Annotated in this window: 105 protein-coding genes and 2 pseudogenes (2 of these 107 cut by a window edge); 62 read left to right on the top strand and 45 right to left on the bottom strand. The window is 70.8% G+C overall.

The window, feature by feature from the left end; translation table 11 throughout:
* Positions 1-420, top strand: the 3' portion of a protein-coding gene (locus ACFYVR_RS09900; RefSeq protein ID WP_387472231.1) for a glycine betaine ABC transporter substrate-binding protein. Its footprint begins 192 nt before the window's first position; the window shows 420 of its 612 coding nt (coding positions 193-612); its start codon lies off the left edge, out of view; it ends in the stop codon at positions 418-420.
* On the opposite strand, the gene ACFYVR_RS09905 is transcribed toward ACFYVR_RS09900, so the two are convergent.
* Genes ACFYVR_RS09905 through ACFYVR_RS09915 form a run of 3 tightly spaced genes read right to left on the bottom strand, consistent with a single transcriptional unit; the run spans position 417 to position 3,714 of the window.
* Positions 417-1,301 carry an alpha/beta hydrolase gene (locus ACFYVR_RS09905; protein ID WP_387472234.1) on the bottom strand — a complete coding sequence of 295 codons (885 nt, stop codon included), beginning with the start codon at positions 1,299-1,301 and terminating at the stop codon, positions 417-419. The two genes, ACFYVR_RS09900 and ACFYVR_RS09905, sit on opposite strands and share 4 nt — an antisense overlap.
* 5 nt (positions 1,302-1,306) lie before the next feature.
* The gene (locus ACFYVR_RS09910) at positions 1,307-2,137 is read right to left on the bottom strand and encodes an SDR family NAD(P)-dependent oxidoreductase (protein ID WP_387472236.1); all 831 of its coding nucleotides are present in this window, start codon (positions 2,135-2,137) and stop codon (positions 1,307-1,309) included.
* Positions 2,134-3,714, bottom strand: a complete 1,581-nt coding sequence (locus ACFYVR_RS09915; protein ID WP_387472238.1) for a flavin-containing monooxygenase — start codon at positions 3,712-3,714, stop codon at positions 2,134-2,136. The genes ACFYVR_RS09910 and ACFYVR_RS09915 overlap by 4 nt, the downstream gene beginning before the upstream one ends.
* 71 nt (positions 3,715-3,785) lie before the next feature.
* On the opposite strand from ACFYVR_RS09915, the gene ACFYVR_RS09920 reads away from it, so the two are divergent.
* On the top strand, positions 3,786-4,394 hold the full coding sequence (locus ACFYVR_RS09920; protein ID WP_387472240.1) for a TetR/AcrR family transcriptional regulator: 609 nt from the start codon (positions 3,786-3,788) through the stop codon (positions 4,392-4,394).
* A 14-nt stretch (positions 4,395-4,408) separates the two neighbouring features.
* Here ACFYVR_RS09920 and ACFYVR_RS09925 read toward each other — a convergent pair whose 3' ends face one another.
* The 6 genes from ACFYVR_RS09925 to ACFYVR_RS09950 all read right to left on the bottom strand — a co-directional run bounded on the left by ACFYVR_RS09925 (position 4,409) and on the right by ACFYVR_RS09950 (position 16,444).
* Positions 4,409-5,815 carry a selenium-binding protein SBP56-related protein gene (locus tag ACFYVR_RS09925; RefSeq protein ID WP_387472242.1) on the bottom strand — a complete coding sequence of 469 codons (1,407 nt, stop codon included), beginning with the start codon at positions 5,813-5,815 and terminating at the stop codon, positions 4,409-4,411.
* Between the two features lie 148 nt (positions 5,816-5,963).
* Positions 5,964-9,824 carry a multifunctional oxoglutarate decarboxylase/oxoglutarate dehydrogenase thiamine pyrophosphate-binding subunit/dihydrolipoyllysine-residue succinyltransferase subunit gene (locus tag ACFYVR_RS09930; protein ID WP_387472244.1) on the bottom strand — a complete coding sequence of 1,287 codons (3,861 nt, stop codon included), beginning with the start codon at positions 9,822-9,824 and terminating at the stop codon, positions 5,964-5,966.
* Positions 9,825-9,958: 134 nt separating this feature from the next.
* Entirely contained in the window at positions 9,959-13,759 is a 3,801-nt protein-coding gene (locus ACFYVR_RS09935) for an ABC transporter ATP-binding protein (RefSeq protein ID WP_387472246.1), read from the bottom strand.
* A 43-nt stretch (positions 13,760-13,802) separates the two neighbouring features.
* Positions 13,803-14,564: a hypothetical protein gene (locus tag ACFYVR_RS09940; protein ID WP_387472248.1), complete on the bottom strand. Its 762-nt coding sequence runs from the start codon at positions 14,562-14,564 to the stop codon at positions 13,803-13,805.
* A complete protein-coding gene (locus tag ACFYVR_RS09945; protein ID WP_387472250.1) occupies positions 14,561-15,556 on the bottom strand; it encodes an ABC transporter ATP-binding protein in 996 nt (331 codons plus the stop codon). The genes ACFYVR_RS09940 and ACFYVR_RS09945 overlap by 4 nt, the downstream gene beginning before the upstream one ends.
* Positions 15,557-15,592: 36 nt before the next feature.
* Positions 15,593-16,444 carry an LLM class F420-dependent oxidoreductase gene (locus ACFYVR_RS09950; RefSeq protein WP_387472695.1) on the bottom strand — a complete coding sequence of 284 codons (852 nt, stop codon included), beginning with the start codon at positions 16,442-16,444 and terminating at the stop codon, positions 15,593-15,595.
* Positions 16,445-16,583: 139 nt separating this feature from the next.
* On the opposite strand from ACFYVR_RS09950, the gene ACFYVR_RS09955 reads away from it, so the two are divergent.
* The 3 genes from ACFYVR_RS09955 (at position 16,584) to ACFYVR_RS09965 (ending at position 20,894) form a co-directional block, all read left to right on the top strand.
* Positions 16,584-17,570 carry a diiron oxygenase gene (locus ACFYVR_RS09955; protein WP_387472253.1) on the top strand — a complete coding sequence of 329 codons (987 nt, stop codon included), beginning with the start codon at positions 16,584-16,586 and terminating at the stop codon, positions 17,568-17,570.
* Between the two features lie 46 nt (positions 17,571-17,616).
* Positions 17,617-19,389, top strand: coding sequence for an FAD-dependent oxidoreductase (locus tag ACFYVR_RS09960; RefSeq protein ID WP_387472255.1), 1,773 nt, complete (start codon positions 17,617-17,619; stop codon positions 19,387-19,389).
* A 179-nt stretch (positions 19,390-19,568) separates the two neighbouring features.
* On the top strand, positions 19,569-20,894 hold the full coding sequence (locus ACFYVR_RS09965; RefSeq protein WP_387472257.1) for a diacylglycerol/lipid kinase family protein: 1,326 nt from the start codon (positions 19,569-19,571) through the stop codon (positions 20,892-20,894).
* Here ACFYVR_RS09965 and ACFYVR_RS09970 read toward each other — a convergent pair whose 3' ends face one another.
* From ACFYVR_RS09970 to ACFYVR_RS10000, 7 genes are all read right to left on the bottom strand, one after another.
* On the bottom strand, positions 20,895-21,524 hold the full coding sequence (locus ACFYVR_RS09970; protein WP_387472259.1) for a DUF305 domain-containing protein: 630 nt from the start codon (positions 21,522-21,524) through the stop codon (positions 20,895-20,897).
* Between the two features lie 67 nt (positions 21,525-21,591).
* On the bottom strand, positions 21,592-21,990 hold the full coding sequence (locus ACFYVR_RS09975) for a DUF6153 family protein (protein ID WP_387472261.1): 399 nt from the start codon (positions 21,988-21,990) through the stop codon (positions 21,592-21,594).
* Between the two features lie 8 nt (positions 21,991-21,998).
* A complete protein-coding gene (locus ACFYVR_RS09980) occupies positions 21,999-22,688 on the bottom strand; it encodes a hypothetical protein (RefSeq protein ID WP_387472263.1) in 690 nt (229 codons plus the stop codon).
* Positions 22,689-22,767: 79 nt separating this feature from the next.
* On the bottom strand, positions 22,768-23,385 hold the full coding sequence (locus tag ACFYVR_RS09985; RefSeq protein ID WP_387472265.1) for a TetR/AcrR family transcriptional regulator: 618 nt from the start codon (positions 23,383-23,385) through the stop codon (positions 22,768-22,770).
* On the bottom strand, positions 23,382-24,140 hold the full coding sequence (locus tag ACFYVR_RS09990) for a tyrosine-protein phosphatase (protein WP_387472267.1): 759 nt from the start codon (positions 24,138-24,140) through the stop codon (positions 23,382-23,384). The genes ACFYVR_RS09985 and ACFYVR_RS09990 overlap by 4 nt, the downstream gene beginning before the upstream one ends.
* A 133-nt stretch (positions 24,141-24,273) precedes the next feature.
* Positions 24,274-25,302: a glutathione S-transferase family protein gene (locus ACFYVR_RS09995; RefSeq protein WP_387472270.1), complete on the bottom strand. Its 1,029-nt coding sequence runs from the start codon at positions 25,300-25,302 to the stop codon at positions 24,274-24,276.
* 10 nt (positions 25,303-25,312) lie between these two features.
* The gene (locus ACFYVR_RS10000) at positions 25,313-26,005 is read right to left on the bottom strand and encodes a GNAT family N-acetyltransferase (protein WP_387472272.1); all 693 of its coding nucleotides are present in this window, start codon (positions 26,003-26,005) and stop codon (positions 25,313-25,315) included.
* A gap of 102 nt (positions 26,006-26,107) precedes the next feature.
* Here ACFYVR_RS10000 and ACFYVR_RS10005 point away from each other — a divergent pair, with 102 nt between their 5' ends.
* From ACFYVR_RS10005 to ACFYVR_RS10025, 5 genes are read left to right on the top strand one after another with little or no spacing between them, the layout of a single operon-like run.
* Positions 26,108-26,707, top strand: a complete 600-nt coding sequence (locus ACFYVR_RS10005; protein WP_387472275.1) for a PadR family transcriptional regulator — start codon at positions 26,108-26,110, stop codon at positions 26,705-26,707.
* Entirely contained in the window at positions 26,704-28,206 is a 1,503-nt protein-coding gene (locus ACFYVR_RS10010) for a DHA2 family efflux MFS transporter permease subunit (protein ID WP_387472697.1), read from the top strand. The genes ACFYVR_RS10005 and ACFYVR_RS10010 overlap by 4 nt, the downstream gene beginning before the upstream one ends.
* A 4-nt stretch (positions 28,207-28,210) precedes the next feature.
* Positions 28,211-29,008: an enoyl-CoA hydratase/isomerase family protein gene (locus tag ACFYVR_RS10015; RefSeq protein WP_387472277.1), complete on the top strand. Its 798-nt coding sequence runs from the start codon at positions 28,211-28,213 to the stop codon at positions 29,006-29,008.
* Positions 29,009-29,013: 5 nt separating this feature from the next.
* The gene (locus tag ACFYVR_RS10020; RefSeq protein WP_387472279.1) at positions 29,014-30,390 is read left to right on the top strand and encodes a DUF1254 domain-containing protein; all 1,377 of its coding nucleotides are present in this window, start codon (positions 29,014-29,016) and stop codon (positions 30,388-30,390) included.
* Complete coding sequence (locus tag ACFYVR_RS10025; protein WP_387472282.1) at positions 30,387-31,349, top strand: adenosine deaminase; 963 nt, start codon at positions 30,387-30,389, stop codon at positions 31,347-31,349. The genes ACFYVR_RS10020 and ACFYVR_RS10025 overlap by 4 nt, the downstream gene beginning before the upstream one ends.
* Before the next feature lie 195 nt (positions 31,350-31,544).
* On the opposite strand, the gene ACFYVR_RS10030 is transcribed toward ACFYVR_RS10025, so the two are convergent.
* Positions 31,545-32,858, bottom strand: coding sequence for a D-arabinono-1,4-lactone oxidase (locus ACFYVR_RS10030; RefSeq protein ID WP_387472285.1), 1,314 nt, complete (start codon positions 32,856-32,858; stop codon positions 31,545-31,547).
* Positions 32,859-32,935: 77 nt separating this feature from the next.
* On the opposite strand from ACFYVR_RS10030, the gene ACFYVR_RS10035 reads away from it, so the two are divergent.
* Both ACFYVR_RS10035 and ACFYVR_RS10040 read left to right on the top strand, forming a co-directional pair.
* Positions 32,936-33,577, top strand: a complete 642-nt coding sequence (locus ACFYVR_RS10035; protein WP_387472287.1) for a TetR/AcrR family transcriptional regulator — start codon at positions 32,936-32,938, stop codon at positions 33,575-33,577.
* 74 nt (positions 33,578-33,651) lie between these two features.
* Complete coding sequence (locus ACFYVR_RS10040) at positions 33,652-34,839, top strand: amino acid deaminase/aldolase (protein ID WP_387472699.1); 1,188 nt, start codon at positions 33,652-33,654, stop codon at positions 34,837-34,839.
* A 19-nt stretch (positions 34,840-34,858) separates the two neighbouring features.
* Here ACFYVR_RS10040 and ACFYVR_RS10045 read toward each other — a convergent pair whose 3' ends face one another.
* On the bottom strand, positions 34,859-38,314 hold the full coding sequence (locus ACFYVR_RS10045) for a TM0106 family RecB-like putative nuclease (RefSeq protein ID WP_387472701.1): 3,456 nt from the start codon (positions 38,312-38,314) through the stop codon (positions 34,859-34,861).
* A 62-nt stretch (positions 38,315-38,376) separates the two neighbouring features.
* Between ACFYVR_RS10045 and ACFYVR_RS10050 the strand changes: the two genes are divergently transcribed.
* Positions 38,377-38,994, top strand: a complete 618-nt coding sequence (locus ACFYVR_RS10050; RefSeq protein WP_387472289.1) for an alpha/beta hydrolase — start codon at positions 38,377-38,379, stop codon at positions 38,992-38,994.
* Positions 38,991-39,734, top strand: a complete 744-nt coding sequence (locus ACFYVR_RS10055) for a maleylpyruvate isomerase N-terminal domain-containing protein (RefSeq protein ID WP_387472291.1) — start codon at positions 38,991-38,993, stop codon at positions 39,732-39,734. Before ACFYVR_RS10050 ends, ACFYVR_RS10055 begins: the two co-directional genes overlap by 4 nt.
* A gap of 50 nt (positions 39,735-39,784) precedes the next feature.
* Here ACFYVR_RS10055 and ACFYVR_RS10060 read toward each other — a convergent pair whose 3' ends face one another.
* Positions 39,785-40,267 carry a hypothetical protein gene (locus ACFYVR_RS10060; protein WP_387472293.1) on the bottom strand — a complete coding sequence of 161 codons (483 nt, stop codon included), beginning with the start codon at positions 40,265-40,267 and terminating at the stop codon, positions 39,785-39,787.
* On the opposite strand from ACFYVR_RS10060, the gene ACFYVR_RS10065 reads away from it, so the two are divergent.
* Positions 40,266-41,027, top strand: a complete 762-nt coding sequence (locus tag ACFYVR_RS10065) for an NAD-dependent deacetylase (RefSeq protein ID WP_387472295.1) — start codon at positions 40,266-40,268, stop codon at positions 41,025-41,027. The two genes, ACFYVR_RS10060 and ACFYVR_RS10065, sit on opposite strands and share 2 nt — an antisense overlap.
* 42 nt (positions 41,028-41,069) lie before the next feature.
* On the opposite strand, the gene ACFYVR_RS10070 is transcribed toward ACFYVR_RS10065, so the two are convergent.
* The 5 genes from ACFYVR_RS10070 to ACFYVR_RS10090 form a co-directional block, all read right to left on the bottom strand.
* Positions 41,070-42,857: an AMP-dependent synthetase/ligase gene (locus ACFYVR_RS10070; RefSeq protein WP_387472297.1), complete on the bottom strand. Its 1,788-nt coding sequence runs from the start codon at positions 42,855-42,857 to the stop codon at positions 41,070-41,072.
* A gap of 182 nt (positions 42,858-43,039) precedes the next feature.
* A complete protein-coding gene (locus tag ACFYVR_RS10075) occupies positions 43,040-43,666 on the bottom strand; it encodes a phosphoribosyltransferase (protein ID WP_387472299.1) in 627 nt (208 codons plus the stop codon).
* Positions 43,667-43,709: 43 nt separating this feature from the next.
* Positions 43,710-44,663 (bottom strand): hypothetical protein, encoded by a 954-nt coding sequence (locus ACFYVR_RS10080; protein WP_387472302.1) that lies wholly within the window; start codon positions 44,661-44,663, stop codon positions 43,710-43,712.
* A 154-nt stretch (positions 44,664-44,817) separates the two neighbouring features.
* Positions 44,818-45,624 (bottom strand): carbon-nitrogen hydrolase family protein, encoded by an 807-nt coding sequence (locus ACFYVR_RS10085; RefSeq protein WP_387472304.1) that lies wholly within the window; start codon positions 45,622-45,624, stop codon positions 44,818-44,820.
* 41 nt (positions 45,625-45,665) lie between these two features.
* The gene (locus ACFYVR_RS10090; RefSeq protein ID WP_387472306.1) at positions 45,666-46,961 is read right to left on the bottom strand and encodes a TrpB-like pyridoxal phosphate-dependent enzyme; all 1,296 of its coding nucleotides are present in this window, start codon (positions 46,959-46,961) and stop codon (positions 45,666-45,668) included.
* 136 nt (positions 46,962-47,097) lie between these two features.
* On the opposite strand from ACFYVR_RS10090, the gene ACFYVR_RS10095 reads away from it, so the two are divergent.
* Together ACFYVR_RS10095 and ACFYVR_RS10100 are read left to right on the top strand one after the other, a co-directional pair.
* Positions 47,098-48,096, top strand: a complete 999-nt coding sequence (locus tag ACFYVR_RS10095) for an FUSC family protein (protein ID WP_387472308.1) — start codon at positions 47,098-47,100, stop codon at positions 48,094-48,096.
* Entirely contained in the window at positions 48,093-49,877 is a 1,785-nt protein-coding gene (locus ACFYVR_RS10100) for a DEAD/DEAH box helicase (RefSeq protein ID WP_387472310.1), read from the top strand. The genes ACFYVR_RS10095 and ACFYVR_RS10100 overlap by 4 nt, the downstream gene beginning before the upstream one ends.
* On the opposite strand, the gene ACFYVR_RS10105 is transcribed toward ACFYVR_RS10100, so the two are convergent.
* Positions 49,871-52,750 carry a BTAD domain-containing putative transcriptional regulator gene (locus ACFYVR_RS10105; RefSeq protein ID WP_387472313.1) on the bottom strand — a complete coding sequence of 960 codons (2,880 nt, stop codon included), beginning with the start codon at positions 52,748-52,750 and terminating at the stop codon, positions 49,871-49,873. The two genes, ACFYVR_RS10100 and ACFYVR_RS10105, sit on opposite strands and share 7 nt — an antisense overlap.
* Positions 52,751-52,893: 143 nt before the next feature.
* On the opposite strand from ACFYVR_RS10105, the gene ACFYVR_RS10110 reads away from it, so the two are divergent.
* The 4 genes from ACFYVR_RS10110 (at position 52,894) to ACFYVR_RS10125 (ending at position 57,337) form a co-directional block, all read left to right on the top strand.
* On the top strand, positions 52,894-53,049 hold the full coding sequence (locus tag ACFYVR_RS10110; RefSeq protein WP_387472315.1) for a putative ATP-grasp target RiPP: 156 nt from the start codon (positions 52,894-52,896) through the stop codon (positions 53,047-53,049).
* Positions 53,050-53,130: 81 nt separating this feature from the next.
* Positions 53,131-54,150 carry an MvdC/MvdD family ATP grasp protein gene (locus ACFYVR_RS10115; RefSeq protein WP_387472317.1) on the top strand — a complete coding sequence of 340 codons (1,020 nt, stop codon included), beginning with the start codon at positions 53,131-53,133 and terminating at the stop codon, positions 54,148-54,150.
* On the top strand, positions 54,147-55,196 hold the full coding sequence (locus ACFYVR_RS10120; RefSeq protein WP_387472319.1) for a TIGR04500 family putative peptide maturation system protein: 1,050 nt from the start codon (positions 54,147-54,149) through the stop codon (positions 55,194-55,196). Before ACFYVR_RS10115 ends, ACFYVR_RS10120 begins: the two co-directional genes overlap by 4 nt.
* On the top strand, positions 55,193-57,337 hold the full coding sequence (locus tag ACFYVR_RS10125; protein WP_387472321.1) for a peptidase domain-containing ABC transporter: 2,145 nt from the start codon (positions 55,193-55,195) through the stop codon (positions 57,335-57,337). The genes ACFYVR_RS10120 and ACFYVR_RS10125 overlap by 4 nt, the downstream gene beginning before the upstream one ends.
* A gap of 7 nt (positions 57,338-57,344) precedes the next feature.
* Here ACFYVR_RS10125 and ACFYVR_RS10130 read toward each other — a convergent pair whose 3' ends face one another.
* Together ACFYVR_RS10130 and ACFYVR_RS10135 are read right to left on the bottom strand one after the other, a co-directional pair.
* Complete coding sequence (locus ACFYVR_RS10130) at positions 57,345-57,857, bottom strand: hypothetical protein (protein WP_387472323.1); 513 nt, start codon at positions 57,855-57,857, stop codon at positions 57,345-57,347.
* 47 nt (positions 57,858-57,904) lie between these two features.
* The gene (locus ACFYVR_RS10135) at positions 57,905-58,675 is read right to left on the bottom strand and encodes a deoxyribonuclease IV (protein WP_387472325.1); all 771 of its coding nucleotides are present in this window, start codon (positions 58,673-58,675) and stop codon (positions 57,905-57,907) included.
* A gap of 170 nt (positions 58,676-58,845) precedes the next feature.
* Here ACFYVR_RS10135 and ACFYVR_RS10140 point away from each other — a divergent pair, with 170 nt between their 5' ends.
* Together ACFYVR_RS10140 and ACFYVR_RS10145 are read left to right on the top strand one after the other, a co-directional pair.
* The gene (locus ACFYVR_RS10140; RefSeq protein ID WP_387472327.1) at positions 58,846-59,622 is read left to right on the top strand and encodes an ABC transporter ATP-binding protein; all 777 of its coding nucleotides are present in this window, start codon (positions 58,846-58,848) and stop codon (positions 59,620-59,622) included.
* Between the two features lie 27 nt (positions 59,623-59,649).
* Positions 59,650-62,160 (top strand): ABC transporter permease, encoded by a 2,511-nt coding sequence (locus tag ACFYVR_RS10145; protein ID WP_387472703.1) that lies wholly within the window; start codon positions 59,650-59,652, stop codon positions 62,158-62,160.
* A gap of 236 nt (positions 62,161-62,396) precedes the next feature.
* Here the strand turns inward: ACFYVR_RS10145 and ACFYVR_RS10150 are convergent, their stop codons facing one another.
* Positions 62,397-62,975 carry a histidine phosphatase family protein gene (locus ACFYVR_RS10150; protein ID WP_387472329.1) on the bottom strand — a complete coding sequence of 193 codons (579 nt, stop codon included), beginning with the start codon at positions 62,973-62,975 and terminating at the stop codon, positions 62,397-62,399.
* Between the two features lie 101 nt (positions 62,976-63,076).
* Between ACFYVR_RS10150 and ACFYVR_RS10155 the strand changes: the two genes are divergently transcribed.
* On the top strand, positions 63,077-63,340 hold the full coding sequence (locus ACFYVR_RS10155) for a helix-turn-helix transcriptional regulator (protein ID WP_387472331.1): 264 nt from the start codon (positions 63,077-63,079) through the stop codon (positions 63,338-63,340).
* Positions 63,341-63,357: 17 nt separating this feature from the next.
* Here ACFYVR_RS10155 and ACFYVR_RS10160 read toward each other — a convergent pair whose 3' ends face one another.
* Positions 63,358-63,726, bottom strand: coding sequence for an excalibur calcium-binding domain-containing protein (locus ACFYVR_RS10160; protein ID WP_387472333.1), 369 nt, complete (start codon positions 63,724-63,726; stop codon positions 63,358-63,360).
* A 197-nt stretch (positions 63,727-63,923) separates the two neighbouring features.
* Between ACFYVR_RS10160 and ACFYVR_RS10165 the strand changes: the two genes are divergently transcribed.
* Positions 63,924-65,090, top strand: coding sequence for a hypothetical protein (locus ACFYVR_RS10165; protein WP_387472335.1), 1,167 nt, complete (start codon positions 63,924-63,926; stop codon positions 65,088-65,090).
* A gap of 3 nt (positions 65,091-65,093) precedes the next feature.
* Here ACFYVR_RS10165 and ACFYVR_RS10170 read toward each other — a convergent pair whose 3' ends face one another.
* Complete coding sequence (locus ACFYVR_RS10170) at positions 65,094-65,717, bottom strand: TetR/AcrR family transcriptional regulator (protein ID WP_387472337.1); 624 nt, start codon at positions 65,715-65,717, stop codon at positions 65,094-65,096.
* A 169-nt stretch (positions 65,718-65,886) separates the two neighbouring features.
* On the opposite strand from ACFYVR_RS10170, the gene ACFYVR_RS10175 reads away from it, so the two are divergent.
* From ACFYVR_RS10175 to ACFYVR_RS10230, 12 genes and pseudogenes are all read left to right on the top strand, one after another.
* Positions 65,887-67,056 carry an acyl-CoA dehydrogenase family protein gene (locus ACFYVR_RS10175; RefSeq protein ID WP_387472339.1) on the top strand — a complete coding sequence of 390 codons (1,170 nt, stop codon included), beginning with the start codon at positions 65,887-65,889 and terminating at the stop codon, positions 67,054-67,056.
* Positions 67,057-67,065: 9 nt separating this feature from the next.
* On the top strand, positions 67,066-68,199 hold the full coding sequence (locus tag ACFYVR_RS10180; RefSeq protein ID WP_387472341.1) for an acyl-CoA dehydrogenase family protein: 1,134 nt from the start codon (positions 67,066-67,068) through the stop codon (positions 68,197-68,199).
* Positions 68,180-68,527, top strand: a pseudogene (locus tag ACFYVR_RS10185) (GMC oxidoreductase); the annotation flags it as partial. The gene ACFYVR_RS10180 and the pseudogene ACFYVR_RS10185, both read left to right, overlap by 20 nt.
* 81 nt (positions 68,528-68,608) lie before the next feature.
* Entirely contained in the window at positions 68,609-70,180 is a 1,572-nt protein-coding gene (locus ACFYVR_RS10190) for an LVIVD repeat-containing protein (RefSeq protein WP_387472344.1), read from the top strand.
* Positions 70,177-70,800, top strand: a complete 624-nt coding sequence (locus ACFYVR_RS10195; RefSeq protein WP_387472346.1) for a DUF305 domain-containing protein — start codon at positions 70,177-70,179, stop codon at positions 70,798-70,800. Before ACFYVR_RS10190 ends, ACFYVR_RS10195 begins: the two co-directional genes overlap by 4 nt.
* A 184-nt stretch (positions 70,801-70,984) precedes the next feature.
* Positions 70,985-71,185, top strand: coding sequence for a hypothetical protein (locus ACFYVR_RS10200; RefSeq protein WP_387472348.1), 201 nt, complete (start codon positions 70,985-70,987; stop codon positions 71,183-71,185).
* Between the two features lie 178 nt (positions 71,186-71,363).
* Positions 71,364-71,807 (top strand): 50S ribosomal protein L13, encoded by a 444-nt coding sequence (gene rplM / locus ACFYVR_RS10205; RefSeq protein WP_387472350.1) that lies wholly within the window; start codon positions 71,364-71,366, stop codon positions 71,805-71,807.
* Positions 71,804-72,307 carry a 30S ribosomal protein S9 gene (rpsI, locus tag ACFYVR_RS10210; protein ID WP_387472352.1) on the top strand — a complete coding sequence of 168 codons (504 nt, stop codon included), beginning with the start codon at positions 71,804-71,806 and terminating at the stop codon, positions 72,305-72,307. The genes rplM and rpsI overlap by 4 nt, the downstream gene beginning before the upstream one ends.
* A gap of 157 nt (positions 72,308-72,464) precedes the next feature.
* A complete protein-coding gene (gene glmM / locus ACFYVR_RS10215; protein ID WP_387472354.1) occupies positions 72,465-73,805 on the top strand; it encodes a phosphoglucosamine mutase in 1,341 nt (446 codons plus the stop codon).
* A gap of 79 nt (positions 73,806-73,884) precedes the next feature.
* Positions 73,885-74,148, top strand: a complete 264-nt coding sequence (locus ACFYVR_RS10220; RefSeq protein WP_387472356.1) for a hypothetical protein — start codon at positions 73,885-73,887, stop codon at positions 74,146-74,148.
* The gene (locus ACFYVR_RS10225) at positions 74,145-75,029 is read left to right on the top strand and encodes a hypothetical protein (protein WP_387472359.1); all 885 of its coding nucleotides are present in this window, start codon (positions 74,145-74,147) and stop codon (positions 75,027-75,029) included. The genes ACFYVR_RS10220 and ACFYVR_RS10225 overlap by 4 nt, the downstream gene beginning before the upstream one ends.
* Entirely contained in the window at positions 75,026-75,211 is a 186-nt protein-coding gene (locus ACFYVR_RS10230; RefSeq protein WP_387472361.1) for a hypothetical protein, read from the top strand. Before ACFYVR_RS10225 ends, ACFYVR_RS10230 begins: the two co-directional genes overlap by 4 nt.
* Here the strand turns inward: ACFYVR_RS10230 and ACFYVR_RS10235 are convergent.
* Positions 75,184-76,014, bottom strand: a complete 831-nt coding sequence (locus ACFYVR_RS10235) for a hypothetical protein (RefSeq protein ID WP_387472363.1) — start codon at positions 76,012-76,014, stop codon at positions 75,184-75,186. The two genes, ACFYVR_RS10230 and ACFYVR_RS10235, sit on opposite strands and share 28 nt — an antisense overlap.
* A 163-nt stretch (positions 76,015-76,177) precedes the next feature.
* Between ACFYVR_RS10235 and glmS the strand changes: the two genes are divergently transcribed.
* A complete protein-coding gene (gene glmS, locus ACFYVR_RS10240) occupies positions 76,178-78,040 on the top strand; it encodes a glutamine--fructose-6-phosphate transaminase (isomerizing) (RefSeq protein ID WP_387472365.1) in 1,863 nt (620 codons plus the stop codon).
* Between the two features lie 51 nt (positions 78,041-78,091).
* On the opposite strand, the gene ACFYVR_RS10245 is transcribed toward glmS, so the two are convergent.
* Together ACFYVR_RS10245 and ACFYVR_RS10250 are read right to left on the bottom strand one after the other, a co-directional pair.
* The gene (locus ACFYVR_RS10245) at positions 78,092-78,451 is read right to left on the bottom strand and encodes a plastocyanin/azurin family copper-binding protein (protein ID WP_387472367.1); all 360 of its coding nucleotides are present in this window, start codon (positions 78,449-78,451) and stop codon (positions 78,092-78,094) included.
* A gap of 9 nt (positions 78,452-78,460) precedes the next feature.
* A complete protein-coding gene (locus ACFYVR_RS10250; protein ID WP_387472369.1) occupies positions 78,461-78,829 on the bottom strand; it encodes a plastocyanin/azurin family copper-binding protein in 369 nt (122 codons plus the stop codon).
* A 65-nt stretch (positions 78,830-78,894) separates the two neighbouring features.
* On the opposite strand from ACFYVR_RS10250, the gene ACFYVR_RS10255 reads away from it, so the two are divergent.
* From ACFYVR_RS10255 to ACFYVR_RS10290, 8 genes are all read left to right on the top strand, one after another.
* Entirely contained in the window at positions 78,895-80,334 is a 1,440-nt protein-coding gene (locus ACFYVR_RS10255) for an NAD(P)H-hydrate dehydratase (protein ID WP_387472371.1), read from the top strand.
* A gap of 144 nt (positions 80,335-80,478) precedes the next feature.
* Positions 80,479-81,633, top strand: a complete 1,155-nt coding sequence (alr, locus tag ACFYVR_RS10260) for an alanine racemase (protein WP_387472373.1) — start codon at positions 80,479-80,481, stop codon at positions 81,631-81,633.
* The gene (locus tag ACFYVR_RS10265) at positions 81,630-82,706 is read left to right on the top strand and encodes an alpha/beta fold hydrolase (protein ID WP_387472375.1); all 1,077 of its coding nucleotides are present in this window, start codon (positions 81,630-81,632) and stop codon (positions 82,704-82,706) included. The genes alr and ACFYVR_RS10265 overlap by 4 nt, the downstream gene beginning before the upstream one ends.
* Before the next feature lie 13 nt (positions 82,707-82,719).
* Complete coding sequence (tsaE, locus tag ACFYVR_RS10270) at positions 82,720-83,214, top strand: tRNA (adenosine(37)-N6)-threonylcarbamoyltransferase complex ATPase subunit type 1 TsaE (RefSeq protein ID WP_387472705.1); 495 nt, start codon at positions 82,720-82,722, stop codon at positions 83,212-83,214.
* 52 nt (positions 83,215-83,266) lie between these two features.
* Complete coding sequence (gene tsaB / locus ACFYVR_RS10275) at positions 83,267-83,926, top strand: tRNA (adenosine(37)-N6)-threonylcarbamoyltransferase complex dimerization subunit type 1 TsaB (RefSeq protein ID WP_387472378.1); 660 nt, start codon at positions 83,267-83,269, stop codon at positions 83,924-83,926.
* Positions 83,923-84,411, top strand: a complete 489-nt coding sequence (rimI, locus tag ACFYVR_RS10280; RefSeq protein ID WP_387472380.1) for a ribosomal protein S18-alanine N-acetyltransferase — start codon at positions 83,923-83,925, stop codon at positions 84,409-84,411. Before tsaB ends, rimI begins: the two co-directional genes overlap by 4 nt.
* A complete protein-coding gene (gene tsaD, locus ACFYVR_RS10285; RefSeq protein ID WP_387472382.1) occupies positions 84,408-85,460 on the top strand; it encodes a tRNA (adenosine(37)-N6)-threonylcarbamoyltransferase complex transferase subunit TsaD in 1,053 nt (350 codons plus the stop codon). The genes rimI and tsaD overlap by 4 nt, the downstream gene beginning before the upstream one ends.
* Positions 85,450-86,025: a potassium channel family protein gene (locus ACFYVR_RS10290; protein ID WP_387472384.1), complete on the top strand. Its 576-nt coding sequence runs from the start codon at positions 85,450-85,452 to the stop codon at positions 86,023-86,025. Before tsaD ends, ACFYVR_RS10290 begins: the two co-directional genes overlap by 11 nt.
* Before the next feature lies 1 nt (position 86,026).
* Here ACFYVR_RS10290 and ACFYVR_RS10295 read toward each other — a convergent pair whose 3' ends face one another.
* Together ACFYVR_RS10295 and ACFYVR_RS10300 are read right to left on the bottom strand one after the other, a co-directional pair.
* Positions 86,027-86,470 carry an RrF2 family transcriptional regulator gene (locus ACFYVR_RS10295; RefSeq protein WP_387472386.1) on the bottom strand — a complete coding sequence of 148 codons (444 nt, stop codon included), beginning with the start codon at positions 86,468-86,470 and terminating at the stop codon, positions 86,027-86,029.
* A gap of 58 nt (positions 86,471-86,528) precedes the next feature.
* Entirely contained in the window at positions 86,529-88,247 is a 1,719-nt protein-coding gene (locus ACFYVR_RS10300; RefSeq protein WP_387472389.1) for a TIGR03767 family metallophosphoesterase, read from the bottom strand.
* A 242-nt stretch (positions 88,248-88,489) separates the two neighbouring features.
* Between ACFYVR_RS10300 and groES the strand changes: the two genes are divergently transcribed.
* Together groES and groL are read left to right on the top strand one after the other, a co-directional pair.
* Entirely contained in the window at positions 88,490-88,792 is a 303-nt protein-coding gene (gene groES / locus ACFYVR_RS10305; protein WP_007535256.1) for a co-chaperone GroES, read from the top strand.
* A gap of 81 nt (positions 88,793-88,873) precedes the next feature.
* Positions 88,874-90,490 carry a chaperonin GroEL gene (gene groL, locus ACFYVR_RS10310; protein WP_387472391.1) on the top strand — a complete coding sequence of 539 codons (1,617 nt, stop codon included), beginning with the start codon at positions 88,874-88,876 and terminating at the stop codon, positions 90,488-90,490.
* A 70-nt stretch (positions 90,491-90,560) separates the two neighbouring features.
* On the opposite strand, the gene ACFYVR_RS10315 is transcribed toward groL, so the two are convergent.
* Entirely contained in the window at positions 90,561-90,857 is a 297-nt protein-coding gene (locus tag ACFYVR_RS10315) for a WhiB family transcriptional regulator (protein ID WP_387472394.1), read from the bottom strand.
* A 537-nt stretch (positions 90,858-91,394) separates the two neighbouring features.
* On the opposite strand from ACFYVR_RS10315, the gene ACFYVR_RS10320 reads away from it, so the two are divergent.
* From ACFYVR_RS10320 to ACFYVR_RS10330, 3 genes are all read left to right on the top strand, one after another.
* Positions 91,395-92,216: a hypothetical protein gene (locus tag ACFYVR_RS10320; protein ID WP_387472397.1), complete on the top strand. Its 822-nt coding sequence runs from the start codon at positions 91,395-91,397 to the stop codon at positions 92,214-92,216.
* Between the two features lie 90 nt (positions 92,217-92,306).
* Positions 92,307-92,885, top strand: coding sequence for a sigma-70 family RNA polymerase sigma factor (locus tag ACFYVR_RS10325; RefSeq protein ID WP_387472399.1), 579 nt, complete (start codon positions 92,307-92,309; stop codon positions 92,883-92,885).
* A gap of 85 nt (positions 92,886-92,970) precedes the next feature.
* Entirely contained in the window at positions 92,971-93,948 is a 978-nt protein-coding gene (locus ACFYVR_RS10330; RefSeq protein WP_387472401.1) for an anti-sigma-D factor RsdA, read from the top strand.
* Between the two features lie 96 nt (positions 93,949-94,044).
* Here ACFYVR_RS10330 and ACFYVR_RS10335 read toward each other — a convergent pair whose 3' ends face one another.
* Positions 94,045-94,449, bottom strand: a complete 405-nt coding sequence (locus tag ACFYVR_RS10335; RefSeq protein WP_027501780.1) for a DUF5319 domain-containing protein — start codon at positions 94,447-94,449, stop codon at positions 94,045-94,047.
* Positions 94,450-94,702: 253 nt separating this feature from the next.
* Here ACFYVR_RS10335 and guaB point away from each other — a divergent pair, with 253 nt between their 5' ends.
* From guaB to ACFYVR_RS10365, 6 genes are all read left to right on the top strand, one after another.
* Positions 94,703-96,226 carry an IMP dehydrogenase gene (guaB, locus tag ACFYVR_RS10340; protein WP_387472405.1) on the top strand — a complete coding sequence of 508 codons (1,524 nt, stop codon included), beginning with the start codon at positions 94,703-94,705 and terminating at the stop codon, positions 96,224-96,226.
* Between the two features lie 36 nt (positions 96,227-96,262).
* Positions 96,263-97,399, top strand: a complete 1,137-nt coding sequence (locus ACFYVR_RS10345) for a GuaB3 family IMP dehydrogenase-related protein (RefSeq protein WP_387472407.1) — start codon at positions 96,263-96,265, stop codon at positions 97,397-97,399.
* Positions 97,400-97,578: 179 nt separating this feature from the next.
* A complete protein-coding gene (locus ACFYVR_RS10350) occupies positions 97,579-99,321 on the top strand; it encodes an FAD-dependent oxidoreductase (RefSeq protein WP_387472409.1) in 1,743 nt (580 codons plus the stop codon).
* Positions 99,322-99,330: 9 nt separating this feature from the next.
* Positions 99,331-100,920: a glutamine-hydrolyzing GMP synthase gene (gene guaA / locus ACFYVR_RS10355; protein ID WP_387472411.1), complete on the top strand. Its 1,590-nt coding sequence runs from the start codon at positions 99,331-99,333 to the stop codon at positions 100,918-100,920.
* Positions 100,921-101,172: 252 nt separating this feature from the next.
* Positions 101,173-101,670 carry a sigma factor-like helix-turn-helix DNA-binding protein gene (locus tag ACFYVR_RS10360; protein ID WP_387472413.1) on the top strand — a complete coding sequence of 166 codons (498 nt, stop codon included), beginning with the start codon at positions 101,173-101,175 and terminating at the stop codon, positions 101,668-101,670.
* Between the two features lie 101 nt (positions 101,671-101,771).
* The gene (locus tag ACFYVR_RS10365) at positions 101,772-102,173 is read left to right on the top strand and encodes a hypothetical protein (RefSeq protein WP_387472415.1); all 402 of its coding nucleotides are present in this window, start codon (positions 101,772-101,774) and stop codon (positions 102,171-102,173) included.
* A 6-nt stretch (positions 102,174-102,179) separates the two neighbouring features.
* Here ACFYVR_RS10365 and ACFYVR_RS10370 read toward each other — a convergent pair whose 3' ends face one another.
* Both ACFYVR_RS10370 and ACFYVR_RS10375 read right to left on the bottom strand, forming a co-directional pair.
* Positions 102,180-102,395, bottom strand: a complete 216-nt coding sequence (locus tag ACFYVR_RS10370; protein WP_387472418.1) for a hypothetical protein — start codon at positions 102,393-102,395, stop codon at positions 102,180-102,182.
* A complete protein-coding gene (locus ACFYVR_RS10375) occupies positions 102,388-103,731 on the bottom strand; it encodes a PspC domain-containing protein (RefSeq protein ID WP_387472420.1) in 1,344 nt (447 codons plus the stop codon). Before ACFYVR_RS10375 ends, ACFYVR_RS10370 begins: the two co-directional genes overlap by 8 nt.
* A gap of 130 nt (positions 103,732-103,861) precedes the next feature.
* Here ACFYVR_RS10375 and ACFYVR_RS10380 point away from each other — a divergent pair, with 130 nt between their 5' ends.
* Positions 103,862-105,181, top strand: a complete 1,320-nt coding sequence (locus tag ACFYVR_RS10380) for a PspC domain-containing protein (RefSeq protein ID WP_387472423.1) — start codon at positions 103,862-103,864, stop codon at positions 105,179-105,181.
* Positions 105,178-105,858 (top strand): response regulator, encoded by a 681-nt coding sequence (locus ACFYVR_RS10385; RefSeq protein ID WP_387472425.1) that lies wholly within the window; start codon positions 105,178-105,180, stop codon positions 105,856-105,858. The genes ACFYVR_RS10380 and ACFYVR_RS10385 overlap by 4 nt, the downstream gene beginning before the upstream one ends.
* 16 nt (positions 105,859-105,874) lie before the next feature.
* On the opposite strand, the gene ACFYVR_RS10390 is transcribed toward ACFYVR_RS10385, so the two are convergent.
* Positions 105,875-107,044: a serine/threonine-protein kinase gene (locus ACFYVR_RS10390; protein ID WP_387472427.1), complete on the bottom strand. Its 1,170-nt coding sequence runs from the start codon at positions 107,042-107,044 to the stop codon at positions 105,875-105,877.
* A gap of 153 nt (positions 107,045-107,197) precedes the next feature.
* On the opposite strand from ACFYVR_RS10390, the gene ACFYVR_RS10395 reads away from it, so the two are divergent.
* The 3 genes from ACFYVR_RS10395 (at position 107,198) to ACFYVR_RS10405 (ending at position 110,402) form a co-directional block, all read left to right on the top strand.
* A complete protein-coding gene (locus tag ACFYVR_RS10395; protein ID WP_387472429.1) occupies positions 107,198-108,013 on the top strand; it encodes a hypothetical protein in 816 nt (271 codons plus the stop codon).
* Entirely contained in the window at positions 108,010-109,590 is a 1,581-nt protein-coding gene (locus ACFYVR_RS10400) for a DNA polymerase Y family protein (protein ID WP_387472431.1), read from the top strand. The genes ACFYVR_RS10395 and ACFYVR_RS10400 overlap by 4 nt, the downstream gene beginning before the upstream one ends.
* A 65-nt stretch (positions 109,591-109,655) precedes the next feature.
* The gene (locus ACFYVR_RS10405; protein WP_387472433.1) at positions 109,656-110,402 is read left to right on the top strand and encodes an alpha/beta fold hydrolase; all 747 of its coding nucleotides are present in this window, start codon (positions 109,656-109,658) and stop codon (positions 110,400-110,402) included.
* Here the strand turns inward: ACFYVR_RS10405 and ACFYVR_RS10410 are convergent, their stop codons facing one another.
* From ACFYVR_RS10410 to paaD, 5 genes and pseudogenes are all read right to left on the bottom strand, one after another.
* On the bottom strand, positions 110,403-110,771 hold the full coding sequence (locus tag ACFYVR_RS10410) for a helix-turn-helix domain-containing protein (RefSeq protein ID WP_387472436.1): 369 nt from the start codon (positions 110,769-110,771) through the stop codon (positions 110,403-110,405).
* Positions 110,734-111,231 (bottom strand): annotated as a pseudogene (locus tag ACFYVR_RS10415) (AraC family transcriptional regulator); the annotation flags it as partial. The gene ACFYVR_RS10410 and the pseudogene ACFYVR_RS10415, both read right to left, overlap by 38 nt.
* Positions 111,232-111,239: 8 nt before the next feature.
* Entirely contained in the window at positions 111,240-112,544 is a 1,305-nt protein-coding gene (gene paaK / locus ACFYVR_RS10420) for a phenylacetate--CoA ligase PaaK (protein WP_387472438.1), read from the bottom strand.
* Between the two features lie 166 nt (positions 112,545-112,710).
* Positions 112,711-113,808: a 1,2-phenylacetyl-CoA epoxidase subunit PaaE gene (gene paaE / locus ACFYVR_RS10425; protein ID WP_387472441.1), complete on the bottom strand. Its 1,098-nt coding sequence runs from the start codon at positions 113,806-113,808 to the stop codon at positions 112,711-112,713.
* Position 113,809: 1 nt separating this feature from the next.
* Positions 113,810-114,012, bottom strand: partial view of a 1,2-phenylacetyl-CoA epoxidase subunit PaaD gene (gene paaD / locus ACFYVR_RS10430; RefSeq protein WP_387472707.1) — the 3' end only. It continues 316 nt past the right edge of the window; only the last 203 of its 519 coding nucleotides appear in the window; its start codon lies beyond the right edge, outside the window; the stop codon is at positions 113,810-113,812.

Raw genomic sequence — 114,012 nt, forward strand, 5'->3', positions numbered from 1 at the left:
GTCGACACCGCGCCCGGTCTCGCGCAGGGACAGGATTTCGCCGCCCTCGACGACGGCACCGTGACCCTGGTACCGGGCTACACCGGCCCGCTGCTGCAGCGTCTGCAGCCCGGCGCCACCGTCGTCGACCCGGACGACGTCTTCGAGGAACTGAACCGCTCACTGCCGCAAGGGCTTTCGGTATCCGATTACGGAATGGCCGAGCAGCCCGGTGCGGGCGAATCCGACGAGGCCACCGAGCCCGCCGCGAACGTGGTGCCGCTGATGCGCAGCGGGGTCCTGACCACCGCTCAGGTGAAGGCGCTGAACGTGGTGGCGGGCGAACTGACGTCCGCCGAACTCGCCGAGATGAGTGAGGCGGTGCGCCGCGGGGGGCTCAGCCCCGGCCAGGCGGCCGGGGAGTGGCTCGCGCAGCGCTAGGCCGTGCGCAGGAATGCGCCGATCTCCCGCACCGCGTCGTCCGCCTCCCGCAGCAGGGACGCCTGCAGGTGCGCCACGTGCCACAGGTGCGGGTACTCCGTGCAGTCGACCGCGACACCGGCCGCCCGCAGCCCGTCCACCAGCTCGACGACCTGCGGGTACAGGATCTCGCCGGTGCCCACGTGCACGATCGTGCACGGCAGACCGGACAGATCACCCAGCAGCGGCGCGAAGCCGGGGTCGGTGGGGTCGCCGCCGCCGAGATAGGCGTCCGCCGTCCGGTGCGACCACGCCGTGTTGAGCACGAGGTCCCTCTCGAACGGGGCGTCGCGGCGGCCGGGGTCGACCCACGGTGCGATCAGCGCCAGGGCGGCCGGCGTCACCCCGTGACGGTCGATCAGCCGGCGCGCGGTTGCGAGGGCGAGTCCGCCGCCCGCCGAGTCTCCGGCGATCGCCACCCGATCCGCGGTGAACCCGAACTCGGTGAGCAGTTGCAGGTACCCCGCGACCGCGTCGTCCAGCGCCGCCGGATACGGGTTCTCCGGTGCGAGCCGGTAGTCCAGGACGTACACCACCGCACCCGTCTCGCGAGCCAGGTGGGCGGCGACGGACCGGTGCGTCGCCGGGGACCCGAGCGTGTACCCGCCGCCGTGCAGGTACAGGACCGCCGTGCGACGTACGGTCGCGCCCACGGTGATCCGCTCGGCGGGGCGCCCCGCGAGGGTCAGCGGGCGCACCACGGTGTCACGGGGCAGCGTCTGCAGGGCCGAGGCCGTGTCGATGATCCGCCGGGCCACCGGCACGGGCAGCGAGCCGTGCAGGGCGACGCGGTAGAACGGGCCGACGGCGGCCGCGACCAGCGACAGCGGAAGGTGCGGCACGGGACCTACTTCCCGGCGGGCAGCACGCGGCCGGCGATCTCGGCGACGATCCGCTGGTAGCCCGACCCCGTCACGCGGACCCAGGCGTCGAGCAGCTTGGCGTCGGCGCCGATCAGTACCCGCGCCTTGCCCTTTCGGACACCGTTCACGATCGTCGACGCGGCGTCCTCGGGGGAGGTCCGGGCGAGCCTGCGGTCGAAGAACTCGGCGAACGTCGCGACGTCCTGGCCCGGCCCCGCGGTCGCGTTGCGGGCGATGGCGGTCTTGATGCCGCCGGGGTGCACGCAGGTCACCTTGACCGGGTGGTTCGCGATGAGCATCTCCTGGCGCAGCGACTCGGTGAACCCGCGGACCGCGAACTTCGCGGAGTTGTACGCGCTCTGACCGGGCATCGACAGCAGACCGAACAGGCTCGACACGTTGATCACGTGCCCGTCGCCGGACGTGATCAGGTGAGGCAGAAACGCCTTGGTGCCGTTGACGACTCCCCAGAAGTCGACGTCCATGATGCGTTCGATGTCCTTGAACTCGGAGCGCTCGAATTCGCCGTGGTACGCGATGCCGGCGTTGTTGTAGACCTGGTTGACCTTGCCGAAGTGTGCGACGACGGCGTCCGCGTACTCGAGCACCGCTTCGCGCTGGGTCACGTCGACGTGATCGGACTTGACGTCGGCTCCCAACCTCTCTGCCTCCCTCGCCGTTTCGGCAAGAACGATCGAATTCTGATCGGACAGAGCAAGTTTGGCTCCGCGGGCGGCAAGGTCGAGGGCGAGGGCGCGGCCGATGCCCGACCCGGCGCCGGTGATGACGACAACCTTGCCTGCGAATTCGCTCACTGCACACTCACCTTCTCGTCGTCGTTGTCGGGGGTGGTGACCGAGGCGCCCACGGCGGGTGCCGGGAGATCGGCGACGCCCACACTGTCGTAGGCGTCGAGGTCGAACTTGCGTGTGATGCTGCGGAACTCGAACGTGAACCCGGGCCACAGCGTGGTGTTGTTGCCGTGCTTGTCGAGGTACCAGCTGGCGCAACCGCCGTTGTTCCAGACGCTGTGGGACAGCTTCTGCTGGATGTCGCGGTTGTAGCGGTCCTGCGCGTCCTGGCGCACCTCGATGGTTCCGATGTCGTTGCGTTCGACGGTGTCGATCGCGTCGACGACGTAGCGCAGCTGGGACTCGATCATGAACACCATCGAGGTGTGGCCCAGGCCGGTGTTCGGTCCGACCAGGAAGAACATGTTGGGGAAGTTCGCGATCGCCGACCCCTTGTAGCCCTGCTGGCCGCTGGCGTCGAAGACCTCGGCCAACGAGCGGCCGTCGCGGCCGAAGATGCCCGCGAACGTGGGGGAGTCGGTGACGTGGAAGCCGGTGGCGACGACGATGGCGTCGACCTCGCGGGCGCGACCGGTGTTGTCGACGATGCCGGTCGCGGTGACCTCGGCGATGCCGTCGGTGACGAGGTCGACGTTCGGCTGCGTCAGGGCCGGGTAGTAGTTGTTCGAGATCAGCATGCGCTTGCAGCCGATCCGGAAGTTCGGAGTGACCTTGCGGCGCAACTCCCGGTCCTTGATCTGGCGGCGCAGGTGCCGCTCGGCCGTGAACTGCAGCGGCTTCATGAACACCGGGGCCTTGGCGAGCCCGACGACCTGACTCTCCCGCATCAGGTAGATGCCGAGGCGGGACAGCTTCTGGAAGCCCGGCACGTACTTGAAGGCCAGCCGCTCGGCCGCGGTGTACTCGCGGTCGGCGCGCGGCAGGATCCACGGCGCGGTGCGCTGGTACACGTCGAGCTGCCCGACCTCCGCGGCCAGCTGCGGGACGATCTGGATCGCGGAGGCGCCGGTGCCGATCACCGCGACGCGCTTGCCGGTCAGGGAGTAGTCGTGGTTCCACTGCGCGGAGTGGAAGATCTCGCCGGTGAAGCCCTCGATGCCGGGGATGTCCGGCAGCGACGGTTCGCAGAGGGCGCCGACGGCGCTGACGACGATCTTCGCGACGAAGCTACCCCGGGTCGTCTCGACCACCCAGCGGGAGGTCTCGGCGCTCCAGCGCGCGGACTGCACGTCGCAGTCGAAGACGTGCTTGTCGAGCACGTTGTACCGGCGCGAGGCCGACTCGATGTAGCGCTGGATCTCGGGTTGCCGCGAGAACGAGCGGGTCCAGTCGGGGTTGAGCGCGAAGGAGTACGAGTACAGGTGGGACGGGACGTCACAGGCGGCACCGGGGTAGGTGTTGTCGCGCCAGGTGCCGCCGACGTCGGACCCGCGCTCGAGGACGAGGAAGTTCGTCTTGCCCGCCTGGGTGAGCTTGATCGCGGCGCCGAGGCCGGCGAAGCCACTGCCGATGATCAGGGTGTCGATCTCGCGTGCGGAGGTCTCGCGTGCCGCGGCGGTACCTGTTACTGGTCGACTCATGTATCGAAGAATATGGGCTTACTGAGTCGTAGTCAACAGTTTGTTGACCGGTGTTCAGTAGAGTGTCGGGCATGGAGGTGGTCAAGCGCACCCGGATGAGCCCGGCGGAGCGGCGCGCGCAACTGCTCGACCTCGGCGCCCGGATGCTGGCCGAACGGCCACTCGAGCAGATCTCCGTCGAGGAGATCGCCGACCAGGCCGGCGTCTCCCGCGGCCTGCTGTTCCACTACTTCGCGTCCAAGCACGACTTCCATCTGGCGATTGTCCGCCACGCGGGCGCGGACATGCTGGCGAACACCGAACCCGATCCCACCCTCCGGCCGATGGAGATGCTCCACGCCTCCGTCTCCGCGTACGTCGACTACGTCAGCGCCAACCGCAACACCTATCTCTCCCTGCTGCGCGGCAGCGCGAGCGGCGACGAGGAGATGCGCGACGAGTTCGAGCGCACCCGCGCGGTGCAGGCCGACCGCATCGTCAGCCATCTGCCGCGCCTGGGCATCGCACCCGACGCCCGCATCATCCTCGCCGTCCGCGGCTGGATCGCGTTCGTCGAGGAGGCCACCATCACCTGGCTACGCGACCCGCAGATCAGCCGCGACGAACTCGTCGACCTGCACGTGCAGGCGTTGCCCGCGGTCACGCTGACCCCGGGCGTCGCGGCCGCACTGCTGCGGTAGCCGCGCGGTCACGGCTACCGATAGCAGTAGGAGTCGGACGATGCATCACCGCCCTGGAGTCGGACCTGGTGCGCCCGCAGGCCCCGGAAGTCCCCGTCGTGCGGGAAGAAGCGTTCGTCGACGGTCATCCCACCGCGAGGATCCGTGTGCATCAACGCCATCCAGGCGCCGACGCCGTCCGGATAGAACTGGTCGTCCCAGGCGCCGTAGAGGGAGTTGGTGACATAGACCCGCTCGCCGTCCCGGCTGATCTCGACCATCTGCGGACCGCCGGACAGCGACTCGGTCGGCGCCGCCGGATGCGCTGCGCGGCCGACGATCCCGCCGAGGTGGACGGACGCGGTCTCCGTCGGGTGGGCGGGGTCGCGGACGTCGAACTGCTTGAGTTCGCCGGTGCCCCAGCATGATACGTAGAGGAAGTTGTCGTCGACCGACAGGTCGATGTCGGTGACCAGCGGGGGCACCGCGCCGAACGGTTTCAGCGCGGGTGGCAGCCGGTCCGGATCGGCAGGTACGGCCGGGATGGTGATCACCTTGTCCACCGCCCAGTCGCCGTCCTCGCGGTGCCACCGCCAGACCGAGGCCGACAGGTCCGCGGTCGAAATGACGACACCGACGAATCCCCACGTGGCCTCCGGGTCGTGCGACGGGCGCAGTTCGAGCGGCATCTGGTGCTGCGCGCCGAGGTCCACCCGCTGCTGGTGCTCGCCCGTGGCGAGGTCCCAGAAGTGGAGTGCGTGCCCGTACTCGTTCGCCAGCAGCAGCTCGGGCACGAGGCCGTCCTCGAGCATCGACGGTGTGCCCCATTCGCTGCTGATCAGCGTGTTCCGGCCCAGATGCCACCACGCGTCGTACGCGAAGTACTGCGGGCCCCGGTCGGTTTCCCACTGCCGGAGCACGTCGAACGTGCCGTGATCGAGCAGCGCGATCCCGCCGGGGCCGTCCGATCCGTCGGCGCCGCCGAGGCACGTCAGGAACACCCCGTCCGGCCCACAGTGCAACGTGTGCGGTCGGGAGTAGCCGGCCTTCGCGGCGAGATCGGCGGCGTCCACGACCCTGGCCACGGTGGGGTGACGCGGGTCGGGCCCGGTGTCGAGCACGTTCAGGGAGGACGAGCGCAGGCCGGGCACGATCAGGTAGCGGCGGGCCAGCCCCGCCATGTCGTGACCCTCGTGCTTCAGCGCGCTGCTGCATGCGTTCCAGCCGAAATGGTGCAGCTCGTTGCCCAGCCCGGGAACCTCGGTCCAGCCCACCACCCGGCCGTAGGTGTCCGAGCCGGCATCGACGTCGACCACGCACATCGCGTCGGGTTTGTCGGCCGCGCGATCGAACGCGGCCACGTAGGCCAACTTCTCCGGTGGTGCTGCGGCCGCGTCCGCCGCGGTCCGATAGAAGGTGGGGTCGATGGCTGGCTGATTCATCTTCAGCCTCCTTCGTCGAGACGATGAGACCCACTCGTCAGCCTATGAGAACCCGCCGAGGTACTCCAGACACCACGAAGCCGGGTCGAATCCATCCCGTGGGGTGAACTCGACCCGGCTCAGTGGTAGCGGGCGATCACTCAGGCGATCAGCGGAATGCCTCGTCGATGATCTCCTGCTGCTCGACGGCGTGCACCTTGCTCGAACCCGACGACGGGGCGGACATGGCGCGGCGGGAGATGCGCTTGATGCCGGTCAGCAGATCGGGCAGCAGCTCCGGCAGGGCCAGACCGAACAGCGGCCACGCACCCTGGTTCGCCGGCTCCTCCTGGACCCAGCGGAACTCGGTGGCGTTCGGGTACTGCCGCAGGGTCTCGCGCAGGCGGCGGCTCGGCAGCGGGTACAGCTGCTCGATGCGGACGATCGCGACGTCGTCGCGGCCCTCCTTCTGCTTGCGCGCGAGCAGCTCCCAGTACAGCTTGCCGCTGACCAGCAGGACGCGGGTGACCTTGGTGCGGTCGCCACCGCCGGTCTCGTACACCGGCTCCTCGAACACCGAGCGGAACTTGCCGGTGGTGAAGTCCTCGAGCTCCGAGACCGCGGCCTTGTTGCGCAGCATCGACTTCGGCGTGAACACCACGAGCGGACGACGGATGCCGTCGAGGTGGTGGCGGCGCAGCAGGTGGAAGTACGACGCCGGGGTGGACGGCACCGCCACGGTCATCGAGCCCTCGGCGCACAGCTGCAGGAAGCGCTCGATGCGGCCGGAGGTGTGGTCCGGACCCTGCCCCTCGTGGCCGTGCGGCAGCAGCAGCACGACGTCGGACAGCTGGCCCCACTTGGCCTCACCGGAGGAGATGAACTCGTCGATGATGGTCTGCGCGCCGTTGACGAAGTCGCCGAACTGCGCCTCCCAGAGCACCAGCGCGTCGGGGTTGCCGACCGAGTAGCCGTACTCGAAGCCCAGGCCCGCGTACTCGGTCAGTGCCGAGTCGTAGACCATGTACTTTCCGCCGTTGTCCGCGTTCGACGCGATCTGCGAGATCGGGTTGTACTCGTCGCCCGTCTTGCGGTCGATCAGCACCGAATGCCGCTGCGTGAACGTGCCCCGGCGCGAGTCCTGCCCGGCCAGGCGCACCAGGGCGCCCTGCTCGACCAGCGAACCGAACGCGAGCAGTTCCGCGAACGCCCAGTCGATCTTGCCTTCGCGGGACATCTCGTGCCGCTTCTCGATGACCGGCTTGACGCGCGGGTGCACCGTGAAGCCCTCGGGGACGTTCAGGAACGCATCGCCGATCCGGGCGAGCGTCGCCGCGTCGACCGAGGTGGTCAGGCGGGCGGGCGGGGTCTGGTCGAGCTCGACCGACTCCGACGGCTCCGGCTTGAACTTCTCCAGCTCGCGAACCTCGTTGAACACGCGCTCGAGCTGACCCTGGTAGTCCCGCAGGGCGTCTTCGGCTTCCTTGAGCGAGATGTCGCCGCGGCCGATCAGGGCCTCGGTGTAGCTCTTGCGAACGGAACGCTTGGTGTCGATCAGGTCGTACATCGCGGGCTGCGTCATCGACGGGTCGTCGCCCTCGTTGTGACCGCGCCGGCGGTAGCAGATCATGTCGATGACGACGTCCTTGTTGAACTTCTGGCGGAAGTCCACGGCCAGCTTGGCCACCCAGACGCAGGCCTCGGGATCGTCACCGTTGACGTGGAACACCGGCGCGCCGATCATCTTCGCGATGTCCGTGCAGTACTCGGACGAACGCGAGTGCTCCGGCGCGGTGGTGAAGCCGACCTGGTTGTTGACGACGATGTGCACGGTGCCGCCGGTGCGGTAGCCGCGCAGCAGCGCCAGGTTCAGGGTCTCGGCCACGACACCCTGACCGGCGAACGCGGCGTCGCCGTGCAGCATCAGCGGGAGCACGGTGAAGCCGGTCTCGCCCTTGTCGAGGATGTCCTGCTTGGCACGGACCAGCCCCTCGAGAACCGGGTCGACCGCCTCGAGGTGTGACGGGTTCGCGGTGAGGGACACCTTGATGTCGTTGTCGCCGAACATCTGGATGTAGTTGCCCTCGGCGCCGAGGTGGTACTTCACGTCGCCGGAGCCGTGCGCGGCCGCCGGGTTCATGTTGCCCTCGAACTCGGTGAAGATCTTCGAGTACGGCTTGCCGACGATGTTCGCGAGCACGTTGAGTCGGCCGCGGTGCGGCATGCCGATGACGACCTCGTCGAGGCTGTGCTCGGCCGACTGGTCGATCACGGCGTCCATCATCGGGATGACGGACTCGGCGCCCTCGAGCGAGAACCGCTTCTGGCCGACGTACTTGGTCTGCAGGAAGGTCTCGAACGCCTCGGCGGCGTTGAGCTTGCTCAGCACGTACTTCTGCTGGGCGACGGTCGGCTTGACGTGCTTCGCCTCGACCCGCTCCTGCAGCCACGCCGTCTGCTCGGGGTCGAGCATGTGGGTGTACTCGACGCCGATGTGGCGGCAGTACGCGTCCCGCAGGATCGACAGGACGTCGCGCAGCTTCATGCGGTCGCGGCCGTTGAAGCCGCCCACGCTGAACTCGCGGTCGAGGTCCCACAGGGTCAGATCGTGGGTCGTGACGTCGAGGTCGGGGTGGCTGCGGAACTTGTCCTTGACGAACTGCAGCGGATCGGTGTCGGCCATCAGGTGACCGCGGTGGCGGTACGCCGCGATGAGCTCGAGCACACGGGTGCTCTTGTCGATCGCGCCCTCGGGCACGTCCTGGCGCCAGCGGACCGGCTCGTAGGGGATGTGCAGCGAGTGGAAGATCTCGTCGTAGAACTCGTCGCTGATCAGCAGGTTGTGGATCGTGCGCAGGAAGTCGCCGGACTCGGCGCCCTGGATGATCCGGTGATCGTAGGTCGAGGTCAGCGTCATCAGCTTGCCGACGCCCATCTCGGCGATCTTCTCGGCGCTCGAGCCCTGGAACTCGGCCGGGTACTCCATCGCACCGGCGCCGATGATCGCGCCCTGCCCCTTCATCAGGCGCGGCACCGAGTGGACGGTGCCGATGCCACCGGGGTTGGTCAGCGAGATCGTCACACCGGAGAAGTCCTCCGCGGTGAGCTTGCCGTCGCGAGCGCGGCGGACGATGTCCTCGTACGCACTGTAGAACTGCACGAAGTTCATCGCGTCGGTGCCCTTGATGGCGGCGACGACGAGGGAACGGCTGCCGTCCTTGCCGGGCAGGTCGATCGCCAGGCCGAGGTTCGTGGCGGCCGGCGTGACGACGTTCGGCTTACCGTCGACCTCGGCGAAGTGGCGGTTCATGTTCGGGAACGCCTTGACGGCCTGCACGATGGCGTAGCCGAGCAGGTGCGTGAACGACACCTTGCCACCGCGGGTGCGGGCCAGGTGGTTGTTGATCACGATCCGGTTGTCGAACATCAGCTTCGCGGGGATGGCGCGAACACTGGTGGCGGTCGGAATCTCGAGCGAGGCGGACATGTTGCGAGCGACCGCGGCCGCGGCACCGCGCAGCACGGCGGACTCGGCCTGGCCCGTCGGGGCGGCCGGAGCAGCGGGCTTGACGGCCGGAGCGGCGGGCTTCGCGGCCGGAGCGGCGGCGGGCTTGACGGCCGGAGCGGCCGCGGCCTTGACGGTCGGGGCGGGAGCAGCAGCGGCGGGGGCACTCGGCGGCGTCGGGGCGGTCGCGGCGGGACCGGGCGAAGCGGAGGTGGGCGCGGGAGCTGCGGCGGGTGTCGCGGTGCCGTTGGTCGCGGTGCCGTTGGTGGCGGTGCCGTTGGTGGCGGTGCCGTTGGTGGCGGTGGGAGCGGCGGTGCCGTTGGTGGCGGCGCCGTTGGTGGTGGAGGTGGCTGCGGCGGCGGTCGCGGGGATCTGCCCGTTCGCACCCGACGCATCCGGCTTGTAGTCGGTGAGGAATTCGTGCCAGCTCGCGTCCACGGATGAGGGATCATCCTGGAAACGCTGGTACATCTCGTCGACAAGCCACTGGTTCTGTCCGAATTGTGACGTAGAACTGCTGCTCACGGCAGGTGTTCGCCTCGTTTCTTTCTTGTGTCCCCGATCAGCGCTTGTACACCCGAGGCTAGTCCCCTCCGGGTACGAGCGTGCACGGGGCGCGCGTCGAGTGAGCTGGGTCACTCGTGCGTGATCCGCTCCCACTAGTCGAGGACAGTCTCGGCGGCTCGATTATTCCCCACCTGGTTGGCCGTCGCGTCCCAGAGGTCCTCGTACGGACCGCCCGCATGCCGAAGCACGGCGTGCGGGCCCGCTTCGACGATCCGGCCGCCGTCGATCACGACGACCACATCCGCGCGGGCCGCGGTCGCCAGCCGGTGCGCGACGACCACGGACGTCCGCTTCCGGGTGAGCAGCCGGCCCGCCTCGAGCACCGTCCGCTCGGTCGCCGGATCGAGGGTCGCGGTCGCTTCGTCGAGCAGCAGCAGGTCCGGGTCGACCAGCTCGGCGCGGGCCAGGGCGACGAGCTGGCGCTGGCCCGCGGACAGCCCCTGCCCCCGTTCGCCGATCGGGGTGAACATGCCGCCGGGCAGGGCGGCGATGGTGTCGAGGGCGCCGACCGCGCGGGCGGCGGCGGTGATCTCGGAACGGGTGGCGTCGGGTCGGCCGTACGCGATGTTCGAGGCGATGTCCCCGGAGAACAGGTGAGCTTCCTGCGGGACCACACCGAGTCGGCCTCGGTACTCGTGCAGCGGGTATCCGCGCAGGTCCACGCCGTCGACGCGGACCTCGCCCGTGGTCGGGTCGTAGAACCGGGCGAGAAGTTTGACCACGGTCGACTTGCCGGCTCCGGTGCGTCCGACCAGGGCGACCGTGGTGCCGGGTGAGATCTGCAGGCTCACAGCCTGCAGTGCGTCGGTGTCAGCACCTTGATACCGGAACGTCACAGTGTCGAAATCGACCGAGCCCTGAAGGTGCCCGAGGATCGGGGTGGTGTCGGCCTGCGTCGCCGTCTCGATCGAGCTCGGAGTGCGCAGCAGGTCGCCGATCCGACGCAGACCGACCTGCGCCTGCTGGTAGCCGTCGAACACCTGCGACAGTTGCTGGATCGGACCGAACAGCAACCCGAGGTAGAGGACGAAGGCGACCAGCACACCGGACGTCGTCGCACCGTCCGCGACGCGCATCGCCCCGACGTACACGACCGCGGCGAGGGCCAGGTCGGACAGCAGGGTGATGAACGGGAAGTACAGGGAGATCGCGGTCTGCGAACGCATCCGAGCGCGGCGGTAGCTGTCCGCGCGCTCCGCGAACCGTCGGGCGGCGAAGTCCTCGCGGCGGTAGGCCTGTGCGGCGCGCAGACCGGTGACGTTCTCCTGGAAGTCGGCATTGACGATCGAGATGCGCTCGCGGGAGACCGAGTACGCCGTCGACGAGATCTTCCGGAAGATCAGCGTCGCCACCAGAAGGGGCGGCACCGCGGCCAGCGCGACCAGGGCGAGGACCGCGTCGGTGAGCAGCAATGCCACCGAGATCCCGACCACGGTCAGCACACTGACCACCGCCGTGGACAGCCCGGTCTGCAGGAACGACGACAGCGCGTCGACGTCCGTGGTCATCCGGGTCATGATCCGGCCGGACAGTTCCCGTTCGTAGTAGTCCAGACCCAGCCGCTGCAGGTGCGCGTAGCTGCGGACCCGCAGCCCGTACAGGACCTTCTCGCCGGCCCGCGCGGTGATCACCGTCATCACCGCGACGACCAGCCAGTCGCCCGCGACGAGCGCGACACCCGCCGCCGTCGCCCACCACAGGGCGGCCGGCTCGTCCGGCGTGACCCCGTGGTCGATCGCGAACCGCACGATCGACGGGAACAGGATCGAGGCCAGCGAATCGAGTGCCAGGCACACGACGACCGCGGCCAGGAGCCAGCGGACCGGGCGCAGCAGCGTCGCCAGACGGAAACCCGGATCGGGCTCACGCAGTTCGGCGTCGCGCAGGCCGGGCTGTTCGGTGGCGGGAGGCAGCGCGGCGACCGCCTCGCGCAGCTCGGGTGTGGCCGCGATGTCACCCATCGCCCCCGACATCGGTCCGCCTCCACCGCGGCCACCGGGACCACCGCCACCGCCCGCCGACGCGCTGCGGGCCGGGACGGCGTCGGTGACCACCGCGTCGAACGCCGCGCCGGGGACGACGTCGGGCCACAACCGGTCGTCGGTCGGGTCGGGTCGGTCGGGCCGCGCGTGCGGCTCCTCCGGGGTCGCGGAGTCGTCCGGGTCGGCGAGCAGCGCCCGGAACAGCGGGCAGCGGACCTCGAGTTCCGCCACGGTTCCGGTGTCGATGACGCGTCCGGCGTCGAGAACCGCGACGCGGTCCGCCAGCGACAGCGTCGAGCGGCGGTGCGCGAGGATCAGCGTGGTGCGGTCGCGCTGCGTCCGGAGGGTGTCGAAGATCGCGGCCTCCGTCGCCGCATCCACCGCGGACGTGGCGTCGTCGAGGATCAGCAGGCGCGGATCGACGAGGAGGGCCCGGGCCAGGGCGACGCGCTGCCGCTGACCGCCCGACAGTGTCAGTCCGCGTTCGCCGACGACGGTGTCGTAGCCGTCCGTGAGCGATTCGACGAACTCGTCGGCCTGGGCCATCGCCGCGGCCGCCCGGATCTCCTCGGCGCTCGCGTCGGGCCGGCCGAGGGCGATGTTCGCGGAAATGGTGTCGGAGAACAGGAAGGGTTCGTCGAACACCAACCCCACCGCCTCCCGCAACTGGTCGGCGCGCAGGGTGGCGATGTCGTAGCCACGTCCGTCCACCGTCAGCGCGATGGTTCCGGCGCTCGGCGCGTAGAACCGCGGCAGCAGCAGGGACAGTGCGGTCTTCCCGGATCCGGCGTGACCGACGACGGCCACCGTCTCACCCGGGGCGAGATCGAGGTCGACTCCGTCGAGGATCGGCCGGGCGTCGTCGAATCCGAAACGGACACCCCGCAGGCGCACACCCACCGGCCCCGCCGGCAGGGACACCGGGTGGGGTGGGTCGGCGACCTCCGGTTCGGAGTCGATCACCTCGTAGACACGCTCGACCGCGGCGCGCGACAGTTGCGCCATGATCACCACCGACGACAGCAGCCGGGACACGTTCGACATCGTCGCGACGTAGGTGGCGAACGCGAGGAACGTGCCGACGGTGATCGTGCCGTTCAGTGCCAGGACACCGCCGAACGCGATCACGCCGACGAGGCCGAGCTGCGGCAGCGCGGCCATCGTCGGCGCGAACCGGGCGTTGATGCGGGCCGCCCGCAGCCGTTCCGAGTACAGGGCGCGGCCGAGGTCCTCGAGGCGTCCGACCGCCCGGGACTCCTGACCGAAACCCTTGACCACCCGGACCCCGGTCACCGTCTCCTCGACGTGCTGGGCGAGGTCGGCGGCGCGTTGCTGCGCCGACCACGTCGCCGCGAACAGCGTGGGCCGCAGCGTCCACACCAGCACCGCCATCGCGGGCACCACCAGCAGTGCGACGACGGTCAGAAGCGGTGACAGGAACGCCATCACGACGATCGCGAGCACGAACTGGATCAGGGCACCCGCCGACAGCGGCACCATCGCCAGCAGACCCTGCACCAGCTGCAGGTCGGTGATCGACCGGGACACCACCTGCCCGGTGCGGATCTGGTCCTGCCCGACACCGTCGAGTCGCTGCAACGACCCGAGCAGGCCGAGCCGCAGGTCGTGCTGGACGTCGAGCGACAGCCTGCCCGCGAGCATCCGGCGTCCGAACTGGCAGCCGAAGCGAACCACCCCGAGGGCGGCGATCGCGGCGGCGACGGCGGCGATCGTGCCGGTGACGCCGGTGGTGGCGTCGTCCACCGCGATCCGGGTCAGCAGCGGGAACGCGATGTCGATGAGTGCGGCGATCAGGGTGACCGCGAGCGCACCGACGGTCAGGCTTCGGTGCCGCCAGCATTCGGCGGTGAGACGACGAATCCAGCCCGGACGAGTAGCGGTGGTAACCATTACAACCCACGTTAACGGCACGCGGCGACAGGCCCTCCCGCAGTCAGGTCACGTCGCGTCGCCGGGTCGCCCACCAGCCGAGCCCGGCCGCGACGGCGGTCCAGGCGATCAGCGCGATCACGGCCGCGGGCCAGGGCGCGAACCCGTCGAGCGGCCCGGCGGGGGAGACCACCGTCGACCACGTCACCGCGCCGGGCAGCCACGCGCCGAGCGACCCGGCGCCGAGCCCGGCGAGGATCGCGATGGTGATCAGCTCACCCACCGGGTACCACGCGACGAGCGCGATGGCCGCCGCGGTGGGGGACGCGAACAACAGACCCAGGCCGGCGCCGATCAGGGACCACAGAGCGGTGGCGAGCACTCCCGCGGCGAGCATGCCGAGGATCGCGGGCGACAGCGAGAACCGGTCGCCGCCGAAGACGACCATGCAGGCGACCGCGACGAGTTCGACTGCGACGGCGTAGCCCACCCCGAACAGCGCGGTCACTCCGAGCTTGACGGCGAGCACCGGATCCCGGCCGCGGGTGGTGAGGAAGGTCGGTGTCAGGGTGTGGTGCCGGAACTCGGTGCCCGCATTGACCGCGCCGAAGATGCCGGCGAACAGGATCGCCCAGGCGATCGCGACGACCAGTCCGATCGACACCGCGCCGGTCGACAGTTCGGAATCGACCGAGTCGAGGCTGTCGGCGACGGCCGCGTAGATCGACCCGGCGAAGAGCGCGACGACGAGCGGGGCGAGGGCGAGTGCCCACCAGAACCGCAGGGTGAGGACCTTGCGCAGTTCGGCGGTCACCAGCGCGGTCATCGGGTACCTCCGGGAAACTGGCCGGGTGGGTACGGCGCCGGCGGGCCGTACTGCTGCTGCGCCGGGAACTGCGGCGCCGCGTACTGTCCAGCCGTCATCGCCAGGAACACCTGCTCGAGGTCCACGTGTTCGGTGGTGATCCCGAAGACGTGGACCCCGGCCGTTACGGCGATGCCGGTCACCGTCACCTCCGGGACTCCGCGGACGGCGAGCCGGCCGTCGGGCATGAGCTGGGCGTCGGTGAACCCGTTGGCGCCGAGCGCGAGTGCCAGGGTCGCCGGGTCGGACGCGGCGACGAAGACCCGCGCGCTGTGCTGCGCCCGCAGGTCCTCGATCGCGCCCTGGTGGACGAGGGAACCGCGATTGACGATCACCAGTCGGTCGACGGTCTGCTCGAGTTCGCGCAGGAGGTGGCTGGACACCAGCACGGTGCGGCCGGTGCGGGCGAAGGCGCGCAGGAACTCTCGCAGCCAGGCGATGCCCTCGGGGTCGAGACCGTTGGCGGGCTCGTCGAGAACCAGGATCTGCGGGTCGCCGAGGAGCGCGGTGGCCAGTGTGAGCCGCTGGCGCATGCCGAGGGAGAAGGTTCCCGCACGTTGCCGTGCCACCGATTCCAGGCCGACCAGGTGCAGCACCTCGCGGGCGCGGGCGTCGGGTACGCCGATGGCGGCGGCGTAGACGTCGAGGTGCGCAAGCGCCGTCCGTTTCGGATGCAGGCTGAGCGAGTCGAGGGCCGCGCCGACGGTGCGGGCCGGGTCGTGGAGCGCGCCGAACGGCATCCCGGCGATCGTGCTGTGTCCCGACGTCGGGGTGACGAGTCCGAGCAGCATCCGCAGGGTCGTCGTCTTCCCGGATCCGTTCGGTCCGACGAAGCCGGTGATCGACCCGGCGGGCACGGTGAAGCTCAGGCCGGAGACGGCGTGCACCGCACCGAACTGCTTGGTCAGCCCGACGGCCTCGACCGCCGGGGTGACCGGGACACCTGCACTCATGTGGTGCAGACTAAGGCACCCTGCCCGCCGGGACCGTCAGCCGCGCAACCCCAGCGCCGTGGCGAGTTCGGCCAGTGGCGGCAGGGCGTCGCCGGTCGGGGGCAGGGACTGCACGCAGACGTGGTCGGCGCCCGCGTCGAGGTGCTCGGTGACCTTGGCGGCGACGGTGTCGGCGTCGCCGTGCGCGACGAGGGCGTCGATGACGGCGTCGCTGCCGTCGTTCGCGATGTCGTCGTCGGTGAAGCCGAGACGTGTGAGGTTCGAGGTGTAGTTGCGCAGCTTCAGGTACGGGTTGGCGACCGGGGGGCGTCCGATCTCGCGGGCGGCGGCCGGGTCGGTGCCGATGACGAACTTCTGTTCCGGGGCGAGCAGGGTCCCGGTGCCGAGGAGTTCGCGTGCCTCGCGGGTGTGCTGCGGGGTGGTCAGGTACGGGTGGGCGCCGGCGGCCCGGTCGGCGGCCAGCCGCAGCATCTTCGGGCCGAGCGCGGCGAGGACGCGCCGTGACGCGGGCACTCCGGCGTCGTCGAGGACGTCGAGGTACTCGACGACCGCCTGGTACGGCTTGCGGTACACGTCCTTCGACGCCTCCGGGTGGCCGACACCGACTCCGAGGAGGAACCGGCCGGGGTGCTTGGCCTCGAGACGGTGGAAGGACTCGGCGACCTCGGCGGCGGGGGCGTTCCAGATGTTGGTGATGCCGGTGGCGACGACGAGGGTGGTGGACGCGTCGAGCACCTGCTCGGCGATCTTCAGGTCCGCCGGTGGCGATCCGCCGAGCCAGAACGTGCCGTAGCCGTAGCTCTCGAGCTCACGGACGAAGTCGGGGGTCAGGCCGTAGGCGTGGCGCCAGACGCCGAATCGTCCGAGGTCGGGTGTCTGTGTGGTGATGGTCACCCTGGGGTCAACAGCCGGCGCCGTGCGCCCATTCCGGACGGGCCCTGGATTTGAATGGAACTACCAGTTACAGTTAACCCGAGTTGCGGGCCGCCGGCCCATCCACCGCTCGTCACCACACCAGGGAGAAGCGATGACACTGTCGACGACACGAAACGGCCTCGACCGGGACGGATACGAGGACGTCCTCCGGCGGCTGTCCGAGGCGTCGGTGGACAAGCACTTCGACCCCTACGTCGACATCGCCTGGGACTCGCCGGAATTCGCGGTCACGCCGAACGACCGGCGGTGGATCCTCAACCCGGAGGACGACCCGCTCGGTGCGCACCCCTGGTACCAGGCGCTTCCCGACGAGCGCAAGATCGAGATCGGCATGTGGCGCCAGGCCAACGTCGCCAAGGTCGGCCTGCAGTTCGAGAACATCCTGATCCGCGGCATGACCCAGTACGTCTTCTCGCTGCCGAACGGCTCCGCCGAGTACCGGTACTGCACCCACGAGTGCATCGAGGAGGGCAACCACACCCTGATGTTCCAGGAGATGGTCAACCGGATCGGGGTCGACGCTCCCGGCATGGGCCCGGTGATGCGGGCGCTCTCCCCGTTCGTCCCGCTCGCGGCCGGACCGCTGCCCGAACTGTTCTTCGTCGGCGTCCTCGCCGGTGAGGAGCCGATCGACCACATCCAGAAGTCCTTCCTGCGCGGCGACGCCGACCTCCACCCGATCATGAAGGGCGTCATGGCGATTCACGTCGCCGAGGAGGCCCGCCACATCTCGTTCGCGCACCAGTACCTGCGTCGCCGGGTGCCGCGGATGTCGCGGCTCGGCCGGTTCGGCCTGTCGATCGCGATGCCGATCACCATGCGCATCCTGTGCGACGTCATCGTGGTGCCCCCGAAGTCGTTCTGGCGCCGGTTCGACATCCCGAAGTCCGTCCGCAAGGACCTGTTCTGGGGCTCGACGAGGTCGCGGCAGACGCTGCGGAACTACTTCGGTGACGTCCGCATGCTCGCCCAGGACGCCGGGCTGATGAACCGTGCCTCCGCGCTCGTGTGGAAGGCCTGCAGGATCGACGGTGACGCGTCGCGCTACCGCAGCGAACCGGTGCGCCGCGCCGCCTGAGCGCAGTCGCCCCGCCCCGCCGCCGACCCCCCGATCGGAATCCCTCATGCCCCACGTGGTCACCCAGTCCTGCTGCAGCGACGCTTCGTGCGTCTACGCCTGCCCGGTCAACTGCATCCACCCGACGCCGGACGAGCCCGACTTCCTCACCGCCGAGATGCTGCACATCGACCCCGCGGCGTGCGTCGACTGCGGCGCCTGCGTCTCCGCGTGCCCGGTCGACGCGATCGTCCCGCAGAAGAAGCTGACCGAACCCCAGTTGCAGTACCTGTCGATCAACGCCGACTACTTCACCGAACCCCACGAGGACCGGTCCCGGATCGGCGGCACCGAGACCCGGCCGGCACTGGCCAAGGTGACGGAGGCGGCGCGGGTCGAGCGCGACCGGGGTCCGCTGCGTGTCGCGATCGTCGGCGCCGGGCCGGCCGCGATGTACGCGGCCGACGAACTGCTCACCCAGCGCGGCGTGACGGTCAACGTCTTCGACCGGCTCCCGGTGCCGCACGGCCTCGTCCGTGCCGGGGTCGCACCCGACCACCAGAAGACGAAGCAGGTCGGGCGGCTGTACGACACCATCGCGGCGCAGCCGGGATTCGAGTACTTCCTGGGAGTCGAGATCGGCAGGCACCTCACCCACGCCGAACTGCTCGCGCACCACCACGCCGTGATCTACGCGTCCGGTGCGTCGGCCGACCGCGCCCTCGGCGTACCCGGCGAGGGACTCGCGGGCAGCGCGTCGGCGACCGACTTCGTCGCCTGGTACAACGGACATCCCGACCACGCCGGTGACCGGTTCGACCTCTCGCACCGCCGTGCGGTTGTCGTCGGCAACGGAAACGTCGCGCTCGACGTGGCCCGGATCCTCACCACCGACCCGGACCTGCTGGCCGGCACCGATATCGCCCCCTACGCGCTGGAGGCGTTGCGGCACAGCCGGATCGACGAGGTCGTGGTGGTCGCCCGCCGCGGTTTCGCGCAGTCCGCCTTCACGGTGCCCGAGTTCGCCGGTCTGCTCGACACGCCCGGGGTGGACGTGGTCGTGGACCCGGCCGAGGCCTACCTCGACCCGGCCAGCCGGGCGCTCGCCGACAGCGGCGACCTCGATCACGCGGTCGCGCAGAAGGTACGCCTGCTGGCGCGCCTCCCGGAGCCCACACCGGGGCGCCGCCGCATCACCTTCCGGTACCTGCTCTCGCCGACCGAGATCCACGGCGTCGACACGGTCGCCGGAATCACCTTCGCCCGCAACGAGTTCGTCGTCGGGGAGGACGGCGGCCTCGGGGTCCGGGTGACGGGGGAGACGGACACCGTCGACGCCGGGCTGGTGCTCACCTCGATCGGGTATCGAGGGGTCCCGATCGACGGTGTTCCGTTCGACGACGCCCGCGGGGTCATCCCCAACGCCGACGGTCGCGTCCTCGACGCCCCCGGCGGTGCGGCGGTGCCCGGTGTGTACGCGACCGGGTGGATCAAGCGGGGGCCCAGCGGCTTCATCGGCACCAACAAGTCCTGCGCGCAGGGCACCGTCGGACGGCTCGTCGACGACTTCAACCGCGGGCTGTTGCGTGCGCCCACGGCCGGCATCGCCGACCTGGCCCGGCTGGTGTGCGATCGCCGCCCCGAGACGATCGACCGGGCGGGATGGCGGGCGATCGACGCCGAGGAACTGCGTCGTGGCGCCGAGCGCGGCCGGGTCCGCGAGAAGATCAGCGACGAGGCGGAACTGGTCGCGATCGCGCGGTCCGCCGCTCGGCCGGCCGCCCCGCGGACCGGGGTTCGGGAGGTCCTGCGACGACGCAAGGAGTTCGTCACCTCCTGAACGCCGCGACACTTCCGCCGAAGCGCGCCGCGACACCGTCGCCGAAGCGCGCCGCGACACCGTCGCCAAAGCGCGCCGCGACACCGTCGCCAAAGCGCGCCGCGACACCGTCGCCAAAGCGCGCCGCGACACCGTCGCCAAAGCGCGCCGAAGCGGCCGGTGCGGTGCACAATCACCGCATGACTCTCGTAGAGGCCCAGCCCCGTGCTCAGCGGTGGTGGGCGCGAGCCGCGTTTGCCGCGCTGGTCGTCGCCATCCTGCTCCCTGTCGTGGTGGCCGGCGTGTTCGGCACCCTGACGCTGCTGGTGTCGGTCATCGGGACACTCGTGGTGATGGCCGCGACCGGTTTCTGGTTCCTCGCGGGTCGCGGTGCGGCGCGGTGGATCTCGCTCGCGATCGCGATCCTGACGCCGATCGCGGTGCTCGTCCTGTTCGTCAGCCAGGGGCTGCTGTGGGTGGTGATCGTCGTCGTCGTCCTCGTGGCGGTCGCGTTCGCCTGCGCGCGGGTCGCGCTCGCAGAACCCGCGCCCGCTCCGGCGCCCGAGACGCCGGCCCCGCCACCGAGCAGGCCCTTCCTGGTGATGAATCCGCACTCCGGTGGCGGCACGGTCGTCAAACACGACCTCGTGCGGCGGGCCGAGGAACTCGGCGCCGAGGTCGCGTTGCTCGAGGGCCCCGGTTACGTCGACGTCGAGGCGCTCGCCCGGGACGCAGTGGCGCGCGGTGCGGACCTGCTCGGTGTCGCCGGCGGCGACGGGACACAGGCGCTGGTCGCCGGCGTCGCCGCGGAGCACGACCTGCCGTTCCTGGTGATCAGCGCGGGCACCCGCAACCACTTCGCGCTCGATCTCGGGCTGGACCGGGACGACCCGGCGGCGTGCGTCGACGCGCTGCGCGACGGGCTGGAGTTGCGGGTGGACCTCGGTATGCTCGGTGACCGCGCATTCGTCAACAACGCGTCGTTCGGGGTGTACGCAGAGATCGTGCGGAGCCCGGCCTACCGCGACGACAAGCGCGGAACCGTCCTGAAGATGCTGCCCGACCTGCTCGGGGAGGGCGGTGGGCCGCGCCTGTCCGTGACGGCGGGCAACGTCTCCGTCGACGGGCCGCAGGCCGTGCTGATCAGCAACGGGCCGTACCGCACCAACGACCTGGCGGGGCTCGGTCGCCGCACCACGCTCAACAGTGGTGTGCTGGGCGTGGTCACGGTGTCGGTGGCAAACGCCCGCCAGGCGGTCGGCCTGATCGGGCGGGTCCACGAACGCGGAATGACGCAGCAGGAGGTCATCGAGGCGGTCCTCGACTCGGACACCGGCGAGGTGGCCGTCGGACTGGACGGCGAATCGCTGAGCGTGCAGACGCCGGTCACCTGCAGGGTGCTGCCCGGTGCGTTGCGGGTTCGGGTGCCGCTGAACCGGCCGGGGGTGCGACCGCCGAAGGCGACCCTGGACTGGGTTCGCCTGCGCTCGTTGGCCTGGGGTCGCACCCCCACACCGGTCGCCTGACTACTGGAGCATCGCCCGCATCTGCTCGATCTCGGCCTGCTGCGCGGCGATGATCTGCCCCGCCAGTGCGCGGACCTGTTCGTCGACGCCCTCCGCCTGGATCTGCCGTGACGAGTCGACGGCGCCCTGGTGATGGGCGATCATCATCTCCAGCCAGGCGTGGTCGAACTCGGTCCCGGACGAATTCTCCAGTGCCGTCATCTGTTCGGACGACATCATGCCGTCGTGCACGGTCATGCCGCCCGGCATCGAGTGGTCGGTGCCGCCGGGCATCGCCGGCACACCCCACGCGGCGAGCCAGCCGGTCATCTGCTCGATCTCGGGGTTCTGGGCCGCCTCGATCCGCGCCGCCAACGACAGCAGTTGCGGGTTGTCGGTGCGGCCCTCGGCGAGCGCGGCCATCTCCACTGCCTGCCGGTGGTGCGGAATCATCATCTGCGTCCACATCACGTCGGCGGCGTTGTGGTCGGACGACGTCTCACCCGACGGTGCCGGGGTTGCCATCGGCATCGAGGTCATGGGGCCCATGGGGCCCGTCGAGTGGCCGTCGTTGTCGTCGTTCGAACATCCCACGAGAACGGCGCCGGCGATGGCGACGGCCGCGACAACGGTCATGCTGCGTGTGTTCATTTCTCTGCCTTGCTCTTTCGTGTGCTGGTGACATGGGCCGGACTGCGCGCAGCGCGCAGTGGCCCTGTCACACCCTGAGGAGGCAGAGTGCGGCGAGTCGGGTGGAGGTGGGTCGGGCGAACGGGGGACCGCGGCCGAACCCGGCCGGCACGACCCGTCGCCGGTCCGGCCGGGTGCCGGGGTCGGTGATCACGCCGAACAGCATCAGCACGACCAGCAGTGCCACACCGGAGGACAGGACCGCGAGGCAGGTGGCGAGCATGTGCTGGCCGTCGGAATGACCCCCGGTGCCGTCGTGGTCGGGCATGCCCGCGCCGGGGTGGTCGGTGGTGACGTGCGCGGCGGCGGGCGTCGCCGCGGCCGTTGTCGTGGTCGCGACGTGATGCATCGCCAGCACGCCGAGGATCACGGCGAGCAGCAGGACCGCGCGGTGCGCTCCGGTGCGGGTCGTGATCGGCCGGCTCATGCCGAGGATTATACCCCCTCCGGGTATGGCTCCACGGTGATCGCCCACTGGGCGGGTGCCGGGCCGAACGCGTCACGGGCATTGGCGACGACACCCTTGCCGATCGCGCGGTTGCCCGCGCTGCCGATGACCGCACCGATCCCGGCGGGCACCAGCTTGCCGAGGACGAGGGCGCTGCGCCTGGCGGCGAACTTGGTGACGAACGTGTGCAGCAGCGTCTGGTTCATCCCGTGCATCGTCTGGGTGGGGAGCTTTCCGGACAGCAGCGACCCCCAGTTCTTCGCTGTCACGCCGACGGCCTTCTCGACGATCTCCATGCCTGCGGTGCCCAGCGCGACCGACAGCACCAGCGCCTTGCGTCGCTCGTGGTTCTCGACGGGGATGCCGTGGACCGACGCGACGGCGAGGGTGAACAGCGCGCTCGCCTCCAGGAAGAACAACGTCTCCGCACCGACCGCCGCGAGCGACCCCGCCGTGCCGACGGCGGGGACCGCCGCGGTGGCACCGACCGCGCCGCCGCTGCCGGTGACCGCCGTCAGGAAGACACGTTCGAGGCGGTCGACGATCTGCTGGGGGCTCTCGTCGGGGTGCGCGCGGCGCAGACGGGACACGTGGGCCTCGACCGCCGGCCCCTGGAGTCGGGCGCCGTTGTCGAGCAGCGACGCGATTGCCCGCTCGATCCGTGCGGTGACGTTCATCGGTGCATTCTATCCGCGCCGGCGTCGCCGCCCGTGCGTGCTCCTGGTGGCTGGAGTCACCAGGAGCACGCACGGTATGTCAGTCGGCGCACATGCCGCGCCATGCCACGTCCAGGGCCGCGGCGCATCGTGCGTAGGCGTCGGCTTCGGCGAGCGTGGCCCCGCGGACGACGGTCTGGTAGTAGAAGACTCCCGCGAGGAGGTCGAAGCAGGCCTCGACGTCGAGATCGTCGCGGAGCACGCCCCGCTCGATCCCGGCGCGGAGTGCGTCCTCGATCGGCACGCGGCGCCGTGACACGTGCGAGTCCCAGTACGCCTTCTGCAGTTCGCGGTCCGCCATCGCCATGCTGATCCGGCGCCGGAACCGCTCCTCGGGGTACGCGGCCGGTTCCGCGCCGGCCTCCGCCTCGAGGAAGGAGCCGAGGACGGCCTCGCGGAGGTCGCCGTCGGTCGGGATCGGTGCGGGCATCCCGCGCCCGGTGTCGACGGCGGTGGCGACGAGCGCGGTGATCGACGGCCAGCGGCGGTACAGCGCAGCCCGGCTGACGCCGCTGCGTTCGACGATGCGGGTTACCGTGGGTGTCTCGTTCTCGTCGACGAGTTCCAGTGTCGCGGCGAGGATCTGCGCGTCGATGTCGTCGTTGCGGGGGCGTCCGGGGCCGCGGGTCCCGGACGCGTCAGGCCCGGTGACGGTCATGCACCGAGGGCGCGCCGCCGCAGCCGCGCCACCGTGTCGTCGCCGAGGCCGGCGGCCCGCAGCGGTGCCAGGGCGTCGCCGTGCCGTTCGCGGAGCAGGGCGAGCGTGTTCCGCATCGGAACGTCCCAGTCGGTGTCGTCGCGCTGGAAGGCTTCCTCGTCGAGATCGAAGCCCATCCGCGCCATCACGGTGCCCATGACCGGGTTCATGCGGGCGTGAACAGCGTCGATGTTGGTGCCGGTGATGCGGTAGTCGGCGACCACGGCGTCATCGTCGGCGCCGAGGACGAGCAGCAGCGAGGCGGCGAGGACCCCCGTTCGGTCCGCACCCGCGGCGCAGTGGAATGCGGTGGTGCCCGGCGCGAACGCGATGATGTTCAGAGCCGTGACGATCTGCGGCGCAGCACTTTCCAGCATGAAGGCGTACATCTGGTCGAACTCGGAGCGCGAGGCGGGCACCGGGAAGTCGGTGCCGATCCGGCTGATGTCCATCATCAGCGGCAGATGGTGGTACGCGACGGGATGCCCGGCGAGCGGTCCACGCCCGGTGTGCGCGACCTCGGCGCCCGACCGGAGGTCGATCACGCTCGCCAGTCCGCGGGCCACGAGGTCGCGGGCGCCCTCCTCGGTGATCGTGGACAGGTCGTCCGCCCGGATCGCCAGGCCCTCGCGCAGCACTCCTCCTTCGATTGGGATGCCGCCCAGGTCACGGAGATTTGCCGGAGCGGTGCGGGTGATGTCGAGGGTGGTGGTCAAGGTGGTCCTCCTTCGGACGAGGGCGCTGCCGTCGAACTGCCCGAGGCGCCGCGCGGAATTACGAGACTACCGTACTTGAAATAGGGCGACGGGTGAACACCCGGTGGCGCGGGTGTGATCCGGGACGCAGGCTTCAGCCGGCCGAGTGCTCCGGGGGCACGACCTCGTCGGGCTTCGGCGCAGGCGGCGGGGTGCCGTCGCCGAACGGTCTGCCGCCCAGCGCTTCCCGGCCGTGCGGCGTCAGCCAGCCGGACAGGTCCGGGCCCTTGGGCACGATCTGTGTGGGGTTGATGTCGGTGTGCACGACGTAGTAGTGCTGCTTGATCGCGGTGAAGTCGACAGTGTCGCCGAAGCCGGGTGTCTGGAACAGGTCCCGTGCGTACGCCCACAGCACGTCCATCTCGGCGAGCTTCGAGCGGTTGCACTTGAAGTGGCCGTGGTAGACGGCGTCGAACCGGACCAGGGTCGTGAACAGCCGCACGTCGGCCTCGGTGATCGTGTCGCCGACGAGGAACCGGCGATCCGACAGCCGGTCGGTCAGCCAGTCCAGGCGTGCGAACAGCCGATCGTAGGCACGTTCGTACGCCTGCTGGGATCCGGCGAATCCGCACCGGTAGACGCCGTTGTTGACGTCGCGGAACACCAGTTCCGCGACTTCGTCGATCTCGTCGCGCAGCGCGTCGGGGTACAGCTCCGGGGCGCCGTCGCGGTGCAACGCCGTCCACTCGGTGGACAGGTCGAGCGTGATCCGGGGGTAGTCGTTGGTGACCACCTTCCCGGTCGGCACGTCGACGATCGCCGGAACGGTGATGCCGCGCGCGTAGTCCGGGTCCCGGGCGAGGTACGCGTCGCGGATGCGGGGGATCCGCAGGACGGGGTCGAGGCCGTCCGGGTCGAGGTCGAAGGTCCAGCTGCGCTCGTCGTGGGTGGGTCCGCACACGCCCATCGACAGGACGTCCTCGAGGCCGAGGAGCCTCCGGACGATGACGGCCCGGTTGGCCCACGGGCAGGCCCGCGCGACGACGAGGCGGTACCGGCCGGGTTCGACGGGCCAACCCTCGCGGCCGTCGGCCGTGATCCGCGTGTCGATGTACCGGGTGTCCCGGACGAAGTCCCGGCCCGCCTCGACGTACCTGCCGCCTGCGCTGCTCTCCTCGGTCATCGCTCCCAGCCTACGGCGCGGCGAGGGTGATCTCGGTGACCGAGCCGAGTTCCTCGAAGCCGAGGCGGGCGGCGAGCCGCCGGGACGGGGTGTTCCCCGGGTCGCTGCTCCACTGCGGGATCATCCCCTCGTCGATCGCGTCGTTCGTGCACAGGCGCCCGACGACCGATCCGTGCCCGCACCGACGCGTGCCGGGTGCCGTCAGCACCGCGACGCGGGCGACGATGCCCTGCCACTCCGCGTACCCCGCTCCGGCGAGCGGGTTCTCGTCCTCGTCGAGCAGGGTGAACCAGTTGCGACGGCTCGTCAGATCCGCCTCCGCGACGTCGTCGGGTGGGCACAGCGACTGCAGCGCCTGCACGTGCGGCAGGACGTGGGAGATGAGCGGGTTGTCGACGTCGATGTCGGCGTGCACCTCCGAGGCGTACGCCAGCAGTCGCGGCCCGGTACAGCGGCCGCCGTGGTCCCGGGTGAGCTCGACGAGTGTGGACCGGGACGCGAGCGTCTCGTCGGTCACGTCGGCCGCGCGCGCGAGCAGCCACTCGGGCCCGATCAGGGCGCTGGCGCCGCCGAGCCGGACGAACCGGATCGTGTCGGTGGCCGGTCCTACAGTGCGGGTGCCGGGGCGGCGGAGGGCGTCGTCCGGCAGTCCGAGTTCGCGGCACCAGGCGAGGGAGACGATGTCGAGTTGGTGCGAGTCCACGTCGTCGACGCTATCGGGTCGAGCGCGTGGGAGCACTTGGCGCTCGTGTGTTCCACGCCGTATATTCCGTCTGGACTATTCCGGTATCGAGGAGGTGGCGCCGTGACCGTCACACCGCTCGCGATCACGGTCCTGGCCCTGCTCAACGAGCGAGACATGCACCCGTACGAGATGTATCAGGTGCTGCAGCAGCGGCGGGGTGATCGGCTGGTCAAGCTGCGGCCCGGCTCGCTCTACCACACGGTCGCCCGGCTCGACCGGGACGAGATGGTCGTCGCGGTCGGCACCGATCGCGACGGGAACCGCCCCGAGCGCACCACCTACGCGATCACCGACGCCGGTCGCCGGACGCTGCGTGAACGCGTGACGGAGATGCTCGGGCAGCCCGTCCGCGAGTACCCGCAGTTCCCGCTCGCGCTCGCCGAGGCACACAACCTCGACCGGGACACCGTGGTGCGCCTGCTCACCGACCGGATCGGGCGCCTCGAACAGGACCTCGCCGAACTCGACGCGAGCCGCACCGCGGTCGCCGAGCTCGGCAAACCGCGGGCCTTCTGGCTCGAACTCGACTACCTCCGAGCCGTGGCGCGCACCGAGATCGACTGGCTCCGCGGGACCGTCGACGAACTCGACGACGGTGCGCTGCCCTGGATCACCCCGGACCTGGTCCGGGCCCAACTCACCCGACAAGCAAGGGACTGACCGTGACCGAGACCAACCGAGCCGCCGAGATCCGGCAATGGCCGGCGCTGTGGGCGCTGTGTCTGGGCTTCTTCATGATCCTCGTCGACTCCACGATCGTCGCGGTCGCCAACCCGGCGATCATGGAGAACCTCGGCGCCGACATCAACAGTGTGGTGTGGGTGACCAGCGCGTACCTGCTCGCGTACGCGGTGCCGCTGCTGATCACCGGACGCCTCGGCGACCGATTCGGGCCCAAGCGGCTCTACCTGCTCGGCCTGACCCTGTTCACCGCGGCGTCGCTGTGGTGCGGCGTGTCCGGCAGCATCGAGATGCTGATCGTGGCGCGCGTGTTCCAGGGGTTCGGTGCGGCCCTGATGACGCCGCAGACGATGGCCGTGATCACCCGGATCTTCCCGCCCGACAAGCGCGGCACCGCGATGGGCCTGTGGGGCTCCGTCGCGGGTGTCGCCACCCTGGTCGGTCCGCTGGCCGGTGGCGTGCTGGTCGACGGTCTCGGCTGGCAGTGGATCTTCATCGTCAACGTGCCGGTCGGTGTCGTCGCGTTCCTGGCCGCGGTGCGGTACGTCCCGACCCTCGAGACCCACGAGCACAGCTTCGACATCCCGGGCGTGATCCTCAGCGCCGCCGGCATGTTCTTCCTCGTCTTCGGGCTGCAGGAGGGAAACACCTACGACTGGTCCGCGCGGATCTGGCTGATGATCGCGCTCGGTGTCGTGCTGCTCGGGGTCTTCGTCTGGAACCAGTCGCGCAACCGGAACGAGCCGCTGCTGCCGCTGGAGCTGTTCCGGGACCGCAACTTCTCGCTCGCCAACATCGCGATCACCTCGATGGGGTTCGCGATCACCTCGTTGGTGCTGCCCCTGATGTTCTACGCGCAGGCGGTGCGCGGGCTGTCGCCGACCGGGTCGGCGTTGCTGATGGTGCCGATGGCGGTGCTCACCGGCGTACTCGCACCGAACGTCGGCAAGCTGGTGGATCGGGCGCACCCGCGCTACATCGCCGCGCCCGGTTTCCTGATGCTCTCGGTGTCGCTGGTCTGGCTGGCCGCGGTGATGAATCCGCACACCGCGATCTGGGAGCTGCTGTTGCCGATCGCGCTGATGGGTGTCGCGAACGCGTTCATCTGGTCGCCGCTGGCCGCGACCGCGACCCGCAACCTGCCGCAGCATCAGGCCGGTGCCGGGTCCGGTGTCTACAACACCACCCGGCAGGTCGGCGCGGTGCTCGGCAGCGCCGGCATCGGCGCCCTGATCACGTCGCGGCTGGCCGCCAACGGTGTGCCCGACACCGGTACCGCACACGAGGGCACGGCCTCGGTGATGCCGGACTTCGTCGTCGACGGGTTCAGCTCGGCGATGAGCCAGTCGGTACTGCTGCCCGCCGCGGTTCTGCTGGTCGGTTTCGTTGCGTCGCTGTGCTTCTCGCGGCCGGTGCGGGGAGGTGTGCAACCGGACGCCGTGGCGGCCGCCGACAGCCGCGGACCTGTGGCAGGCTGACCCCATGACTGACTCCGGCAGGCCCACCCGTCTCGAACGCACCGCCACCGACGCCGGAGCCGAGGTCGCCGTCCTCACGTTCGACGACGGCGCGCTCAACCTCTTCGACCGGGCCATGTTCGACTCCCTGGTCGCAGACCTGGACGCGCTGACCGCCCGGCCGCCGCGTGCCCTGCTGCTGCGTGCCGAGGGCAGGGTCGTGTCCGGAGGTGTCGACGTGCACCTGTTCGACGGCCTGACGGAAGACGAGGGCGCCGAACTCTGGCGCACCCTGTTCGCCGAGATCATCCACCAGATCGAGGCGCTGCCGTGCCCGGTCGTGTACGCCGCGCACGCACTGACCCTGACCGCGGCGTTCGAGATCTCGCTCGCCTGCGACATCATCCTCGCGGCGCCCGGGGCGAAGTTCGGCCTCGTCGAGACGGTCGTCGGCCTGACCCCGTCCATGGGCGGCCCGCAGCGGCTCGCCGAGCGCGCGGGGTCCGGTCGGGCCAGGGAGTTCGTCATGACCGGCGACCTGTACGACGCCGAGACGATGCGCTCGTGGGGTGTGGTCAACGCGGTCCACGACGACGTCGACGTCGCGGCGCGGGCACTGACCGCCCGGCTGGCGGACGGGCCGACCCGCGCCCACCGCGCCACGAAGGAGATCATCGAGGCCTGGCGTTCGGGTGGTGTGGCCCACGCGGATTCGGTCACCCCCGACGTCTCCGGCGTCCTCTTCGGCACCGACGACCTCAAGGGTGCGGTCCGCAGCTTCCTCGAGGTTGGTCCGGGCAGGGCGACGTACGCCGGCCGGTGACGCGGATGCGCCGGTGGACGGGGGTGCGGTGGACGGTCGCGATGCTGGCCGCGGTCGCCCTGCTCGCCGGCTGTGCGTCACCCGACCCGGCTGCGGTCGAGTCGCGTGGCGACGCCGAGACCGCCGCGGACGGGTTCGTCTACGGTTACGCGCCGGTCGCGTTGGCCCGGACCCGCGCGAACATGACCTGCCTGCTGCCGGTCAACCAGCTGTACAACCAGTCGCAGATGGCCGGGCCCGAGTCGCGCACGGTGGTCGCGCCGAACGTCGACACGCTCTACTCGATCGCCTGGCTGGACCTGCGGTCCGGCCCGGTGCGGTTGACGCATCCGGACCTGGGGGAACGGTACTTCGGTTTCCAGTTCCTCGACATCTACAGCAACGTCGTCGCGAACGTGGGGACCCGCGAGACCGGGACCGCCGCGGGCACCCACCTGATCGTGCCGCCGGGGTGGTCCGGCGACCCCGGCGGCGCCCGGGTGATCGAGTCGCCGACGTGGGACGTGTGGATGATCGGCCGCACCCTGGTGACATCGGAGTCGGATCTCCAGGCGGCCCAGGCGGCGCAGCGGCAGTACACGATGCAGGTCGTCGGTCCCGCGCCCGCCTCGGTGCCGCCCACGTTGCCGCCGCCCGACTGCGGCAACAATCCGGCTCCGCAGACGCCGGCCGCCTCCGGAGCCGCGTTCTACGACGAGCTCGCCGCGATCCTCGCCGCCGACCCGCCGCCGCCACAAGACGAACCACTGTTGGAACGGATCGCGGAACTCGGTGTGACGCCGGGAGCGACGCCGAGTGCGGGCGACCCCGAGGACGTCACCGCGCTCGCCGCCGGGGTGGCGATCGGAATGCGGCGGGTCGAGGAGGCGATCGCCACCGGCGCGGACGGCCCCCCGGGATCGTGGAGCACCCTCGAGAACGCCGGCCGCTACGGCACCGACTACCTGCAGCGGGCCGTCGTCGCGCGAATCGGGCTCGGCGCCAACGTGCCCGAGGAATCGACGTACCACGTCACCCGCACCGCGGCCGACGGGCAGGAGTTGCAGGGCGTGGACGGCTGTCGGCTGCACTTCGCGGCGGACGCACTGCCGCCCGTCGACCCGCGCGGCTTCTGGTCGATCACGCTGTACGGCCCCGACATGTTCCTCGTGCCGAACGCCCTGGGCCGCTATGCGATCGGAGATCGGACGCCCGGCCTGGTGTGGGGTGCGGACGGCTCCCTCGACGTGCAGGTGTCGGCGTCGCCGCCGGTGGGCGGCACGGCGAACTGGCTGCCCGCGCCGGACGGCGAGTTCGTCCTCATGCTGCGTTCGTATCTCCCGACCGACCCGTCGTGGAATCCACCGGCGGCCCGACCCGAGTCCCAGGAGGCACCGCGATGACGACCCCGTTGGCCGAACTGCACATGCACATCGAGGGTTCGCTCGAGCCCGAGCTGATCTTCGAACTGGCCGACCGCAACCGCGTCGAGCTGCCCTACCGGGACCTCGACGACCTGCGGTCACGGTACGAGTTCACCGATCTGCAGTCGTTCCTCGACCTGTACTTCGCGAACATGACGGTGCTGCGGACCGCGCAGGACTTCGCCGACCTGACCCGCGCCTACTTCGCCCGGGCGGCCGCGGCGGGGGTGCGGCACGCGGAGATCTTCTTCAACCCGCAGGCGCACACGGCACGGGAGGTGCCGCTCGCGGAGGTGCTGGACGGGCTCGGCGAGGCGACGGCGGCGAGCGAGCGCGAGTTCGGCATCAGCAGTGGCCTGATCGCCGGGATCCTCCGGGACCGTCCCGTCCCCGAGGCCGACGCGCTGCTCACCGACCTGCTCGCCGCCGAGGCGCCGATCATCGGCATCGGGCTCGACTCCGCCGAGGTCGGGTATCCGCCGTCCCTGTTCGCGGACGTCTACGCCCGGGCGCGGGCGGCGGGGCTGCACACCGTCGCACACGCCGGGGAGGAGGGCCCGCCGGACTACATCCGCCAGGCCCTCGACCTGCTCGGCGTCGAGCGGATCGACCACGGCATCCGGTGCCTCGATGACGACGCCCTCGTGGATCGTCTCGTGCGCGAACGGGTTCCGCTGACCACGTGCCCGCTGTCGAACGTGCGGCTGCGGGTGGTGGACCGGCTCGCCGACCACCCGATCCGGTCGATGCTCGCGCGGGGACTGCGCGTCACGGTGAACTCCGACGACCCCGCCTACTTCGGCGGCTACGTCGACGACAACCTGACCCGGCTGCGCGACGAGGTCGGACTGACGGACGCGGAGCGGGAGACGTTGGCGCACAACTCGATCGAGGCGTCCTTCGCGAGCGACGAGCGCAAGGCGGAACTGCTCGGCTAGGGCGAGTCTCCCGATCCCTCTCGGATGCACCAGGCGCGACAATCGTCGGCCTGCAAGCCCGAGGAGTCGCTCCGCGGGCTCCGCTCCTGCGCGGAGGAGAAGCCGACACCGCGGTTCGGCGGCCGACGACAACGCGGCAGGCGGACGATTGGGACGTCGGGGGCGCCGAAATGGGGATGGGGAGACGCGCCCTGGTCAGCCGAGTACGCGGCGCAGGTAGTCGTTGTCGAACACCTGCCCGGGGTCGTACTTGTCTCGGGCCGAACGGAATTCGTCGAAGTGCCGGTAGGTGGGCCGCAGGTCCTCCGCGGTTCGCGAGTGCAGCTTGCCCCAGTGCGGGCGGCCGTCCACCGCCCGCGCGATGGTCTCCACCGCGTCGAAGTACTCGCGGTGGTCGCGCCGGTGGTACTGGTGCACCGCGATGTACGCGGTCTCGCGGCCGTTGGCGGTCGACAGCCAGATGTCGTCGGCAGCGGCGAACCGCACCTCGACGGGGAAGGCGACGGTGAAGTCGGAGTCGGTGATCCAGCGGTCGATCTCGCGGAGCGTGTCCGCCAGCGCTTCGGCGGGGACGGCGTACTCCATCTCGCGGAACCGCACCCGGCGGGGCGACGCGAAGACCCGGTAGCTGCGGTCGGTGTAGGTCCGCGCGCCCAGGACCCGTGCGGTGAGTTTGTTGATCTGCGGGATCGCCGCCGGAAACCGGGTGGCGATCCGGTTGACGCCCTCGAACACGGTGTTGGACAGGAGTTCGTCGTCGATGTAGGCGCGCAGCGCCGGGACCGGGTCCGGTGGCGTGTCGCCCGGCAGTCTGGTGTTGTGCTTGGTCAGGATCCGGTCGGTGTGCGGGAACCAGTAGAACTCGAAGTGGTCGACGCTGCCGACGTGCTCGTCGAGGTTCGCCAACGTCTCGCCGAGCCGCGCGGGCGCCTCGACGGCGCGCAGCATGTAGGCCGGTGCGCAGTGCAGCGTCAGCGACACGATGATGCCGACGGCGCCGAGCCCGAGGCGGGAGGCGTGGAAGAGTTCGGGATTCTCCTCGGCGGAACAGTCGGCGACGGTGCCGTCGGCGAGGACGAGCTGCAGGCTCCGGATCTGGTTCGCCAGGCCGCCGAAGCGGGCTCCGGTTCCGTGGGTCCCGGTGGAGATCGCACCGGCGATGGACTGCGCGTCGATGTCGCCGAGGTTCACCATCGCCAGGCCGAGATCCCACAGTGCGGGATTGAGCTCGTACAGACGGGTGCCTGCCAGCACGGTGACGAGTGCGCCGGACGGCGAGACGGGCACCGCCGAGGTGATGCCGCGGAGATTGTCTAGGCTGATCATCACGCCGTCGGTGACGGCCACGGACGTGAAGGAGTGACCGGCGCCGATGCACTTGACGTGCAGTCCCTCGGACGCGGCGCGGGCGACCTCCGCGCTCACCTCCGCGACGCTCTTCGGGGTCGCGAAACGGCGTGGACTGGCGCCCGCACAGTGGGCCCAGTTGTGCCACGTCTGAGTTTCCATCCGACCATGATCTCCTGGACGGCCGTCCAGGTCAACACCTGGCGCACAATCAGGTTGCGACGAATTACGATCAGCAGATGCTGAATCGGCTTCCCGCGGACGAACGACGTGCACAGCTGGTGGAGTCGGCGATGGGCATCGCGGAACGGGGGGGCGTCAGCTCCGTCACGATCCGTGCCGTCGCCGAGGATGCCGGGGTGTCACTCGGGGTGGTCCACTACTGCTTCGAGAGCAAGGAGGCGCTCGTTGCGGCGATGGGCGAAGCCCTGGTCCTGCAGCTGAGTCAGGCGCTGCGCTATGCGTTCTCGCAGGCGCACGCCGAGGAGGCGCAGAGCGGCCTGCGCGGACTCCGGGAACTGCTCCACAGTGGGCTGTCGGCGATGTGGCCGATCGTCGAGGCGACCCCGAATCGGCAGCTGCTCACCTACGAGATCACCGCGTACGGGCTGCGTCAGCAGGCCGCGGGCGCGGAGCTGGCCGGGGCGATCGCCGACAACCAGTACGCGACGATGGACGCTGAGGCCATCGAGTTCCTGGAGCGGTCGGCCGAGTACACCGGGACCCGGTGGACCGAGCCGGTTCCGCACCTGGCGCGGTTCGCGCTCGCCGTGATCGACGGGATCGTGCTGCGGTGGCTGGTGGACCACGACGGTGAAGCCGTCATCGCACAGCTCGACGACCTGGTGCAGATGGTGACGCGCAAGGCCGTCGAGGCCTGACCTCGTTCGTGGACAGTCGTCCAACTGGGTGGTTGACTGCAGCCGTGACCGCGACAACGAATCGGACGGACGCCATGCCGCACACCGGGACGGTCGAGTCGGTGCTCGCCCGGCTCGACGCGGCGACCCGCCCACTCGACCCGCCGTTCGCCGCGGTCGACCTGCCGTCCCTGCGCGCCAACGCCGCCGACCTGCTCCGCCGCGCCGGCGGCACCCCGATCCGCGTCGCCAGCAAGTCCGTCCGCTGTCGGGCCGTCCTCGCGGAGGCACTCGGCCCGGACCTGACCGGCCGCGGCGGGTTCCGCGGAGTCATGGCGTACTCGCTGCGTGAAGCGATCTGGCTCGTCCGGGGCGGCGCCCGTGACGTGCTGATGGGCTATCCGACCGTCGACCGCGCGGCCCTCGCCGAACTGGCGGCCGATCCGCTGTTGCTCGACTCGATCACCCTGATGGTCGACGGCACCGACCACCTCGACGTCGTCGCCGCGGCCGGAACCACCCGAGCCCGCGTGTGTCTCGACGTCGACGCGTCGCTGCGGATCGGACCCGTGCACCTCGGCGTCCGCCGATCCCCGCTGCGCACTCCGGACGAGGCGGCGCACCTGACCCGGCTCGCCGTCGACCGCGGGTTCGCGGTGGTCGGGGTGATGTTCTACGAGGCGCAGATCGCCGGCCTGCCCGACAGCAGCGCCGCGGTCCGGCTGGTGAAGCGGGCGTCCGCCGCCGAACTGTCCACCCGCCGCGGGGCGGTCGTCGACGCGGTCACGGCGGTCGCGGGCCCCCTCGCGATCGTCAACAGCGGCGGCACCGGCTCGCTGGAGGTGAGCTCCGCCGACCCGGCCGTCACCGAGGTCACCGCCGGTTCGGGTCTGTTCGTGCCCACCCTGTTCGACCGGTACCGCGCGTTCACGCCCCGGCCCGCGATGTTCTTCGCCCTGGCCGCGGTCCGCAGGCCGACACCGAGGATCGCGACCCTGTTCTCCGGCGGATACATCGCGTCGGGACCGGCGGGGGCGTCCCGGGTCCCGACGCCGGTGTGGCCGGCAGGCCTGAAGCTGCTGCGCAACGAGGGTGCCGGTGAGGTGCAGACCCCGGTGACGGGGTTGGCCGCGACGGCGCTGCGTGTCGGGGACCGGGTCTGGTTCCGGCACGCCAAGGCCGGCGAGCTGTGCGAGCGGCTGACCGACGTGCACCTCGTCGACTCCGGCGGCAGCGTCACCACCGTCCCGACCTACCGCGGCGAAGGGCAGTGCTTCGGTTGACCGGGGACCGCCGGTACAGCTAGCAGGGGTGGGTGCGCAGGAACGCGCCCAGCTCGGTCAGTCCCGCGGGGGTGGACGGCAGGTAGTCGGTGAGGGCGCGGGACCGGACGATCACCGCCCGCCACTTGCCACGGGAGATGGCCACGTTCATGCGGTTCCGGGACAGCAGGAAGCCCATTCCGCGGGGCACCTCCTGCGCGGAGGACGCCGTCATCGACACGAACACCACCGCCGCCTCGCGTCCCTGGAACTTGTCGACGGTACCGACGAGCACCTCGCCCAGCCCGGCCGCGGCCAGGCCGGCGCGGATCAGTGACACCTGCGCGTTGTAGGGCGCGACGACCAGGATGTCGCCCTGCCCGAGCGGACGCGGCTGCGCACCTGTGGCCTCCGTCCACGCGGTGCCGATCAGCGCGGCCGCCTCGGTGGTGATCGCCTCGGCCTCCTCCACGGAGTGGGTGGAGTTCCCCACGTGGTCGACGAACAGGGTGCCGACTCCGGGTTCGACTCCGGCGAGGTGCCGGCCGGCGGTCACCGACTCCTTCGCGTGCAGCCGGCCCTCGTAGGACAACGCGGAGACCGACGCGCACACGGCCGGGTGCATCCGCCAGGTGACGTCGAGGAAGTAGCCGAGTTCCGGTGGCAGCGCGCCGTGCCCGTCTGCCAGCCAGCCGAGGGCGGAGGTGTCCACCGGCTCGGGGTGGATGCCCTGACTGACCTGCGGCAGTTGCTGCGGATCGCCGAGGAGCAGCAGGTTGCGGGCGCTGATGCCCACCGCGACGGTGTTGGCGAGGGAGAACTGCCCGGCCTCGTCCACGACGAGCAGGTCGAGGGTGCCCGGCGGCACGCGGTCGGCGTGTGCGAAATCCCATGCGGTGCCGCCGATCACGCAACCGTCCTGCTGGTGTTCGCGCAGGAACTCGGGGAAACCGCTCGGCTCGAGCTTCGTCCACTCCGGGTTCGCGGCCAGGCCCGAGCCGGGTTTCTTGGCGACCCGCTCCCCGGGGACACCCGACCGGACCACCGCGTCGAGCATGTTCTCCACCACCGAATGCGACTGCGCGACAACGCCGACCCGCCACCCGTGCCGGGCGACCAGGTCCGCGACGACGGCCGCGCCGGTGTGCGTCTTGCCGGTTCCGGGCGGCCCCTGCACCGCCAGGTACGAGTGGTCCAGGTCGAGTAGGGCCGCGATGATCGCGGGTGCCCGGTGGTCGGGATCGGCGGCGGGCAGCGGCCCGCCGGACCGGGTGCGCGGAGGTGTCCGGCGCAGAATGTCGACGGCGGCGGTGCCCGGCATGGTCGGCAGCCCGGCCGCCGCCTCGCCGGCCTGTGCCGCGATCGCCGCCTCGATGTTCTTGGTGGGCACCGGGCGTCCCGGAGCCAGTGCCATCGGCGTGGGGGAGTGGGGGTCGGTGGCCGACTGCAACTCCTCCACGACGACGACGTCGCGCGGCTGCCCGTCCGGTCCCGGCTCCGCGCCCTGCTCGAGCACGGTCACGGTGACGGTGCCGCGGGTGGCGGCGTCCGCGGATCCGATGCCCGTCGCCGCGTCGTACAGCGCGAAGGGCTGGTCGCCGACCTTCGTCGTCGACCCCGCACCCCAGCGGCCGACCAGCCGGACCGTGCGCCGCAGCTTGCGCTGCCGCGGGCTGCTCTTGTGCCACTCCTGCGTCACGGTCACCGAGTCGGCGGCGAACACGTCCGCGGTGTCGGCCCACTCGTCCGCGGGTGCGGTGAGCCGGTCGAAGTGCGCCCACCAGTACGGTTTCCGCTCCCTGCGGTGGTAGCCCAGGGCTGCCGCCATCAGTGCCGCGGCCTGCTGGTCGGCGGTGCGCTTGCCGGCCAGCACGTCGCCGACGTACTCGCGCAGTGCCAGCTCGGACGGGTCCGGTTGTTCGACGACGGCGGTCACCGCCTGCTGCACCGGGTGCGGTCGCACGTCGCGTTCGCCGGCCAGGCCGAGCAGCCAGTCGCGCAGCCGCAGCGTCGACAGGCAGTCGAATTCGTTGTAGTCGGCGATGCCCTGCAGCAGTTCGGCGGCCTCGGCGTCGTGGCCGCCGTCGCGCAGCGCGCAGTAGTCGGCGTACGCGACGATCGACGCGGCCGCGTTGGTGACGTCCCCGCCGCGGGGCTGCTCCGTCATGTACAGCGGCTCGAGCTTCTTGATCGAGTACGAAGACGCCCCGATCCGGATCGCGCCGCGCACCACCGGATACAGGTCCACGAGGACGTTCTCGCGCAGCAGCGCGTCGACGGTCTCCTCGCCGACGCCGTACCGCCCGGCCAGGCGGAGCAGCGCCGTCTTCTCGTAGGCGGCGTAGTGGTAGACGTGCATGTCCGGGAAGCGTTTCCGGCGCTCGGTCACGTAGGCGAGGAAGTCGAGCAGAGCGCGGCGTTCCTGCTCGCGGTCGTGGGCCCAGAACGGGAGGAACGTGCCGTCCGCCTCCATGACACCGAACAGGTACTCGAGACCCCAGTCGGGTGAACCGCCCTCCGCCCAGAGCGGATCGCCCTCGAAGTCGAAGAAGATGTCGCCGGCGTCGGGCGCGGGGATCCCGGCCAGGGCCGCGCCGTCGCCGATCACCTCGAACACCGGTGTGCCGCTGCGTTCCTGACGCACCTGCGCCGCGGCCTGGCCGCGCAACGACTCGAAGGTTCGGGCGCTCATCCCGACGACCGGCGCCTCGGCGGCAGCGAGCGCGTCGATCGTCGTGACGCCGCCGCGAACGAGCTTGTCCCGCTGCGTCCCACGCAGACCCGCGACGAGAATCAGATCGCGGCTGCGCTCGACCTCCGGAGTGCAGTCCTCGCAGCGCCCGCACCCGCCGACCGCGCCCCACTGCACCGGCGCGCCCCCGGCGTGGTGGGTGTCGAGCAGCCGCACCAGCGCGTCGCGGCGCTGCCGGAACACCGGCCGGATGTCGGCGAGCGGGTGGGTGACGATGCTGTCGTCCCCGAGGATCAGGCTCGCGGTCGCGGTGGTGGGGACGCCGTGCCCGGCGAGTGCGTCCGCGTACGCGGCCAGTTGCAGGAGCGAGGGGACGCGCGCGTGCCGCGACAACTTGGTGTCGACGACCTCGTAGGCGTCCCCCCGGCGGACCAGGAAGTCGCAGTAGCCGAGGAACCGGCCGTCGAAGAAGGTGCCCTGGTAGATCACGTCGGCCCCGGCCCGCGCGGCGGCGACCGTCGCGCGGTTCGCGTGGGTCAGTTCCTCGAAGTCCAGCGCCGGCCGGTCGATGGTGACGACCCCGTCGCCGAACAGTTCCCGGTAGGCGTCGAGCCGGCGGTGTTCGTGCGCGTCGCCGAGTGCCGACGTACGGGCGAGCATCGGGTCGGGTGCGTCGGTGCGGTCCGCGCCCGGTGCGGTGCGTCCGAGCTTCGCGTCGAGCCGGCGCAGCAGCGCGAACTCGCAGTCCGCGGCCTGGGAGAGGTCGCTGGCGCTGTGGATGAGCACGTCGTCGAGGAGGAACACGGACCCGACTATCGCAGACACCGCCGGCAGGGGCGGTGGTGCCGCGTTGCGATAATCCTGCGGTGCCGTTCTTCGATGGAGTCTCCGGGCAGGTCCACCACCGCGACTGGTCGTGCGCCGATCCCGTCGCCGGTCTGGTGTTCCTCCACGGGATGGGGCAGCACAGCGGCCACTACCACCGCTTCGCGCGGGAACTCGGCGCCGCGGGGATCGCGACGTGGGCACTCGACCACGTCGGGCACGGCCTGAGCGAGGGCGACCTCGGCGACCCGGGGCCGATCGCCGACCTCGGCGCCAACGCCCTGCGGCTGACGGAGATCGCGGAGCAGCAGCAGCCCGGGCTGCCGCTGGCGATCATGGGGCATTCCCTCGGCGCCGCCGCCGCCCTCGCGGCGCTGGAACAGGACCCGCAGCGGTTCGCTGCCGTGATCCTGTGCGGGCTCCCACGGAGGGTGGCGGCGGGACCCGGCCCCACCGGCGTCACGGCACCGATCCTGATCGTGCACGGAGTCGACGACCGGCTCGCCCCCGTCGACGGCGCGCGCACCTGGGCCGCAGCGGTCCCAGGTGCGCGTCTGATCGAGTACGAGGACGCCGGTCACGATCTGCTGCACGAACCGGTGCACCGCCGCGTCACCTCCGACGTCGCGGCGTTCGTCCGCGATACCGTGCAGCCATGACGCCCGACGAACACGTGGACCTGTTGCGCACCGAGGGCATGCGGCTGGCGGCGATGCCTGCCGGCGCGCTGGGGGCTCCGGTGCCGACGGTGCCGGGGTGGACGCTCGAGCGGGTGATCCGACACACCGGGCGGGTGCACCGCTGGGCGACGGCGACGATCGCCGCCGGTCCGTCGGCGACGCTCGGTGCACAGGTGCCCTCGCTGCCCTCCGGACCGGAGTGCCTGCCGGCCTACCGGGAGGCACTCGAGGAGCTGCTGGCGGAACTGGCCGCCCACGATTTCGATCGCGGCGCACCGACATTCACGGGTCCGGGTGCGGTGAGCTTCTGGGCGCGGCGTCAGGCCCACGAGGTGGCGGTGCATCGGGTCGACGCCGCCGACGCCGTGCACGCCGCGGGTGGCCGGGCACCCGAGGCGGTCGACGCCCGGGCCGCGGCGGACGGTGTGGACGAGTGGGCGAACCTGATGCTGCGGCGGGCACTCGCGGACGTGCCCGCGCCGCTGGTGGGCAGGACCGTTCACCTGCACGGCACCGACACCGACGACGCCGAGTGGCTGCTGACCTTCACCGCCGACGGCGTGCAGGTCGAGACGGGACACGCGAAGGGCGACGTCGCGATCCGCGGCACCGCGGAGGAACTGCTGCTGACGATGTGGCGTCGCCGGCCGCTGGCCGCACTCGAGATGTTCGGTGACGCGGAGGTCGCGCAGCGGATGGTCGACGCCGCGGTCATCTGACGTGCGGCTCCGCCGCCTGTGCGCGAGCGTGGTTGCTGGGACGACCGAAGTCACGCACGGGCTGGGGGGACCTGCCGCTTGCGGGGGACGGAGCTGCCCCCGCAGGCCCACGTCAGCCCGGCGGCCTGCTGCGCCGATGCGAGGGTCCGGGCGAGCATCGCGTCGGTCAGCGCCTCGTCCTCGAGGCCGAGGCACCCGAGTATCGTGACCGGTCGCTCGCCTGCGCTCGTGGCCGTCGCCGCGTGCGCGAACCCGAGCCCGTCCACCGACAGCAGCTCCACCGTCGCCGTCCACGGATCCGGCCCGAACGCCACGACCGCACGCACCCACGGCTGCAGCTCGGCCCACTCGTCGGCGGGGTCGGCGACGATGCGGGCGCCGAAGAGCTTCTGACCGTCGCCCAGACGGTCGGTGTCCCTGGCGGCGATCCCGGCCCGGTACAGGGCGTGCAGGAGACGAGGCTCGGCGCCGCGCGGATTCACCAGCAGCAGCTTGGGCAGGGTGTCACCGTATCCGGGGACAATCGTCGACATGACCTCCATTGAACCCGACCCCGCTCTGCTCGCCGCCGCCCGCTCCGCCGCGAACGTGGTGGTGTTCTCCGGCGCCGGGATGTCGGCGGAGTCCGGTGTGCCGACGTTCCGCGACGCGTTGACGGGGCTGTGGGAGAGGTTCGACCCCACCGAGCTCGCGACGCCGCACGCGTGGGAGCGGGACCCGGCGCTGGTGTGGGCGTGGTACGAGTGGCGTGCTGCGCTGGTGCGGCGGGTGCAGCCGAACGCGGGTCACCGGGCGGTGGCCCAGTGGGCACGGAACGCCGACGTGACCGTGGTGACCCAGAACGTGGACGACCTGCACGAGCGCGCGGGCTCGGCGGTGGCGGCGCATCTGCACGGCAGCCTCTACGAGCCGCGGTGCTGTGTGTGCGGGCTGTCCGCGGAGCTCGAGGACACCCGGTTCGACGCGCTGCGCGACGAGCCGGCCGAGCGGATCACGCCGCCGTCGTGCGAATCCTGTGGCGCCCCGGTCCGTCCCGGCGCGGTGTGGTTCGGGGAGGAGTTGCCCGCCGACGCCTGGCGGACGTCCGTCGACGCGGTCGAGGGCTGCGATCTGCTGGTGGTCGTCGGCACCTCGGCGGTGGTGTACCCGGCTGCGGAACTGCCGCTGCGAGCCCTGCGCGCCGGTGCGACGGTGATCGAGATCAACCCGGAGCCGACCGCACTGACGACCGCGGTGACCCACTCGTGGCGGGCCACCGCGGCGCACGCGTTGCCGGTCCTCGCTGCGTCGTGATCGCAGCGTAGGTGGAACCCCGGTTCGGGTGTTCGAGCGCCGTCAGGCGTAGAGCGCCTCGATGGCGGTGCCGAAGGATTCGTGGATGACGTTGCGCTTGAGTTTGAGCGTCGGCGTCAGTTCCCCGCTCTCGATGGTGAAGTCGACGTCGAGGATGCGGTACTTCTTGATCCGTTCCGGGGCGGAGACCTTCCTGTTGCCCTCGGCGACCGCGGTTTCGATCTCGGCGATCAGGTCGGGGTGCTTGACGACCTCGGAGATCGGCTCGTTCGCCGCGACGTTGTTGCGTTCCTTCCAGCCCGGCAGTGCCTCCTGGTCGATGGTGATCAGGGCACCGATGAACGGCTTGGCATCGCCGACGACGAGGCACTGGCTGATCAGCGGGTGCGCGCGCAGGGCGTCCTCGAGCACGGCGGGGGCGACGTTCTTGCCGCCCGCGGTGACGATGATCTCCTTCTTGCGGCCGGTGATGGAGACGAAGCCGTCCTCGTCGATGGAGCCGAGGTCGCCGGTGTGGAACCAGCCGTCGCGGATCGCGTCGGCGGTGGCGGCCTCGTTGTGCCAGTAGCCGCTGAACACGACCGGGCCCTTGACCAGGAGTTCGCCGTCGTCGGCGATCTTCACGGCGTGACCGTTGATCGGCTTGCCGACCGTGCCGACCTTCTGCGCGTCGGTGGTGTTGACGGTCAACGCGGCGCTGGTCTCGGTGAGGCCGTAGCCCTCGTAGACCGGGATTCCGACGCCGCGGAAGAAGTGGCCGAGCCGGGCGCCGAGTGCCGCACCGCCGGACAGCGCGCGGTCGCACTGTCCACCGAGGGCCGCGCGCAGCTTGCCGTAGACCAGCTTGTCGAACACGGCGTGCTTGATCTTGAGTCCGAGGCCGGGTCCGCCCTTCTCGAGCGCTTCGCTGTACTCGATGGCGGTGTCGGCTGCCTTCGCGAAGATCTTGCCCTTGCCGCCGTCCTCGGCCTTCTGCTTGGCGGAGTTGTACACCTTCTCGAACACGCGCGGCACCGACAGGATGAAGTGCGGCTTGAACACCGCGAACTGGTCGACCAGCGTGGTCAGGTCCGCGGTGTGGCCGACGGTGACCTTGTTGTCGAAGGCGCCGAAGGAGATCGCGCGGGCGAAGACGTGCGCGAGCGGCAGGAACATCAGCGTGCTGCGGCCCTCGTACATCGAGTCGGACAGCGCGATCTTCACGGCCTGCGACTCGGCGTAGAAGTTGCCGTGCGTCAGTTGCACACCCTTGGGGCGTCCGGTGGTGCCGGAGGTGTAGATCAGGGTGGCGGGGGACGCGGCGGTCACCTGTCCGCGGCGCTCGTGCAGTGCCTCGTCGGTGATCTCGGCGCCGCGGGCGGTGAGTTCGTCGATGGCGCCCGCGTCGAACTGCAGCATCTCGCGGAGCGCGGGGGCCGCCTCGGCGACGTCCTTGACGGTTTCGGCGTGGACGGCGGTCTCGACGACGAGCAGGACGGTCGACGAGTCCTCGAGAATCCACTGGGCCTGGTCCTCGGAGGACGTCTCGTAGATGGACACGGTGCATCCGCCCGCCGTCCAGATCGCGTAGTCGAGGACCACCCACTCGTAGCGGGTGGCCGACAGGATCGCGACGCGGTCACCGAGCTCGACGCCGGACGCGATCAGTCCCTTGGCGACGGCCGCGACCTGCGTGGCGAACTCGGTGGCGGTGACGTCCACCCAGGTGCCGTCGACCAGCTTCTTGAAGGGGACGTGCTGCGGGCATTCCTTCTCGAAGCGGAACACCGTGTCTGCCATCGAGACGTCATCCGGGATGGAAAACGACTGTGGAACTTCGAACTCTCGCACTGAGGACCCCTCCAGAACTACCGACAAGTACGGGTGTGCATTGGATCACATTATCGGGTGGGATGCACCGGGTTCGCTGTCCGGAATGACCGGTTGTAACCGCAGCGAAACACTGTATGTGTTACCTGAAGTTCCGCGAACTGTGGGTTTGTCGCGATCGGCCCGATCGAATGAGTCCGAGATCACGTTTTCAGGGCCCCCTGCACCTCGTGGTCGGTCAGCTGGTGAAAATCGCGATACGCCCCACCGACACCGCCCAGCCATCGCGGCACCAGCGGGCACACCACCTCGTCGGCCTCGGCCCGCACCCGGGTCATCGCCTCCTCCGACGACACCGGCATCGCCACGACGACCCGCGCCGCGCCCTGCGCCCGGGCCACCAGGCAGGCGACGACCGCGGTCGCTCCGGTGGCCATGCCGTCGTCGACGATCACCACGACCCGGTCGGTCATCGGGATCGGCGGACGGTCCCCACGCAACATCCGCACCCGGCGGTCCAGTTCGCGGCGTTCGGTCTCCTCGACCGACGAGAGTGCCCGCCGCGACACCCCGGACTGGGCGATCACGTCGTCGTTGAAGACCCGGACCCCGCCCTCGCCGATCGCACCCATCGCGAGTTCCGGTTGCCACGGCAGACCGAGTTTGCGGACGACGAGCACGTCCAGGTCCGCGTCCAGCGCCCTCGCGACCTCGAGCGCCACCGGAACGCCGCCACGGGGAAGTCCCAACACCAGCGGGTGGTCGGCTCGCAGGTGCCCGAGTGAGGAGGCCAGTTCGCGGCCGGCCTCGGCGCGGGTGGCGTACAGCATCTCGCCTTCGACGCTACCCCCAGTGACGCGCCTCGCGCCGCGATCACAGTGGCGTGACGTGCCACTGCGGATGGTGCACGACCACCGAGTTGTCCGGGGTGGCGCCGGGGCTGAGCCCGATCGTCGCGTTTCCCTCGAGCTGGAAGTCGAACCGCAACTCGGACTGGACCCAGATGATCGCAGCGGGATCTGCGATGACGAATTCGATCGCGGGAGCCGGTCGAAATCCCTGGAACGTGGGGTTCGCCTGCGCGACGCCGTACTCGTTCTCCAGGTCGAAGAGGTTCTCCACGATGAAGTTCTCGCCCAACTGCACCCACGTCGCGTTGTGCGCGAACTGCCACGCGGTCTGGCGTAGCACCATCCAGCACTTGCACCACTTGTCGTCGGCGGCCCAGAGCGGGTGGTAAAAGCCCTGGAATCCGCCGATCTGGCCCCGGATGCTCACTGATGGTGCCGAGCGGTAGCGTCCCGACGCGGACGGGGGACGGCGATCGGGGCCGAGGGCGAAGTGCGCGATCACGCCGGTGCTGAACCTGAGCAGCGGGTCACCTCGGTAATCCACCTTGCCGAAGAAGTGCAGTCCGTCAGCGCGGGGATCGACGCCCAGCCCGCTGTACCAGTGCCACTCCGAGTTCGACCACCAGAACTCGCCCCACCCTGCGGACCGCGGGGCGAAGGCGTCGCCGGCCTCGACGTCGAGGGGCACGACAGGCCACCGCTCGAAGGCGTCCGCGATCCGCGCGGAACGCTCCCGTTCGAGCTCCTCCATCTCGTCGCCGAAGTTCGGGATGTTCCGTTGCGCCCATTCGCGGGCGCTGTCGTTCAGCCGCTTCGCCGCGGCGAGGCGAGGACGTGTCGAGGTGTCCTGCTGCCTGTCCGACAAGTCCTGGAACTCTCGTTCCGCCAGTTCGCTCAGCGCCGCCCGGTCCTCGGACGCCACCTTCGGGTTGTCTGCGTGGTCGCGGTGGATCGCAGATTCGGTCGTCGAGGTCATGGTTTCGCCTCCGATGTTCGCGCCGGCGCGGAGCTCGAACACCTCGCGAGCGGGCCCCGCTGTGGACGAACTCAACGTAAGAGCGCATGCGAGACGAGTCACGAGTGGCGGACTACCCGAATTCGGTGCGCGACCCCGTACCCCTCGCGGCCCGTCACCGGGGCTGACGTTCGACGACCCCGAACCGGCGGAGCGTGAGTGCGGGGTTCTTCGCCCGGACCTCGGCGATGCGGGCGGGGCTCGCCTCGGCCCGCGCGGTGCCGACCTGCTCGCCGAGCGACGCCAGCACGACCCCCATCGGGTCGACGATCATCGAGTTGCCCGCGCCGGAGCGGGCCGACTGGTCGGCGGCCGCGACGTACACGGTGTTCTCGATCGCCCGCGCCCGGACCAGGGTCGTCCAGTGGTCCTCCTTGAGGGGGCCCGGAACCCACTGCGCGGGCAGGGCGAGGACGTCGGCGCCCGCGTCGACGATGCGTCGCGTCACCTCGGGGAAGCGCAGGTCGTAGCAGGTCTGCATGCCGAACGTCAGGCCGTCGACGGTGAACGTCTCGGGGTCCGTGATCGCGCCGGCGCGGAAGACGTCGGACTCCTTGTAGCCGAACGCGTCGTAGAGGTGGAGCTTGCGGTAGACCGCGGCGACGGTGCCGTCGGGCGCCGCGGCGACGAGGGTGTTCGAGACGTGGTCGTCGTCGGTCAGGGACTCGACGACGCCGGCGACCAGGTGGACGTCGAACTCGGCTGCGATCTCGAGCAGGCCGCAGACGAACGGCCCGTCCAGTGGCTCCGCGGCCTCGGCGAGGCGCTCGTCCAGGCGCGGCGCCGTGTACATCGCGTACTCGGGAGCGATCACCACCCTCGAACCCCGGGCGGCGGCTTCACCGACGAGGTTGCGGATCGTCAGGTGGTTTTCGGCCTTGTCCGTGCCGGCGGAGAACTGTGCGACTGCGATCTCGACCATGCGCCCATTGTGCGCATGGTCGAGATCGGTTCGCGGTGGGGTCAGGACATGTCGCCCACGGTGGAGACCAGGTTGCCCTGCAGGTACGAGTGGTATGCGGGCAGGTCGAGCATGCCGTGCCCGGACAGTCCGATGACCAGCACCTCGGGTTCGGTGAGCTGCTTGGCGTACTGTGCGCACGCCGCGATCGCGTGCGACGACTCCGGCGCGGGCACGATGCCCTCGGCGCGGGCGAACTGCACGCCGGCGGCGAACGAGTCGGTCTGGTCGACGGCCTGGCCGGTGACGTAACCGAGTTCGACGGTGTGGCTGAGCAGCGGCGCCATGCCGTGGTAGCGCAGCCCGCCCGCGTGGATCGGATCCGGGACGAAGTCCTGGCCGAGGGTGTGCATCTTCAGCAGCGGGGTCAGGCCGGCCACGTCGCCGTGGTCGTAGCGGTACTCACCCTTGGTGATCGACGGGCACGCGGCCGGCTCGACGGCCATGACGCGGGTCTTCGCGCGGCCGTGCAGCACCTCGCGGATGAACGGGAACGCCAGCCCGGCGAGGTTGGAACCGCCACCGGCGCACCCGAACACGACGTCGGCGTTCTCCTCGCCCGCGGCCCGCAGCTGCTCGACGGCCTCGAGACCGATGACCGTCTGGTGCAGCACGACGTGGTTCAGGACGCTGCCGAGCGCGTAGCGCGCGTTCGGGTCGGCCGCGGCGACCTCGACGGCCTCGGAGACCGCGATGCCGAGGCTGCCCGGGGTGTCGGGGTGCTCGTCGAGGATCTTGCGGCCCGACTCGGTCAGCGGCGACGGGCTCGGGTGGACGGTGCCGCCGTAGGTCTCCATGAGGAACCGGCGGTAGGGCTTGGAGTCGTAGGAGGCGCGCACCTGCCACACCTCGAGGTCGATCCCGAACTTCGCGCATGCGAACGACAGCGCCGAACCCCACTGCCCGGCGCCCGTCTCGGTGGTGATCCTGGTGACGCCGTCCTGCGCGTTGTAGTACGCCTGCGCGACCGCGGTGTTGGTCTTGTGGCTGCCGACCGGGCTGACGCCCTCGTACTTGACGTAGATGCGGGCGGGCGTGCCGAGCGCCCTCTCGAACTCACGGGCGCGGATCAGCGGCGCCGGACGCCACGTCTTGTAGACCTCGCGGATCGGTTCGGGGATCTCGATGTACTGCTCGGTGGACGCCTCCTGCGCGATCAGCCCGGACGCGAACAGCGACTCCAGGTCGGCGGGGGTGACCGGCTCCTTCGTCCCCGGGTGCAGGTGCGGCGGCGGCGGTACCGGCAGGTCCGCGGCGATGTTGTACCAGTGGGTCGGGATCGGCGTCGGCTCGGACACGGGCGCTCCTGGATCGAGGGTCGAGCATGGATACCTTCTGGATTGTGCACTGTGCGGACCGGTTGGCCGCGCACTAGGTTCCGATCAGAGATGTGAGGTCGCGGCCGACGATCGACCTGTCCCCGGGGGTGTGCGAGTGGCGAAACTGGTGGCGTGGAGTTGGGCTCCCGCGGCGATCACCGCCGTCGCGGCGGTCCCGGCCGCCGTGCTCACCGCGACGGACGTGCAGGCGGGCGCGGCCGCGACCCTCGGTGTTCTGCCGGCCGCCGCCGTCGGCATCCCGTCGCGGCGGCGTCACCGCGTCGTGCTGCTGGTGGCGGGTCCGCTGCTCGGCCTGTCGATGATGCTGGGCTCGCTGGTCTCCTCGACCCCGGTCCTGGCCCTCGTCACGATCTTCGCGTTGGCGGTGGGGTCGGTCCGGTTGGCCCGCGTCCCTCGCTGGGCACGACTCGGCACGCTGACGACAGCCCTCGTCCTGCCGATGGTCGGTATCGGACTGAGCTTCGACGGGATCGACACCACCCTTCGGCTCACGGGCCTGTTCACGGCCGGGTCGGCCGTGGTCTGGCTGCTGTCACTCCTCCTGCCGAGCACACCGGGAGCCGACCGGCCGCGACAGCCCGCTCCGCCGGCCGGCTACGGATACCTGCTCGGCGCCGTCGGTGTGGTCACGGCGGCCATCGGTTTCGCTCTCGACCTCGACCACGTCGGGTGGGCGTGCGCGGCGGCCCTGCTGGTGATGCGTCCCGACCCGCAGCTGCAGTGGTGGCGCACCACCGGACGCTTCGTCTCGGTCGTCGCCGGCGCCGCACTGGCCACCTCGCTGGTGTACCTCGACCCGCCCCAGCAGGTGTACTGCCTCGTCTTCCCGGTCGTCATCGGGCTGGCTGCGGGCATCCACGGCAGCCGGTTCTACCTGCTGCCACTGTTCACCACGTTCTTCGTGATCCTGCTGCTCGGCTACTCCGATCTCGCGGTCGCGCAGTCGCGTCTGCTCGAACGAGTGGGGGAGACCGCACTCGGGCTCGGCGCGGCGGCGGTGATCGGTGTGGCGGGTCCCGCGGTGTTCGCGCGGGCACGTCGGGACGCGAATCGGCGGGCGGGGGCACGAGACGTTAAACTCCAGGTGAAATGAGTGACACCGAGCAGTACCCCGAGCCGGAAACCGACAGCACCACATTTGCCGATCTCGGCATCGACGATCGGGTGCTGCGGGCACTGCACGACGTCGGATACGAGTCCCCGTCGCCGATTCAGGCGGCCACCATCCCGCCGCTGATGGCGGGCAGCGACGTCGTCGGTCTGGCGCAGACCGGCACCGGCAAGACCGCGGCGTTCGCGGTGCCGATCCTCTCCCGCATCGACACCGAGCAGAAGCGTCCGCAGGCGCTGGTGCTGGCGCCGACCCGTGAACTGGCGCTGCAGGTCGCCGAGGCGTTCGGCAAGTACTCTGCGCACATCCCCGGCCTCCAGGTGCTGCCGATCTACGGCGGCCAGGCGTACGGGGTGCAGCTGTCGGGCCTGCGGCGCGGCGCGCAGATCATCGTCGGCACCCCGGGCCGCGTCATCGACCATCTCGAGAAGGGCACCCTCGACCTCTCGCACCTGGACTACCTGGTGCTCGACGAGGCCGACGAGATGCTGAAGATGGGGTTCCAGGAGGACGTCGAGAAGATTCTCGCGGAGACCCCGGAGTACAAGCAGGTCGCGCTGTTCTCGGCGACGATGCCCCCGGCGATCCGCAAGATCTCCAAGCAGTACCTGCACGACCCGGTCGAGATCACGGTCAAGGGCAAGACCTCGACCGCCACGAACATCACCCAGCGCTGGGTGCAGGTCGCGCACCAGCGCAAGCTCGACGCGTTGACCCGGATCCTCGAGGTCGAGTCGTTCGAGGCGATGATCATCTTCGTCCGCACCAAGCAGGCCACCGAGGACCTCGCGGAACGCCTTCGCGCACGCGGCTTCTCGGCCGCCGCGATCAACGGCGACATCGTGCAGGCGCAGCGCGAGCGGACCATCGGCCAGCTCAAGTCCGGCGCCCTCGACATCCTCGTCGCCACCGACGTCGCCGCCCGCGGTCTCGACGTGGAGCGCATCTCGCACGTCGTGAACTACGACATCCCGCACGACACCGAGTCGTACGTGCACCGCATCGGCCGCACGGGCCGTGCCGGGCGTTCCGGTGATGCGCTGCTGTTCGTCGCGCCGCGGGAACGGCACCTGCTCAAGTCGATCGAGCGGGCGACGCGGCAGCCGCTGACGGAGATCCAGCTGCCGACCGTCGAGGACGTCAACGCGCAGCGCGTCGCGAAGTTCGGCGACTCGATCACCGAATCGCTGAACTCGGAGAACATCGCGCTGTTTCGCCGGTTGATCGAGGACTACGAACGCGAGCACGACGTGCCGCTCGCGGACATCGCCGCGGCGCTGGCCGTGCAGTCCCGCGACGGTGAGGCGTTCCTGATGGCACCCGAACCGCCGGCGCCGCCGCGCAAGGAACGCGAACCGCGGGAGCGGCCCCCGCGCCGCTTCGACGACGAGGGCCCGAAGGTCGGGCGCAACGGACAGGAGATGGCGACTTACCGGATCGCCGTCGGCAAGCGGCACCGCGTGGTTCCGGGTGCCATCGTCGGTGCGATCGCGAACGAGGGCGGGCTGCGTCGCAGCGATTTCGGGCACATCAGCATCCGGCCCGACCACAGCCTCGTCGAACTGCCCGCCGATCTGGCGAGCGAGACCCTCGAGGCGCTGCGCAGCACCCGTATCTCCGGTGTGCTGATCCAGCTCACCCCGGACCAGGGCCCGCCCGGGCAGCGCCCGCGCCGCGAGGGCGGACCGCGCGACGGCGGTGGCGACCAGCGCGGCCCGCGCCAGGGCAAGTTCGAACGCAAGCCCAAGCGCGACCGTTACTGAGTCAGGTCGCGGGTCGCGGTGGTGACCAGCTCGGACACCTGTGCCCGGGTCATCGCCGCGCCCGCGGCACGACCGGATTCGAGGACCGGGCCGGCGACGCCGGCCCGTAGTTCGGCGTCGTAGCGGGCGAGGTCGACGGGATCCATCGCGGCGGGACGGTAGCCGATGGCGGCTCCGCGGCTGTCGACGACACCCGTCAGCACCGCGGCGGTCTCGTGATCGCCGCGCCGGAACGCGGCGTACGCGAGGGTGGCGAGCGCGACCAGCCACGAGGTGACGTCCGCGCTGTCCTCGCAGACGCGGACCATCCGGGCGAGCTTCGCCTCCGCCGTTCCGCCCCGCCCGTCGCGGGCGAGGTCCACCTTGGCGCCGATCCACAGCGACGACGCCTCGCACCAGCTGTAGCCACACCCGTTCGCGACGGCGACCGACTCGTCGAGGTGCGCGCTGGCGTCGTCCAGGTCGCCGGCCCGAAAGTCGGCGGTACCCAGGCACATCAGGGCCTCGGCGGCAGTGAACGGGTGGCCGGAGCGGACACCGAAGTCGAGCGAGGCCCGGGCGTGCGCGCGGGCCTGCTCGATCAGCCCGGACCCGGCCTCGAAGAACGCCAGCGTGGTCTCCGCGTCGGCCCTGCTCACCGGCTCGGTGACCTGCACGGCGAGCTCGGTGAGCAGGCCGAATGCCGTGAACACACCGGGCAGGTCGCCGGCGAGGTAGTGGATGACGACGGCGCCGGCGACGGCGCGGGCGAGGACCGGAAGCCCGGCCGGGCTCACCCGACCGTCGTGCGGCGGCATCGCCGGTGCCAACCACCTGATCGCCTCGGCGACATGGCCGCCGCGGTACCAGTACCAGTACACGCCGCCGGCGATCCGCAGGTAGGTCTCGGCATCGTCGGCGTTGTGGTCCAGTGCGGCACGGACATTGGCGATGTCCAGCTCCATTCGGTGCATCCACCGGGAGCTGTCCGGGCCGCGCAGGCCGAGGAATGCCGCGTCGGCGAGGTCGCACACCCAGCGGGTGTGGGCGCGGCGCAGCTGCGCGGTCAGTTCCGGGTCCCGCACCCGCGCCGCGTAGTCGCGCATCGTCTCGAGCATCCGGTACCGGCGCGGATCGCCTCCGATCACCGAGACGAGCGACTTGTCCACCAGGGAAGCGAGATTCGCGAGCAGGTCGGCGTCGCCGACCACCTCGCGGGCCGCGTCGAACTCGAATCCGCCCTCGAACACGGCCAGGGACTGGAACAGACGCTGCTCGGGTTCGGTCAGTGTCTGATAGGACCACTCGACCGCCGCGAGCATCGTGGTGTGCCGGGCGGTGGTGCGCGGCCCGCCGCGCAGTAACGCGAAACGGTCGTCGACGTGCGCGATCAGTTGCCGCACCGACAGCGTCCGGCACTGGGCGGCGGCCAGTTCGATGGCGAGCGGCATGCCGTCCAGTTCGGCGCACAGCCTGGTCAGCAGGTCCCGTTCCTGGTCGTCGGGAGCGAAGCTGCCGAGCTGGGCGGCCGCCCGTTCGACGAACAGCTCGACGTCCTCGCCGCCGGACAGGGGTGGCACCTCGTAGACGAATTCACCTGCGGCGAAGAGGGCCTCGCGGCTCGTGGCGACGATCCGGATCGAGGGGCACCGGCTCAGGAGCGCGGTCACCACCCCGGCGACCGGCTCGACGACCTGTTCGCAGTTGTCGAGGACCAGCAGCGTCGTGCGCCCGCGCAGGACCTCCGTGACACCGTCGACGCCGCCGGAGACGGTGAGGCCGAGTGCGGTGCACAGGGCGTCCGTCACCTGGTCGGCGTCGCGGGCGCCGGCCAGCTCGACGAGCCAGGGACCGTCGGGGTCGGTGCGGCCCCGCGCCAGTTCGAGCGCGAGGCGGGTCTTGCCCATCCCGCCGGACCCGGTGAGCGTGACCAGCCGGTACGTCCGCAGCAGTTCGGTCAGGTCCTCGAGTTGACCCGCCCGACCCACCAATGAGGTCAGCGCGAGAGGAATGTTGTGCGCGAAGGGATCCGGTGCGCCCGTCCCCTCCCCGGTCGGGGCCTGGGACGCGGCCGCCGCGGGACGCACGGTGGACACCGACACCAGCGCGTCGTCGTGTTCGAGAATCGCGGTCTGCAGCGCGAGCAGGCTCGGCCGCGGGTCGGTGCCCAGTTCCTCGGCGAGCACGGTCCGCGCGCGGCGCAGTGCGTCCAGTGCCTCCCCGGGGCGGCCCGCGAGGTAGTGCGCGCGGGCGAGGAGCTCCCACGCGCGTTCCCGCAGCGGATGGCGTCGGGTGAACGAGTCGAGTTGTGCTGCGACGGAACCGAACTCACCCAGACCGAGCCCGGCTTCCATCCGGTCCTCGACGGCGTCGAGTCGCAGGGTGTCGAGTCGGCGGGCCTCGATCGCGACCGCGTCGGATTCCGTCACGTCCGCGTAGGCGTCGCCGAGCCAGTGGTCGAGGGCGCCGTCGAGTGCCGCGGCGGCGGCCTCGGCGTCCCCGGCGGCGAGCAGCGCCCGGCCGGTCGCGGTGAGGGAGACGAACTGCTGCCAGTCGGTGGCGTCGGGTTCGAGGGCGTAGCCGTTGCCCCGCCGGACGAGTATCCGCGAGCGGGCTCCCGGACGGTGCGGATCGAGGACCTTGCGCATCCGTGCGACGTAGCCCTGCAGCGTGAGCTTGGCGGTGCGCGGCGGCGCGTCACCCCACAGGTCGTCGATGAGGGCGTCGTCGGTGACGGTTTCCCCCGCCACGATCGCCAGCCGCGACAGCAGCGCCCGCGGCACCGGACCGCCGATCGAGACGTCGGTATCGCCGACGAGAACCCGCACAGGTCCGAGAACCTGCAGGTACACCGATGGCGGCGGCGTCGTCGTCGGCACGGTCGGTTCGGGCATCGCATCAGCATAGATTCCCGCTTGCCAGTGACTTACCAGCGTTCTGCAAGTCGGGTGCAGCGGGCTGCCAGTCGATTCCAACCGGTGCCCGGCACTGTTCTCGTGTCGGACGGACCGACGCACGGAAACGAAGGAGAGCAGACATGCGCAACACCACCATCACCGAGATCACCGCGGCCGGCGCCGAGCTGAACGAGGCGCAGCTGGCGTCCGTGTCGGGCGGCATGCGCGACAGCGGTCGCTCCAGCAAGGTGATCGACGTCGTCGACGGCTGGACCGGAACCGACGCCGACTTCTGATCCGGCACCCGTCGGGGGGTCACGGGGTGCCGCCGCACGGCGGCACCCCGGTGCCCACCGGCCAGAACCTCAGGAGCCACCATGCCGACACCCCACGTCCTGGTGCTGACCCAGCCCGGTGACACCCACGCCGCCGCGGTGACGCGGCACCTGGAGCGGACCGGGACCCGTGTCACCGTCTTCGATCCCGCCGAGTTCCCCTCGGCGGCAACGCTGTCCCTGCACCTGACGCCGACGGGTGCCGCCCGCCGGACCCTGGGCCGCGGCACCGACCGCGTCGACCTGGACACCGTGGACGCGGTGTGGTTCCGCCGACCGCAGGATCCGCGCGCGCACGCCGAGGTGACGGATCCGGCGGTGCGCGAGTACGTCGAGCAGGAGTGCGAGCTGTTCGCGGGCGCACTGTGGGACGACCTCGACGCCCTCGCCGTGCCCGGCACCCGAGCCGACATCCGGCTCGCCGGACGTAAGCAGACCCAGCTGCGGCTCGCCGGCCGGCTGGGCTTCGAGCTCCCACCGACGCTGGTCACCACCGACCCCGACGAGTTCCTCGACTTCTGGGACGGGCACGAGGGCCGGGTGATCACCAAGCCGTTGCAGCGGTCCTGGCTGGTCCGGGGCGACGAGAGCTACGCGCGGATGGCCGAGACGGCGACGACGGTCGACGTCGCAGCCGCCGACGCCCTGCGGCTGTGCCCGGTGATCGCGCAGGCCTACGTCGACAAGCGGGTCGAGTTGCGGGTCACGGTGGTCGGCGGTGCGGTGTTCGCCGCCGAGATCCACAGTCAGGACAGCAATCACACCCGTCTCGACTGGCGGTGCTACGACCAGTCCACCACCCGGTACGGAGTGCACTCCCTGCCCGTCGACGTCGAGCGCCGCTGCCTGCGGCTGGTCGCCGAACTCGGCCTGCGCTACGGCGCGATCGACCTGATCGTCACCCCCGACGGCCGCTACGTGTTCCTCGAGATCAACCCGTCCGGCCAGTGGCTGTGGATCGAGGACGCCACCGGCTTGCCCATCTCCGCGGCGCTGGCCGACCTGTTGCGGTCCGGCGCCGACCGGCACCTGCCGCGACCCGTGATCGGAGCCCAGCCATGACGCCACCGTCCCTGCTCACCGACGCCCTGAGCGTGCTGCGTGACCTCGACCCGAACTCGGCCGATCGCGCGCTGGACCCGTTGCGTGCCGCGCATCCGCGCAGCCGGCTGCGGTTGCTGCGGCACCGCGAATCCGTCGACGACTCCGTGCACTTCGGCATGCTGATCACCGAACCGGGCGTCGGCACCACCACGTTGTCGTGGACGCCGGCGTCCGCGGTGCCGTGGTCGCTGCGCGGCAGCCAGCGCACCGCGGAGTCGATGCTGCTGCGGGTCAACGGGGAACCGCTCGCCATCGAGGAGGCGATGGCGCACCTGGACGTGTTGTGGGAACGGACGGACCTGCTGGACCGGCTGATCACGGTGTGCCTGGTCAGGCAGGAACTCGCCGAGAACCCGGTGCTCCTCGATGCGGGCAGGCTGCAGGAGGCGATGGACGCATTCCGTCGCGCCCGCGGCCTGCTCACCCCGGAGGCGACCAGGGAGTGGATGCGGGAGCGGGCGCTGAGCCACGAGGCGCTCGAGGACCTGGTCGAGCGGGAAGCGGCCGTCGCGGAACTCAAGCAGCGGATCCTCGCCGAGCAGCGTCTCGATCCGTCCCTGCTCGACCGGGCGCGGGTCGTGCGCGTCCGGTTCACGGAGCGGACCTTCGCGGACTCCTTCGTCACCCTGGTCCGGACACGCCCCGGCTCCGACGCCGTCGGCGAGTTCGCCGCGGCGGCCGCCGGTGCGTTCGCGGTGTCGACGGCCGTCACCGGCACCGAGTTCGTCGAGGTCGCCGCCGACAGCGTCGGGCGCGCCCAGCCGGGCACGGTGCTCGGCCCGACCGCGGACCCGGACGGCTGGGTGGTGACGCAGGTGCTCGCGACCTTTCCCAGCACACCGGGACCCCGCGCGGACCGGCAGTTGGCGGACATCGCGTTCGACCGGTGGGTCGCGCAGCGCCGGCGGGACGCCAGGATCGAGTGGTTCTGGGGCGCGGCCGACAAGACCCCCACCGAGCCCACGGGAACCACCGTGAGCATCGACGGCGCGGTGCCGTCGTGACGGTCCGCGTCGTCACGCAGGACGGTCTGACGGATTGCGGTGCCGCGTGCCTGACGATGATCCTCGGCCATCACGGGCACCGGCGGTCCGTCGCCGAGGTGGCCGACGCGATGGGCGCGGGCCGAGACGGCGCCACCGCGCTCGCACTGGTCCAGACGGCCCGCGAGTACGGGCTGGGGGCCCGTGGGCTGGGTGTGCCCGCGGAGGGTGTGCGCGCCGGGGCGGTGCGGCTGCCCGCGGTGGCGCACTGGACCGGCAATCACTTCGTCGTCGTCGAACGGGTCTCCTCGCGGGCGGTGCACATCGTGGACCCGGCTCGCGGTCGCCGACGCCTCACCCACAGCGAGTTCGACGCCGACTACTCCGGGGTGGCCGTCGAATTCGATCGCGGCGCGGTGGCGCCCCGCAAGCGGACACGGCGCTCGCCGTGGCGCGCGGAGGCCGCGGTCGCGCTGCGCCCGCACCGGCGCGTGATCGCTCAGGTGGTCCTGGCGTCGATCGTGTTGCAGGCCGTCGGCATGGCGCTGCCGCTGACCTCCGGTGTGCTCGTCGACCGGGTCGTCCCGACGGCCGATCCGACGCTGTGGTGGACCGTGGCCGCCGTCATCGCGGTGGCCGTGGTCGCGCAGTTCGCGACCGGGCTGGCCCGCAGTGCGCTGCTGGTGCGGCTGCGCACGGGCGTCGACCGGGACCTGACCACGACGGTCGTCGAACGGCTGCTCCGGCTTCCGCTGTCGTACTTCACCCGGCGGGGGACGGCGGACGTGGTCGCGCGGGTCACCTCCGCGGGCGCGGTGCGCGAACTGGTCACGGGTCCGGTGCTCGCGGCGATCCTCGACGCGCCGATCGCCGTCGGCTATCTCGTGGTCCTGCTGTGGTGGTCGCCGACCGTCGGGGTCGGGGTCTGCCTGTTCGCGCTCGTACAGGTGGTGCTCCTCGCCGCGACCGCGCGCCGCGTCACCGAAGCGGGATATCGGGAACTGGCGACGGCCGCGGCCGCCGAGGGCAGGCTGATCGAGGCGGTCGGGGGCATCGAGTCGGTGAAGGCGTCGAGCGCCGAACCCGCGGTCGCGGCCCGGTGGTCCGCGCTGTTCGAGGAAGCGGTCGGTGCCGCCGCCGTCAGTGGCCGGCTGCAGGGCCGACTCGACGCCGCGCTGCAGACGCTGCGCGTCGCCGCGCCCGCAGTGCTGATCGCCGTCGGCGCCCTGCAGGTGATGGAGGGAACGCGTTCCCTCGGAAACCTGATCGCGCTCAACGGAATCGCGTTGGCCGCGCTCGCCCCGGTCGGATCGCTCGTCGGGACGCTGCAGCGACTCCAGGTCGCCGGTGCCCACCTGCGTCGCCTCGGCGACATCCTCACCGCCGCGCCCGAGCAGGACGGTGCCGCGGTCCGCCCGGCGCCGTCGCTGCGCGGCGCGATCACCGTGCGCGGGCTCGGGTTCCGGTACGACACCCGCGCGCCGTGGGTGCTGCGCGGCCTCGACCTCGACATCCCCGCCGGTGCCACCGTGGCCCTGGTCGGACGGTCCGGATCCGGCAAGAGCACCCTGTCGCGGCTCCTGCTCGGCCTCGTCCCACCGAGCGAGGGGAGCGTGCACTACGACGGCGTGGACGCCGCCACCGTGGAGGTGCGGTCGCTGCGCGCGCAGTTCGGGGTGGTGACCCAGGACTGCCCCCTCCACACCGGCAGCATCGCCGACAACATCGCACTGTGCCGCCCCGACGCGGATCCGGGTGACATCGCCGCCGCCGCGCGCGTCGCATGCCTCGACAGCGAGATCGACGCCATGCCGATGGGATACGGGACGATGCTCCGCGACGGCGGCGGACTGTCCGGCGGACAGCGGCAACGACTCGCGATCGCCCAGGCGGTGCTCCCCGGTCCGCGCATTCTGCTGCTCGACGAGGCGACGAGCGCCCTCGACGCGATGACCGAGGCGGCCGTGACCGCGAACCTCGCCGGGCTCGAACAGACCCGCATCGTGATCGCGCACCGCCTCAGCACGATTCGCGACGCGGACCTGATCGTGGTCCTCGACGGTGGACGGATCGTCGAGCAGGGCACGCACACGGACCTGCTCGACGCCGGTGGCGTGTACACCGATCTGGTTCGCGCGCAGGAGCCGGTGACGGCGCGGTGAGCCCGGGTCAGCGGGAACTGAGCCGGCGCTCGCCGTGCGCGTCCCGGACCGCGTCGACGAACGCGGACTTGTGGGCGTTGTAGCGGACGCGGAAGTCGTCGCAGTCGTGGACGCCGTCGATGGTGGAGTCGGTGACGAAGCGGAAGAAGTCGACGGCCGAGTCGACGACCGGGGCGGGCGCGAGTAGGCGCAGCTCGTTGACCATCGCGTCGAGGTCGACGATCGACCGCGCCAGGGCACGTAGTTTCGGATCGTCCGACTCGAGTGCCTGTTCGAGGTCGGCCTCGGCGAGGACGTCCCCGTCGACGTCGACGATGCTGTTGTGGGCGGTGTCGGTGGCTGCGAGGAACCGGACGTAGATGGCCCGGACCTGTGGGTCGGCCGGTGCCGTGACGGGCGTGGGTGCCGGGCGACCGCGGCGGACGGCGAAGACGCCGAGCAGGACGCCGACGATCATCGCGATCGGCACCGCCCACCAGGGTGCACCCTGGTCGGTGAGGGCATCGAGCAGCGAATCCACTTGCCGACTCGAACCACCGCCGGGGGCGAACCCCGGTAGCGACATGTTCACCCGACCGCGTCGCGCAGGTACGCGAGGTCCTCGGCGATGCCGTCGGCCGGGGTCTCGAGAATCACCGGGGCCTGCGCTGTGCGCACGACCTCGGCGAGCACCGCCGGATCGATGGTGCCGTCGGCGAGGTTCGCGTGCCGGTCGCGGGCCGAGTTGAACTCGTCGCGGGAGTTGTTCAGGTGCACGAGGTCGATGCGGCCGGTGATCGCCTTGACCCGCTCCACGACACCGACGAGGTCCTCGCCGCCGGCCCACGCGTGGCAGGTGTCGAGGCAGAAGCCCGCCCCGAAGTCGCCGACCTCGTCCCAGAGTCGGGCGATGTCGTCGAAGTGCCGGGCCATCGCCGCGTCCCCGCCCGCGGTGTTCTCGATCAGGATCGGCAGCGGGAAGCCGCCCTTCTCGGCTTCGCGTTCGAACAGCTTGCGCCAGTTGGTGAATCCCTCGGCCTGGTCCTCGCCGTCGCGGACGTGCCCGCCGTGCACGACGAGTCCGATCGCACCCAGGTCAGCGGCGGCCTTGGCCTGGTCGGTGACGGCCTTGCGGGACGGGATGCGGATCCGGTTGTTCAGCGACGCCACGTTGATCACGTACGACGAGTGCACGACGATGTCGATGGGGGACTGCAGGATCTGCTCGGCCTTCGGGTGCGGCGTCAGCTTGTTCCACTTCTGCGGATCCGTGAGGAACAGCTGCACGACGTCGGCGCCGAGTGCCTCACCGGCGCCGATCGGGTCGTCGTCCTGACGTACGTGGGCTCCGATGCGCATGGACCCGAGCCTACTGGGCGGCGGCGACACATCCGGTTCGGTTCCGGCCCGCCGGTGGGTGGGGGACAAGATCAGGGTGGTCCCTGATGGCGGCTGTCGGCCCCGCCGGTAAGGATGGACGGGTCGGACCGGTCGGTCCGGCTCCCACCGGACCCGCAGGAAAGGCCGTCATGAGCGCGCACGCCGCACCCGACCCGAGTCCCGAGGCAGTCGCAGCCCGGGCCGTCGACCTGACCAAGACGTACGGCTCCGGCGAGACCACCGTCACCGCCCTGGGCGGTGTCAGCGTGGACTTCGCCCGCGGCGAGTTCACCGCCATCATGGGGCCGTCCGGGTCGGGCAAGAGCACCCTCATGCACTGCCTCGCCGGACTGGACTCCGCGACGTCGGGGTCGGTGCTGATCGGGGACACCGACCTCACCGGGCTCTCGGACAAGCAGATGACGGCGCTGCGCCGCGACCGGATCGGTTTCGTGTTCCAGGCGTTCAACCTGGTGCCGACGCTGACCGCGCTGGAGAACATCACCCTGCCGCTCGACATCGCCGGCCGCCGCGTCAACCAGGTGTGGCTGGACTCCGTGCTCACCCGGCTCGGACTGACCGACCGCCTCGACCACCGCCCGAGCGAGCTGTCCGGCGGGCAGCAGCAGCGTGTCGCGTGTGCGCGGGCCCTCGCCGGGCAGCCCGAGATCATCTTCGGCGACGAGCCGACCGGCAACCTCGACTCGCACTCGTCGGGAGAGGTGCTGTCGATCCTGCGGGCGGCGGTCGACGAGTTCGGGCAGACGGTCGTCATCGTCACCCACGACCCCCGCGCGGCCGGCTACGCGGACCGCGTCGTGTTCCTCGCGGACGGCCAGATCGTCGACGAACTGCGTGAGCCGACCGCCGACACGGTGCTCGACCGCATGAAGGGTCTCGACGCTCGCGTGCAGGTTCGGGGCTGAGCCGTGGCGACCGTGGCAAAGAACCCGATGCGCAAGGTCTCCCTGCGCAATCTCGCCGCCCACAAGGTCCGGCTCGCCCTGACGGTGCTCGCGGTGGTGCTCGGCACCGCGTTCGTCACCGGGTCGTTCGTGTTCACCGACACCCTGCAGCGCACCTTCAACGGGTTGTTCGAGGACGCCGCGAAGGGCGTCGACGCCCGGGTCTCGCCCCCCGAGGAGGGGTCGATCGGTGTTCCGCTGAGCGACGCCGAGACCGTCCGCGCGCTTCCCGGGGTCCGGGCCGTGGTGCCCGCCGTCGAGGGGCAGATCGTCCTGCTCGGCGCCGACAAGACCCCGGTGCAGACCGGCGGCGCACCCAGCGTCGGCTCGTCCTTCATTCCGCCGGAGCAGGCGCTCGGCGAGCCGGAGACGTTCGTCGCGGGCGCCCCGCCGACCGCGTCGGGGCAGATCGCCCTCAACGAAGGGGGCGCGAAGCGGGCCGGCCTCACGGTCGGCGACACCACCCAGGTGCTCGTGCCCGCCCACGGCGTGCTCGACGTGACTGTGTCCGGGATCTACGACGTGTCCACGGACACGGGCGGTTTCGTCGGCGCGCTGTTCACCGCGGACCAGGCCACCGAACTGTTCACCGACGGCGAGCACGTGGACTACGTCGACGTGGCCGGTGACGGCAGCCTGACCCCGGACCAACTGCGCGACGAGATCGCCACCGCACTGCCCGACGCGAAGGTGCAGACCGGCGACGAGGTACGCGAGGACGTCAAGGCCGAGGTCACGTCCGCGCTGAAGTTCATGAACTACTTCCTGCTCGCGTTCGGCGCGATCGCCCTGCTGGTCGGCACGTTCATCATCTACAACACCTTCTCGATGATCGTCGCGCAGCGGCTCAAGGAACTGGCGTTGCTGCGCGCCGTCGGAGCCAGCCGTGGCCAGGTCGGGCGCTCGGTGGTCACCGAGGCGCTGGTGGTCGGTGTCCTCGGCAGTGTGATCGGCATCGCCGCCGGTGTCGCGCTCGCCTACGGCCTGCGGGCGATGCTCAACGCCTTCGACGTCGGATTGCCGTCCGGTTCACTGCAACTGGCTCCCCGCACCGTCGTCGTCGCGGTGGTCATCGGCGTGGCCGTCACCGTCGTCAGTGCCTACGCACCGGCACGGCGCGCGGCGAAGATCCCGCCGGTCGCCGCGATGCGCGAGGAACACGCCGCGACGGGTGACTCGCTGCGGGTGCGCACGCTCGTCGGTGCGGTGTTCGGTGTCATCGGAATCGTGTTGCTGGTGGCCGGATCCCAGGGCACCGGCGGCGGCGCGGCCGCGACCGTCGGGATCGGAGCCGCCGCGCTGATCCTCGCGGTGCTCCTCGCCGCGCCGGCACTGTCCCGGCCGGTGGTCGGCGCCCTGGGCGCGATCTTCGCGCGACCCTTCGGCGCAGTCGGAAAGCTCGCCCGCACCAATGCCGTTCGCAACCCTCGCCGCACCGCCGCGACGGCGTTCGCGCTGACGCTCGGACTGATGCTCGTCACCGTCATCGGAGTGTTCGGGTCGTCGGCGAAGGCGAGTGTCGACGACCTCGTCGACAGCGGAGTGACCGCCGACTACATCCTCACCGGGCCGCAACAGATCGGCGTCCCGGTCGGGGCGGCCGCTGCGGTCGCCGCGGTCCCCGGAGTCGAATCGGCGGTGGCGCTGCATCCGCTGCCCGTCACCATCGACGGCGAGGACGAGTACGGCACCGCCATCGGTGGGCAGCTCGACGGCGTCATCGACTACGAACTTCGCGAGGGCAGCGCAGCGCTCGACGGCGCGGTCGTGGTCGTGTCGGAGTCGTTCGCGGCGGAGAAGGGCTGGAGCATCGGTTCACCGGTCACCATGACCAACCGGGACGGCACGGCGGTCACCGCGCAGGTCACCGGCATCCTCGCCGACAACCAGCTGCTCGGTCAGTGGTTCACCTCGGAGAGCGTGTACGAGGAACTCGTTCCCGCGATACTGCGCGCCGACCTGGCGGTTCTCGTCCAGGCCGCCCCAGGCACCGACGTCGCCGCGCTGCGCGGCGACCTCGAGGACGCCACCGACCAGTTCCTGGTGGTGCAGGTCAAGGACCGTGACGAGTTCAAGGGCGAGCAGGGGCAGCAGATCAACACGCTGCTGGCGGTCCTGTACGGCCTGCTCGCGCTGGCAGTGGTGATCGCGATCCTCGGCATCGTCAACACCCTCGCCCTGTCGGTGGTCGAGCGGCGCCGCGAGATCGGCATGCTCCGCGCCGTCGGCATGCAGCGGCCGCAGGTGCGTCGCACCATCTACCTCGAGTCCGTGCTCATCGCGGTGTTCGGTGCCGCCGTCGGTGTCCTGCTCGGCCTCGCGTTCGGCTGGGGCTTCGTCCGCACCCTCGCCGACGAGGGTCTCGGCACCATCGCCGTGCCGTGGGGGCAGGTCGTCGCGATGCTCGTCGGATCCGGCTTCGTCGGCGTCCTCGCCGCACTCTGGCCCGGCATCCGCGCGGCCCGCACCAAGCCGCTGGAGGCGATCGCGGGGGTGTAGAAGATCGTCGAACCCGACTGTGCCGGCGAGTGACTCACTCGCCGGCACGGTCGTGTCCGGGGCCCGATACCGCGGCGGTTGGGCTGGCGCCTCCCTGCGCGAAACCCCTGTGCGCACGGTGTTTCACGTGCGCACAGGAGTAGTGGACGCGCAGCCGGGGTGTGCACGGTCGATTGCCCGTGTGCACGCCCTACTCCGTATGGCGCGGTGGAGACCGCTCCGTTCGACAGGGCGATTCAGGGCTCGACCGGTGCTCGCCGCGCGACGCCGACGCCGTTCACGGTCCGGACCGACCACCGGTCCCCGTCGTGGTGCAGAGTCACGATGCCCGCGTTGGGAATTCGCGGCGCCCACAGGCCGCTGACCGCGCCGATCACCGCCCGGATCAGGCCCCCGTGACTGACCGCGACGATCGCGGAGCGGGGATGACCGGAGGCGAGGTCGTCGAGCGCGGCCAGGCCGCGGCGCGTGAGGGCCGAATGCGGTTCGAGACCCGGGTAGCGGCCGTCCGGCCACAGGTCCCACCGCTCCTCGTCGGTGGAGCCCTCGGCTGCGCCGAAATGCCGCTCCGACAGCCCGGGGTGCGTCACCGACCGCTGCAACCCGAGATGGGTGCCGATGATGTCCGCGGTCTCGCCCGCCCGGGACAGGGGAGAGCTCACCAGCACGTCCCAGCTATGCGTCGCCAGGCTGGCACCGGCATTCGCGGCCTGGGTGCGGCCGACCGCGTTGAGCGGAACGTCCGAGGAACCCTGCAGACGCCGCTCTGCGTTCCAGTCGGTCTCGCCGTGCCGGACCAGTGCCAGAAAAGTCATGATCGCCGCAGGCTAGCACCCTGGACAGCGTCGACAGACCGGCGCACACTTCGGGCAACCGTGTGAGGAGATGGTCAGCGGTGTCCGTACCCGGGCCCCCGATGCCCGACTCGCGATCCCGGCCTCGTCGCAGCGGGCGTCCGTCGGCGGGCCGCATCGCGGACGGGTTCACGGCGCGGCGCCTGCAGCTGGGCCTCACCCAAACCAGACTCGCGGAACTCGCGGGGGTGTCGCGGTCGAGCGTGCAGGCGATCGAGGCCGGCCGGGCGACCGTGCAACTCGACGTGCTCACGGCCGTCGCCGACGTGCTCGGGTGCGACATGGTGCTCGTCGCGCGGGCCGGGCGGCGGCTCCCGTCGCCGTGACGCCCGGCCCGAAACGATCACTCGCAGGCGATGCCGTCGTTGTCGCGGTCGAGGTGGGCGGCGTACCCGGCCTCGCCGCGGTACAGCGGCGTCACGCCGGCATTGCGGGCCTCGGTGCAGTTCTCGTAGTACACCTGGCTCGGTGCGGGTTGCGGCGCAGCGGGAGGCGCAGCCGCGACCTCCGGCGCAGGTGCGACCTGCAGCGCCGGCGGGGCGGGCAGCGGCGGTAGCAGTGGGTTCACCGCATCCGCCGACGCGGACGGGACGAGGGCGACGATCTCGGGAGGCAGAATATCGGCGATGGTCGATGCCGATGCGGCCGAGGTGCCGGACACGACGATGGCGGCCGACCCGGCGATGCCGATCAACAGGCGGCGGAGGTACATGGAGACTCCTGGAGCGCTGGTTGACTGTGAGTCGCTGAGACAATACCGACCGGATTGTTCGTTCGCTCGGGAATGAGGTGTCGGGGCGGGACGTCGACCTGCATGTCTCGGGTTCACGCGACGCGAGCGGGCGGCGGCGCGCACACCGAAGTTCTGGGACAGTGGAGTCCTGACGTGGTACGACCCGGGGAGGACCGATGGACGCCATGCACCCTGCGGCGCAGCGACGGGCGCACGTCACCGCGCAGGTGCGGCGGTGGTGCGAGGAGGCCCGGGTCGACGGTGCCCACCGCGAGTTGTCCGCGGACGCCGCGGTCCTGATCGCGGCCGGCCACCTCGACGAGCCGACCAGGCAGGTGCTCGCGAACCGGCGCCACATCGGTCGCCCGCTGCCCGACATCGGCGGGTTCGGTGCGCTGCGTGCTCTCGCCGACGACTACGTCCGGCTCGACCACAAGGCCCGGGCGATGCGTCCTGGAGCGCTCCAGGTGTTGGCGTCCTACCGGGCCGGGGAGGTGGAGCGCCGACTGCTCACGGCACGCGCGAGGTTCACCCATTCGCCTGCGCACTATGCGAACGGCGTGCGGACCATCCGGCGCGATCGCCGCGACGGTGTGCATCTCGAACCGGCGCAGCGGGACGCGCTGTTCGACGCCCTGGCGCGGACCCCCGCCCCGCTGGGCGAGCACCGTACCGACCAGGCGACCGCGGCGGCGGTGAACGTCGCCGCGGAGCGGCTGGCCGGCCTGACCGAGCGGACGCGGTGGGCAGCAGCCGGACGACGCGCCGCGGACGCACTCGGAGCGACCGTCGGGCAGCCGGGGGATCGGTTCGCGGATCGGTTCGACGCCCTGCTGTACCTCGCGGGGACGCTGTACGACCGGATCGACGGCTCCGCGGCCTGGCACAGCGACCACTTCGCGGTCCAGCGTGCGCAACTCGACCTCGCCGACGAGCTGACGCAGATCGCGGTCGACACCCTCGCGTTGCGGGGCATCGGCGGCGAACTCGCGACGGCGATGCAGGCGGCGCACGGAGAGGCCGCTCGGGAGCAGATCCGGTCCCGGCAACGCGCGCTCGAACCGGTGTGGGACCAGCTCGTCGAACGAGTAGCGGCGCTCGCCCGGATCGGTGACCTCCTCGGCGAGGCCGAGGGTCGGCTGCGGTCGATCGCGGCGGTGCAGCGCACCATGAGCCTGGACTCGCGGATCGACGAACTCGTCGCGCGGGCGGGCAACCGCGAGATGTCCACCGCGAACACCCACAACGTCGGCGACCAGATCGGCGGCGTCGACGAGCTCATCCTGGGCTGTCAGGCGTTGCTGCACGGCGACATCCTGGCGTTGCAGACCCGGTCGCGCTGACGGTCAGGTGCCGGCGCCCACCAGCCGCAGCGCCAGCTCCGCGTAGAGGTCGGCGACGGCGTCCGGGTCGGTGAACCCGCCGCCGGGGAACCAGCGGCACACGTCGACGCACAGCGAGTTGATCGCCAGGTTCACGCCCGCGACGTCGGGCACGACGAACGAGCCGTCCTTCGCCCCGGCGCGGATGATGCGCTCGATGACGCGGCTGATCTCGCGTCGCAGCGTGAGGATTTCGCGGTAGTGGTCCGGCGACAGGGCCGTCAGTTCGTACTGCACGACGCGTCCGCGGGCGTGGTGCGTGGCCTGCCAGCTGGTGAATGCGCGCACCACCGAGGCGAGTCTGACCGCCGGGGTCTCGTCGATCGGGTCGGCGGCGGTGAGGAGTTCCACGCACAGCAGGTGGCCCTCGTAGCTGATCGCGTAGAGCAGCTCCTCCTTGGACTTGTAGTGCGGGTACATCGCCGCGGGGGAGAGTCCGAGCCGCGCCGCGATGTCGCGGGTGGTCGTGCCGCCGTAGCCGTTCTCCGCGAACGCCTCGGCGGCCGCCACGCGAATCCGCGCGGCTGCCTTCGACTCGCTGACCACGGTGTTGGGCCTGGTGAGGCGTACCGCGTCGGTCTCGCTCATTCCTCACCTTCCTGTCGCCTGTCGGCCTTGACAACGGCCGGTCACAGGGTGAGTATAAGCATGCGCTTAGATATGAGCGAGCGCTTAGTTCGCGCTCACCGGCAGGCGGAAGGCGGCCGCGCACCGTTCCCCGACGATGCGGGCCTCGATCTGACACAGAAAGCACGCCATGAATCTGAAACTGACCGAGGCGGAACTCGAGTTCCGCGACGAACTGCGGACGTTCTTCACCACGCAGATCCCCGCGGAGATCCGTGAACGCGCCGCCGGCGGCGAACTGTCCCGGGACGACTTCGTCACCACGCAGAGGATCCTCAACGCCAACGGTCTCGCCGTGCCGCACTGGCCGGCCGAGTGGGGCGGCCGGAACTGGACGCCGGTGCAGCGCCACATCTACCTCGACGAGATGCAGCTCGCGGGTGTCCCGGATCCGCTGGCCTTCAACGCCGACATGGTCGGCCCCGTGATCGCGGCGTTCGGCTCGCAGGAGCAGAAGGAGAAGTTCCTTCCCGGTACCGCGAACCTCGACATCTGGTGGTGCCAGGGCTTTTCCGAGCCCGAGGCCGGCTCCGACCTCGCCTCCCTCAAGACCCGCGCGGTGCGCGACGGCGACAGCTACATCGTCAACGGCCAGAAGACCTGGACCACCCTCGGTCAGCACGCCGACTGGATCTTCTGCCTGGTCCGCACCGACCCCAACGCGCCGAAGCGGCAGCAGGGCATCTCGTTCCTGCTGATCGACATGAAGACCCCGGGCATCACCGTCCGGCCGATCAAACTGATCGACGGCGGCCACGAGGTCAACGAGGTGTGGTTCGAGGACGTGCGCGTCCCCGCCGAGAACCTCGTCGGCGAGGAGAACGCCGGCTGGTCCTACGCGAAGTTCCTGCTCGGCAACGAGCGCACCGGCGTCACCCGCACCGGTGCCAGCAAGGCCCGACTGGCCAAGGCCAAGAAGTACGCCGCCGAGACGAAGGTCGGTGACGGCTCCCTCCTCGACGACCCGCTGTTCGCGGCGCGTTTCGCCGAACTGGAGAACGAACTCGTCGCGCTCGAGCTGACCCAGCTCCGCGTCGTCGCCAGCTCCGCGGACGGCAAGCCGAACCCGGCCTCGTCGCTGCTGAAGCTGCGCGGCTCCGAGCTGCAGCAGGCCACCACCGAGCTCCTGATGGACGTCGCCGGCCCCGATTCGCTGCCGTTCGACGGCACCGACATCGCGTCACCCGACTGGGCGCAGCGCAGTGCCCCGGTCTTCCTGAACTACCGCAAGGTCTCGATCTACAGCGGATCGAGCGAGGTTCAGCGCAACATCATCTCCTCCTCGATTCTCGGATTGTGAGCAGCTGCCATGGATTTCGAACTCAATGACGAACAGGTCATGTTGCGGGACACCACCCGCGAGCTGCTCGGCCGCAGCTACGACGCCGAGAAGCGCAACGCCGTCACCGCCGAGGGCAAGGGCTGGAGCGACGACGTGTGGGGCAAGCTCGCCGAGATCGGTCTGCTCGGCCTCCCGTTCGCCGAGGAGGACGGCGGCATGGGCGCCGGACCGGTCGAGACGATGGCCGTGATGACCGAGATCGGCCGGGCGCTCGCGCCGGAGCCGTTCCTCGACGGTGTCCTCACCCCGGGCGGACTGGTGTCCGAGGTGGGCTCCGCCGATCAGCGCGGCAAGATCCTCCCCGGTGTCGCGGAGGGCACCACGCTCCTCGCCTTCGCGCATTCCGAGCCCGGCAGCCGCTGGCCGCACGAGGTCGTCGCGACCTCCGCTGTCCGGTCCGGTGACGGCTGGACCCTGACCGGCACCAAGAACCCGGTGCCGCACGGTGACTGCGCCGACACGCTCGTCGTCAGTGCCGTGCTGCCCGACGGCGGCATCGGCCTGTTCCTCGTCGCCGCCGACGCCGCCGGCGTGACCCGCAAGCCCTACGCCACCCACGACGACCTGCGTGCCGCGCAGATCGAGTTCGTCGGCGCCACCGCCGAACAGCTCGGCGACGGCGGCGACGCCTCCGCCGCGATCACGGCCGCGCAGGTGCGCACCCAGGCGGCGCTGTGCGCCGAGGCCGTCGGAGCGATGCAGGAAACGCTGCGCCTGACCACCGAATACCTCAAGCAGCGCAAGCAGTTCGGAGTTCCGCTGGCCAGGTTCCAGGCGCTGACCCAGCGCGCCGCGGACATGTACGTCGAGCTCGAGCTGGCGAGCAGCATGAGCCTGTACGCCACGATGAACCTCGCCGACGGCATCGTGGACCCGATCGTCGCCTCGCGGGCCAAGCTGCAGGTCAGCCGCGCCGCCCGGCACATCGGCCTCGAGGCGATCCAGATGCACGGTGGCATCGGCATGACCGCGGAATACCCTGTGGGGCATTATGTCTCGCGCCTCACTGCCATCGGGCACACCCTCGGCAGTGCCGACGACCACCTCCGCGTGCTCGCCGGAGCGGTCGCCGACCACGACATGGTCGAGCTCGCCAAGTAGGCGCCCGCCCAGCGGATCCCCTCACGCCGCGGCCCCGTCGACACTCGGTCGGCGGGGTCGCGGTTCGTGTTCGGCAGCGGGGGATGACGACGCGATGCGGTCCGACACCAACGCCGTCGTGCCGTCCACCTGGCACGCGCTCGGCGGTGCGAGCAGGGGCACCGTCTGCGACCTCGACGGCCGGGTCCACGGCCAGCGTGGACTCCACGTCCTCGACGGCGCGCTGATCCCCGGGGCCGCGGCGTGCAACCCGTCCACGACCATCGCGGCCGTGGCCGAACGGGCGCTGGACAACCCGGTCGCACACGACGTCGGGACCGTCACCTGAACGGATGTCCCGGTTTCCGCCCCGAACCGCAGGACGTGGATCGACAATGGTTCCGTCGCGCGGGCATCCGACGGAGGGGATGTGATCGTGGTGTGGGGTACCGCTGTTCGTCGTCGAGCGGTTGTCGTCGCCGCCGCGGCTGCGCTGCTGCCACCGCTGGGGAACGTGGCCGCCGCGCCGGTGGCGGACACCTCCGGGGTGGTGCAGGAGTACGACGGCGTGGGGCGGGTCGCCGCCGCGCGCGCCGACTGTGGTCCCGGATCGTCGCCGGAGCCGGGCCTGCAGGGCGACGTTCCCGCCGGCGACCGCGACACCGGCCGCAGCGCACAGGGATACGACTGCAACATCACGCGCGTCGGCGGATACGCCGGGGACGGCAGCGGAATCGTCTCCGCGAGCTACGACAACTGCGCCTACATGGGATCCGTCTTCCCCAGTGCCGTCCTCGGCCCCTCCCCGGGGGTGCAGGTGGTCGACGTCTCCGACCCGACCCACCCGGTGCCGACCGTCCGGTTGACCGAGCCGGCGATGGTGGCAGGCACCTGGGAGAGCCTCAAGGTGCACCCGGGCCGAAAGCTGTTGGTGGGCACCGGAGTTCCCGCCCTTCTGGGTGCCGGTCTGCTGTCGGTGTACGACGTCTCCGATTGCGCGCACCCGCAACTGCTCAACCCCGGGCCGGGTACCAGCCTGCAGATGCCGCTGCCGATCACCGCCCACGAGGGCGGGTTCTCGCCGGACGGCCGCACCTACTGGTCGTCGGGTGTCGAGGGGGTGCTGAGCGCGGTCGACCTCGCCGACCCCACCGAACCCCGGGTGATCTGGCAGGGCTGGACCGGGATGTCCGCGCACGGATTCGGGATCAGCCCCGACGGAAACCGCATGTACCTGTCCAACAACTTCGGCGGCCTCACCGTACTCGACACCGGCGCCGTCCAACGCCGCGACCCGAATCCGCAGGTGCCGCAGGTGGCGAGGATGTCGTGGACGGACGGCTGGGCGACGCAGCACAGCATCCCGGTCACCTACGACGGCCATCCGTACCTCTTCACCGTCAACGAAGGCGGATCCGGCGGCGTCAAACTGATCGACGTCGCCGACGACCGGGAACCGGAGGTCGTGAACACGATCAAGCTCGAGATCAACCTGCCTGAGAACATCGACAGCCAGATCGGTTCGGGGATGGGCGGCTCGGTGTTCGCCTACGAGTCGCACTACTGCTCGGCGGACCGCCCGGTGAATCCGACCGCCCTGGCCTGCGGCTGGTTCTCCTCCGGCATCCGGGTCTTCGACGTCACCGACCCGCACGACGTCCGGGAGATCGGCTACTACAACCCGCCCGCCATGACCGACCGCAACCTCGACCGCCTCAACTCGTCCCACGCGCTGGCCTCGCTCCTGGGAGTGCCGCTGCTCAGCGTGCCCGCGGTCGTGCAGGCCACCGCAGGCGGCCAGTTCGACCCCGGCCAGGCGGTCACCCCGCGCACCGGGATGGTCGTGGGCGGTGACCTGTCCACGGACTGGTGCATCTCCCCACCGGAATGGCGTGGCAACGACCTGTGGGTCACGTGCACGGACAACGGATTCCTGACCCTGCGGCTCGACGAGAAGGTGTACACGCCGCCGCCGGACCAGGTGTCCACCGTCGGCTCATGATCCGGTTCGTGCGGCCGGCCGCGCTCGCGTCGCTGGCACTGCTGCTACTCGTGGTGGGGGCGGCGCTGCGTCCCCTCGTGATCCCGGAGACGCCCCACGCGGCTCCGGTGCTCGACGACGTCGAGATCGGGTTCGTCCAGGACATGGCCGCGCACCACCAGCAGGCGCTGCTGATGACCGGGCGCCTGGCGTCCGATGTCGACCCGGTGGTCACGGCCCTGGCCCGGCAGATGAGCGACGCCCAGCGGGTCGAGACGGGCACCCTGCTCGGCTGGCTGCGTCTCGTCGAGGCCCCGCCGACGAATCCGCGGCCGATGGCCTGGCAGCCCGCGGTCGGGCACGAGCACGCCGGGGCGGCCGAGGACGCGATGCCGGGGATGGCGACGACCGCGGAACTCGACGCGCTCGCTGCCGCGCACGGGCGCGAGGCCGAGGTGCTGTTCCTGCAGCTGATGCAGCGACACCACCTGGGCGGTGTCGCGATGGCCCGCGCCGCCGACCAGGTGCTCACCGGAGGTCCGGTCGAACAGGCAGCCCGCGACATGATGCAGGAACAGGGCAGGGAAGCCGGCCTGATGACGCTGATGCTCGCCCAGCGCGGCGCCCGGCCGCTCGGATAGCCGGCCGAATGCGACCCGTCCCGACGCGCCTCCCACGATCCGGAGGTGACGGACGTTAGCGTTCGCCGTGGTGTACCGGAGCGCGCGGTACCCGGGCGTGCGGAGCGCGTCGGGGCCGGACCGCGGCTCCACCGGAGTGTGAGTGTTCGAAGTTCGGCAACGATGTTCGAGTAGGTGTTCTCCGATGGCCACTGTTCCTCCTCCCACCAAGAAGATCGTCGGCGCGGGTGTGTTCCTCGCCGGTCTCGTCGGCGCAGCCGTCGGCATCTACGCCCTCGACGTCGAGATCGCCGTCGCCTGGCTCGTCGTGGCGACGCTGTCCGGTTTCTACCTGCTCAAGCTGCGGGCCGACACGCGTGGCCGGCAGGGCGGGTCGCCCTCCTGAGGCGACCCCACTTTGACCAGCCTGTGACCTGGGCGGTAAGGTCTTCTGTCGGCGTGCGGTACGGCGTGCATCCTCGGGTGCGGTCGTAGCGCGGGTTCCCGGGTCTCCACTGGCCGCCGGGGACGGATCCGGACCGCACGCACCGGCCAGCAGCTACACGACATGACGAGGAAGTGCTGTGTCTACCTACGCCCCGAAGGCAGGTGACGTGACCCGCCAGTGGTACGTCATCGATGCCACCGACGTGGTGCTCGGCCGCCTTGCCGTCCAGGCAGCGAACCTGCTGCGCGGCAAGCACAAGCCCACCTTTGCCCCCAACGTTGACGGCGGCGACTTCGTCGTCATCATCAACGCCGACAAGGTTGCCGTCTCCGGCAACAAGCGGCAGGACAAGTACATCTACCACCACTCCGGCCACCCGGGCGGCCTCAAGGCCCGCTCCGTCGGCGAGGTGCTCGAGAACAACCCGGACCGTCTCGTGGAGAAGGCCGTCATCGGCATGATCCCGAAGAACAAGCTGGGCCGCGCGATCGCGGGCAAGCTCAAGGTCTACGCAGGCCCGAATCACCCCCACGCCGCGCAGCAGCCGGTTCCGTTCGAGATCAAGCAGGTGGCCCAGTGACCGAGCAGAACGAGAACGCCGAGGTCGTCGTGGAGGAATTCGCCTCCGAGCCCGAGGTCGTCGAGGAGTACGTGGCCGAGGAGTCCGTTGCTCCCGCCGCCCCGATCTACATCGATCGCCCGATCCAGACCGTCGGCCGCCGCAAGGAAGCCGTCGTCCGCGTCCGCCTGACCCCCGGCAACGGTGGGTTCAAGCTCAACGGCCGCACCCTCGAGGACTACTTCCCGAACAAGGTGCACCAGCAGCTGATCAAGGCTCCGCTGGTCACGGTCGAGCGCACCGAGTCCTTCGACGTCACCGCCATCCTCAACGGTGGCGGCCCGTCCGGTCAGGCCGGCGCCCTGCGTCTCGCGATCGCCCGCGCCCTGATCGAGGTCACCCCCGAGGATCGTCCGGCCCTCAAGAGCGCCGGCTTCCTCACCCGTGACGCCCGCGCCGTCGAGCGCAAGAAGTACGGCCTGAAGAAGGCCCGCAAGGCTTCGCAGTACTCGAAGCGCTGATGCGTCACCGGCCCCGCCGCTCGCGGCGGGTGTCCGGAACCTGTTCCACCCGAGAGCAGGCGTCCAGCACCACCGGACGCCTGCTCTCGGCGTAGAAATGCACAATTGCGGGAAACAGCAGGACCACGGAAACACAGAACGACAGGGGTCTCGATTCATGGGTCGGATGTTCGGTACGGACGGTGTGCGCGGGTTGGCGAACGCGGATCTCGACGCGGAGCTGGCACTGCGCATCGCCGGGGCGGCCGCCTCGGTGCTGGCACTGTCCGAACGGGGCACCCCCCGACCGACCGCGGTCGTCGGCCGCGACCCCCGCGCCAGCGGTGAGATGCTCGCCGCCGCCGTCACCGCCGGACTGTGTGCGGCCGGTGTGGACGTCGTCGACGTCGGCGTGCTGCCCACCCCCGCGGTGGCACACCTGACCGATGCCTACGAGGCAGCCCTCGGCGTCATGATCTCCGCCTCGCACAACCCCATGCCCGACAACGGCATCAAGATCTTCGCGGCGGGCGGACACAAGCTCGACGACGAGTCCGAGGACCGGATCGAGGCCGCCCTCGCCGACCACGACCTGATTCCGCGGCCCACCGGCGCGGCGATCGGACGCGTCGTGGCGGCACCCGATGCCGCCGAGCGCTACCTCGCCCACCTCGCCCGCGCGACGAGCCACCGCCTCGACGGGATCACCGTCGTCGTCGACGGCGCGAACGGTGCGGCCGCCGTCGTCGGTCCGGAGGCGTATCGGGCCGCCGGTGCGACGGTCATCGAGATCCACACCAGCCCGGACGGCTACAACATCAACGACGGGTGCGGCTCCACCCACCTCGACGATCTGCAGGCCGCCGTCGTCGCGCACGGCGCCGACCTCGGCATCGCCCACGACGGCGACGCCGACCGCTGCCTCGCCGTCGACGCGACCGGCGCCGTCGTCGACGGCGACGCGATCATGTCCATCCTGGCCGTCGCCATGCGCGACTCGGGCGAGCTCACCGACAACACCCTCGTGGCGACGGTGATGAGCAACCTCGGTCTGCACATCGCCATGCGCGAAGCCGGTATCGAGGTCCGTACGACCGCCGTCGGCGACCGCTACGTGCTCGAGGAACTGCGGGGCGGTGGCTTCAGCCTCGGCGGCGAGCAGTCCGGCCACGTTGTTCTCCCCGGCTTCGGCACCACCGGCGACGGGGTACTGACCGCCCTGCGGCTGATGCACCGGATGGCGCAGACCGGCACGTCCCTCGCGGATCTGGCCTCCGTGATGCGCACCCTGCCGCAGGTCCTCGTCAACGTGAAGGTCACCGACAAGGCCGCCGTCGCCGTCGCACCGCAGGTGCTCGCCGCGGTCGCGGAGGCCGAAGCCCGGCTCGGCGACACCGGACGCGTGCTGCTGCGCCCCTCCGGCACCGAACAGCTGGTCCGGGTGATGGTCGAGGCCACCGAGTTCGAGATCGCCCGCAGCCTCGCCGACGGCCTCGCCGACCGGGTCGCGTCGGTCTGACGCAGCGGCGGGCGGAACCGATCCGCGGTCCGCTGCGTCTGACACCGTGACGGTGCAGCCGACAGTGGGGATGTTTCACGTGGACGGGAAACTGGTGCTCGACGAGGCGACCGTGCGTTCGGTCGCTGCCGCACTGACGGATTCGGCGGCGGAGCTCGCGCTGCTCGCCGACCGGATGGACGCGCTCGTCGCCGTCGCCGGGGACCGGGGCAGGCTCGTGCGAGCGGTCCGAGACTGGGCGCGGTGGACCACGGTCGATGCCGACGCGTTGTCCCTGACCGCGGGGCGGTGCGCGGGGCTCGACGCGGGCACCGCGGCGCACCTCCGGACTCTCGACTCGTGACCTCCGGCGAATCCGTCGCCGCCGTGCTCGACCGCGGAGCAGTGGGCCTGCGCTACTTCACGCTGTTCGTGCCCCGCGCCGAAGCGGTGGAGGGGGTCGGCGCCGGGGACCTGCCGACGCTCTACCACGCGCACCGCGGAGTCGACCTCGACGCGATGCTCTCCGGCGCGGACGCGCTGCACGGCGCATCCGCGGTCCTGCGGGCGCACCTGTTGGCACAGGAGCAGGCGGCGGCGCGCATGGCGGCCGCCTGGACCGGGGTGGCCGCCGACGCCGCGCTCACGGCAACGGCCCGTCGACTCGACCATGGCCGGGACACCTGCGCTGCGGTCACGGCGGCCGCCGACGCCCTCGCCTCCGGCTCCGCCGTGATCCGCGACGCGGTCCGGGCGCAGGCCGAGTTCACGCTCCGCCTCGACGTGACGGGGATCGGTGGGCGCGACGTCGCGGACATCGACCGGGCGCTCGCCGCCGCCGCCGACGGCGACGCCGTACAGGCGGCGTGGCTGCGTGAGGTGCTGGTTCCGCACGTGCGCGCCCACGTGCTCGCGCTCACCGATCTGTGCGCGCTGACCACCTTCGTCGTCGACGGAGTGCAGCGGATCCTCTCGCGCGCGGTCGACACGGTCGGTCCGCCCGGCGACGAGACGGTCGTTGCGGAGGCCGCTGCCGCGGCGGCCGGTCCCGTGCCCGTGGTGCCGGTGGAGCCCGCGCCGGCCGTGGATCCGGAAACAACCGAGGCGGTACCGGACGCCGACCACGGCACGCTCGGCTTCGGAGCGACCGGCGGCGGCCGACGGGACCGGGCGGCCGCCACGGTCGTCGAACCGTCGGTCGACGACGACATCGGCGCGGAACTGGCGGACGCGGGCCCGCTGTGAGGATCGAGGATCTGCGGGAGCAGCTGAGCGCCACGGTGGGCCGGGTCGAGGAGTCGATCGCGGCCGCCACGCGTGCTGCGGCCCTGTGGGCACCGCCCGAGCCGTGCACCGACCGTTCCGACCCGGGCGCCGGACATCCCGCGCCCGAGTGCGACTACCCGCGCAGGAGCTGGCTGGTCTGATCCGGCTCCTCGAGGTCCGGCACCAGCGTTGTGTGGGGAATCTCGGCGTCGGGTGTCGCGAACACGTCGTACTCGGTGGCACCGGTCAGGTGGTAGAGCAGGTACCCCGTCAGCAGGGCGCGGGTCGTGCGTTGGGTGCCACGCTGCGGCGTGCCCGCCCCCAGCGCTCCCAACAGCGAACGTCCCTCGGCGAGGCCGGTACCCGACGCCTTGTCGACGCTGCGCAGGATCGCCTGCCCGGCCCACGTGGCGGCCAGCGAACGGGCGTTGCAGTTCATCGAGTCCAGGTCCTCTTCCGCGGCGAGAACGAGCGCGGGACCGGTCTGCTTCGCGGCGAACGTCTCCGCCGGTGGGGCGGTCGGCGCCGGGAACAGCGCGGCGACCGCGGGGGAGCCGTGCTCGGCGGCCGCGATCACCGCGGCGCCCGCGCCCATCGCGTGCCCCGCGAACGCCACCCGATCCCGCGCGACGCTGATCTTGCCGGGGCCCAGCCGAACCCCGGTGCAGATGTCGGCGGCGGACCGCAGATCCGAGGCCAACGTCAGGTGGGAGGGGATGGGGGAGCGCTGCGTGCCGGGGGCCGCGACGACGAAGCCCCAGGACGCGAGATGGATCAGCAGTTCGCGGTACCGATCGGTGCTCGTCATCCAGGCGTGCCCGAAGACGACCGCGGGCAGCGAGTACCCCTCGGTCGGCGTGTACACCACGCCGGGGAGACCGGCCAACGCGAGGTCTCCCCGCAGCACGGGGTGCGGTCCACGCTTGGACAGACGGGAGACCAGATTCTTCGTAGTCGGCGCCACGTGCACGACCGTATCCGATACCGCGGCCGGGGACGTGCGAAGGACCGGCCACGCGGGGGTCCGTTCGGCGTAGCGGCCCGCCCGGCCGGGAACGGCGGGTGTGGCGTGAGCCCTCCCACCTGGTGGCCCTTGCCGTCGTCGGTGCCCAGTACGCTTGGACACCATGTGCGGAATCGTGGGATACGTCGGCCACCGCCAGGCCCTGGACGTGGTGGTGAAGGCACTGCGCCGGATGGAGTACCGCGGCTATGACTCCGCCGGGATCGCGGTCCTGGACGGTGCGGGCGGGCTCGCCGTGGAACGGAAGGCGGGCAAGCTCGACAATCTGACCGCCGAACTGGACGAGGTCGGTGCCGACCGGTTCGCCGGTACCGCGGGGATGGGGCACACCCGGTGGGCGACCCACGGGCGCCCGACCGACCGCAACGCGCATCCCCACCGTGACGCCAGCGGCAAGCTGGCGGTGGTGCACAACGGCATCATCGAGAACTTCGCGCCGCTGCGGCAGGAGCTCGAGGCGTCGGGTGTGGAGTTGCGCAGCGACACCGACACCGAGGTGGCGGTCCATCTGGTCGCGCAGGCGTACGCCGAGGGGGAGACCGCGGGCGATTTCGTGGCGAGCGCGCACAAGGTGCTGCGCCGGCTCGAGGGCGCCTTCACGCTGGTGTTCACCCACGCCGACCACGCGGACACCATCGTCGCCGCGCGCCGCTCGACGCCGCTGGTCGTGGGGGTCGGCGAGGGCGAGATGTTCGTCGGGTCCGATGTCGCGGCGTTCATCGAGCACACCCGGGACGCGATCGAACTCGGTCAGGACCAGGTGGTGGTCATCACCGCCGGCGGATACGAGATCACCGACTTCGCCGGGAACGAGGCGTCCGGACATCCGTTCCGGATCGACTGGGATCTCGAGGCCGCGGAGAAGGGCGGCCACGACTACTTCATGCTCAAGGAGATCGACGAGCAGCCCGCCGCCGTCGCCGACACCCTGCTCGGGCACTTCGAGGACGGCAGGATCGTGCTCGACGAGCAGCGGCTGTCCGATCAGGAACTGCGCGACGTGGACAAGGTCTTCGTGGTCGCCTGTGGCAGCGCCTACCACTCGGGGCTGCTCGCCAAGTACGCGATCGAGCACTGGACCCGGCTGCCTGTCGAGGTGGAGTTGGCCAGCGAGTTCCGGTACCGCGACCCGGTCCTGGACCGGTCGACGCTGGTGGTGGCGATCTCGCAGTCCGGTGAGACGGCAGACACCCTCGAGGCGGTCAAGCACGCCAAGGATCAGAAGGCCCGGGTGCTCGCGATCTGCAACACCAACGGCGCCCAGATCCCGCGCGAGGCGGACGCGGTTCTCTACACCCGGGCCGGTCCGGAGATCGCCGTCGCGTCGACGAAGGCGTTCCTGGCCCAGGTGACCGCGAACTACCTGGTCGGACTCGCCCTTGCGCAGGCGCGCGGCACCAAGTACCCGGACGAGGTCGCGCGCGAGTACGGCGAGCTCGAGGCGATGCCCGCGCTGGTGTCGCGGGTGCTCGACACCGTCGAGCCGGTGCGGGCGCTGGCCCGGGAGTTCGCGGACGCGTCGACCGTGCTGTTCCTCGGCAGGCACGTCGGGTACCCGGTGGCGCTCGAGGGTGCGCTCAAGCTCAAGGAGCTGGCGTACATGCACGCGGAGGGCTTCGCCGCCGGTGAGCTCAAGCACGGCCCGATCGCGCTGATCGAGGAGGGTCTGCCGGTCATCGTGGTGATGCCGTCCCCGAAGGGGCGTGCGGTGCTGCACTCGAAGCTGGTCTCGAACATCCAGGAGATCAAGGCGCGTGGTGCCCGCACGATCGTCATCGCGGAGGAGGGTGACGAGATGGTGCGGCCGCACGCCGACCACCTGATCGAGATCCCGCCCGCCGCGACGCTGCTGCAGCCGCTGCTGTCCACGGTGCCGCTGCAGGTGTTCGCGGCCGAGGTCGCGCGTGCCCGCGGCTACGACGTCGACAAGCCGCGCAACCTCGCGAAGTCCGTCACCGTCGAATGACAGCCGGTCTCGGCGTGTGACGGATCTTCCGTCACACGCCGACACTCCGCTTCAGCGGACGATGACCTGGCCTGTCGCGCTGGGGTGTTCGGTGCACCGATACATGTACGTGCCGGGTCTGCCGAACGTGTGGCTGTAACTGCCGCCGGACATGGTCTCGCTGGCGAAATAGTCGAGCGCCGTGGACGGCCCGGTGGCGGTGACGTTGTGCTCGCCGCTGTTCCCGTCGAACATCCAGGTCACGGTGTCGCCGATCTGGATTCGGATCGTCGCCGGACGGAACGCGAGCCGGGTCACCTCCACGGTGCGCTCGGACACGGTGTTCACGTCGGGCTGGGCGGTGGCGGGAGTGCCGATCGTCACGAGGAGGACGGCCGCCGCGCACGACAATGTGACTCGAATCACATTCATGGTTCGATACTACTCGGTGACGAAGACGGTGCCGGTCATGTTCGGGTGCAGGGTGCACAGGTAGGGGTAGGTGCCCGGTTCGGTGAACGTCTCGGTGAACGACCCGGTCGTGCGGATCGGGCTCCGGAACTCCGACGGCGCCGACGTGTCGGCGGTCACGTTGTGGGGAAGGCCGTTGTCGTCGAACTCCCACGTCACGGTTTCGCCGACCCGGATGGTGACGGTCTCCGGCGTGAACCTCATGCCGGCCACCCGCACCGTCGTGGTGCCCGACTCCGAGGTCGGCGCGGTGGTCGACGGTTCCGTGCCGTCCGTCCCGCTACCGCAGCCCGCGAGCACGGCGGTGAGCAGCAGGGCGGTGGCCGCGAACGTACGCATGGACCGAGCGTAGTCCTGCCGATACCGTCGACCCGTCGTTGGTGTCCGTGACGTGAGGAGCCCCGGTGCGCGAATTCCACACTGTCGATCAGGTCCGTGCGGCCGAGGCGCCGCTGCTCGCCGCGTTGCCCGACGGCGCCCTGATGCGCCGCGCCGCACACGGTCTCGCTCGCGTAGTGGCATCCGAATTGCGTTCCCGCACAGGTGGAGTCGCAGGCCGGTCGGTCTCGCTGCTCGTGGGCTCGGGGGACAACGGCGGTGACGCGCTGTGGGCGGGCGCGCTGCTGCGACGCCGCGGTGTCGACGTGCGGGCGGTGCTGCTCGACCCGGCACGCGCGCACGGCCCGGGCCTCGCGGCGTTGCGGGCCGCCGGGGGTCGGGTGGTCGCGGACCCGGGGGATCCCGATCTGGTGCTCGACGGGATCGTCGGGATCTCCGGACGCGGTCCGTTGCGTCCCGCCGCCGCCGAGTTGGTCGCCGCGGTCATCGCGCCGATCGTCGCCGTCGACCTTCCCAGCGGCGTCGACCCCGATACCGGCGCGACCTCGGGTCCCGCGGTGACGGCCGCGGTGACCGTCGCGTTCGGGGCCCTCAAGCCGGTGCACGTGCTCGCCGCGTCGCGATGCGGCAGAGTCGAACTCGTCGACATCGGGCTGGACCTTCCGGTGCCCTCGATCTCGGCGCTGACACCGGACGAGGTCGGCGCTCGCTGGCCGCTACCCGGGGCCGGCGACGACAAGTACTCGCAGGGTGTGGTGGGGGTGATCGCCGGTGGTGCGCGTTATCCCGGTGCCGCGGTGCTGTGTGCCGGTGGCGCGGTGGCGGCGACATCGGGGATGGTCCGATACGCGGGATCGGCTGCGCCGCAGGTGCTCTCGCGGTGGCCGGAGGTGGTCGCGGTCGACGCCGCCGCCGATGCGGGGCGGGTGGAGGCGTGGGTGGTCGGGCCCGGGATCGGGACCGGCGCGGCCGCGCGGGAAGTGGTCGCGTTTGCGCTCGGGACCGACCTTCCCGTGCTCGTCGACGCCGACGGGCTGTCGGTGCTCGCCGCCGAACCGGGGCTCGTCGCCGGGCGGGCGGCACCGACGCTGCTCACCCCGCACGCCGGGGAGTTCGAACGGCTGACCGGGGTCGATCCCACGGGCGACCGGGTCGGCCGGACCCGGGAGCTCGCCGACCGGTGGGGGGTGACGGTGCTGCTCAAGGGGCGCGCGACCGTCATCGCGGACCCGGACGGATCCGTACTGGTGAACGAGGCAGGCGGATCGGCGGCGGCGACCGCGGGCTCGGGCGACGTGCTCGCGGGGGTGATCGGGGCGCTGCTGTCGACCGGGCTCGCCGCGTCGACCGCAGCGGCGATGGGGGCGAGGGCCCATTCGCTCGCGGCGGCGCTCGCGGCGGGCGAGGGTTCCGAGGTGAGTGCGCCGATCTCGGCGACCGCCCTGTTGTCCCAGATCAGGGCCGCGATCCGGATCCTGAGGGCGCAGCCGGTGCTCAAACTGTGACCCGTCCAGTGAGGAGCGTCATTGGGGCATAACGGATGGTGATGGCAGGATCGGGTAACCATGTCTATCGCCGCACAGAGTGACCGTACGGCACCCGTCTCCGCGACAGGTGCCGGTTTGTCCGGAACGTCGGGGGAGCCGGGAATGTCATCCTCGCCGCCGCTGCCTCAGGCCGAGGCCCTGATCGATCTCGACGCGGTCGCGCACAACGTCCGGCTGCTGCGCGAGCGATCCGGAACCGCCGACGTCATGGCCGTGGTGAAGGCGGACGCCTACAACCACGGCGCCGTGCCGGTGGCGCGGGCGGCGCTGGCCGCCGGAGCCGCCGAACTGGGCGTCACCACCATCGACGAGGCGCTCGAGCTGCGGGCGGCGGGCATCACCGCTCCCGTGCTGTCGTGGCTGCACACCCCGGACACCGACTTCCGGACCGCCATCGCCCGGGACGTCGAACTGGCGGTGTCCTCCCCCCGCCACCTGGACGCGGTGGTCGCCGCGGCGCGCGCCGTCGGGATCACCGCGACGGTGACGATGAAGGTCGACACCGGGCTCAATCGCAACGGGGTGTCCGCCGCCGAGCTGGGCGACCTGCTCGACGGGCTGGCTCGGGCGCAGGCCGAGGAGGCCGTCCGGTTCCGCGGGGTGTTCTCGCACCTGGCGCACGCCGACCAACCCCACCATCCGGTGATCGACCAGCAGGCCGAGGTGCTCCGGCACGCGGTGGCGTCCGCGAATCGGCTCGGCCTGCGGTCGGAGCGGGTGCACCTGTCGAACTCGGCCGCCGCACTGACCCGGTCCGACCTGCGATTCGACATGGTGCGGCCCGGTATCGCGCTGTACGGGCTGTCGCCGGTGCCGGAACTCGGCGGCTTCGGTCTGCGTCCGGCGATGACGCTGCGGGCGAGGGTGGCGCTGGTCAAGAAGGTCGAGGCGGGCGCGGGCGTCTCCTACGGCCACACCTGGATCGCCCCGCACGACACCACGGTCGCGCTGCTCCCGGTCGGCTACGCGGACGGCGTCCCGCGCATTCTCGGCGGGCGCTTCGAGGTGCAGATCGGGTCGCGGCGCTACCCGCAGATCGGTCGTGTGTGCATGGACCAGGTCGTCGTCGACCTCGGCGCCGATCCCGGGGCCGTCGCCGAGGGCGACACCGCGATCCTGTTCGGCCCCGGCGACGACGGCTCCCCGGTCGCGCAGGACTGGGCCGACGCCCTCGACACCATCCACTACGAGGTGGTGACCGGGGTGCGGGGCCGCGTCGTGCGGTCCTACACCGGCGGCCCACAGGCGGGCCGGTGACGCCGTTCGGCCGGCGCGGCGTGGTCGGCGGTGCCGGGATCGCGTCCGTGCTCGGGGCGCTGGCCGGGGTCCGGGCGGTCCAGCACCGTGCGGAGCCGAGTCGGCGGCGCCGCGACCGGCACGCGGACGAGGACTTCGGCCTGATGGACAGCGACCGGGGCAGTCTGGTGGCCGCCGACGACGGCGTCATGCTCGCGGTCCGCGAGGTCGGGCCGGCCAACGCCCCGCTCACCGTCGTCTTCGTGCACGGGTACTGCCTGCAGATGGCGTCGTGGCACTTCCAGCGACGCCAGTTGGCGCGTCGGTGGGGCAGTTCGGTGCGGATGGTGTTCTTCGACCAGCGCGGCCACGGCAAATCCGGCACCCCGACGGCGGAGTCGTGCACGATCGGCCAGCTCGGACGCGACCTGCACGCGGTGCTGCGGGCCGTCGCGCCGACCGGTCCGGTCGTTCTCGTCGGGCACTCCATGGGCGGGATGTCCGTACTGTCGATGGCACGCCAGGTGCCGGAACTGTTCGGCGGCCGGGTCATCGGCGTCGGGTTCCTCTCGACGGCCGCGGCCGGGCTGAACCAGACCGGGCTCAGCCGCAACCTGGAGAACCCGGTGATCGACGCCTTCCGGCTGGCGGTGCGCACCGCACCGGGGCTCGTCCAGCTGGGTCGCGGGGCGGCGCGAGTGATCATCGCGCCGATCCTGCGGGCCGCGTCGTACGGCACCGAGGTGAGCCCGTCGCTCACCCGGTTCACGGATTCCATGCTGAACGAGACGTCGGTGACCACCATCGTCAACTTCCTCTCCTCGCTCGAACTGCACGACGAGTCGGCGGCGTTGCCGGTGATCGCGGACCTGCCGAGCCTGGTGCTGTGCGGAGACGCGGACATGGTGATCCCGTTCGCCCAGTCCGAGGCCCTGGCCGCGGCGCTGCCCAATTCGGAACTGGTGCGGGTGGTTTCGGGCGGTCACCTCGTGCAGCTGGAGTTCCCGATCCGGGTCACCGACGCCATCGACAGGCTGGTCGCGCGGGCGATCGGGGAGGACGACATCGTCGCGAAGGCAGGTATCGGTGGCTGAACCGGAACAGTCGGTGAACGAGGGGCATTCGGTGAACGAGGGGCACTCGGTGATCCACCTGCCGACCGTCGAGGACACCGAGGCCTTCGGCAGGCGGCTCGCGGTCGAGCTCGGCGCGGGCGACCTCGTGGTGCTGGACGGTCCGCTGGGCGCGGGCAAGACCGCGCTGGCACGCGGCATCGCCGCCGGTCTCGGCGTCGAGGGCCGGGTGAGCTCCCCGACCTTCATCATCGCCCGTGAGCATCGGGCCGGGCAGCGCCCCGGTGGCGGTGAGCCCGTCGCGATGGTGCACGTCGACGCGTACCGGCTCGGCCTCGGGGCGGAGCGTTCCGCGACCTTCGACGAACTCGACGCGCTCGACCTCGACACCGACCTGGCCGGCGCGGTGGTGGTCGTGGAATGGGGCGAGGGCATCGTCGAGCACCTGACGGACCGGCACCTGCTGGTGCGGCTGCGCCGCGAACCCGAGTCCGACGTGCGCACCGCCCAGTGGGGCTGGGTGTCGTGACCGCGACCGCCGCCGTGAATCCCGCACTGACGTGCGGGTATTCTGGTTGACCGTGCTCGTACTCGCCGTCGATACCGCCACCCCGGCCGTGACCGCGGGGGTGGTCCGCCTGGGCGGCGACGCCCCGCACGCCCCGCACACCCTGTCGTCCCGGGTCACCGTCAACGCCCGCGCCCACGCCGAGGTGCTGACCCCGCACATCATGGAGTGCCTGACCGAGGCCGGTCACGTGCCCGCCGACCTCGCCGCCGTCGTGGTCGGGGTCGGTCCCGGACCGTTCACCGGACTGCGGGTGGGCATGGCCACCGCCGCCGCCTTCGCCGACGCGCTCGGGATCCCGGTCCACGGGGTGTGCAGTCTCGATGCGATCGCGGCCGACGCCGCGACGCTCGACCGTCGGGATCTCCTCGTGGTCACCGACGCGCGCAGGCGCGAGGTGTACTGGGCGCGTTACGCGGCGGGGGCTCGGGTCGAGGGTCCGGCCGTGCACAAGCCCGCCGACGTCGAGCCGCAGCCCTCGGTGGTCGTCGCGGGGTCGCCCGTGCACGCAGACCTGTTCGAGTTGCCGATCGTGGCGGTCGCGACGCCGTCGCCCGCCGGGCTGGTCGCGGTGGCAGCTCCGGCGATCCTCGCCGGCGTCGAGCCGGAACCGCTTGTGCCGCTGTATCTCCGGCGTCCCGACGCGGTCGAGATGGCGGACCGGAAGAAATGAGTGCGGCCGTGACCGCCATGCGGCCGGCCGATGCCGAACGCTGCGCGGAGCTCGAGACACTGCTGTTCCCCGGGGACGGCCCGTGGAGCGCCGACGCGTTCCGGTCCGAACTCGCCCACCGGCACAACAGGTACTTCGTGATCCGCGACGACTCGGACAGGGTGATCGGCTACGCCGGTATCGCCTTGCTGGGCAACACGTTCGCGCCGGAGTCGGAGGTGCACACGATCGGTGTCGACCCCGCGCACCGGCGTCGCGGGCTCGGGTCTGTGCTGCTCGACGAACTGTTGCGGCTGGCCGACCGCCACGGTGGTCCCGTCTTCCTCGAGGTCCGCACCGACAACGACGCGGCCCTCGCCCTCTACCGGCGGGAGGGTTTCGAGATCGTGGGAACCCGCCGGAACTACTACCAGCCGAGCGGCGCGGATGCGTACACGATGCGCCGGCCGGGACCGTCGGACGAGCCCGAGGAGCAGCAGTCGTGATCGTGATGGGAATCGAAAGCTCCTGCGACGAAACGGGAGTCGGCATCGTCCGCTGGCACGAGGACGGCACCTGCGAGCTGCTCGCCGACGAGGTCGCCTCCAGCGTCGATCAGCACGCGCGTTACGGCGGCGTCGTACCCGAGGTGGCGTCGCGGGCGCACCTCGAGGCCATCGTGCCGACGATGCGGCGGGCACTGGCCCAGGCCGGGATCGTCAAGCCCGACGCGCTTGCCGTCACCATCGGTCCGGGCCTGGCCGGTGCGCTGCTCGTCGGTGCCGCCGCGGCGAAGGCCTACGCCGCGGCCTGGGACGTGCCGTTCTTCGCGCTCAACCACCTCGGGGGCCACGTCGCCGTCGACACGCTCGAACACGGACCGATGCCGCCGTGCGTCGCGCTGCTCGTCTCCGGTGGGCACACCCACCTGCTGCACGTGCGCGACCTCGCGGAGCCGATCGAGGAACTCGGCACCACCGTCGACGACGCGGCGGGTGAGGCGTTCGACAAGGTGGCCCGGCTGCTCGGCCTCGGGTTCCCCGGCGGCCCCGCGCTCGATACGGCCGCCCGCGACGGCGACCCGACCGCGATCGCGTTCCCCCGCGGCATGACCGGCCCGCGCGACGCCCGGCACGACTTCTCGTTCTCCGGACTCAAGACAGCGGTGGCGCGCTACGTCGAATCGAAGGAGCGGGCCGGTGAACCGGTGTCGATTCCGGACGTCGCGGCGAGCTTCCAGGAAGCGGTTGCCGACGTGCTGACGATGAAGGCGGTCCGGGCGGCCACCGACGTCGGGGTCGACACCCTCGTCCTCGGCGGCGGCGCGACCGCCAACTCCCGGATCCGGTCGCTCGCACAGGAGCGATGCGACGCGGCCGGGTTGACGCTTCGCATCCCGAAACCGCGGCTGTGCACCGACAATGGGGTGATGATCGCAGCATTGGGTGCCCACGTCATCGCCGGGGGTGCGTCGCCGTCCCCGCTGACCGTTGCCACCGATCCCGGACTGTCGGTGACGGTCAGCCAGTCGTCGGACCGGGGCGATGTCCGCTGACGGGGATCACGACCGCCACATCGCGGACAGCTTCGCATCCCTGCCCAAGGCAGAACGACGCAGCCTGATCCGGCGGGCGGTGCTACGCCCGGTGATCAGCGCGGTACTGCTGGTGGTGGTCTACTTCCTGGTGCCGTTGCAGGATCTGTCGTCGGTGTCGGCGATCGGCGGCCTGGTGATCTCGATGCTGGTGGTGATCGCCGTGTTCGTCTGGCAGATCCGGCGAATCGTCAGGGCGCGCTATCCGGGTGTGCAGTCGATCGAGGCGCTCGCGATCATGGTCCCGACCTATCTGCTGGTCTGCGCCGTGACCTACGTCCTGTTGTCGCAGGGGTCGGCCGACAGTTTCAGCGAGCCGCTGTCGCGGATGGACGCCCTGTACTTCACGCTGGTCTGCTTCTCCACCGTCGGATTCGGGGACATCGTCCCCAAGACGGAGGCCGCGCGGGCGATCGTGTCCGCGCAGATCGTCGGCAACCTCGTGCTGCTCGCGGCCGGGCTGCGGGTCATCACTGCGGCGATCCGGGCGGGCCGTCGGCGTCGGGACGGGGCCGGATCCGAATGACCTAGTTCGGTCCGACGGACAGGCTGAGCAGGACCTGGGCGTCCCGCGGCTCGCGAACCAGGTCGTCGATGGTCACCTCGTCGAGGGAGTCGTAGAAGGCGTTCTGGGCGCGGCGCAGTGCGCCCCGCAGCTTGCAACCGCCCCGCAGCGGGCAGGGCGTCGCGCCGTCACAGGTCACGACCTCGTCGTCGCCTTCGAGTTGCCGGGTGAGCCAGCCCACGGTGGTGCCGCGCGCCCGGTCGGTGATGGTGAGCCCGCCGCCCCGACCGCGGCGGGCTTCTATCATGCCGAGTTCCTTGAGCCGCAGCACCACCTTGGTCGTGTGCGTGTAGGGAATCGACATCTCATCCGCCACCTGACTCGTCGTCAGGCCACCGCCTCCGGGGGAGACGGCAAGGCGCATGATCACGCGCAGCCCGAGGTCAGTGAATCTGGTCAGCTGCACGCGACCGACGCTATATTACTTGCATTTTCAGTGCAATAATCGCCGGTCGGGCGGCGTGTCATCCGCGCGGGGAGGGCAACAGGAGTTCGGTGTTGTGGTCGCCGCCGCCGCCGAGCGGCGAGGCGTCGGCGTGGATGTCGTTGAACGACAGCTCGCGGTACAGCGACGCCAGCCCGGTCGGGGAGAAGTCGCCGTGCCGGGCCTCGTACGGACTGTCCGCTTCGATCAGTGTCGTCAGCAGGGACAGCGTTCCGTCGGCGTTGTCGACGACCTCCACGATCCGGGCGTGCTGGGGGAAATCGATGTGGGACGCCGTGTTGATCTCCCAGAAGCCCTGCGCCGGAGTGGGTCCCGGCCGCGGCGTGATCCGGTTCTCGTGGGTGTGGCCGTTGATCCAGGCGAGGACGTTCGGGAACCGGTTGAGCAGGGCGACCAGTTCGGCGCCGCTGTACCGGCGTTCGCCGGGGTTCTCCGGGTCGGGCAGCAGGTTGCCCATCGACTCGCTGGTGTGATGACTGAACAGCAGGAACCAGGTGTCGTCGCGGCTCTGCGTGACCGGGCGTCCGTCCGCGTCGTGAAAGCGGCTGCTGCCGTCCCTCAGGGTCTGCTCGATCCAGCGGAACTGGGCCTCGCCGAGCGAACCGTCGACGAATCCGGCACGGTTGGTCGAGTCCATGCTGATCCCGACGACGCCCGGAGCGATCTCGAACGAGTAGTACCCGATGCCGGTCTCCCCGGCGTCCGGGGCGAAGCCGTGGCCGACCGGGCCGGGGCCGGTGTTCGCCGGATCGAGGTGGGCGGCGATGAACTGCCGCGGGGTGAACGGGGCGCGCGACGGATCCGGGGTCACGTGGCGGGGCGGGGCGGTGAGCGCGGCCAGCGCCGCGGGCACCCCGGCGGGGTCGAACTTCGTGGCGATGTCCACGGCGCGGGCCTGCTCGGGCGACCCCGGAACCTCGAACTTGAGCGACCCCGTGTACATGGCCTCGAGCGGGCCGATGCCGCTCGGCACGGTGCCCTCGACCGAATCGTCGTGGTTGCCGAACACGCAGTACCACGGGGTGTTCAGGCCGGGGCTGGTGACCGGGGCCAGCGCCGCACCCAGCAGCCCGGGGATCTGCGGGAAGCCTGCCTTCTTGTAGATGTCGAGGATGGGCGACTCGGGGTTCCAGTACAGGTCGGCCCCCGAGTTCTGGACACCCTCGTAGCGGTCCGCGGCACCGGTGTTGGGAACGAAGGTGCCGCCGTTCAGGGCGGTGAGGAACCAGCCGAGTTCGGCGTGCTCCTTGTTGTCGGTGTTGTCGCCGGTCGACACGACCGCGTCGAAGCCGCGCCGGGTGTGCGGGCCACTGCCGACTGCGTTGACCCGCTGCACCAGCGACACCAGTCCCTGCGTGGTGAGGGTCTCGTGGGGTCGGAACGCCGATCCGGTGAACGGGTGGACGTACTCGAAACGCATGGGGGACTGGGCGTCGACGACGTGGACGTCGGTCAGTTGGACCAGCGACGCCAGCGCGATCCGGCGGTCCTCGCGTCCGGACCGGGGCTCGGCGAGTTCACCGCGGACGACCACCGGCCAGCCGGGGCCTGCGGTCAGGGCGCGATACCCGGTGGTGCCGACGGGCGTGGCGACGGTGTCGAGTGTGGTGCCGGGCAGGGTGTCGGCCGCCGCGTACCAGGTACCCCACGGAGCCCGTCCGAATGCGCCGACGCCCAGTGCGCCCGCGGCGCCCAGGCCGGCCAGTCCCAGAAATCCACGCCTGTTCAGGTTCGCCACCCGGATGACTGTAGGACATCCACTGTTCACCTCCGCTGATTTCGCTCGGGGCGAAGTGGTCGTGGCGAGCAGATCAATGTCTTGAGTGCTGGCACTCGCATGTATAGAGTGCTAGATGGCGCCGAGCCGGTCACGGCACCCGCGACGACGTGACCGGACCAGGGGCCGAAAAGCGTGACACTAGACAACCGCCCGGGGAACAGCCCAGGGCGCTGGACACCCCTGAAAGTGGAGGGCTCATCGTGGCGAGCGTGAACATCAAGCCGCTCGAGGACAAGATCCTCGTCCAGGCCAACGAGGCCGAGACGACGACCGCCTCTGGCCTGGTCATCCCCGACACGGCGAAGGAGAAGCCCCAGGAGGGCACCGTCGTCGCCGTCGGACCCGGCCGCTGGGACGAGGATGGCGAGAAGCGCATCCCGCTCGACGTCCAGGAGGGCGACACCGTCATCTACAGCAAGTACGGCGGAACCGAGATCAAGTACGCCGGCCAGGAGTACCTGATCCTGTCGGCACGCGACGTGCTGGCTGTCATCTCCAAGTAAGCCACGTGCATCCGCCCCGGCGTCCTCTCAACGGACCCGGGGCGGATCGCGTCCAGGACCCTCCCAGGAGCAACAGCACTCATGTCCAAGCAGATCGAATTCAACGAGACCGCGCGCCGCGCTCTCGAACGCGGCGTCGACCAGCTCGCCGACGCCGTCAAGGTGACCCTCGGGCCCCGCGGCAGGCACGTCGTGCTGGCCAAGGCCTTCGGCGGTCCGACCGTCACCAACGACGGTGTGTCCATCGCTCGTGAGATCGAGCTCGACGACCCGTTCGAGAACCTCGGCGCACAGCTGGTCAAGTCCGTCGCGACCAAGACCAACGACGTCGCGGGTGACGGCACCACCACCGCCACCGTCCTCGCGCAGGCCCTCGTCCGGGCCGGCCTGAAGAACGTCGCGGCAGGTGCCAACCCGATCGCGCTCGGCGCGGGCATCGGCCGGGCGGCCGACACGGTCGCCGAGGCCCTGATCGCCGCGGCCACCCCCGTCCAGGGCCAGGAGGCGATCGCCCAGGTCGCGACCGTCTCCTCCCGTGACGAGGAGATCGGCGCGCTCGTCGGCGAGGCCATGACCCGCGTCGGCACCGACGGTGTCGTCACCGTCGAGGAGTCCTCCACCCTCGCGACCGAACTCGTCGTCACCGAGGGCGTGCAGTTCGACAAGGGCTACCTCTCGCCGTACTTCGTCACCGACGTCGACGCGCAGCAGGCGATCCTCGAGGACGCGCTCGTGCTCCTCTACCGCGAGAAGATCAGCTCGCTGCCCGACTTCCTCCCGCTGCTCGAGAAGATCGCGGAGTCCGGCAAGCCGGTCCTGATCATCGCCGAGGACGTCGAGGGTGAGGTCCTGTCCACGCTGGTCGTCAACTCGATCCGCAAGACGATCAAGGCCGTCGCGGTCAAGGCGCCGTTCTTCGGCGACCGCCGCAAGGCGTTCCTCGACGACCTCGCCGTCGTCACCGCGGGCACCGTCGTCAACTCCGACGTGGGGCTGTCCCTGAAGGAGGCCGGCCTCGACCTGCTCGGCAGCGCGCGTCGCATCGTCGTCACCAAGGACGAGACCACCATCGTCGAGGGTGCGGGCACGCAGGCCGACATCGACACCCGCGTCGCGCAGCTGCGTCGCGAGATCGAGAACACCGACTCGGACTGGGATCGGGAGAAGCTCGAGGAGCGTCTGGCCAAGCTCGCCGGTGGCGTCGCGGTCATCAAGGTCGGCGCGGCCACCGAGACGGACCTCAAGGAGCGCAAGTTCCGCGTCGAGGACGCCGTCCATGCGGCGAAGGCTGCTGTCGAGGAGGGCATCGTACCCGGCGGTGGCTCGGCCCTGGTTCAGGCCGGCCTGGCCCTGACGGCACTCGCCGACTCGCTGACCGGCGACGAGGCCACCGGTGTCGAGGTCGTGCGGTCGGCGCTCGAGGCTCCGCTCTACTGGATCGCCACCAACGCGGGTCTCGACGGTTCCGTCGTCGTCAGCAAGGTGCTCGAGGCGCCGAAGGGTCACGGCTTCAACGCCGCCACCCTCACCTACGGTGACCTGCTCGCCGACGGTGTCGTCGACCCCGTCAAGGTGACCCGGTCCGCGGTCGTCAACGCCGCGTCCGTCGCGCGGATGGTGCTGACCACCGAGTCGGCGGTCGTCGAGAAGCCCGCCGCCGAGGCCGAGGCGGCGCACGGCCACGGCCACAGCCACTAGGAGTACGAACGAGAAGGGCCCCGGACGATTCGTCCGGGGCCCTTCTCGTGTCTCGGATGACCACGCGGGGTCAGGAGGCGAGGCGCTGTTGCCTGCCGCGGCGCGCGTACGACTCGCGCTCCGATTCGGACATGCCGCCCCAGATCCCGTACGGCTCGCACACGGTGAGGGCGTGGTTGCGGCACTGGTTCAGCACCGGGCAGCGTCCACACATCTCCTTGGCGCGCATTTCCCGCTGGGCGCGGGCGCGTCCACGCTCGCCGTCGGGGTGGAAGAACATCGCCGAGTCGACGCCGCGGCAGAGTCCGTGCATCTGCCAGTCCCAGATGTCGGCATTGGGGCCGGGGAGGTGATTCGGTTGCGGCATGCCATCTCCTGACGTCGGCGACTCGAGTACCGCACTGCTGTGCGGATGCGGCACTCGACCGGGTGTGGAACCCTCTTCGTGAGCACGACGGGAAGGTCGTTCACCGCGTGCTCAATTTCAGCAACAACGTTATATTCGGCGTAGAAAACGAGTCAACAGTTCTCTTCGTGGTGATTTACATACTTCTGGACGCGAAAATTAACGATCCGTTCATCGACATCGACGCATTTCCGTGATTCCGGACCGGAGCAGCCGAATCCCCGCCCGATTCGCCAGGAAGCGACGTATTTGCAGGTGGTAGGGCCTTTTCGAAGTTGGAGGGCGGAGGGATTTGTCCGCTGTTGAACTGGACGCAGTGTCAAGAGCTGCCAACGTGCCCGATCTCATTATCGGCACTTCCGGGGGCCGGCGAACGAGTTCAATGATTATTCGAACCGAAATGTTAATGTGACCGAAACTCTCGACAAACTGGACGGCAACCGGTAATCGCTACGCCCTGGGGTTCGTCTGCGGGCGGCGGGGACCTACGCTTGCGGGGTGCTCGGGTCAATCGAAGACGTCGCTTTCGGGCCCTGCCCGGGCGCTGCTGCTCTGCCGCCGGTCGACGACGATCGCGGCCGGTGGTTGCGGGCAGTCGCACTCGGCGGCCAGGGCCGGTACGCGGCCGCCCACGCCGAACTCGCGACGCTGAGGCGGGGGTGTGCGGATGCGGTCCTCGAATCGCTGGCCGCGAGCACCGAGGCGTCCCTGCTCCGACAACTCGGATGGCACCGGCTCGCGTCGGGACAGGACGGCAGAGCCCTCGCGGTGCTCGGGGGCGTTCGGTCCCCGGAGGCGACCGCGGCGCGTGCCGACGCACTGACCGGTCTCGCGGCCGACGCCCTCGGTTGCGGTCGGCTCCGGCTGGCGTTCCGGTTGCTCGACCGGTGCGACGAGGTGCTCGACGCCTCGAAGGGATCGGAGTCGGATGCGGGGCGCAGCGGCGGTTCGCTGTGGCGGCAGCGGATCCGGCTGTACTGGGTGACCGCCGAGACGAGGTTGGCGTCCGGCGACGGGGCGGGTGGTCGCGCGGCCGCCGCGCGGGCCGTCGAGCTGGCCTCGGCGTCGCCGTCGGTGCGACACCGGGTCAAGTCCGAACTGCTCCACGCGGCCGCGATCAGTGCCGGGTCCGAGCCGGCCGCGGCCGTCGCATCCGCCCGTGCAGTGCTGTCGCAGTGCGAGGAGCATCACCTGGTGCCGTTGCAGTGGGCCGCCGCGATGCTGCTCGGTGGGGTGGAGCCCGGGTCGGAGGCAGATTCGGTGCGGCGTCGTTGTGAGGAGAGGATCGCGGCCGCGGGCGGGCGATTCAGGGAAACGTGACTACTGGTCGCTATCCTTCAAGCGTTCCACCATCCGGTGGGAGCGCCCCGCCACGTGGGCGCCACTGTAACGCCAGGACACAGTCTGTCGATGAGTAGTACGAGCGAGGAGTTGGACTCAGCCGTCGCTGCGGCAGCGCAGGGCGATCGAGTGGCCTTGTCTCGGGTTCTGGAGTTTGTCCGACCCATGGTCGTGCGTTACTGCCGGTCACGGGTCGGAGCCGCGGAGCGAGGACACCTCTCCGCGGACGACGTGGCGCAGGAGGTGTGCCTGGCTGTGATGACCGCCCTTCCGCGGTATCGGGATCAGGGTCGGCCCTTCATGGCATTCGTCTACGGGATCGCCGCGCACAAGGTCGCGGATGCGCACCGCAATGCGGGTCGCAACAGGGCGGAGTCGATGGCCGAGGTGCCGGACGTCGTCTCCTCCGACGAAGGACCGGAGAAGCTCGCCCTGGACTCGGAAACGAGCAGGCAGGTCAGTGGCCTCCTCGCGACGCTCTCCGACAAGCATCGCGAGATCATCATTCTCCGCCTGGTCGTGGGACTGTCCGCGGAGGAGACGGCGGCCGCCGTCGGAAGCACGGCTGGAGCAGTACGGGTTGCCCAACACCGGGCACTCGCGAAATTGAAGAACGAAGTAGCGAAAGCGGGTGAGATGTATGGCTAGGGGGAGCAAGCGTGGCGGACACGACGAGTGGTCGCGGCGTGACGATGCGTCCGACGCCGACCTCACCCGAACCGATGGTGACGCGGTGGCACACGACGAACCGGTCGACCTGGCGGCCGTCCAGCGCGACGACGCCCTGATCGACGCGATCGCAGGCGGCGACGAGGTGGCCACCTCGACCAGCGAGGAGTACCAGCTGGCGATGTTGCTCGCCGGCTGGCGCGCCGAGATCGTGGCCGCCGACCTGCCCGCGGGTCCGACCCTCGACGAGGTCGCGGCAGCGGTGGATGCCGAACTCGCGCAACAACGTTCATCGCGTTCGTTCGGCCTGCGCCTACTGCGTCCCGTTGCCGGCGCCGCCGCCGCGATCGCGGTGGTGATGGCCGGTGTGACCGTCTTCTCGTACAACGCGGAGCCGGGCGACCCCCTGTGGAAGGTCAAGGAGGTCGTGTTCAGCGAGCGGGCGAGCTCCACCGTCGCGAGCATCGACACCACGAGCAACCTCGAGGAGGCCGAGCGTTTGATCCGGTCCGGGGACCCGCAGGGCGCGATGGCAGTGCTCGATTCCGCGAGCCGAAGCGTGACCGGTGTGAACGACGCGTCGAAGCGCGACGAGTTGAACGCCTGGCACGACCGGCTCATGTCCGACGTCGCGAAGACGACGACCACCGTGCCGCCGACCACGACCGACTCCCCGCGTGCCACGACGACGGTGCCGGGGATCCCGGGGGCGGCGACGACGGTGCCGGGCACTCTCGCTCCGGTCGTGCCGTCGGTTCCCCCGTCGATCCTGCAGTTGCCCGTCGTGCCGACCCTGCCGTCCACGACGCGGGTTCCGGTGGTGCCGCTCAGTCCGACGACGGTGGTGCCGCCTGCGCCCGTCACCTCGGTGCCGCAGCTGCCCGAGGTCCCGACCTGGCCGGACACCGGATCGGGTCCGACGACCCTCGTCGTTCCGACCCAGACGCTCCCGACCGCCGATCTGGTTCCCTCCGGGACCGGCGCGGAGACGGGGGCCGGGACGGGGGCCGGGACGGGGACGGACGGTACCCCGACCGGTTAGTGTCCGCCGACGGAAAACGGCCCGACAAGCGACTGCTTGTCGGGCCGTTTCGCTGGCGGGGGGACGGGGCGGGATCCCCGGTGTGCGCGGTCGTCGTCAGGCGTCGAAGCCGTCGCCGTGCAGCGCCTCGTTCATCGACGCGTCGGCGTAGCCGCGACAGTAGTCCCAGGTCACGTAGGCCTCGGGCACCGGATCGTAGGCGGGCTCGTGCGGACGGACCGTGCCGTCGACGAGGAGCTGGAGCAGGTTCGCCCGCAGCATGTCCCAGTCGTGGTAGTGGTCCTGCTGGCAGTCGTCGCAGCAGACGACGAGGCCGCGGATGCCGCGGTGCCCGAGCAGTGCCTCGTAGACCGCCAGGTCCGCGAGATCCTCCTCGACGGCGAGCCGCTCGTGGGGGTCGAGTGGTTGACCCGGTTCGATCGCGTCGAGCGCAGCCGAGGGGTCGGACGGGTCTCCGGCGAACGGATCCGGCGGCAGGCCGGGGGGCAATTGATCACGCACAGGTCCACGGTACGCAGCGCAGGGCGGTCTGCGCCACCTGTCACACTCACCGGGTTCGCTCGCACGCGCGCACAGCCGATACCATGGTGGGCGGTCTGAGGGAATAGTTCGCCGGGTACGAGCATTGTTTCTGCCTGAAACAATCGTGACGTATCGGCGCCCGGAGGGGTGCGTGCCGTGGGTGTCTCACCCGGCGCGGCGGTGTCCGACGGTCCAGCGCAACCGACGTTCGAATGAAAGGTTCGTAAGCCGCATGACTAATACCGGAGGTCACGTGCGCACCGGAGGAGATCGTCCCGACAAGGTGGCGATGCTCGGGCTCACCTTCGACGACGTGCTGCTCTTGCCGGCCGCGTCGGATGTCATCCCCAGCCAGGTGGACACCTCGAGCCAGCTCACACGTGAGATCCGGCTGCGCGTTCCCCTGGTCAGCTCCGCGATGGACACCGTCACCGAGGCGCGGATGGCGATCGCCATGGCCCGCGCCGGTGGCATGGGCGTCCTGCACCGGAACCTGTCCACCGAGGCGCAGGCGTCCCAGGTCGAGACGGTCAAGCGGTCCGAGGCGGGAATGGTGACCGACCCGGTGACCTGCAAGCCGACCGACACGCTCGCCGAGGTCGACGCCATGTGTGCGCGCTTCCGGATCTCGGGTCTGCCGGTCACCGACGACGGCGGCCAGCTCGTCGGCATCATCACCAACCGCGACATGCGGTTCGAGGTCGACCAGAGCCGTCCGGTGTCCGAGGTGATGACGAAGGCGCCGCTGATCACCGCGCAGGAGGGCGTCACCGCCGAGGCCGCGCTGGGCCTGCTGCGCCGCCACAAGATCGAGAAGCTCCCGATCGTCGACGGTCAGGGCAGGCTGACCGGACTGATCACGGTCAAGGACTTCGTCAAGACCGAGCAGCACCCCAACGCGACGAAGGACCGCGACGGTCGGCTGCTCGTCGGTGCGGCCGTCGGTGTCGGTGACGACGCCTGGGCCCGCGCGATGGCACTGACCGACGCCGGTGTCGACGTCCTCGTCGTCGACAGCGCCCACGGCCACTCCAACGGCGTCCTCGAGATGATCGCGAAGCTCAAGGGCGAGATCGGGGACCGGGTCCAGCTCATCGGCGGCAACGTCGCGACGCGCGGCGGCGCGCTGGCGCTCGTCGAGGCGGGCGTCGACGCGGTCAAGGTCGGTGTCGGGCCGGGCTCGATCTGCACCACCCGCGTCATCGCCGGTGTCGGTGCCCCGCAGATCACCGCGATCCTCGAGGCCGTGGCCGCGTGCAAGCCGCTCGGTGTCCCGGTGATCGCCGACGGCGGTCTGCAGTTCTCCGGGGACATCGCCAAGGCGCTCGCGGCGGGTGCGTCCACCGCGATGCTCGGCTCGCTGCTCGCCGGCACCGCCGAATCGCCCGGCGAGATGGTCCTCGTCGGCGGCAAGCAGTTCAAGAGCTACCGCGGCATGGGGTCGCTGGGCGCGATGCAGAGCCGCGGGCAGGGCAAGTCCTACTCGAAGGACCGCTACTTCCAGGACGACGTCCTCTCCGAGGACAAGCTGGTGCCGGAGGGCATCGAGGGTCGGGTACCGTTCCGGGGGCCGCTGAGCTCGGTGATCCACCAGTTGACCGGCGGTCTGCGGGCAGCGATGGGCTACACCGGTTCGGCGAGCATCGAGCATCTGCAGGAGGCTCAGTTCGTGCAGATCACCGCGGCCGGGCTCAAGGAGAGCCACCCTCACGACATCACGATGACCGTCGAGGCGCCGAACTACGCCGCTCGCTAGTACCCACCCCGCACACAATCGAAGAAAGGGGCGCGCGTGCGCGACCTCGTTGAGATCGGTATGGGCCGAACCGCCCGTCGCACCTACGAGCTGGACGACATCGACATCGTTCCCTCCCGCCGGACGCGGTCGTCGAAAGAGGTGTCGACGACCTGGCAGCTCGACGCATACCGATTCGACATCCCGGTGCTCGCCCACCCGACGGACGCACTGGTGTCCCCGTCGTTCGCGATCGAGTTGGGCAAGCGCGGCGGTCTCGGCGTGATCAACGGCGAGGGGTTGTGGGGCAGGCACGCCGACGTCGACGCGAAGATCGCCGAGCTGGTGCAGCTGGCCGAATCGGACGCCGACCCGGACGCGCCGATCAAGAAGCTGCAGGAACTGCATGCGGCCCCGATCCAGCCGAACCTCCTCGCGGCTGCGGTCGCCCAGGTCCGGGATTCCGGCGTCACGACGGCGGTGCGCGTCAGCCCGCAGAACGCGCGGGCGCTCACGCCGGAGTTGATCAAGGCGGGCATCGACCTGCTCGTCATCCAGGGCACCATCATCTCGGCCGAGCACGTCGCGAACGGTTCGGAGCCGCTGAACCTCAAGACGTTCATCTCCGAGCTGGACGTTCCGGTGGTGGCGGGTGGCGTCAGCGACCACCGCACCGCGCTGCACCTGATGCGCACCGGGGCGGCGGGCGTCATCGTGGGGTACGGCTCGACCGAGGGTGCCACCACCACTGGTGAGGTGCTCGGTATCGGTGTGCCGATGGCGACGGCGATCGCCGACGCCGCCGCCGCGCGCCGCGAATACCTCGACGAGACCGGCGGCCGGTACGTGCACGTCATCGCCGACGGTGACATCACGACCTCCGGCGACCTCGCGAAGGCGATCGCCTGCGGTGCGGATGCCGCGATGCTCGGTGCTCCGCTGGCGGTGTCGGCGGAGGCCCCGGGGGGCGGCTGGTACTGGCCGTCGGCGGCCGCGCACCCGTCGATGCCGCGCGGTGCGCTGCTGCCGGTCGGGTTCGGTGAGCGACCGAGCCTGGACCGGGTGCTGACCGGCCCGTCGGACGATCCGTACGGGTCGCTGAACCTGGTCGGTGGTCTGCGCCGGTCGATGGCGAAGGCCGGGTACTCCGACCTCAAGGAGTTCCAGAAGGTGGGCCTGACGGTCCGCGCCTGAGATGTCGGTCGAGCCGCCCGACCCGGGTTCCGGGTCGGGCGGCTCTTCTGTGTGCGCAGGTCGTGAAGTATTTCCTGTCACCTACCGTTACAGTTAGGATGCCCTTGTGGGATCGGTCACAGATCCGGGGTGCATATTGGCGGGTAACCAACCAGGTTTCACGGTGTGGAGGTCTCTTCATGGGTAAGCGCGCGACGGACTTCGACGTACTGATCATCGGCTCCGGATTCGGTGGCAGCGTCACGGCGCTGCGACTCGTGGAGAAGGGGTACCGGGTCGGTGTGCTCGAGGCCGGGCGGCGGTACGCCGACTCGGACTTCGCGAAGACCAGCTGGGACCTGCGCCGCTTCCTGTGGGCGCCGGCGTTGGGGTGCTACGGCATCCAACGGGTGCACCTGCTGCGGGACGTGATGATCCTCGCCGGCGCCGGTGTGGGCGGCGGCTCGCTCAACTACGCGAACACCCTCTACAAGCCGCCGTCGTCGTTCTTCCAGGACCCGCAGTGGCGCGAGATCACCGACTGGGACGCCGAGCTCACCCCGTTCTACGAACAGGCCCGCAAGATGCTCGGTGTGGTGCAGAACCCGCACATGACCCCTGCGGACGAGGTGATCAAGTCGGTCGCCGACGACATGGGAGTGGGGGAGACCTTCATCCAGACGCCGGTGGGTGTGTTCTTCGGGGAGGCGGGAAGAACCGTTCCGGACCCGTACTTCGGTGGTGTCGGCCCGGACCGGACGGGTTGCATCGAGTGCGGCGAGTGCATGACCGGGTGCCGGCACGGGGCCAAGAACACCCTCGTCAAGAACTATCTCGGGCTGGCGGAGAAGGCCGGGGCGACCGTGGTCCCGATGACCACGGTCACCGGCCTGCGCGAGGCGGCCGACGGCACCTGGGACGTGCAGACCCGCCGCACCGGCGCGAAGTTCCGCAAGGGCGCCCGCACGTACACCGCCGCCAACGTCGTGCTCGCGGCGGGCACCTGGGGCACTCAGCACCTGCTGCACAGGATGAAGGACACCGGCGTTCTGCCGAAGCTCTCGCCGACGCTCGGCGAGCTCACCCGCACCAACTCCGAGGCGCTGCTCGGCGCGGCGAAGCTGAAGGTCGACCCCGGGATGGACCTGACCAGGGGCGTCGCGATCACCTCGTCGTTCCACCCCGCGCCCGACACCCACATCGAACCGGTCCGCTACGGCAAGGGCTCGAACTCGATGGGCCTGCTGCAGACCCTGATGACGGACGGCGGCGGAAGCGCACCGCGGTTCGTCACGCTGCTGAAGGTCATCGCCGCGAACCCGGGGCAGATGCTGCGGATGCTCAGCGTGAAGAACTGGAGCGAGCGGACGATCATCGCGCTCGTCATGCAGAACCTCGACAACTCGATCACCACCTACACCAAGCCGGGGCTGTTCGGGCGGCGGAAGGTCACCAGCAAGCAGGGACACGGCGAGCCGAATCCGACGTGGATCCCGGTCGGCAACGAGGCGACACGGCGGATCGCGGAGAAGATCGACGGTGTCGCCGGCGGCACCTGGGGCGAGGTGTTCAACATTCCGCTCACCGCGCACTTCCTCGGGGGTTGCGCCATCGGCGCGGACGCGACGCGCGGCGTCATCGACCCGTACCACCGGGTGTACGGCTACCCGACGCTGAGCGTCGTCGACGGGGCAGCGGTGTCGGCGAATCTCGGGGTGAACCCCTCCCTGACGATCAGTGCGCAGGCCGAGCGGGCCGCGTCGCTGTGGCCGAACAAGGGGGAGCCCGACATCCGGCCGGCGCAAGGCGACGGTTACCGGCGGCTGGCGCCGGTGGCGCCGGCGAGCCCGGTGGTGCCCGCGGGTGCTCCCGCGGCGTTGGTGCTGCCGATCGTCGAGGTCCGGTCCGGACGCCCGGCCGGGGTGGGCGGTGCCACAGACTAGACTGCTGGCGTGGCAGACACCCAGCATTCCGGCCCCACCCAGCAGAATCCGGTACTCGTCGTCGACTTCGGGGCGCAGTACGCGCAGCTGATCGCACGCCGGGTGCGGGAGGCCAGCGTCTACTCCGAGGTCGTGCCGCACACGGCCACCGTCGAGGAGATCGTGGCCCGCAAGCCCGCGGCGGTGATTCTGTCCGGCGGCCCGTCCAGCGTGTACGCGGACGGCGCGCCGCAGCTCGATCCGCGCCTGTTCGACCACGACATCCCGGTGTTCGGCATCTGCTACGGCTTCCAGGCGATGGCCGGTGCCCTCGGCGGCACCGTCACCCACACCGGCACCCGTGAGTACGGGCGGACGCAGCTCAGCGTCGACGGCGGGGTGCTGCACGAAGGCCTGCCCGCGACGCAGCCGGTGTGGATGAGCCACGGTGACGCCGTCACCGACGCCCCGAAGGGCTTCGAGGTGACTGCCACCAGTGCCGGCGCTCCGGTCGCCGCGTTCGAGGACCGCGCGCGGCGCCTGGCCGGTGTCCAGTACCACCCGGAGGTGCTGCACTCGCCGCACGGCCAGCAGGTGCTCACGCGCTTCCTGCGTGAGATCGCGGGCATCCCGCCGACCTGGACCGCGGCCAACATCGCCGAGGTCCTGATCGAGCAGGTGCGCGAGCAGGTCGGCCCCACGGGCAAGGCGATCTGCGGCCTGTCCGGCGGCGTGGACTCCGCGGTCGCCGCGGCGCTGGTGCAGCAGGCGATCGGTGACCGGCTCACGTGTGTGTTCGTCGACCACGGGCTGCTGCGTGCGGGCGAGCGCGAGCAGGTGCAGCAGGACTTCGTCGCGTCGACGGGTGCCCGGCTCGTCACCGTCGACGCCGTCGACACCTTCCTCTCCGAACTCGACGGGGTCTCCGACCCGGAGGCCAAACGCAAGATCATCGGCCGTGAGTTCATCCGCAGCTTCGAGGGCGCGGTCACCGAGGTGCTGGGCGAGTCCGCCGAGCACGGCGAGGCCGTCGAGTTCCTGGTGCAGGGCACGCTGTACCCGGACGTCGTCGAGTCGGGTGGCGGCACCGGCACAGCCAACATCAAGAGTCACCACAATGTCGGCGGTCTGCCGGAGGACCTGCAGTTCTCCCTCGTGGAGCCGCTGCGCCTGCTGTTCAAGGACGAGGTCCGCGCGGTCGGCCGGGCGCTCGGCCTACCCGAGGAAATCGTTGCGCGCCAGCCGTTCCCGGGCCCCGGTCTGGCCATCCGCATCGTCGGTGAGGTGACCCGCGAGCGGCTCACCCTGCTGCGGCAGGCGGACGCGATCGCCCGCGAAGAGCTCACCGCTGCCGGGCTCGACGGCCAGATCTGGCAGTGCCCGGTGGTGCTGCTGGCCGACGTCCGCAGCGTCGGCGTGCAGGGCGACGGCCGCACGTACGGGCATCCGATCGTGCTGCGCCCGGTCTCGAGCGAGGACGCGATGACCGCGGACTGGACGCGACTGCCCTACGACGTGCTCGAGCGCATCTCCACCCGCATCACCAACGAGGTGCCCGAGGTCAACCGGGTCGTGCTCGACGTGACGAGCAAGCCGCCGGGAACCATCGAATGGGAGTGATTCGCCCCGCGTGACCGGAATGCCGTGAATCCTGGCGGAACTGCCAGGTTCGACGGAATTCTTCCAGCCGATGCACCGGTGACGGCAACTGGTTCCAGGACCCGCTGCGGCGCTGGTCCTGGAACCGGAAGGCGCCGTGTCGGGGTTCCACGCAGACTCTGGGAGTTTGCTGTGCGGAACAGGCGTTTCTCCCAGCCTGCCTCGAGGTCCGTGGAGTCCAATGGGGCGGGGCGGGATCGAGAGGAGAACTGCATGAGCGGCTTGTCGGTTGTCGCGGACGAGTACGACTCGTTCGACGACCGCCGCGCGATCGAACGCGCCGCGAACGGTGATCGCGACGCTCTTCATCAGGTCTACACCGCGACCCGCTCGTTCGTGACCCGGATGTTCCGAGCCGAACTCGGCGGAACGATGGGAGTCCCCGCCGCGGACGCCGCCGCCGAGGCCCTCGTTCCGGTCGTGGTGGCGGCACTGCTCACCGATCGGACCGGTGCGCCGCTGCGTGTCGCCTACACCGAGGCGGTTGTGGGAATCGAGGTCGCGCGCCGGCCGAGCGGGGTGTGCGCGTCCGACCTGTTGGGCCGGCTTCCCCGCCACGAACGCGACGTCCTGGTGCTGCGCACCGTCGTCGGACTCACGGTCGCGCAGACCGCCGAGGCGCTGTCCTGCACCGTACAGCGGATCATGATCGACCAGCACGCGGCGCTCGGCACTCTCCGCCGGGGTGCGGGTTCGTCGATTCACAGCTGATTGACAGGAACAGGGGCCCTTCCTCGGAGTTGACTTGAGCGTGCAGGGAGAGAGTGCGGCTCCCCGCCGCGCCTCCCCTCTCGTAGGAGGAAGGAACGACGATGCACACCGTAACGAGGAAGCGCTCGGGGACGCTTCTGGTGAAGGGCGCCCTGCTGGGCGTCGCTGTCGCGGTACCGGTGGTCGCCTTCGCGGGACCGGCAGCGGCGATGTCCGGGCCTGCGCCGGTGGTCCCGCAGGTCCAGGTGGACGGGCGCCACGGGGACGACGGTGGCCACGGCTGGAATCAGTGGAACCGTCCGCGTTGCGACGACGACTGGAACCGTTCGCGTTGCGGCGACGACTGGAACCGTCCGCGTTGCGACGACGACTGGAACCGCTGCGGCGGACCCGGAGGCCCGCCGGGGAACTGGCAACAGGGCCCACAGCAGTTCAACCAGTTCAACCAGTTCAACCAGTTCGGTGGTCTGTTGGGGCCGTTCGGAGGCCTGTTCGGTAGCTGAGGCGCTTCACTTCCGGCGACCCGGCGCGACGACGAGGACGACCCCGACGACGACCGCCGCGATCACGAGGAGCCACTCGAACTGCCAGTCGCCGAGGGCGCCGAGGCGGTCGGGTCCGACGAAGGCCCACACACTGACCAACAGGGCGGCGATCCCGGACAGCAGCAGGAGGGCGGACGGGCGACGGGCGCTCCTGTTACCGGTGTCGGTGTTCTCAGCCACGGTGAACCTCCAGTTCTCCCATTCGTCCGGTCATGTCGAGGGTGAGTACGGGGCCCTCGGTTCCGTCTGCCCCGCCGTCGAGTCCCTCGGGTAGGCAGTGCGTTTCACCGACGGACACCGAGCAGTGGTTGACGACGTTCATGTTCTCGGGGACCAGCACCGTGAACTTGCCGACCCCGGAGGAGACGGTGACGGTCTTGTCCTCGGTGAGCGTGACCCTGCGCAGGTCGAGGGTGAATTCCCCCAGCTGGCTGGAGTATTCGGGTGCGATGGCGGCGGCGGTGGCCGGTTCCCAGGTGCGGCTGCCGACGTTCTGGCTGCTCCAGTCCACCGGACCGATCAGGGACGCGAGGACCACGAAGCCGGCGAGGGGGCCGGTGACGACGAGGAGGCCGTAGCCGCGGCGCAGGAACGCCCCGACGATCAGACCGGCACCGATCACGGCCAGGCCCACCGCCCCGATCCGGCCGGGGGTCATCCACGTCCAGTCGGTGGCGTTGCCGATCGCCCAGGCCGCGACCGAGGCGAGGATCGCGAGCCCGAGGACCACCGAGGTCAGCCGCGACTTCGGGCGGGCGGGCGGTGCGGGGGGTGCGACCGGGGTCGGTTCGGGCAGGTCCCAGGCGAACGGGGCCACCCCGAGCGGGTCCCACGTCGGCGGCGTGGTGGTGTCGGACGAGCCGGGGACGGTGGGGGTGAACACGTCGCCGGTGGTGGGGGATTCGCCCGTCGCGGGTGGCGCGGTTGCCGGGGGCATCGCGTCCGTCGGGGGTGTCTGGGTCGGCTCGTACGTCTTCGGCAGGGTGGTGAAGACGCCCGGCAGGGTGTACGTGGGCGGGAACACGCCCGGGACCCCCGTCGCCGGCGGGGTGAGACCGAACCAGGGGTCGGCACCCGCCGGCGCGGCGGGAGGCTGCGGCCGACGCTGGAAGAGCAACCACAGTCCACCGAGCATCAGTGCCAGGCTGATTAGGCCGGAGCCACCGAAGTCGACGCCGAGCGGCCCGAGCGTGCTGAGGGCGATCAGGAACGCGACCACGAGCACGATCGTCTTCGTCGCGGACTCGGAGCTGCGACCGCGGCCGACCAGCGACTCGGCCGCGGACGCGGGGTCCCCGGCGCGGGGCAGCAGCAGCCAGCACGCCAGGTAGAGGACGATGCCCGCCCCACCGAACAGGGTCGAGACCACGAACGCGACGCGCACCAGGACGGGGTCGATGTCGTAGCGATACCCGATGCCCGCGGCGACGCCGGCGATCGGTCCCTGACGGGGCAGTCGGACCGGCCGGGTACGCCACAACTGATTCAGCTGCTCGGAGAAGGTCGGTGTGCTCATGTCCACCATCGTGGTGTCCGGGCCTCTCGGGTACATCAGGGACCAACCCTGATCTTTGGCTCGGCAGCGGCCGTCGGATCAGGGTCCACCCTGATGCGCGTGACCGCGCGAGCGTGCCACCATCGATGGTGTGCAGTCCATTCCGCGTGCCCCGTCGCCGGGCGAGGTGCCCGTGCCACGACTCGAGCGACGTGTCGGCGGCCGGGTGATCGGTGGCGTCGCGGGTGGCCTCGCCGACCACCTCGGCGTCGACGTGTTCAAGGTGCGGGTGGCGTTCGTCCTGCTGTCCGCTCTCGCCGGTTCCGGCATCGTCGCCTACGGGTTGCTGTGGATATTCACGCCGCCGGGCAGCGACACCGAACGTGCGACGGGAGCCGAACGCCGTCAGGCCCTGGGGCTCGCGGTGCTGGGACTGGCGCTGTCTGCCGGACTGGCCTTCGTCGTCAGCGGCACCGCGGCCGAGGTGCTCGTCCCCGTCGTGGTGGTCGCCATCGGTGCGGCGCTGGTGTGGCGGGAGTACGACTCCGACGGTCCGCGGTCGACGTTCGGTCTGCCCCAGTCCCCGACGGTCCTGACGTGGGCGCGGGTACTCGGCGGCATCACGATGATCGTGCTCGGACTCGGTGTCGTCGTGTTGGCCCGGGTCGATCTGGCCTCGTTGCGTTCGTCGTTGCTCGCCGTCGTGGTCACCCTGATCGGTATCGGCCTGCTGACGGTGCCGCTGTGGCTGAAGCTGTGGCGTGATCTGGGACGCGAGCGGGCGGCGCGGATCCGGAACGAGGAACGTGAGGAGATCGCGTCCCACCTGCACGACTCGGTGTTGCAGACCCTCGCGTTGATCCAGAAGCAGTCGGATCGGCCGCAGGAGGTGCTGCGTCTGGCGCGCAGTCAGGAACGGGAGCTGCGCAGGTGGCTGTTCGGGGAGGGGGAGGCCGCCCACGCCAGCCTCGCCGAGGCACTGCGGACCATCGCCGGGGAGGTCGAGGACCAGCACGGCATCGCGGTGCAGACGGTGACCGTCGGCGACATCCGGCTCGACGTGCCCGAGGAGGAGTCCGGGATGCCCAAGGAGGCCGTCACCGCGCTGCTCGGCGCCACCCGCGAGGCACTCGTCAACGCCGCGAAGCACTCCGGGGAGTCGAGCGTCGACGTGTTCGCGGAGGCGGGCGCCGACGAGGTGAGCGTCTTCGTGCGGGACCGCGGGGTCGGCTTCGACCCGGCTGCGGTGCCCGCCGACCGGCAGGGCCTGGACAAGTCGATCCGGGCGCGGGTGCAGCGTCGCGGCGGCGACGTGGTGGTGGACACCGGGATCGGGCGTGGCACCGAGATCCGGATCCGAATGCCGTTGGGTGAGCTCGCGGAATCCGGCGCCGGTGCTCCGGAGCCTGATCAGCAGGGTGATCTAGAGTCGGTGGAGAACGCGACGCCGACGAAGGAGCAGCCCAGGTGACCAGCGCCGGAGGACACGAGTCGGGTACGTCCGGCAGCGGATACCGTGTCTTCCTCGTGGACGACCACGCAGTGTTCCGGTCGGGGGTGCGCGCGGAACTCGCGTCCGAGCCCGACATCTCGGTGGTCGGGGAGGCCGGTGCGGTCGCGGAGGCCGTCGCGGGGATCAACGCGTCCGCACCCGACGTCGTGCTGCTCGACGTCCACATGCCCGACGGTGGCGGAGTCGCGGTGCTGCAGGGGATCGCACCCGGCCCGGTGTGCCTGGCGCTCAGCGTGTCCGACGCCGCGGAGGACGTCATCGCGGTGATCCGGGGCGGCGCCCGCGGCTACGTCACCAAGACGATCTCCGGCAGCGAACTCGCGGACGCGGTCCGCCGGGTCGCCGGCGGTGACGCGGTGTTCAGTCCACGGTTGGCCGGGTTCGTCCTCGATTCGTTCACCGGCCGGTCGTCGGTGCCCGAGCCGCCGCTGGATCCGGAGCTGGATTCGCTGACCCCGCGGGAACTCGAGGTGCTGCGCCTGCTGGCCCGCGGTTACACCTACCGGGAGATTGCGGAGACCCTGGTGATCTCGGTGAAGACCGTCGAGACCCACGCCTCGAACGTGCTGCGGAAGACGCAGCAGTCCAACCGGAATGCCCTGACCCGCTGGGCGCACCGCCGCCGGATCGAGTAGCAGCGACCGGCGTCCGTCAGAGCGCGATCGCGACGACGAGGATCACGATCAGGACGGCCGCCACCGCGAGTGCGACGATCAGCGGCACGGGCAGGCCGGCCACGGTGTTCTTCTTCGACTCGAACGCGGGCGGCTGCGGCAGTCGGGGGCTCGGCCGGGGCACCGACTGCAGCGGAACGGATTGCGGGGCCGCGGGCAGACCGCTGGCCGTGCTGGACAGGCGGCGTGCCGGGCGTGCCGGACGGTTCGAGGCGCCCCGGCGGGCCCAGAAGGGGACCGTGCCGTCCGATTCGCGCAGTGGCGCGTCGAGGACGTAGGAGATGCTGCTGTCGTCGCCGGTCACGCAGCGTGCCAACAGGTCTCGCGCCTGCGTCATGGTGGGCCTGCGGGCCGGATCCGGTTCGAGCATGCGCAGCAGGACGTCGGTGATCTCGCCGCTGCGCGACGGGCGCATGATCTCCGCCTTGGCGACCCGGTGCAGCAGTGCGATGGGGTCCTCGTCGATGCCGAACGGCGGCTGGCCCTCGGCGGCCGTGTACAGCGTGGCGCCGAGCGAGAACACGTCGGACGCGTCGGTGGGGTCCCCGCCGCGGGCGACCTCGGGAGCGAAATAGGCAGGGGTGCCGGTGATCACGGAGTTCTGCCCCGGCTGGCTCTCGTCCTTGGCGCGGGAGATGCCGAAGTCGCTGATCTTGACCGTGCCCGCATCGGGTCCGCGGTCGGCGATCAGGATGTTTCCGGGCTTGACGTCACGGTGCACGATGCCCGCGGTGTGCGCGTCGGCCAGTGCGTCGGCCACCTGCGCGCCGATCTGGGCGACCTGCAGGGGCGGCAGGGTCTCGGTGACGTTCAGTGCCTGCGCCAGGCTGCGGGAGGGCATGTACTCCATCACCAGCCACGGGTCGTCGCCCTCGAGGACGACGTCGTACATCGCGATGGAATGGGGATGGGACAGGCGGGCGGCGAGCCTGCCCTCGCGCATCGCCCGGGCGCGCAGTGTCGCGGCGGCCTCCGCGGTGAGATCGGCGGGGAAGGTGATCTGCTTGATGGCGACCTCGCGGTCGAGCAGGGTGTCGTGGGCGAGCCAGACCGATCCCATCCCGCCACCGCCGAGCTTGGAGCGCAGTCGATGACGGCCGGCCACGAGATGGTCCGGTCCGACGATTCGATGCTCCTGCTGCGCCACAACGCGAGGGTAGACGACGCCGGTCGCGTGCCGTCGTGTGGAGCCCTGAACTGGGGAAATTCGTCATCTTGACGTGGCATGGCGAACGGTCCACACTGGCAGAAGTTCGAAAGTGTGTTCGATTCAAGTGTTCGGGTGTTCGGGTGTTCGAGGATGGTGGAGTGTGCCGTGGGTGGTCTGAGCGTCGATCCGGACCTGGCCGGGATGTCCCGGCGGGAACGGCTCGAGCAGTTGCGGCGCCGGATGGCCGCGGTGCCCGCCCGGGGCGAGTCGGTGTCCACCCGTCAGGTGCGGATGGACGGTGTCGCCGAGCGTCCGGTGCTCCCGGTGCCGACGGCGTTGGCGGGGTTGCTTCCCGGCGGTGGGCTTCCGCGCGGTTCGGTGGTCACCGTCACGGGTTCGGGGTCGCTGCTGGTGGGGTTGCTCGCCGCGGTGACGGGATCCGGCGGGCACGCGGCCGTGATCGGGCATCCCCGTCTCGGCCTGCTCGCGGCGGCGGAGATGGGCGCGGACCTGGGGCGGCTGGCGATGATCCCGAACCCGGGGCCCGACCCGGTGGAGGTGGCGGCGGTGCTCCTGGACGGGCTCGATCTGGTGGTGCTCGGGCTCGGCGGCCTGGCGGTGCCGCCGTCGCGGGCCCGCGCGGTGGTGGCCCGCGCCCGCAGCAAGGGGGCGACGTTGGTGGTCACCGGCGGCCGGTGGAGCGGTGCGGAGATCCGGCTCGACGCCACCGTCCGTGGGTACGACGGTCTGGGGGACGGTGGTGTGGGGGACAGTGCGACGGGCCGCGGCTGCGCGCGGTTGCGGGGGCTGCGGCTGGCGGTCGGTGCGGAGGGCCGGGCCTTTCGGCGCCGCACCGCGTGTGTCGACCTGCGGCCGAATCGCGGTCGGGTCGAATGGGTTCCGGAAAGCATTGCGCCGCAACAGGTCACCGCGCTTCAGTGGCTGACGAGCGCCGACACGGCATGAGCTCGCGGGTGCTGGCCGTGTGGTGCCCGGACTGGCCTGCGGTCGCGGCCGCGGCAGCGGCGGACCTACCTCCCACCGAACCGGTCGCGGTGGTGTCCGGGAACCGGGTGACGGCCTGTTCGGCGGTCGCCCGGGCGGAGGGCGTCGGCCGGGGGCTGCGCCGACGTGAGGCACAGGGGCGGTGCCCGCGGCTGCACGTGCTGACCGCGGATCCGGCCCGGGACGCCCGGATGTTCGAACCGGTGGCCGCGGCGGTCGATGCGGCGGCGCCGGGTGTGGAGGTGCTGCGCCCCGGGCTGCTGGTCCTCGCCGCGCGGGGCGTCGCGCGCTACTTCGGTTCGGAGGAGGTGGCCGCGGAACGGCTGATCGACCAGGTCTCGGCGACGGGGGTGGAGTGCCAGATCGGGGCGGCGGACGAGCTGTCCACCGCCGTGATCGCGGCGCGGTACGCGGCGCTGGTGCAGGTCGGCGGCGGTGCCCGGTTCCTCGCGCCGCTGCCGGTGGCCGAGTTGGCAGCCGAGCCCTCCCTGTCGGGCCCGGGCCGGGAGGCGCTGGTGGATCTGCTGCACCGGCTGGGGCTGCGCACCGTCGGGGACTTCGCGGCCCTGACCCCGGTCGCGGTGCTCTCCCGGTTCGGCGTGGACGCGGCGGTGGCCCACCGCTGTGCCCGCGGCGAGCCGGAGCGGCCCCCGTCGGGGCGGCCGTTGCCGCCGGACCTCGAGGTGGAGTTGCGTTGCGATCCGCCGGTGGACCGGGTGGACGCGGCCGCCTTCGCGGGCCGCGCCCTCGCCGAGCGGCTGCACGCCCGGCTGTCGGCGGCGTCGGTGGCCTGTACCCGGCTCGCGGTGCACGCGAGTACCGCTCACGGGGAACATCTTTCGCGGATCTGGCGGTGTGGGGAGCCGCTGACCCCGGACGGGACCGCGGACCGAGTGCGCTGGCAGCTGGACGGCTGGCTGACCGGACGCAGCGAGGCGAAACCCTCCTCGGGGATCGAGCTGTTGCGGCTCGAGCCGGTGGAGGTGGTGGCAGCCGGGGCGCTGCAGCTGGGGCTGTGGGGTGGGGTCGGCGCCGAGGACGAGCGGGCTCGGCGGGCCCTGGTCCGGGTGCAGGGCCTGCTCGGCGGGGATGCGGTACGGGTCGGAGTGCTCAGCGGCGGCCGCGGACCGGGGGAACGGGTCACGGTGGTCCCGCTGGGTGACGAGGTGGTGCCCGTGGACGATCCCACGGCGCCGTGGCCCGGCCGGCTGCCCGAGCCGGCTCCCGCCGCGGTGCTGGCGGCGCCCCCACCGGTGGTCCTCGACGACGCCGAGGGGAATCCGGTGACGGTCACCGACCGCGGCGAGTTCGCTTCCCGCCCGGTCCGGTTGCGTTGGGAGAACCGGAGCTGGGAGGTGCTCGGCTGTGCGGGACCGTGGTCGGTGGACGAGCGGTGGTGGGACCCCGGCGCGGCGCGCCGAGTGGCGCGGGCACAGGTACTGCTCGGATGGGGTGACGGCGTCGGTGAATCCGCCCCACGGGCGTTGCTGGTGCAGTTCGACGGGAACGGGTGGCGCGTGGAGGGGGCGTACGAGTGACGACGCCGCACGGGGCTAACCTTGTCCGGAGAATGTGTGCTGTGCGAAGGATGGTGCTGGATTCGATGACGATCACGGCGACGGCGACCTTCGAGGGCACCGACATCTACTACCGCGACTCCGGCGGTGCGGACCCGGTTCCAGTCCTTCTCGTGCACGGCATGGGCGGCGACGGGCGCACCTGGGACCGATTCGCGCGGGTGCTCACGGCACGTGGTCGGCGGGTGATCGTCGCGGACCTGCGCGGCCACGGCCGCAGCGCGCACACCCTCAGCTATCTGTTCCGCGAGTTCGGTGACGATCTGCTCGCCCTGTGCGACCACCTCGGGCTCACCCGGGTCGATCTGGTCGGTCACTCCCTCGGCGGGCACGCGGTGTCCCTCGTCGCGCAGACGCGGCCGGACCTGGTGCGGCGCCTCGTCCTCGAGGAGGCACCGCTGCCTCTCCGGGAGGGCGAGGACCTGGGGGCCCTCGCGCGCCGGATACCGACTCCCGTGGAGCTCTGGCACGCCGGGACCAGTCTGCTGCGCAGTCCGCGCGCCGTGATCGCGTTCGACCGGTCCATGACGCGGTCGGCGCTCGCGCAGTTCCGGGCCCCGCACCCCGACTGGTGGGACGCCTTGCCGTCGATGACGGCTTCGACGCTGCTGGTCACCGGGGGTCCCCGCGGCATGGTCGACCCGGACCGGCTCGATGCCGCACTCGCCGCCATCCCGGACAGCCGGACGGTGACCATCGAGGTCGGGCACAGCGTGCACCGGGACCGGCCGCGCGAATTCGCGGCCACCGTCGCGCACTTCCTGGTCGGCTGATCAGGCCGTCGGGTCGCGCTCGTCCGTGGCACCGCGCATCGACCGACGGAAGTCCCGGGGCGACAGCCCGAACTCCTCCTTGAACGCCTTGGAGAAGTGGGAGGAATCGGTCAATCCGTGTCGTGCGCCGATGGCCCCGATGCTGTGACGGGCCAGGCGCGGGTCCGCCAGGTCGTCGCGGCACTTCGCCAGCCGGCGCCTCCGGATCCAGCCGGTGACAGTCTCGCCTTCCGATTCGAACAGCTTCTGCAGGTATCGCGGTGAGATGTGGTGCTTTTCGCCCTTCCACCAGGTTCTGCCGCAGGCCGCGCAGGAACGGCGAGACGACTGCGCCGATCCCGGTGGACGCCTGCACCGGTTGCGCGACACCTCGCATCAGGTTGTGCGAACCGACCCGCAGTTCGTCGCGATCGAACATGACGACGAACATCGCGAACCTGCCGCTGAATTCGAGTTGGTACGGCCGGCTCGTGTCGTACAGCGTGAAGTCACCGGGGTGCAGTACCGCCTGCTGATCGTTCTGCCGCACGATGCCGCTGCCGCACAGTTGGAGACCGAGCTTGATCAGGCCGGGATCGGACTGCCGGATGGTGGTCGCGGTCCGGCCCACGACGACGTGGCTGCCCCGAACCTCGCTGAGTTTGATCGATCCCATGACGTGTGACCGCAGGCCACCGGAGAAGGTCTCGCCTCGCTCCGTGCCGGTGGGAGTGGCACGGAGCGGAACGAAGTCCGCCGAGATCGCCTCGCGCCAGTGCTCGAACGACAGGCCGCGGAGGCCGTCGTCCGCCGAGGTTCCGGCGAGGGCGGTGGTGTCGGGCGGAGCCATGGTGTGTTCTACATTCCAGGTCGGTTGTCGACCAGCCTGCGCGCTTTCCCGATGGACCGTTCGAGCGCGGCGGGGTCGACGACGTCGACCTCGACGGTGACACCGATCCGGTTCTTGACGAGTTTCCGCAGGTCACCGGCGGCCGTTGCCCTGGTCTGGGCCGTGACGCCGGGCCGGGCCTCGACCCGAACGGTCAGGGTGTCCATGCGTCCGGGCCGGTCGAGGACGCACTGGAACTGCGGTGCCAGAGCCGGCACGGCGAGGATGAGTTCCTCGATCTGGGTGGGGAAGAGATTCACGCCGCGCAGGATGATCATGTCGTCGGTGCGGCCGGTGACCTTCTGCATACGACGCATCGATCGTGCGGTACCCGGCAGCAGGCGGGTCAGGTCGCGGGTGCGGTAGCGGATGATCGGCAGCGCCTCCTTCGTCAGAGAGGTGAACACCAGCTCGCCCTCCTCGCCGTCGGGGAGCACCTCACCGGTGACCGGGTCGACGACCTCCGGGTAGAAGTGGTCTTCCCAGATGTGCAGTCCGTCCTTGGTTTCCACGCATTCCATCGCCACACCGGGGCCCATGACCTCGGACAGTCCGTAGATGTCGACGGCGTCGATGCCGAGCTGGTGTTCGATCTCGGTACGCATCTGTTCGGTCCACGGTTCGGCGCCGAACACGCCGGTTCGCAGGGACGTGGCGGCGGGGTCGATGCCCTTCTTGATCATCGCGTCGACGATGGTGAGCATGTAGGACGGGGTGACCATGATGGCGTCCGGCCGGAAGTCCTCGATCAGCTGGATCTGCCGGTCCGTCATCCCGCCCGACATCGGGATGACGGTGGCACCGAGCCGTTCGGCCCCGTAGTGCGCTCCGAGACCGCCGGTGAACAGGCCGTACCCGTACGCGACGTGGACCTTGTCGCCGCGTCGGACACCGGCGGCGCGCAGGCTGCGGGCGACCAGGTCCGCCCAGTTGTCGAGGTCCCGGGTCGTGTAGCCCACGACGGTGGGCCGGCCGGTGGTGCCGGACGACGCGTGGATCCGCGAGACGCGGTCCTGCGGGACGGCGAACATGCCGAACGGATAGTTCTGGCGCAGATCGGCTTTGGTGGTGAAGGGGAACTTCGCGAGGTCCGTCAGGTCCGTCAGATCCGACGGGTGCACGCCGGCGGCGTCGAAGGACGACCGGTAGTGGGGGACGTTGTCGTACGCGTGCTGTAGCGACCAGCGCAGACGGTCGAGCTGCAGGTTCGATATCTCGTCGCGGGAGGCGAACTCGATGGCGCTGTTCGTGGGGGGTTCCTGCAACGCGGTCATGTGGTGCTCCTCGGGTGTGTTCGCTGCGCGGGGCCGCGGCGTGACGGTCCGGTGGTGGCCCGGGATCGATGGTCCGGCACAACAGTGGGAAGTACTTTTGTCGCGGCGCACGACTCCTTGTCCGTGCACGCACAACCGGGGCTCGGCGCCGGCCGGTCGGAAGCGGTCAGGCGTCGAAGTCGACGGTGACCGCGTCGCTGGTGGGCAGGGTCTGGCAGGTGAGAACGAAACCGGCTGCGACCTCCGCGTCGTCGAGTGCGTAGTTGCGCAGCATCCGGGCCGTCCCGGACGTGACCTTGGCGCGGCAGGTGCCGCAGACGCCGCCCTTGCACGCGAAGGGCAGATCGGAGCGGATCGTCTCGGCGGCGTCGAGGATGTTCTGCTCGCGGGGGAGGATGCCGGTGGTGCTGCGGCCGTCGAGGACGACGGTGACCTCGCTGGACGGGCCCTCGACACCGGGCTCGCGGTGAATCTGTTGCGGGGGCGGCACGTCGTCGACGAAGAACAGTTCGTGGTGGATCCGATTGCCGTCGATGCCGAACTCGCCGAGGACGGTCCGGGCGTCGGTGACCATGCCGTAGGGGCCGCACAGCCAGACGTCGTCGACGTCGTCCACGGGCACGACCGCGGACACGATCGCGCGGAGACGATCCGCGTCGAGGCGGCCGGTGAACAGCTCCACGTCGCGGGGTTCGCGGGAGAGCACGTGGACGACTTCGAATCGGGCGCCGTAGCGGTCCTTGAGGTCGGCGATCTCCTCGGCGAACATCACCGAGCGGGTGCGCCGGTTGCCGTAGAGCAGCACCACCGACGAGTCGGGGTTCGCGAGCACCGAGGCCGCGATCGAGAGCATCGGCGTGATTCCCGAGCCCGCGGCGATCAGCAGGTGCCTGCCGGCGACGGCCGGGTCGGCGACGAAGCTGCCGGTGGGGGCCTGGACCTCGACGACGTCACCGGCGCGGGCGTCGCGGACGAGCCAGGTGGAGAACAACCCGCCCGGCACCTCCCGCACGCCGACGCGGGGCGAACCGCCGACGGGCGCGCAGACGGAGTACGACCGGCGGTGCTCGACACCGTCGACGACGCGACGCAGGGTCAGGGACTGCCCGGCCCGGAAGTCGAACTCCGTGGCGAGATCGCCGGGAACCGCGAAGGTGACCGCGACGGCGTCGTCACACAGCCGTTCGACGTCGGCGATCTCGAGGTGGTGGAAGTCGCGGAGGCGTGATGCGCGGCGGGCGCCGGGGGATTCGACTGTGGTCATGTCAGATTTCCTTCACGTGGTCGAACGGTTCGAGGCAGGCGCGGCACCGGTAGTGCGCCTTGCACAAGGTGGCCCCGAACTCCGAGACCAGGTCGGTGGCGGGGGAGCCGCACCGGGGGCAGGACACCGCGCGGGGCCGGGTGATCAGCGTCAGCGGCACCGGACCGGTCGACCGGGCGGGCGCGGGTCCGGGTGTGGAGTACC

The organism is Rhodococcus sp. NPDC003318 (genome assembly GCF_042879035.1).
Classification (GTDB): domain Bacteria; phylum Actinomycetota; class Actinomycetes; order Mycobacteriales; family Mycobacteriaceae; genus Rhodococcus_G.

Bases quoted from the DNA above. Each gene is read 5' to 3' on its own strand.
- ACFYVR_RS09975 (WP_387472261.1), bottom strand. From the start codon at position 21,990: ATGAGCCGGCCGATCACGACCCGCACCGGAGCGCACCGCGCGGTCCTG.
- ACFYVR_RS10120 (WP_387472319.1), top strand. From the start codon at position 54,147: ATGACGCCACCGTCCCTGCTCACCGACGCCCTGAGCGTGCTGCGTGAC.
- glmS (WP_387472365.1), top strand. From the start codon at position 76,178: ATGTGCGGAATCGTGGGATACGTCGGCCACCGCCAGGCCCTGGACGTG.
- ACFYVR_RS10155 (WP_387472331.1), top strand. From the start codon at position 63,077: ATGCCCGACTCGCGATCCCGGCCTCGTCGCAGCGGGCGTCCGTCGGCG.
- ACFYVR_RS10175 (WP_387472339.1), top strand. From the start codon at position 65,887: ATGAATCTGAAACTGACCGAGGCGGAACTCGAGTTCCGCGACGAACTG.
- ACFYVR_RS10195 (WP_387472346.1), top strand. From the start codon at position 70,177: ATGATCCGGTTCGTGCGGCCGGCCGCGCTCGCGTCGCTGGCACTGCTG.
- ACFYVR_RS09970 (WP_387472259.1), bottom strand. From the start codon at position 21,524: ATGAACACACGCAGCATGACCGTTGTCGCGGCCGTCGCCATCGCCGGC.
- ACFYVR_RS10145 (WP_387472703.1), top strand. From the start codon at position 59,650: ATGCGCAAGGTCTCCCTGCGCAATCTCGCCGCCCACAAGGTCCGGCTC.
- ACFYVR_RS10395 (WP_387472429.1), top strand. From the start codon at position 107,198: ATGGTGGAGTGTGCCGTGGGTGGTCTGAGCGTCGATCCGGACCTGGCC.
- ACFYVR_RS10135 (WP_387472325.1), bottom strand. From the start codon at position 58,675: ATGCGCATCGGAGCCCACGTACGTCAGGACGACGACCCGATCGGCGCC.
- ACFYVR_RS10200 (WP_387472348.1), top strand. From the start codon at position 70,985: ATGGCCACTGTTCCTCCTCCCACCAAGAAGATCGTCGGCGCGGGTGTG.
- ACFYVR_RS09985 (WP_387472265.1), bottom strand. From the start codon at position 23,385: ATGACCGTCACCGGGCCTGACGCGTCCGGGACCCGCGGCCCCGGACGC.
- ACFYVR_RS10060 (WP_387472293.1), bottom strand. From the start codon at position 40,267: ATGTCGACGATTGTCCCCGGATACGGTGACACCCTGCCCAAGCTGCTG.
- ACFYVR_RS10180 (WP_387472341.1), top strand. From the start codon at position 67,066: ATGGATTTCGAACTCAATGACGAACAGGTCATGTTGCGGGACACCACC.
- ACFYVR_RS09925 (WP_387472242.1), bottom strand. From the start codon at position 5,815: ATGAATCAGCCAGCCATCGACCCCACCTTCTATCGGACCGCGGCGGAC.
- ACFYVR_RS09915 (WP_387472238.1), bottom strand. From the start codon at position 3,714: ATGAGTCGACCAGTAACAGGTACCGCCGCGGCACGCGAGACCTCCGCA.
- ACFYVR_RS10360 (WP_387472413.1), top strand. From the start codon at position 101,173: ATGAGCGGCTTGTCGGTTGTCGCGGACGAGTACGACTCGTTCGACGAC.
- ACFYVR_RS10035 (WP_387472287.1), top strand. From the start codon at position 32,936: ATGCTGAATCGGCTTCCCGCGGACGAACGACGTGCACAGCTGGTGGAG.
- ACFYVR_RS10015 (WP_387472277.1), top strand. From the start codon at position 28,211: ATGACTGACTCCGGCAGGCCCACCCGTCTCGAACGCACCGCCACCGAC.
- ACFYVR_RS10140 (WP_387472327.1), top strand. From the start codon at position 58,846: ATGAGCGCGCACGCCGCACCCGACCCGAGTCCCGAGGCAGTCGCAGCC.
- ACFYVR_RS10375 (WP_387472420.1), bottom strand. From the start codon at position 103,731: ATGAGCACACCGACCTTCTCCGAGCAGCTGAATCAGTTGTGGCGTACC.
- paaE (WP_387472441.1), bottom strand. From the start codon at position 113,808: ATGACCACAGTCGAATCCCCCGGCGCCCGCCGCGCATCACGCCTCCGC.
- ACFYVR_RS09920 (WP_387472240.1), top strand. From the start codon at position 3,786: ATGGAGGTGGTCAAGCGCACCCGGATGAGCCCGGCGGAGCGGCGCGCG.
- ACFYVR_RS10250 (WP_387472369.1), bottom strand. From the start codon at position 78,829: ATGCGTACGTTCGCGGCCACCGCCCTGCTGCTCACCGCCGTGCTCGCG.
- ACFYVR_RS10350 (WP_387472409.1), top strand. From the start codon at position 97,579: ATGGGTAAGCGCGCGACGGACTTCGACGTACTGATCATCGGCTCCGGA.
- ACFYVR_RS10405 (WP_387472433.1), top strand. From the start codon at position 109,656: ATGACGATCACGGCGACGGCGACCTTCGAGGGCACCGACATCTACTAC.
- ACFYVR_RS09980 (WP_387472263.1), bottom strand. From the start codon at position 22,688: ATGAACGTCACCGCACGGATCGAGCGGGCAATCGCGTCGCTGCTCGAC.
- ACFYVR_RS10100 (WP_387472310.1), top strand. From the start codon at position 48,093: ATGAGTGACACCGAGCAGTACCCCGAGCCGGAAACCGACAGCACCACA.
- ACFYVR_RS10290 (WP_387472384.1), top strand. From the start codon at position 85,450: ATGTCCGCTGACGGGGATCACGACCGCCACATCGCGGACAGCTTCGCA.
- ACFYVR_RS09940 (WP_387472248.1), bottom strand. From the start codon at position 14,564: ATGACCGCGCTGGTGACCGCCGAACTGCGCAAGGTCCTCACCCTGCGG.
- ACFYVR_RS10040 (WP_387472699.1), top strand. From the start codon at position 33,652: ATGCCGCACACCGGGACGGTCGAGTCGGTGCTCGCCCGGCTCGACGCG.
- ACFYVR_RS10105 (WP_387472313.1), bottom strand. From the start codon at position 52,750: ATGCCCGAACCGACCGTGCCGACGACGACGCCGCCGCCATCGGTGTAC.
- ACFYVR_RS10025 (WP_387472282.1), top strand. From the start codon at position 30,387: ATGACGACCCCGTTGGCCGAACTGCACATGCACATCGAGGGTTCGCTC.
- ACFYVR_RS10110 (WP_387472315.1), top strand. From the start codon at position 52,894: ATGCGCAACACCACCATCACCGAGATCACCGCGGCCGGCGCCGAGCTG.
- ACFYVR_RS10115 (WP_387472317.1), top strand. From the start codon at position 53,131: ATGCCGACACCCCACGTCCTGGTGCTGACCCAGCCCGGTGACACCCAC.
- ACFYVR_RS10030 (WP_387472285.1), bottom strand. From the start codon at position 32,858: ATGGAAACTCAGACGTGGCACAACTGGGCCCACTGTGCGGGCGCCAGT.
- ACFYVR_RS10160 (WP_387472333.1), bottom strand. From the start codon at position 63,726: ATGTACCTCCGCCGCCTGTTGATCGGCATCGCCGGGTCGGCCGCCATC.
- ACFYVR_RS10150 (WP_387472329.1), bottom strand. From the start codon at position 62,975: ATGACTTTTCTGGCACTGGTCCGGCACGGCGAGACCGACTGGAACGCA.
- groL (WP_387472391.1), top strand. From the start codon at position 88,874: ATGTCCAAGCAGATCGAATTCAACGAGACCGCGCGCCGCGCTCTCGAA.
- ACFYVR_RS10085 (WP_387472304.1), bottom strand. From the start codon at position 45,624: ATGGTCGAGATCGCAGTCGCACAGTTCTCCGCCGGCACGGACAAGGCC.
- guaB (WP_387472405.1), top strand. From the start codon at position 94,703: ATGACTAATACCGGAGGTCACGTGCGCACCGGAGGAGATCGTCCCGAC.
- ACFYVR_RS10325 (WP_387472399.1), top strand. From the start codon at position 92,307: ATGAGTAGTACGAGCGAGGAGTTGGACTCAGCCGTCGCTGCGGCAGCG.
- ACFYVR_RS10165 (WP_387472335.1), top strand. From the start codon at position 63,924: ATGGACGCCATGCACCCTGCGGCGCAGCGACGGGCGCACGTCACCGCG.
- ACFYVR_RS10400 (WP_387472431.1), top strand. From the start codon at position 108,010: ATGAGCTCGCGGGTGCTGGCCGTGTGGTGCCCGGACTGGCCTGCGGTC.
- ACFYVR_RS10315 (WP_387472394.1), bottom strand. From the start codon at position 90,857: ATGCCGCAACCGAATCACCTCCCCGGCCCCAATGCCGACATCTGGGAC.
- ACFYVR_RS10065 (WP_387472295.1), top strand. From the start codon at position 40,266: ATGACCTCCATTGAACCCGACCCCGCTCTGCTCGCCGCCGCCCGCTCC.
- ACFYVR_RS09945 (WP_387472250.1), bottom strand. From the start codon at position 15,556: ATGAGTGCAGGTGTCCCGGTCACCCCGGCGGTCGAGGCCGTCGGGCTG.
- paaK (WP_387472438.1), bottom strand. From the start codon at position 112,544: ATGACCGCGTTGCAGGAACCCCCCACGAACAGCGCCATCGAGTTCGCC.
- rimI (WP_387472380.1), top strand. From the start codon at position 83,923: ATGAGTGCGGCCGTGACCGCCATGCGGCCGGCCGATGCCGAACGCTGC.
- alr (WP_387472373.1), top strand. From the start codon at position 80,479: ATGTCATCCTCGCCGCCGCTGCCTCAGGCCGAGGCCCTGATCGATCTC.
- ACFYVR_RS09965 (WP_387472257.1), top strand. From the start codon at position 19,569: ATGACTCTCGTAGAGGCCCAGCCCCGTGCTCAGCGGTGGTGGGCGCGA.
- ACFYVR_RS10055 (WP_387472291.1), top strand. From the start codon at position 38,991: ATGACGCCCGACGAACACGTGGACCTGTTGCGCACCGAGGGCATGCGG.
- ACFYVR_RS10080 (WP_387472302.1), bottom strand. From the start codon at position 44,663: ATGACCTCGACGACCGAATCTGCGATCCACCGCGACCACGCAGACAAC.
- ACFYVR_RS09955 (WP_387472253.1), top strand. From the start codon at position 16,584: ATGACACTGTCGACGACACGAAACGGCCTCGACCGGGACGGATACGAG.
- ACFYVR_RS09995 (WP_387472270.1), bottom strand. From the start codon at position 25,302: ATGACCGAGGAGAGCAGCGCAGGCGGCAGGTACGTCGAGGCGGGCCGG.
- glmM (WP_387472354.1), top strand. From the start codon at position 72,465: ATGGGTCGGATGTTCGGTACGGACGGTGTGCGCGGGTTGGCGAACGCG.
- ACFYVR_RS10245 (WP_387472367.1), bottom strand. From the start codon at position 78,451: ATGAATGTGATTCGAGTCACATTGTCGTGCGCGGCGGCCGTCCTCCTC.
- ACFYVR_RS10170 (WP_387472337.1), bottom strand. From the start codon at position 65,717: ATGAGCGAGACCGACGCGGTACGCCTCACCAGGCCCAACACCGTGGTC.
- ACFYVR_RS09935 (WP_387472246.1), bottom strand. From the start codon at position 13,759: ATGGTTACCACCGCTACTCGTCCGGGCTGGATTCGTCGTCTCACCGCC.
- ACFYVR_RS10075 (WP_387472299.1), bottom strand. From the start codon at position 43,666: ATGCTGTACGCCACCCGCGCCGAGGCCGGCCGCGAACTGGCCTCCTCA.
- ACFYVR_RS09960 (WP_387472255.1), top strand. From the start codon at position 17,617: ATGCCCCACGTGGTCACCCAGTCCTGCTGCAGCGACGCTTCGTGCGTC.
- ACFYVR_RS10365 (WP_387472415.1), top strand. From the start codon at position 101,772: ATGCACACCGTAACGAGGAAGCGCTCGGGGACGCTTCTGGTGAAGGGC.
- ACFYVR_RS10020 (WP_387472279.1), top strand. From the start codon at position 29,014: ATGCGCCGGTGGACGGGGGTGCGGTGGACGGTCGCGATGCTGGCCGCG.